Origin of the sequence: Campylobacter sp. JH23, from assembly GCF_017846595.1 — a bacterium.
GTDB classification, from domain to species: domain Bacteria; phylum Campylobacterota; class Campylobacteria; order Campylobacterales; family Campylobacteraceae; genus Campylobacter_D; species Campylobacter_D coli.
Map to the genome: position 1 here is coordinate 230,686 of NZ_JAEQBP010000001.1, position 88,244 is coordinate 318,929.

Here is an 88,244-nt window from a genome sequence, read left to right on the forward strand (position 1 = left end):
TCAATATCCAAACGATCGCAAAAATCGATTTTTGTTAAGAAATCTCCATTGCTATGTAGAGATAAGTAACAAAATGGTATTTTATAATAAACTTTAAACATATTTTATCCTTTAAATAGTTAAAATTATACTAAAAAATATTTAAGGAGTAAAAAATGTCTTTTATGCAAGATTACAATAAGCTTGTTGAAGAAAGAGCAGCTTTGGGTATCCCACCCCTTCCTTTAAATGCAGAACAAACTAAAGAACTTTGTGAACTTTTAAAAACCCAAAATGATGAAAAATTGGTATCTTTATTGCAAAATCGTGTCAATCCAGGCGTTGACGATGCAGCCTTGATAAAATGTGAATTTCTAGATGGAATTTTAAAAAATAAATTTCAAGCTCCAGCCATAGATAAAAAACTCGCTTTAAAAATGCTTGAAACAATGCTAGGTGGTTATAATGTAAAAGTTTTAATCGATGCATTAAAAGATGAAAGTATAGCTAGCGATGCAGCAGAAGTACTTAAAAATATCATCTTTGTACATGATAATTTCCATACCGTAGCAGAACTTAGCAAAAGCAATAATCATGCTAAAGCTGTTTTGGAAAGTTGGGCAAATGCAGATTGGTTTAATAAAAAAGAAAAATTACCTCAAGTGATTCAATGTGTAGTTTTTAAAGTAGCAGGAGAAACCAATACAGATGATTTAAGCCCTGCTGGTGATGCTTTTACAAGAAGCGATATCCCTTTACATGCTAATGCTATGCTAAAAGTAAGACAAACAGGTTCTCTAGAAAAAATCAAAGAACTCAAAAAAAGTGGTCGTGAAGTCGTATATGTGGGCGATGTCGTAGGTACAGGTTCAAGTAGAAAATCTGCGATTAACTCCATACAATGGCATTTAGGAAAAGAAATTGATGGTGTGCCAAACAAACACAGTGGTGGTATAGTAATGGGCTCAACCATAGCTCCGATTTTCTTTAACACAGCTCAAGATAGCGGTGCTTTACCTATTATTTGCGATGTGTCCAATCTAGAAATGGGAGATGAGTTTGAAATTCACCCTTATGAAGGAAAGATTGTAAAAAATGGTTCTGTTGTTGCAGAGTTTAAACTCAGCCCAAATACCATCTTAGATGAAGTTAGAGCAGGAGGAAGAATTCCACTTATCATAGGTCGTGGACTTTGTGCTAAAGCTAGAGAATTCTTAGGAATGGAAAATGAAAATATCTTTACTAAGCCAGAACAACCTGAAGCTTCAAGCGGTGGGTATACCTTGGCTCAAAAAATGCTAGGTCGTGCCTGTGGAGTTGAAGGTGTGCGTCCAGGTATGTATATAGAACCTATGACTTTAACTGTAGGCTCTCAAGATACTACAGGTCCTATGACTAGAGATGAAATTAAAGAACTTGCAAGCCTAGGTTTTAACGCAGACTTTGTTATGCAAAGCTTTTGCCATACAGCTGCGTATCCAAAAGTAAGCGATTCAAATTTACATAAAACCTTGCCCAATTTCATGACAAGTCGTGGTGGGGTAAGTTTAAAACCAGGTGATGGAGTTATCCACTCTTGGCTTAATCGTTTTGTATTGCCAGATACCGTAGGAACGGGTGGGGATTCTCACACACGCTTTCCTATAGGAATTTCTTTCCCTGCAGGAAGCGGACTTGTAGCTTTTGCTGCAGTTACTGGTTCTATGCCTTTAAATGTCCCTGAAAGTGTTTTAGTACGTTTTAGTGGAGAATTACAAGCTGGAGTTACCTTAAGAGATTTGGTTAATGCTATACCTTATTATGCAATCAAACAAGGACAACTTACCGTTGAAAAGAAAAATAAGAAAAATATTTTTGCAGGAAAAATTTTAGAAATAGAAGGCTTGCCAAACTTAAAAGTCGAACAAGCTTTTGAACTCAGTGATGCAAGTGCTGAAAGATCTGCAGCTGCTTGTAGTGTAGATTTAAGCATAGAAAGTGTAAGCGAATATATCAAATCCAATATTTCTTTAATTGAAGCTATGATAGAAGCAGGATATGAGAATAAAGCTACCCTTGCTAGAAGAGCTGAAAAAATGAGAGAATGGCTTAAAAACCCTACTCTTTTAAGAGCAGATAAAGATGCAAAATACGCTTATATTATAGATATTAATCTTAATGACATTAAAGAGCCAATCCTAGCTTGTCCAAATGACCCTGATGATGTGGCAACCTTAAGCGAAATTTTAGCCGATGATAAGCGTCCAAAAAATATAGATGAAGTTTTTGTAGGTTCTTGTATGACAAACATAGGACATTATAGAGCTTTGGGAGAAATTTTAAAAGATAAAGGCATACTTAAAACCAGACTTTGGGTAGTGCCTCCAACAAAAATGGATAAAGCACAACTTACCAATGAAGGTTATTACAGCATCTTTGGCGCAGCAGGTGCTAGAATAGAAGTTCCTGGTTGTTCTTTGTGTATGGGTAATCAAGCTAGAGTAAATGATGGAGCTGTAGTTTTCTCAACTTCTACAAGAAATTTTGACAACCGTATGGGAATGGGTGCTAAAGTATATTTAGGCAGTGCAGAACTTGCGGCAGTTTGTGCGATTTTGGGTAAAATTCCAAGCAAGGAAGAATACTTACAAATTGTTAGCGAAAAACTAAGTGATGAGCATAAGGCAAATATCTATAGATATTTAAATTTTAATGAGATTGAAAATTTCAAACTTGAAAATTAATTCAAATTTAATACTTATTTGGATTAAATAACAAAATTAAAATTTTCAAAGGAAAAATATTGAAGTTATTATTCGCTTCCTTTTGTTGTTTTGCAAGTTTAATGGCTAGTGATGCCATTAACTGCGACAACATTAAAAATAATAAAACATTGCTAAATGAAAGTTCAAATTTAGATTATTTAAATATAGCTTCAAGCTGTAAAGAATCTTTAAAAAATCAAGATTTTACAAAAAAACTCTATGCAATTTCCAATGAAATTCGCGGAAGCAATAGCTCTTGTAATGGTGTGGCTTATTTGCCAAAATTACAACAATTTGATTTTTTATTATTAAAAATAGCTATCGATCCCATCGCTTATCAAAAAACTTTAGATACACCCGAAAATTTAGAAAAAAAATATGATATTTTAAAATCTTATTTTAGATATTGGGCATATCAAAGTATAGGAAATTTTAGACTTTACAAAGCTTTTTGGAAAGAATACAATAACGCTATAGAACCTTTAGAAAAGTATTTTGAAAGTAATTTTAATTTTGATAAAGGTAGTAATATTTACTATACTAGCAATGCCTTAAACGAATTTTTAAATTGGGCTGTTGGTGAAACAAAAATTTACAAAGACATTAGTCCTTTAGCAAAAATCATGTCAAATAAAAATTATTCGGTATCTTATATACAAGATTTTATTTTTTCAAATAATCCAAGCCAAGATGATCTTACTATAGCCTTGCAAGCAGCGCTTCTAAATCAAAGAGAAAAAGAAATTTTAGAACTTTTGATTCGTTTTGGTGCTAGGATTGACGAAGGTTATGAAAGTGCTATTTTTTACGCATTGGAAAATTATGAAAATACAAACTTTTTAATCCAAAATGGAGCAAATGTTAATCAAGCCAATGCCTTTGGAAAAACCCCACTTTTTTATGCCATAGAGTTTAATCGTCTTGATATCATAAAACTACTTCTTGATAATGGAGCAAATGTTAATCAAAAATATATTAATAACAATGAAAAATTAGCATTAAGTGCGAACATAGGTTCAAATACGCCTTATTTTATTACATTTTGCGCTCTAGAGCACACTTCAAAAAATGTTTTAATGCATGCTGCAGCCTATGGAAATATTGAAATTTTAAAACTTCTTATTTCAAAAGGAGCAAATTTTAATGCTGTTGATGATCTTGGTTTTAATGCACTTGACTTTGCGCTAGCAGCAGGTAAAAAAGAAAATGCTGATTATCTAAAAAGCTTGGGTTTAAAAGCAAACGAAAATCTATTTTACGGAGGTAGTTTAGAATGAAAACCGCATTTATTACAGGAGCTAGTTCAGGTTTTGGTAGAGCTTGCGTTGAAGCTTTTATACAAGAAGGCTACAAAGTAATCGCCCTTGCTAGACGCAAAGAGCGTCTAGCAGAGTTAAAAAATGCCCACAAAGATAAGATTTACACGCTTTGCATAGATGTAAGAAATCAAAAAGAAATCTTTGAGGCTATTGAAAATTTACCCAAAGAATTTCAAGAAATTGATGTGCTTTTTAATAATGCAGGTTTAGCTTTAGGGGTAGATGAATTTGATAAATTAAACCTTGAAGATATTAACACTATGGTAGATACAAACATCAAAGGATTTTTATATGTTGCAAAAGCTATTATTCCTATACTTCGTAAACAAAAAAATGCTTATATTTTTAACTTAGGTTCGGTTGCAGGAAGAAATCCTTATTTTGGAGGCAATGTGTATTGTGGAACCAAAGCTTTTGTAGGACAATTTTCATTGGCCTTAAGAAATGATCTTAGAGGAAGCAATATCAAAGTAACAAACATTGCTCCAGGACTTTGCAAAACTGAATTTAGTGAAGTGCGTTTTAAAGGAGATATCCAAAAAGCTGATGCAGTCTATGAAAATACGCAATTTATCAGTGCTAATGATATTGCCAAAGTGGTAATGTCTATCATTAACCTACCAAGCCATATTAATGTTAATGAAATCGAGCTTATGCCGGTAACACAAACTTGGAATGGATTTTATATAGAAAGAAATGAATGAATAAATTTTTAGTTTTATTATTTTTACCTTTAGTTACATTTGCAAACTCCTCAGAAGCAGCTGCAAATGCTAATTTGTTCGGAGCTTTTACCCTTATACCACCTTTAGTTGCTATCGCTTTAGCCTTTATCACAAAAGATGTTATTTTGTCACTCTTTGCTGGAGTTTTGAGCGGAACTTTTCTACTTAGTCTTTCTACAAATATTTTTAAAGCACAACATTTAGCTTTTGTAAATTTTTATAATACCGCAGTAGAATCTTTTTCAAAGATTATTTCTTATATCTTAGGTTCAACTTCTGATCCAGTAAATGCGGGAATCATTTTACAAATTCTTTGTATAGGTGGTCTTGTGGCACTTATCACAAAAATGGGTGGTGCAAAAGCTGTAGCTATAAAATTTGCAAAAAGAGCAAAATCAGCAGTATCGGCACAAGTAAATACTTGGTTTTTAGGTTTGTTAATCTTTTTTGATGATTACGCTAATTTACTCATCGTAGGACCTATCATGCGTCCTTTAGCAGATAAATTTAAAATTTCTCGTGAAAAATTTGCCTTTATTATCGATTCTACAGCTGCACCCGTTGCAGGGATTGCTGTGATTTCTACCTGGATAGGTTTAGAAGTATCTTTAATCAAAAATGCCTATGAAGATATAGGCATTAGCAATATCAGCGCTTTTGGGGTTTTTGTTGAAACCATACCCTATAGATTTTACAATATTTTTATGCTTTTCTTTGTTTTAATGACTGCGCTTATGGGGCGTGAATTTGGTCCTATGTTAAAAGCTGAAATTCGTGCAAGAACTACAGGACAAATCGCTCCTTTATCAAAATCAAGCACCCTAGATACCGCAGAACTTGAAGATCAGTTTTTAGCTCCAAAAGAAGATATTAAAATCCGTGCATTAGATGCTACGATTCCTATTTTAACTTTGATTGTTTTAGCTATACTTGGATTTTATTTTAATGGACTAAGTACTTTAGAAGGTGAAGAATTACTAAAAGCAAATGCAAATCCTTTATCTTTTGAAACCCTTAGGCTAGCTTTTGGAAGTGCAAATTCTTCTGTGGTGCTTTTTCAAGCCGCCTTATTTGCCGCTATTGTAGCAATTTTTATTGGAGTGTATCGCAAGATTTTTAATTTTAAAGAAGCGGTTGAAACTTGGATATATGGTTGGAAAACTATGATTTTTACCATAGTTTTACTTTTGTTTGCATGGTCGCTTTCAAGCATAGTAAAAGAGCTTGGAACTCCAGAATTTATCTCAAGCTTGCTCGCTGATAAATTGCCTGAATTTATCCTACCTGCTACCATTTTTGCTTTTGCTTCGCTTATTTCTTTTGCGATAGGAACAAGCTATGGGACTATGGGTATTTTAATGCCTTTGGCGGTGCCTTTAGCTTATAAGGTTGCACAAATAAATGCAATGGATATGGATGCAATGCATCATTATATGGTGATTAATATAAGTTGTGTCTTAACTGGAGCTATTTTTGGAAACCATTGTTCGCCTATTTCAGACAATGTAATCCTTTCATCAATGAGTGCAAAATGTGATCATATGGAGCATGTTCGCACTCAAATTCCTTATACCTTATTTATTTGTGTAATTTCTTTATTTGCTGGTTATATACCTGTTTCTTTAGGGCTTAGTGTATGGTTGGTTCTTCCTTTAAATTTAATTCTTATTGCATTTTTGCTTAGAATTATCGGAAAGAAAGTTTCATGAGTCTTCAAGAATTTGGAAATTTTTTAAAATTAGAAGAAAAAGCTTCTTTTATAAAAGAATTTTTCAAAGATTTTTATCAAGGAAATTTCGAGCTTTTTTCTTCCAAAGATAAACATTACCGCACAAGAGCAGAGCTTTCATTTTATCATGATAAAGACGAAATTTATTATGCGATGTTTGAAAATAAAAAGAAAATCATCATAGAAAGCTTAGAATTTGCAGATGAAAAAATCACCGCTTTTATGCCCAAACTCTTAAAACAAATTCGCAACAATACAAATTTAAAAGAAAAACTTTTTGGTGTAGAGTTTTTAGCGACTAAAAACGAGTTAAGCACCACTCTACTTTATCATAAAAATATAGAGCTTATTTACAATGACTTAAATAATTTAAGCTTAGAACTTGATGCAAATTTAATCGCAAGAAGCAAAGGTAAAAAACTTGTTTTTAAAAAAGAAAATTTAAGACAAGAGCTTGATATACAAGGTAGAAAAATATTTTATAAATTTAACAATGATTGTTTCATACAGCCTAATACCTCCATCAATGAAAAAATGATAACTTGGGTGTGTGAAAATTTAAAAACCCAAGAAAGAAAAGACTTGCTTGAGCTTTATTGTGGATATGGAAATTTTACTCTAGCTTTAGCAATTTTTTTTAACAATGTACTAGCCACTGAAATTTCAAAAAGCAATATTAATTTTGCCTTGCTTAATTGCAAGATCAACAATATCTCAAATATCCATTTTACAAGACTTTCAAGCGAGGAATTATCCCAAGCTTTAAAAAAAGAAAGGGAATTTTTTCGCTTAAAAGATATTGATTTAGATAATTTTAATTTTTCTCATATTTTAGTCGATCCACCGCGTGCAGGACTTGATAAAAGTGTGATTGATTTAATTAAAAATTATGAAAACATTATTTATATTTCTTGTAATCCTATCAGCTTGAAAGAAAATTTAAAAGAACTTGCTCTTACGCATAAAGTTGAAAAATTTGCGCTTTTTGATCAGTTTGTTAATACTCCGCATTTAGAATGTGGAATACTTTTAAAATCTTTACATTCTAAGCAATCTTCAATTTGAAAGTTGATAAATTATAAAAAATAATAATTCATCAACTTAGCTAAAACCACGATAAAAATACAAAGCATAAAAACAAAAGGATGTATAAAACGCGTTAAAGGATTTTTTCTCTTTAGCACAAAATGAAAAAATAAAGAAAACACCACTAAAGACAAAATACTAAAGGCTAAAATCAATTTTATCAAAAAAATTAAATTTAAAGGATTAAGATGAAAGCTTATCATCGCACCACCACTTAAAAATAGCAATAATACGATAAAAGGCATAATCTTAACACCCACGGAAGAAAAAAGATTTTTATCAAAATTTGGATTTTTTCTCTTAATTGTATTGAGTATAAAAATATCGACAAATAAATAACCTATAAAAAAGATTGCACAGCTTAGATGAATGATTAAAATATAAGGATAAGCTTGAACCATATTTCACTCCTTTTTTAATAGCTTTTAATATTCTAGCAATTTTTTATCTTTAAAAAATTCACTTTAGTTAATTTTATATAAATATATTTTTAAATTAAAATCTATTTTTAAGCGAAATAAGATTATGATTAAATTTTTAAAATTTTTATATAAAGTAACAACGATGGATGAAAATTTAATCATAGATAAAATACTCAACAACACAAAAACCATTGCCATAGTAGGACTTAGCCCCGATGAAAGCAAGCCTTCTTTTATGATAGGACAATTTTTACAAGAAAATCATTATAAAATTTATCCTATATATCCTAAATGTGATGAAATTTTAGGAGAACGCGTTTATCGAAGCTTAGATGATATCGATGAAAAAATAGATCTTGTTTTAATGTTTCGCAAGGGCGAATTTGCCTCTTCATTACTCCCAAGTATTATCCGTAAAGGAATTCAAAATTTTTGGCTGCAGCTTGGAATTTGCAACAATGAAGTTGCTAAAGAATGCGAAAATTTAAAGATTAATTTTATACAGGATAAATGCATTATGCGTGAATTGCCACTTTATCAAGATAGGATAAGCAAATGTTAGAACTGAACAAAATTTATCAAGCCAAACAAAAAATTGCTGATTTTGTAAGCAAAACTCCTTTTATACACTCTTCTTTTTTAAGCGAACTTTGCAAAAGTGAAGTGTATTTAAAAAATGAAAATTTGCAAATTACAGGAGCTTATAAAATTCGCGGTGCATATAACAAAATAGCTAATTTAGACCCAGAAGCTAAAAAAGCAGGAGTTATAGCTGCTAGTGCTGGAAATCACGCTCAAGGTGTTGCCATAAGTGCAAAGAAATTTGACACAAAAGCTATAATCGTGATGCCAGAATCCACCCCTCTCTTAAAAGTTTCTGCTACCAAAAGCTTGGGTGCAGAAGTTATTTTAAAGGGTGATAATTTTGACGAAGCTTATGCTTTTGCAACAAACTATGCGAAAGAAAATGGATTAAGTTTTATTCATCCTTTTGAAGATGAACTTGTAATGGCAGGACAAGGCACACTTATACTTGAAATGCTTGATGATGTAAGCGATCTTGATACCATCATAGCTCCTGTAGGTGGTGGTGGACTTATTAGCGGTATAGCAAGCGCTGCAAAGCAGATTAATCCCAATATCAAAATTATTGCAGTAGGTGCTAAAGGAGCTCCTGCAATGCATGATAGCTTTAAAGCAAAAGAGGTTAAAAACTCTAAAAGTGTCCGTACTATAGCAGATGGTATTGCTGTACGCGATGCTAATCCTATTAACCTAGGTATCATCCTTGAATGCGTGAATGAATTTGTTCAAGTAGACGATGAAGAAATCGCTAATGCGGTATTGTTTTTGCTTGAAAAACATAAAATTATAGTTGAAGGCGCAGGTGCTGCAAGCGTAGCCGCCCTACTTCATCAAAAAATAGATATAAAAGATTCTAAAAAAATCGGCGTTGTTTTAAGTGGCGGCAATATCGATGTGCAAATGCTAAATATCATCATAGAAAAGGGTCTTTTTAAAGCTTATCGTAAAATGCAAATCAATGTTACTTTAATCGATAAACCAGGAGCCCTACTTAATCTTACAGATAGCTTAAAATCAGCCAATGCAAACATAGTCAAAATTGATTATGATAGATTTTCAACAAAGCTTGATTATGGCGATGCTATGATTTCTATTACCTTAGAAACTAAAGGCAAAGAACATCAAGAAGAAGTTAGAAATATCTTAAAAGATAAAGGTTTTGATTTTTACGAAACTTTCTAATAAGAAATTCTACTCAGATAAAGTCCACAAGGCGGGGCTAAAAAATGATTGTATTGTTTTTTAGCTTCGATTTGCTCTTTTAACTCTTCTATACTCATCTTATTTTCTAAAACTTTTAAAACACTCGCAACCATTAGTCTTATTTGCGCCCTTAAAAAACCATTAGCCTTAAAACGAAAAATGGTAAAATCCTTATAAGAATACGCTTTAGCTAAAAATATTTCTCTGATAGTCGTTTTATTATCTCCTCCGCTCTTGCAAAAGAATTTAAAATCCTTAATACCTACAAAATTTTGCAAAACAAGATCAGCCTTTAAAACATCAATAAAAGGATAAAAATGAACATAAGAAGCTAAAAAAGGATTATAAACCCCGTGATAAAAAATATAGCGATATTCTCTACTTTTTACATCGTATCTTACTTCAAAATTTGAAGGCATGATTTTTAAATTTTTAACATGTATAAAAGGATGAGAAAATTTATTGATTTGTTTTTTAAGATAGTTTAAATCCCTAAAATGCTCCCCGCATTCCACGCAAGCAACAGCATAGCTTGCATGCACCCCTTTATCTGTGCGAGAAGCCATCAAAACAGAGGAAAAAATTCCAAGATGACTTAAGGCATCTTGCAAGGCATCTTGAACGCTTTTTTTGTGAGGTTGGGTAGCTGAACCTAAAAATTTCGATCCATCATAGGAAAAAATAATTTTTAATTTCATCAATAACGACTCAAAATCATCTTTTTAAAACAAACAATAGACGCAATAAAACTTAAAGCAAATATTCCAATACAAGCTAAAATAGGAGGCTGTGAAAAAGAACTTAAAAGCCCAAAATACACAGCAATAACCCCAAACATCCCAAAATAAATAAAACCTTTTTCATAACGATAAGTTACTATACCAAAAGAAAGGGCAAAAAGCGTACTTGCGAGTGGAAATAATGCTATGGTTACATAGATTACAAATTCTTTCGCGCGTTTGGGATTTGTATTTAAATCATTCCAATACTCATAAAATTTTTTAGTTTGTAAATTTTGATCATTAAATTGTGTATTGACTATAAGCTTATCAAAATTTCCAATAAAAAGCGTTTGGCCATTTTCAAAATTATACATTTTGCCATTAGAAAGCTTAAAAGCAAAGCTGTCTTCATTTCTTTGTGCTGTTGCTTCTTTTGCGATAATCAATTGCTCTTTGTCTTCTATATTGCGTTTTGGATGATACATGATGATATTTTCATATCTGTCACTTTCTTGCTTCTCAATAAAAATCATCCATTCAAGAAATCTTTGTCCAAATTCACCCGTTTTATAATTAAATTTAACCTGAGTTTTTTTAAAATTAACAAAATTATCTTGCAATTCAAACACTATAGGTATCATAACCAAAGCTATAATTAACATCAATGCACTTACTAAAGCGGCGATTTTTAAAAAAAACTTAGCTAAAATTTTAGGTGAAAATCCCAAGGTAAATAACACTATGCTTTCATTCTCTCTAGAAAGCCTAAAAAGAGCCAAAGTAAGAGCGATAAAAAAAGCTATAGGCAGGGTAAAAATAAGAATTCTAGGCAGCATAAAGCCGTATAATTTAAGCAAATCTGCAAAATTAATCTCTATACTAGAAGTAAGCTTAGCAAGTTGTATAAAAAAAACCATAGAAACTATAGTAAAAAGCACAAAAAAAATCGATAAATTTGTACTTAAAAATTGATTTAAAACATATCTTAAAGCAAGTTTCATATTAATTCCTGAACAATCAAATATATCAAATATATCACAAAAGCAGCATTGATAAAGGGTAAAAATGCTAGTTTTGTATTTTTATTATGGATAAAAAAGGGTAAAGACAATAACGAAGCAAGAAAAAGAATTATAAAAGCACTCTTAAAACCAAATACCCCTGCCATACTAGCAAGGATAATAATATCCGCATCACCTAAATTTTCTTGTATGTCTTTTGTTCTAAAATTTTTTAAAAATGCTATAAAATTTTTAAGTAAAAACAAAAAACCAGCAAAAATAAAAGCTTGAACCATAAATCCATTTTGAAAATTTTCAAATATAAAAAAATACGCAAATTCATTGCTATTAAAAGCAAAAGAAAATGCAATAAAAAAAATCAACCAAAGCAATTTTTGAGGCACAGCTTGAAATTTTAAATCTATGCAAGAGAGTGCAAATAAAACAAATAGAAAAATCAGTAAATGGATAAATTCCCCTATATTTTGGCTTAGCAAATAAGCAATCCATGCAAAAATCATCCCCAAAACTTCAGCCAAAAAAACAGAAAAAGGAATTTTAATATGACAAGTTTTGCACTTAAAGCGAAGAAAAATATAAGAAAAAATGGGTATTAATTCCAAAGGCTTAAGTTTTTGATAGCAAGAAAAGCAATAAGAACGCAAGCTTAATAAGGGCTTGTTTTCACAAAAACGCATTGTTAAGCTCATACAAAATGAACCCAAGCTCGCTCCTAAAATAGCTAAAATCAAAAAAGCTATGGGATTATTTTCCAAAAGTTCTCTCTCTTTTTCTAAATTCTTTTATAATTTTTTTAAATTCTCTTTTTGTAAGAGAAGGAAATAAGGTTTCGCTAAAATAAATTTCTGCATAAGCACATTGCCAAAGCAAGAAATTAGACAATCTTTTAGCATTTCCCACACGAAGCATCAAATCCACATCCAAAGGCAAATCTAAATTATCGCTTATGTTTTTTTCATTGATTTCCAAGCCTTTTTCAATCAAGCGTTTAACCGAACGCACGATTTCATCTTTTGCTCCATAACTGATAGCTAAATTCACACAAAGCAAATCACAGTGCTTGGTTTTTTCTTCCACAAGGGCTATTTTTTCTTGTAAATGTGTATCAAGTCTTGATAAATCCCCGATAGCTCTTAATCTTACATTGTTTTTTTCAAATTCTTTTAAGGCTTCGTCCAAACAACGATCCAAAAGCTCAAAAATAAATTCAATCTCATCTTGAGGTCTGTTCCAATTTTCCGTGCTAAAAGCAAAAAGACTTAAATTTGAAATTCCCTCCTCTACACAAGCTTCCATCAGCTTTTGCATGGTTTTAACACCTTGAGAATATCCAAGCTTAGCTAAAAAACCTTTTGCCTTAGCCCAACGCCTATTGCCATCCATTACAACAGCAAGATGTTTTAATTCATTCATTATCACCCTTTAAAATCAAATAATTTTTTAAATACAAATAAAGGTTGTATATTTTTATCTTGCAAAACATTAAATTGCAAGTGCTCGTTTAAAAATTTTTGCACCTTAAAAAAGGGGGTAAATATCGAAATTCCACCCTCATCGATCAGAATTTTCAAAGCTCCAAAAACGCTAAAATAAAGATAAATTTCTAAAAATTTAACCCTTTTTTTCATCTGAAACAAACAAGCCTTACCCTTAAAGATAAAAGGGATATGATAAATATTTTCAAAACTTGCAAAAAGCATTTCTTTTAAAATATGATATTTATTTTTATCTTTGCACTCTAAAAGATTTGAAATAATATATTTTTTATAATCAATCCTACCCTCTAAAATTTCAACCATCAAAGATAATCCCTCTTCAAAGGGATGAAAATCAGGCCTTTTAGATAAATGCTTAAATGCGATCGCGCCGCCTTTTTCTATATAAAGCTCGGCTAAATACTCAGCTCCAATTTCTAATTCTATCATGCTTTTGGTTTGAATTTTTCTATGATTGAGCAAAAGTGTGTAGTGTGCATAGCCTGATTTTGCTAAAACTTTCATTTGTATAGGTAGGGTTGAGTTTATCATATTCATATTTTTTCACACCAAGAAACCAAATCAAAAGCCAAATCTTCCTTGCTTTTTAAACCACTTTTTTCTATCTTATTTACTGTAATAAAATGAATTTCATTCTTAGAACTTCCAAAATAATTTTCCTCTTCTAAGATATTTAAACAAACCATATCAAGTTTTTTATCATTAAGCGATTTTTTCGCATTTTCTAAAGCATTTTGAGCGTCAAATTCCATCTTAAAGCCTATTTTTTTACCTTTAAAATTTAAATTTTTAAGCAAATCCTCATTTAATCTTAAATGCAAATTTAAACCCTTTAAATGCTCATTTTTTTTGATTTTGCCTTTTTTAAATTCAGGCATAAAGTCACTTACAGCTGCCGCCATGATTAAATAATCTTTGTTTGAATTTTGCTCTAGCAATTCTTTTAATTCTCGCGAGCTTTCAAAACTCTTAAGAGAATAAGGAGTATCAAAATAAACCGAACTCAAAAGCGTTACTTTAGCCCCCAAAAAATAAAACGCATCAGCGATTGCCTTTGCCATTTTTCCACTTGAAAAATTACTCACACAACGCACATTATCAATCTTTTCTTTTGTCCCCCCACCACTAATGACAACTTCTTTATCGCACCAAAATGATTGCTTGAAAAGCTCTCTTTTGCTTATATTAAAGATATCTTTTACTTCAGCCAAAGCTCCGATACCTTCATCTTTACAAGCTAAAACTTTACAAATAGGCTCTATAATCAAAGCTTTATTTTCTTTAAGCATCTTTAAAGAATTTTGCGTGCTAAAATGATGAAACATATTTGTATTTGCCGCAGGAGCTATGATAAGAGGTTTATTTGCTGCGATTAAGGTTTGGATAAAAAGATTATCTGCTATACCAAAAGCAAGTTTATTGATAGAATTAACACTTGCAGGGGCAAACAAAACAAGATCTGCATCCTTGCTAAAAGCTATGTGATTGTTTGAATTTTGCCAACTTTCATTTTCCTCACATAAAACTTCATCAACCAAGGCTTCAAAACTCATTTTGCTAGCAAATTTTAACAAACCATTAGAAAGCAAAACTTTTACCCTAAAACCTTCTTTTTTAAACAAAGAAATAAGCTCATAAGATTTATAAAAAGCTATACTGCCACTAATGGCTAAAAGTATGGTTTTCATTTTTGAAATTTCTTATAATAATAATCTTTTATCATTTTATGCTCTGCTCTATTGATAAACAAAGCACCCTTTTCTACATTGACACTTACTGTGCTTCCTGCTGCTATGATTACTTCATCTTCGATTTTTACAGGTGCGATAAATTGTGTATCCGAACCTACAAAAACATTTTTTCCTATAATGGTTTTATGCTTTTTTACCCCATCATAATTACAAGTGATAGTCCCACAGCCTATATTAGTTCCACTATCTATCTCACAATCTCCTAAATAACTCAAATGCCCTGCTTTTACGGTATTTAACTTCGCATTTTTGCATTCTATAAAATTTCCTATATGAGTGTTTTTTAACTCACAATTTGGACGCAAATGTGCCAAAGGCCCTACATCGCTATTTTCTACGATGGAATTTTCTATCACGCTTGAACTTTTAATGATAGAGTTTATAATCTTACTTTTGCCCTCTATCCTTACATTTTCATATACTTCACATTCACCTACAAATTCAACATCTGCACCTATAAAAGTGCTTTGCGGTAAATGAAAAATCACACCCTGTTGCATCCAGTATTTTTTAATTTTTTCTTGCATGAAATTTTCAGCTATACTGAGTTCAAATTTATCATTAATCCCCATAAATTCATCTTCACCTACAAAAACTGCTTTAATCATCACATCTTTTTCTTTTGCTAGTTTTACAATGTCGGTTAAATAATACTCTTTTGCCGCATTATTGTTATCAATCAAAGGTAAAAGCTCTTTTAAAAGTCTCGAGTCAATCACATAAACCCCAGCATTGCAAGTATTTATCTCTTTTTCTTGCGTATTTGCATCTTTAAATTCAACAATTTTTTCAACGCTATCGTTTTTTATCACCACCCTACCATAACTTTTAGGATCTCTTGCTTTAAAAACTGCTAGATTTAATTTTGCATTATTACTCAACAAAGCTTCCAAACTTGTTTGCTCAACCAAAGGCATATCCCCGCAAAGAATTAAAACTTTTTCATTTTTAGGCCTAAATTCCTTTAAAGCGCCCGCAGTGCCTGGGAAATTGATCAAATCTTGTTCTAAAATTTGCGTTTTAGGAAAATGTTTTAAAATTTCTTTTTCAACGCGTTCTTTTTGATGAGATAAAACCACGCTCACATCTTCACTTATAGCAAAAGCTTTCTCTAAGATATGTAAAATCATGCTTTTTTGACACAGCTCTTGCAATACCTTTGGTTTTTCGGATTTCATTCTTGTTCCAAGTCCTGCTGCTAAAATCAAAATGGAAGTTTTCATTATAAAAAGCCTTTTGAGGATAATTTTATTTTAATTTTAACATTTTAAAGTTAAATTTTTCTCTAAATTAAAACAAGTTAAACTCTTTTTTAGTGAGTAAAAGTTAAAATTAAGTTTCATTTTTTAATCAAGGTTTATTTTTGAAAAAAATTTTAACATTATTGTTTATCAGCGGTTTTTTTAGCGTTATTTTCGCTGCCGAAGCAACAATTCCTACAGTAAATTTAAGCCTAAGTGCTCCTGATACTCCTAATCAACTTGTTACAACATTAAACATAGTCATAGTCTTAACCATACTTGCATTAGCTCCAAGTATAATTTTTGTTATGACTTCTTTTTTACGCTTGATTGTAGTTTTTTCATTCTTGCGTCAAGCTATGGGAACTCAAAGTATGCCGCCTAATACCATCTTAGTAACCTTGGCATTGATTTTAACCTTTTTTATAATGGAGCCTGTGGCTACAAAGTCTTATAATGAAGGCATCAAGCCTTATTTAGCAGAGCAAATAGGCTATGAAGAAGCTTTTGCAAGAGGTGTGAAACCTTTTAAAGATTTTATGCTTAAAAATACTCGCGAAAAAGACTTAGCTTTATTTTACCGCATACGAAACCTGCCTAATCCTAAAACCATAGATGATGTTCCACTTACGGTTTTAGTTCCTGCTTTTATGATTTCAGAACTTAAAACTGCTTTTGAGATAGGCTTTTTGATTTATTTGCCATTTTTGGTTATCGATATGGTTGTGAGTTCGGTTTTGATGGCGATGGGGATGATGATGCTTCCTCCTGTTATGATTTCATTGCCTTTTAAACTTTTGATTTTTGTATTAGTGGATGGATGGAATTTGCTAGTGCAAAGGCTTGTGGAAAGCTTTGTAACCTAAGATTTATAAAATCTTAAAAACAAAATTCCAAGAAAAAGATACAAAAGCAAAAATAATTCTAAAGTTAAAAGTATATACAAAAACAAGCCTTTAACGTAAAAAAGAGCTATAAAAACAACAAAAAGAATTACTAAGGCTGTTCGCCCTAGAAAGACTTTTTCTAGGGTCTTGATAGAATAAAAAGTAAAATCTAAAATAAGAGTAAAAATAAATTCTAGCATTGTAAAATACACCCAAAAACTAAGCTTGGTGGCATCTTGCAGCCATCATGTCAATTTTTGAATTGTAAGTACTTCCGCCCGGTGCAGGTACATTCGCAACCCCAGCACCTACTACCCCCAATCTTATTCCATAATTTAAAATTAAAGGTATAGCTCTATCTTCTTGATAAGCATATTTGCAATACTCCCTAGCTGCGTTTAGTACAGTGCAAGATAAAAACAAAAATAACAAAAAAAAATGCAACTTTTTTCATTATCTTAAATCCTTTTATTTAAAATTTAGATAATGATATTGTATATCAAAATTTATAAAATTAATATTAACTATCAATATTTTATTAAAAGCCTACAAGAAAAAAGTGATATTATTTTGCTTAAAAACTTCTTTAATGTCTTTTAAATACTTATTGCCCAAAAAATCTAAAAAGCCATTTTTCCTACTCTCATCAATAAAATTATCAAGCTTGTCCTTTAAAGCTTCATCACCTTTTCTTACAGCTATACCCCAAAACTCAGGATTTTCTTGAAAAGGCGCTAAAATGGCTCTGGTTGTATCTTGATGCTTTTGCCAAGTCCGATAAATCGTAAGTTGATCATAAAAAAATCCATCAGCCTTGCCTTGAATCACTTCCAAAATAGCAGCATTTTCTTTATCAAATAAATTAATAGTTGCATTTTTTAAATTTTTAACCGCATATAAATGCCCTGTAGAACCACGCTTTAAAGCCAAAACTTTGCCCTTTTTATCTAAATCTTTGATATTTGTAATATCAGAGTTCAAAGGAGTTAAAATAGCCAAATTTGCCTTAGCATAAGGAATGCTAAAATCCACCACTTTCTTTCTCTCATCGGTAATTGTCATAGAGGACATAATAAGATCTATCTTGGCTGTTTTTAAAGCAGGTATTAAACCATCCCAAGCGATATTTTTTACTACAAGTTTATAGCCGTTTTTCTTTGCAAAAGCTTCTAAAAAATCCACGCTAATTCCACTTGCTTTGCCTGTTTTATCGCTCATTTCAAAAGGCGGATATCCAAGCTCCATTCCTACAACCAAATCTTTTGCACTCAAATTTAAAGCAAAAAAAGAGATAAAAATCAAAATAATTTTTTTCATAATTTCCTTTCAAATTTTTTTGTAAAAAAATTATACTAATTTTATCTTATTTTATTATTAGCAATTTATTTCAAACTTAAAAAATTAATACTTCCTAAACCCTAGTTTGTCCTATAAGATTATTTAATCTATCCATTATAGATCCAACATAAGAATTTATACTTTCACTGCTTGCTTTCCAACCATTAGCTTTTGCTTGATTAAACTGATTATCAAACCAAGCTCCACCATAACCTATACTTGTATTTTGCCATTTAACTCCTTTTTCCATTGCATATATATCTGCATCAAGCCAACCCTCTTGTGCATAACCTTTTAACAAACTTGCAAAATCTACTTTGCCTGTCATAATGTCGTCTAAGGAAGCCAAAGAGCCTTCAAAGCTTTCTTTAATCATAGCTTCAGCGTAAAACTTAGCCGTAGGATTTAGCGTTGCACTATTTTCTCTTGGTAATGCACCTGTAGATTTTAAAAAACTCATAAATAAAGCTTCTTTAGAATAGCTTCCATCTTCATTTTTTGGATAAACTGACATATCGGGATTAAAAGTATCTTTTAAAGTATCTTCATCTAAATTTTGAGTTTGCATACTTTGTGGAGTAAAATTTAACTGTTGCAATCCCGTATTAATATGTGCAAACATACCTAATTGTTCTATTTCTTTATACTGCTCTTGGGTATTATAATAATTTGAAATCGTTAGCTTATCATAACTTTTTGGCATAATGCCTATAGTCTTATCACTAGTTGTAAAGCTTATTCCTTTAGACAAATTATTTAAATCAGCTTCGCTAAAGCTTGTTCTATTGACATCACCAAAAGTATGATTAATGATTTGGTTAAACTGATTGTAGTATTGTCTAATCGTTTCAGCCATATCTATATTTGTGTAGTATTTATCTATGCCTAAATATTGCTTTTTATGTGAGATATAAGAATTATTTTCAGCCTTTCTTTCTATCTCATCCAAAGTAGATTTATGTATTTTAAAATCTTCAGGAAGTCCCGCAGCTTTATTAAAATCACTTCCCATATAACCATCTTTATCTACACTATAACCATAGGCTGTATTGGTAGAAGTGCTTATATCTGCTTGTTTATATTTTAGAGTATGAACGGTATTTTGAAATTCGCTAAATAAGCCATAGTTTGTGTCAAGAGTGGAATTTGAGCCACTATTTAAAACTTCACTTTTTATTAGAGTTTGCGAATTGGCACTTTGAATTTCATTTAATTTACTAGCATTTTGTTTTAAAAAAGCATTAGCAAAACTTATTTTAGAATTTTCTTTACTTTCTTTATTAGCTTTTGCTTGTGAAAGTATAGAATTATAGTTTGAGTTATCATTGATGCTAAAGATACTCATATTAATTCCTTAATTTAGATTTTTCTATTTTTTTATATAGATAAACAAGTTTTTAAACCTACTTATCCATAACCCTTAAACCCTAGTTTGTCCTATAAGATTATTAAGTCTATCCATTATAGAATCAGCAAAAGAATTTATACTTTCACTGCTTGCTTTCCAGCCATTAGCCTTTGCTTGATTAAACTGATTATCAAACAAAGCTCCACCATAACCTATGCTTGTATTTTGCCAAGCAACTCCTTTTTCCATTGCATATATATCTGCATCAAGCCAGCCATCTTGTGCATAACCTTTTAATAAATTTGCAAAATCAACTTTTCCTGTCATAATGTCGTCTAAAGAAGCTAAAGAGCCATCAAAGCTTTCTTTCGTCATAGCTTCAATATGTGCTTTAACTAATGGATTTAATGTTGTATTACCACCTTCTAAAGCTTCTCCACCGCTAGATTTTAAAAAACTCATAAATAAATCTTCTTTAGAATAACTTCCATCTTCATTTTGTGGATAAACTGACATATCAGGATTAAAAGTATATTTTGCACTATTTTCATCTAAATTTTGAGTTTGCATGCTTTGAGGAGTAAAATTTAATGGCTGCAATCCCACATTAATATGTGCAATCGTTCCTAATTGTTCCATTTCATCGTATTGTTCTTGTGTATTATAGAAATTTGTTATAGTTTGACTATCTAAATTTTGAAACATAAACTTAAAATCCGTATTATGAATACTATACCCCTTTGGTAAAGAATTTAAATCTTCTACACTAAAGCTAGTTTTATTAGAATTACCAAAACTATGATTTATAATTTGATTAAATTTGGAATAGTATTGTCTTATGGTATCGGCCATATCTATATTAGAATAATAACTACTTACTCCTAAATAATTAGCTGTATGAGCATTAAGATCTGTATTATACCTCTCTATCTCATCCAAAGTAGATTTATGTATCTTAAAATCTTCAGGAAGTCCTGCAGCTTTATTAAAATCACTTCCCATATAGCCATTTTTATCTACACTATAACCATAGGCTGTATCAGTGCTTAAATCTACTTGTTTATATTTTAGAGTATAAATAGAGTTTTTAAATTCACTTGATATATCATAATTAGGAGAACTTGTCTTACTACTTATACTAAAATTAGTATTATTGCTAGTATTTGTTGTATTAGTAGAATTTAATGCTTCACTTCTTGCTAGAGTTTGTGAATTTGCATTTTGAATTTCATTTAATTTGCTAGCATTTTGTTTTAAAAAAGCATTAGCAAAACTTATTTTAGAATTTTCTTTACTTTCTTTATTAGCTTTTGCTTGTGAAAGTATAGAATTATAGTTTGAGTTATCATTGATGCTAAAGATACTCATATTAATTCCTTAATTTAGATTTTTCTATTTTTTTATATAGATAAACAAGTTTTTAAACCTACTTATCCATAACCCTTAAACCCTAGTTTGTCCTATAAGATTATTAAGTCTATCCATTATAGATCCAACATAAGAATTTATACTTTCACTGCTTGCTTTCCAACCATTAGCTTTTGCTTGATGAAATTCTCTATCAAAAGAGATTCCACTGCCTACGTATACATTTTGCCATTTAACTCCTTTTTCCATTGCATATATACCTGCATCAAGCCAGCCATCTTGTGCATAACCTTTTAATAAACTTGCAAAATCAACCTTACCTGTCATAATGTCATCTAAGGAAACGCTAAAAGAAGGATTTGCTTTCATTTCTAGCTCAAGTTTTGCTTCACGAACTTTTGCTTCAGGACTCAAAACAACTTGATTTGGAGATGGAAAAGGCGAATAAGACTTTAAAAAACTCATAAACAAAGCTTCTTTAGAATAACTTCCATCTTCATTTTTTGGATAAACTGACATATCAGGATTAAATCCGCCTTCATTTGAAGGTCCTTGCTCCATGCTTTGCGGAGAAAAGTCAAGTTTCATAAGGTTCATACCCAAATTCATAGTAGAATACTTAATCGCTTGTGCTTCGTGAAATTGTTCTGCGTTAAATATATGTGTTACAATATATTCTTTGTTTTGATTGCAACCATCATTTAGTCCTTTTGGTAATTGCTCTAAATCAGCTTCACTAAAGCTTGTTTTATCATTTGGAAATGCACTTATTACTTGATTAAAGCTATTATAATAGGATTTAACAATAGAAGCCATATCAAAACTATCATAATAGTTTCCACTGGTTTCACTAGCCATATTATGTTGATTAAATCTCTCTATCTCATCCAAAGTAGATTTATGTATCTTAAAATCTTCAGGTAATCCTGTGGCTTTGTTAAAATCACTTCCCATATAACCATCTTTATCTACACTATAACCATAGGCTGTATCAGTGCTTAAATCTGCTTGTTTATATTTTAGAGTATAAATAGAGTTTTTAAATTCACTTGATATATCATAATTAGGAGAACTTGTTTTAGTAGCATTATTAATACTAAGGTTAGTATTACTACTATTTGATATATTAGTAGAATTTGAATTATTGCTTAATGCATTGTTGTTACTTAATATTTCACTTCTTGCTAGAGTTTGTGAATTTTTACTTTCTATATCACTTAACTTGCTGGCATTTTGTTTTAAAAAAGCATTAGCAAAACTTATTTTAGAATTTTCTTTACTTTCTTTATTAGCTTTACTTTGTGAAAGTATAGAAGTATAGTTTGAGTTATCATTGATACTAAAGATACTCATATTAATTCCTTGATTTAGATTTTTCTGCCTTCAATCTAAATATATTTTATAAATCATACAAGCAAAATTTGTTCCAATTTGGAATAAATTATTTTCCTAAATAAATTCGCAAAGCCCTTTCATAGTCTTCTTTGGTATCAATCCCCATGCTACTAGTGTTAATTTGAAGCATTTTTATCTTTTTGCCATTTTCAATAGCTCTTAATTGTTCCAATTTTTCAGCTTTTTCAAGGGCGGAATTTTCCAAAGTGCAAAATTCACGCAAAGCTTTAACACTATAAGCATAAATTCCTAAATGTCCTTTAAAACTTTCCTCATAGTCTGCCCTTTCGTAAGGAATTTTCGCTCTTGAAAAATATAAAGCAAAATCATTTTTATCGCAAACCACTTTCACCAAATTCGGATCGCTTGCATCATCTTTACTGATATCTTTATAACAACTTGCCATAAAAGCTTCTTGTTTCAAACAAGAATTAGCAAATTCTTTAAATTTGGCTAAATTCTCGCATTCTATAAAGGGTTCATCTGCTTGTACATTGATGATGATTTCATCATCTTTTAGACCAAGCTTTTTACAAGCTTCATTGATCCTATCTGTGCCACTTTCATGATTTTTGCTTGTTAAAACCGCTTTAAAACCATATTGTTTGGCAATTTCTAACACTTTTTCATCATCTACTGCTATGCAAACCTCATCCACACTAGAAACCTGTTTAGCAGTAGCGATAAACATAGGCACACCACCTATATCACAAAGAATTTTTTCAGGAAAACGCGTTGAAGCTAGTCTTGTGGGTATGATAATCATTTTTTAATCCATTCTAAAATTTCACCTTCGATATCTCCTATCTCGTAGACTTTTTCATCAGCATTTTTAAGATCAAAAAGCTCTAAAAGATCTTTTTTGATATCTACTTTAAATTCTTTAGCCAAAAGCTCAAAATCTGCTTTTTCATCCTTGCATTCTCTACCAAAAAGTGCTTTTACCATACTCGGAGTAAATTTAGTCCATTCTGCTGTTGAAGTAATAATACTTGGCTTTGAAGTATCAAGCATTTTAAAGCAAGTTGCTGTATGAGGATCGATTAAAATTTTACTCTCTTTAATAAATTTCATACATTCTTCATCAGTACAAAAATCAGCTTCAAAATCCTCTTGTAAGCTTTGCAATTCTTCTTTTTCTAATTTGAAATATTTCTCAGTTTTTAACAAATTCATCAATTCATTAGTCCTAAGATCTGAAAATTTAGAAAATAACAATCTTTCAATATTTGAAGAAATAAGTATATCCATAGCTGGAGAAATCGTCTTTTTTAAACTTCTATCCCTAAGATCATATTCTCCTTTGGTGAAAAAATCAGTAAGGATATTGTTAGCATTAGAAACAATTTTTATCTTAGAAATTTTAGCTCCCATTAATTTAGCATAATACGCTCCTAAAGCATTGCCAAAATTCCCACTTGGTATAAGAATTTCAATCTCTTCTTTAAATTCATGATAAAGTTTTAAGCTTGCATAGTAGTGATAGATGATTTGAAATAAAATTCTACCAAAATTTACAGAATTAGCAGCGCAAAGTCCGTATCCTACTTTGCTTAACTCGTCCTTAAAAGTTTCTTTTGCAAGCAAATTTTTTAAAGTGCGTTGTGCATCATCAAAATCTCCCCTGATAGCAAAAACCTTTAAATTTCCCTTATCTAAAGCTCTCATTTGAAGCTCTTGTATAGCACTTGTTCCACCTTTTGGATACATGCAAAGCACTTTAATATTTTCTAAATTTTCAAAGCTTTTAAGCGTTGCAGGTCCTGTATCTCCACTCGTAGCACAAATGATTAAAATTTTTTCATTTTGAGAAAATTCATTTAAAAGCACTCCAAAAGGTTGCAAAGCCATATCTTTAAAAGCTCTTGTAGGCCCATGCCAAAGCTCGTTGATGTATGTTTTATCTTTTATCTTTTTTAAAGCGATAGGTGAGTTTTTATCATCAAATTTTTCATAACTTTTTAAAGCTTTATCAAACAAAGCCTCATGTCCAAATTCAAAACTCTCTATCAACTTTAAAGCAAATTCTTTATAAGATAAGTTCGTGTATTTTTCCCCATCAAATTGAGGTAAACTTAAAGGCGAATAAAGCCCACCTTGTGGAGCATTGGGATTAACTAATGCATTTTTAAAATCTACTTTATTGTTTATATTTCTACTTTCAACTAGCAACATTAAAACTCCTTATATATTGATATAATTTTTCTTTGAAATTTTCTTTTAATTCTATATTCAATTCTATAATCTGACACTTAAATCCAAAATCCTTCACCTTAACATAATCCTTAAAAGTTAGCATTAAAGTATCACAATGATGCTTATCCAACAAAGCTTGCAATTCTTCTTTTTTAAATTCATAATGATCTTTAAAAAAATAACAAGCCCTAGCCTTTATAAAATGCTCATAAAGCCTAAAAGGCTTTGCAATCGCTGTAACTAAAACTGCCTTAGGATTTTCTTTTACATAAGAATAGCGTATAAAATCCCTACCCTCACAAGCTATAAAATCAGCTTTTTTTTCATAAAATTTAGGCAAACGATAAGCACCGCTTGGTAAGGTAAAATTAAAATAAGGCTTGATCTTGCTTTCAAGCAAAATATCAAATTTTTGGATATGAAATTTAGAAAAAGCATCATCTAAAAGCACTATTTTAGCCCCTAACTCAAAAGCTTTTTGAATTCCTGCTACCCTATCTTCACTTACGATCACACCCTTTACACACTCTTCAAATGCGTACTCCATCGCCTCATCGCCACTTTGTGAAACTTGAGCTAAAATTGCATTTTCATTTTTAACCACAAGCAAACCCTTGCTTTTACGCCTATAGCCTCTAAGCACTATAAAAACGCCTTCAAATTCCCTTGCTATAGCCTTGCAAATAGGCGTTTTTCCATTTCCTCCAAAGCTTAAATTTCCTACGCTTATAATGGGTTTTTTAAAATCAATCTTTTGGCGAAAACAAGTATTTAAAATCGCACATAAACCATAAAGCAAACTCAAAGGTAAAAAAATAAAAGCTAAACATTTTTGAAAAAAGCTGGGCTTAAAAAAATAATTATCAAGCCAAAGTTGATACTTTTTTTCTTCATTCATTATTTATTCAAACTCGCAATTTCAGGCATATTTCTTTTAAAAGCATTGTTTTTTATTCTTGATTGAAGCATATCTAATAATTTTTTATCTAAATTTTCTAATGCTTTCATATCTTGATTTTCAAGCGCTTTTAATCCTTTGTCTATAAGCTCATAAGAAAAACCCAAGTCTTTCTCATCACTTTGTCCTATCCAAAGATCCGCACTTGGAGCTTTTTGAATGAATTTTTCATTTAAATTTAAATATCTTGCTAATCCATAAATTTCACTTTTATAAAGCTCTCCTATAGGATTAAAAGCGTAAGCTAAATCTCCATAAATCGTCCCATAACCCAAAAGTAATTCGCTTTTATTTGAAGTACCAACCACTAAAGCTTTTTTTAAAGCAGAATAATCATAAAGCAAGCTCATTCTAATACGTGCAGCAAAATTTCCCCTGCTTAACTCATCTGTATTTTCACTTTGTTTTAAGAAAGCCTCTAAAATGTCTTGAATTTCTATGATTTTGTATTTTAAATTCAATTCTTGACAAAGTTTTAAAGCATCGTTTAAATTTTCTTGACTAGAAAATTTTGTAGGCATTAAAAGCGCAAAAACATTTTCACCCAAAGCCTTCTTACAAAGCGTCGCCACCAAAGCAGAATCAATCCCCCCGCTAAGTCCTAAAACAACGCCATTTAAGCCCGAGTCCTTAACCTTGTGCTGAATGAATTCACATAAAGTCTGAGAAATTTTTTCACAATCCATAAACTTACCTTTAAACAATCAATGTATAATTATAATTCATTTTAGGTTCAAATTTCAATAAAAAAGGCTAAAAATGCAAATTCTAAAACAAGCTTGCGGTCCTTATGAGACAAATTGCTATATTTTAAACACCTCTAAAGGGGATTTTATAATAGATCCTGGCGTTAATGCTCTAAGTTTTATAAAGCAATACGCTAAAAAACCTTTAGCGATTTTAAACACTCACGGGCATTATGATCATGTATGGGATAATGCTAGAGTAAAAAAAGAATTTGACATTCCTATTTATATCCATAAAAATGATGAATTTATGCTACAAGATCCTTTTGGAAAAGGTTTTGAGCCAAGCAAAGCTGATGTTTTAATCGAAAATGAAGATGAGCTTGAAATTTCTAACACTCGGTTTAAATTCCATTTTCTCCCTGGGCATACGCCAGGCTGTACCATGATAGAACTTATGGGTGAAAATTTGATGTTTAGCGGAGATTTTTTATTTTATAGAAGTATAGGAAGATGGGATTTTCCTTATTCAGATGCTAATTTAATGAAACAAAGCTTGGAAAAAGTGATGACTTATAAAGAAGACTTTAGACTTTTACCTGGACATGGGCAAGAAACAAGCCTTAGAGCTGAACAAGTGCATTTACCTTCTTGGCTTAGATATTTTTAAAGGTGATTTTTGTGAATTTAGATTTTGTGTTGCTTTGCTTCTTTGTTTTTTTAGATGCTTTTGCGCTTTTGGGCTTGCTCTTAGGAAATAAGAAAAAAAATCAATTCAATGATAAAAAATTTTATAAAATTTGTCCTTGCAAACAAATGGCAGAAAATGGCTCTTTAAGTACGATTTGTATTTATTCTGCTGTGGGTGGATTTTTTTATAGTGTATTGTCTATAGGTTATATTGGATTTGGCGATTTATTTTTAAATTTGATTTTCTTATTTACGCTTTTAAGTGCTTATATGGGCTGGAAGCTAAAACTTGATTAAACTCTGTTTTTATAATTGTTTTAAAAAATTTATTTTTATAAGTGCAAGTTTTTAAGCAAGCACTTAAAAAATAAATAATATTTTTTAAGTAAAATTAAATTTTTATCTTACTTAAAAGTCGTTCCACCATCTACGATGAAAGTATGTCCTGTTACCCAGCTTGCTTTATTTGAGCAAAGAAAAAGACAAGCACCAGCTAGATCTTCAGGCTGTCCCATACGATTTAAAGGACTTAAATTTATAGTTGCTTGTTTAACCTCTTCATAATTTGTAAAAGCTCTTAAAGCATCTGTTTCAATCGGCCCACCGCTGACTACATTTACACGGATATTTTTTTCTCCAAGCTCTGTTGCTGCATATCTTGCCATTGCTTCAACCGCAGCTTTTGCTGTGCCGTGTCCTGAGTAATTTTCTATATAAACCAAATTTCCAGTAGAAGAAATTGAAATAATACTTCCACCCCCTACTTTTTCCATTCTCTTAGCTGCTTCTTGAGCTCCTACAACAAAAGCATTTACAGTAGCGGTAAAGATATTGTTAATTCCTTTTGGTTTTAACTTCATAAATTTAGTATAGCCACCTACAACCGCACGTCCTGAAATGATAGCATTTGAGATAAAATAATCCACTCTATCAAAATCCACATCAATTTTTTCAAAAAGTTCTTTATAGGTTTCAGGTTCTAAGATATTAAACTCATAAGCTCTAGCTTTGATTTTATAATTTTTCTCCAAATCTTGAACCATTTCATCAGCAATTTGCGCATTAGAATTATAAGTAAAAGCTATATTTGCACCCACTTTAGCAAATTCATAAACTATAGCTTTGCCTATCCCGCGAGTTCCACCGCTAATCACTAAAGTTTTTCCTTGAAATTCTGTATTCATTAAAATCCTTTGATCTTATATTTTTTCATCACTTCTTCAATTTTAGCAAAATTTTCCTTACTTGGAGAACAAAGAGGAAGTCTAAATTCCAAACTTTCAATAAGTCCTGCTATATACATGGCAGTTTTTATAGGGATGGGATTGCTCTCGCAAAATAAAATTTTATTGATATTATAAAGCTCATCATTAATCTTTTTAGCTTCTTTATAATTTTCTTCCAAAGCCAAATGAGTAAGCTTGCTAATCATATCAGGCAACAAATTTGAAGTAACTGAAATCACCCCTTTGCCCCCATTAGAAAGTATAGGATAATTGATCGCATCTTCACCTGAAATCAATATCATCCTTGGTTCATGCGCAAGCAAATCAACGCATTTGTCTATATTTCCGCTTGCTTCCTTAACCCCATAGATATTTTCACAATCTCTAAATAATTTAATAATAGTCTCAGTGCAAATTTCACAGCCTGTTCTTCCAGGGACATTGTATAAAAGCACAGGAATATCCACACTATTTGCGATCGCTTTATAATGCTCATAAAGTCCTTGCTGTGTTGGTTTGTTATAATAAGGAGCCACACTTAAAATTCCATCTGCTCCATGCTCTTTGGCAAATTGAGCCAAATCCACAGCTTCATGGGTAGCATTACTTCCAGCACCCGCTAGAACTTTAACCTTAGTTCCTTTACAAATATCTACTGCAATTTCAATACAAGTTCTATGTTCTTCATGGGTTAAAGTCGCGCTCTCTCCTGTTGTCCCAACAGGAACTACCGCATCGATGCCATTATCAATTTGTCTTTGTATCAATCTTGCATAACTTTGCTCATCTAACTTGCCATTTTTAAAAGGTGTAATCAAAGCTGTCATTGCTCCGATAATGATATTTTTATCCATTTTTAATCCTTTCTTAAAATCAATGTAGTCGAATTTGATCTATCAAAATATTTTTTAGCGCTTTTAACCAAATCTTGCTCGCACAAATGGGCTATATTGCTTTCATATTCTAAAAGAGGTTTTAAATCCCCTCTAGCCAAATAAGAACCATAAGTATTTGAAACCGCACTTGCTGTATCGAGTGAAAAGATAAAATCACTCTTGACATTATTTTTTACTTTTTGCAAATCCTTGCTCGAAAAATCGCCCTTTTTAAGTCTATCTATGATCTTCCAAAGCTCTTGTTCTACTTTTTCTGCTTTTACGCCCACATTGCAATTACAAATAAAAATAAACAAATTCTCATCTATACAATCATTTGCAAAAGAATAAAACTCATTGACTAAATTTAATTCATCGACTAAAATTTCATTCATCATAGAACTTTTTCCATTTCCTAAAAGTTCTGCTAAGGCATTTAAAGCAGGTATATCCTTATGTTTAAAATTAGGAATTTTAAAACCTATGGCAAGAAGTTCGGTTTGAGTTGGTTTTTTAATCTCTATCCTTTTAGCTCCATCTTGTTTAGGCTCTTTGGTATGAATTTTTGGAATAGGTTTAGTGTTTTTGATTTTTTCAAAATGTTTTTTGGCTCCACTAAAAACCTCTTCGCTATCAATATCCCCACTTACTATCAAAATAGCATTTTTAGGCTGATAATAAGTACTATGAAATTCTTTAATATCTTCTATGCTCCAATTTTCTATATCCTTAAAAAAGCCTATAGGGGTCCAATGATAAGGATGATACATAAAAGCGTGATTAAAAAGTCTAAAGTACAAATACCCTAAAGGATTATTATCCGTTCTCCATCTACGCTCTTCTAAGACCACACTTCTTTCGGGTTGAAATTCCTCATCTTTAAGGCTTAAATTTTCCATAAGCTCCGCAAAAAGCTCTAAGGTTTTGTCTAAATTTTTCTTAGAACATTTGATATAATAATGAGTATAATCAAAACCCGTGCTGGCGTTATCAACCCCGCCAAAGCCCTTAACTATCTCATCAAATTCCCCTGCTTTTAAATTTTTAGTGCTTTTAAAATTTAAATGTTCAAGCATATGAGCTATACCGCTTTTTCCCATGATCTCATTTCTTGAACCCACTTTATAAAAAATATCTACACTGATAACATCGCTGTTTTTATTTACAGGAAAAGTATAAACATCTAGTTTATTTTTTAGTGTAATTTTACTATAGTCTATCATTTTAAATTTGCTCCCACCGCTTCGCTAATATGCATAAAACCATCTTGTTTTAATAATTCTATAAGAGTTTTATTAATATCTCTTACCAATGAAGGCCCCTTAAAAATCAATGCTGTATAAACTTGTATTAAATTAGCTCCATTTTTGATTCGCTCATAAGCAAGCTCGCCGCTATCTATCCCTCCACTTGCAATAAGTAAAGTTTTTCCAAATAAAACCTTAGCAAGCTCTTTAAAGAAAATACCGCTTTTTTCAGTGATGAGCCTTCCGCTTATGCCGCCAAAAGTTCTGTTATTATCAAGAAGAGAATAATCTACACTTGTATTGGCTATGATAAAACCATCTGCTCCTTTTAAGATAGCATTTTCACAAAGCTTTAAAGCGCTATCTATAGGCATATCAGGAGCGATTTTTATCAAAATAGGTTTGTTAGTGATTTTTCTAGCTTCTTCAAGAAGATGACTTAAAAAATCATCATTTTGAAGTTCTCTTAAATTTTTAGTATTAGGTGAAGAAATATTGACGATAAAATAATCACACAAATCTTTAAAATTTCTAAATAAAGTAAAATAATCCTCCAAAGCTTTATCATTGCTTGTGATCTTATTTTTTCCTATATTTGCTCCCAAAGGCAAAACAAAAGGATAAATTTTTGATAATCTTGCGGCGATTTTTTCTGCTCCTTGATTATTAAAACCCATTGCATTTTGTATGCTTTCTTGTTTTACAAGGCGAAATAAACGCGGTTTTTCATTTCCCTCTTGAGGCTTTGGAGTAAAGGTTCCAAACTCTAAAAAACCAAAACCAAGAGCCGCTAAAGGGCGTATCATGGTGGCATTTTTATCAAATCCTCCTGCTAAACCCACAGGATTATTAAAATCAAGTCCTAGTAATTTTTGTTTCAAGCTATCATCATTTACAATATAATTATAAGCAAAAAAGCTCAAAGAGCCTGGCAAAGTGGCATTTAAGGACCTTAAACTGCCCTCCACTAAGGCATGAGCATTTTCAGGATCAAGCTTAAAAAGTAAGGGTTTTATAAAATTATAAAGCATATTATTCCTCGTTTTTTTAAAATTTTAACTAAATTTAACTTAAAACTAGACTTTATCTACTTCTTTGTTTTTAAATTTCTGATAAAGTTCGCAACTTTGCAAAAGCTCTTCATTGCTTCCTATAGCAATCATTTGCCCCTGATCAATCACTGCGATCTTGTCTGCATTTTCTATAGTGCTTAAACGATGGGCAATCATTAAAACAAGTCTATCTTTTTTTAAATTTTCTATAGTCTCGATGATGGCTTTTTCACTTTCATTATCAAGAGCTGAAGTTGCTTCATCAAAAATAAGCAAATCAGGATTTTTATACAAGGCTCTAGCTATGGCAATGCGTTGTTTTTGACCCCCGCTTAAATTTTTACCATGCTCTTTTATCTCTGCATAAATTCCTCCCATTTCTTGGACAAATTCATAAGCATTGGCTAGTTTTAAAGCTTTGATAATCTTTTCTTTATTAGGCTCTTCGCTGTAGGCTACATTTTCAGCAAAGCTGTCGTTAAAAAGATAAATATTTTGTGTTACAAGACCTATTCTATCATGCAAGCTTTCTATGCTAAATTCACTGATATCTAGATCATTTAATAAAATCTCACCCTTTTGCTTATCATAAAAACGCATTAAAAGATTGATGATAGATGATTTTCCACCCCCGCTTGTTCCAACAAGCGCAAGAATTTCACCCTTGTTAAATTCAAAATTAATATCTTTTAAAACACTCTTATAAGGATTTTCATAAGCAAAATCTACTTGTTTAAATTCAATCCTTGCTATACTTTCTAAGTTTTTACTTCCATTTAGAATTTGTGGCTCTAAATCAAGCAAATAAAAAGTCCTCTCGCTTGCTGCTATTGCGCCTTGTAGTCTACCATAAAGCGAAGATAATCTTTTTAAGGGTGTATAAATAGCAAAAAGTGCTGTAATAAAAGCAAAAAAACTACCCACGCTCATCGTACCATGGATCACTTCTCTTCCTCCGATGATAATTACTGCAGCCACTCCAAGCGATCCAATAATCTCCATAAGTGGACTAGTTAGAGCATCAATGCGAGTGGATTTTAAATTCAAACGACAAAGCTCGTTGTTTTGTTTGGCAAATTTTTCGCTTTCTTTGTTTTGAGTATTGCTCGCCTTAATAAGCTCAATATTTGAAAAAATTTCACTCAGTCTTGAAAGCAAATCAGAATTTGTTTCTTGTATACTTCTAGCGTATTTTTTTAATTTTCTAGCAAAATGCACCAAGGGCAAAATCGCACAAGGTAAAACTACTAGAGCAAAAAAAGCCAAAATAGGACTTTGATAAAATATCACTATCAATAAACCCACAATGGTTAAAAGCTCTCTAAAAAAATCAGGAATGATATTAGAAACTATGCTTTGAAGAGCGTTAATATCATTAGTGCAACGACTTACTAGCTCTCCGCTTCTGTTGCGTTTAAAAAAATCCATATCAAGCTTTAAAAGATTTTTTAAAACCTTAAAACGCAAAATTCTTAAAGTATCCATTCCTATAAAACTTAAATAATAAGTTTGTAAATAAAAACCCAAATTCTTTAAAATATAAATAATAACAAGTAGAAAAGGTAAGGTATAGAGCAAGGCCTCATTTTTTTCAACAAAAATATAATCTAAAATAGGCTTTAAAGATGCGAAACTTCCAGCTGTTCCTATACTAGTAAGTATCATCCCAAAAATAGCAATGGCAAATTCTTTCTTGTATTTTTTATAAAAAGGCTTAAAACGGATTAAAACATCTTTAAGAGTCATATCTTTATGCATTTAAATTTTCTCCCAAATCGTTCCTTGCGGCGTATCTTGCAAAGCAATACCAAGCTTGAGCAAGTCTTCTCTGATCTGATCTGCTTTGGCAAAATCTTTATTTTTCTTAGCTTCGTTTCTTTGCAAAATTTGATCTTGAATTTTTTCTTTCAACTCTTTGGCGACACCCCATTGAAAATATAAATTTTCATCCATAAAACCAAAGCCAAAAATTTTAGCCAGTTCGCTTAAAGCTTCTTTGATTTTTTGTTTTAATTCTTTATTTTTACTTTGCTGATCAAGCTCTAAATTTGCATTAGTTATAAACTCATCTAAAAGCGCCAAAGCCTTAGAGATATTTAAATCATCACTTAAAACTTCTAAGATTTGCTTGGCGATATTGCTATGAATCTCTATATCATTTAAAATTCCAAAATCTGGGGTTTTTCCCACAGCAAGTCTTTTTTTAAGACGATAAAACTTATCCAAGCGTTTTTTTACATTTTCTAAATCATCTAAAGAATAATTAAAATGAGCTCTATAATGAGAACTTAAAAGATAAAATCTTAAAGCCTCTCCCATAAAATCTTTGAGTGCATCTTTTAAGAAAAAGCTATTGTTTAAACTTTTGCTCATCTTTTCTCCATTGATTTTTACAAAGCCATTGTGAAGCCAAATTTTTGCCAAAGTTCTTTTGCACGCACAACGACATTGTGCTGCCTCATTTTCATGATGAGGAAATAACAAATCCACTCCACCTGCATGTATATCAAGAGTATCGCCAAAAATAGAATCAATCATAGCCACACATTCAGTATGCCAACCTGGTCGCCCTTTTCCAAATTCACTATCATAAAAATTTTCATCGAATTTCCAAAGAACAAAATCACTCTCATTTCTTTTTTCAACTTCATTACTCAGTCTTGAAACATTTTCTTCTGTGTTACGATGAGATAAGCTTAGATAATCCTCATCTTTGCTAGTATCAAAATACACTCCATCTTCTAAAGTATAAGTAAAGCCATTTTTACTAAGCTTATGGATAAGATCTAACATAGGTTCTATATAATATGTCGCACGAGGTTTAAAATCAGGCTCTAAAACATTTAAAGCTTTCATATCTCTTTCGTAATTTGCTATATAAAACTCAACAAGCTCATTTAAGCTCTTACCGCTTTCACTCATTTTTTTTAAAATTTTATCGTCTATATCTGTATAATTTCTAGCAAATTGCACCCTATAGCCCAAAGAAAGTAAAACTCTACGCAACAAATCAAAACAAACACTGCTTCTAGCATGACCCAAATGCGCATCATCATACACAGTAGGTCCACATAAATAAATATTGACATTATCTTGATCAAGTTCGATTTTTTCTTTTAAAACGCTATCCATTAATTTCATCAAAACACTCCTTTAACACTAGCAACGATCCATAACAAAGCCTCTATAAGATAAGGCTTGATCTCATAAAGCAAAATTGTAAAAACAACAAGTCCTGTAATCATTAAAAAACAAAATTTAAAAGATATTAAAGCAAAAAAGTTCTTAAAACCAAATTCTTTGATATTGGCAATAAGCAAATAAAAAGCACTTAAAGAGCTTGAAAGCGCCACAGCTATAACCTTTAAACTCTCATCTTTGATTAAAAAAATAAAAAGCACAGAGCATAAAGCACTAATAAGCAAAGCTTTAAAGGCGATAAAAGCGGCTGTTTTTTGTTTGAATTTAGCATAAAGCCATAAAGAAAATAATTTTTGTAAGCCAAAAGGCAAAAGCCCTATCAAATAAGCGATTAAAACATAAGCTGTGATAATACTATCTTCGTGAGTAAAATTCCCTCTTTCAAATAAAAGCTTTGAAATTTCTAAAGCAAATACAGAACCTACAATACTTGAAACAATCAACAAAATACTTAAAACCGCTAAAGCTCTTTGCATAAAACTTAAGGCTAAATTTTCTTGATCGCTTTTTAAATGCTTTAAAATTTTAGGAAAAGAAACTTGAGTTAAGGCTATAGCAAAAAGAGCTAAAGGAAGCTGAAAAACGCGGTTTGCATAATAAAGATAAGAAATACTACCCGTCATTAAAAAACTCGCTATTGTCGTATCAAGCAAAGAGCTTATTTGTGTAGCAGAAGAGCCTAAAACTCCATGAAAAAAATTACTATAAAAACCCTCTAGTTTAGCCTTTGCTCGTCTAAATTTCACACTTAATGCCATAGCGCGTATCACAGGATTTTTTCGCAACACCATTAAATGCAAAATCAATTGTGCCACACCGCTTAATACAGTCGCATAAGAAAAATAATAAAGCGTATCTTGAGGAGCATCTTTATCAACAAAAAATGCGGCTATAACTATACTTAGATTAAACAAAGCTGCCGAAAAAGAAGTGATGAAAAATTTTTGTCTATAATTTAAAATCGCTCCTAAAAAGGTAACCAAAAAAATAAAAAACAAATACCAAAAATTAATCGCCACCAAAGGAGAGGCTAAAGCTATAGTATCGGAACTAAACCCAAAAGCAAAAAGCTTGGTAAAAAATGAAGAAAAAAAGCTTACTAAAAGACAAAATAAAAACACTATAACACTAAATTGATACATCACACTCACGCAAAAAGCGCCTTTTTTCTTTGCTTTGACAAAGTTAGGTAAAAAGCTTTGCCCAAACGCCCCTTCAGCGAAAATTCTTCTAAAAAAGGCAGGCATTTTTAATGCTACAAAAAAAATATCACTATAAATTCCAGCCCCCAAAAAAAGAGCGATTAAAACATCACGCGCTAGACCCAAAACGCGAGAAAATAAAATTCCTAAAGCATTGATAATAAAATTTTTAAACACTAAACTCTTCATAAATTTTCACAAAATTTCAAATATAAAAGCTATCATTTTAACTAAATTTGATTAAAAATTGACTATAATATTGAATTTAAATTAAACAATAAAGGGGAAAGTTTTGGCTTTAGATGAGAAAATCATTTCCTATACCGAAAATCCTTCTCGCGAACTTTTATCTGTAGCTTCAAGAACTAATATCGCTTTAAATGAACTTGATTTTCATCTTTTAGCTTTTTCGACACAATATTGTCTTGAAAATACCGAATGGATAAAAATTGCTGAAAAAGATCTCACTCTTTTTGAAAAAGATGAAGTATTTTTAAAAGAGGATTTGCAAATCAAACAAGAGTACAAAATCGAAATTTTTCATCAAACACGCCAAGATAAAACCGCAAATGCTATCAAGCTGATTGCTAATAAAAATTTAACAAAAATTGTCGCTCAAATCAATTTTAATGAGTTAAAATATCATGAAAAATTAACTTTTGAACTTTTGCAAATTATCTACAAAAAAATGTTAAAGCTTAAGTTTTTAATAGGCATTCGTATCTTTGATTTTAAAAAAGAACTCATCCGTATATGCAATGAACACAAGAAAAATACTTTAAATAAAACCTTGCAAATCAATGTAGCCAAAGGTGTTGAACCTATACAAAGCCAAGATGAAGCCTTAGTTTTGCTTTATAAAGAAAAGGCTAAAGATTATACTATAGATGAAAAACGCTCGGGTATTATAGCAGTTGATGAAAATGAAGTTGTATTAAGATATAACAAATTCAAGCAAGGCAAAGAAGGAAAAGACTTAAATTTACATACTTTAAAAGTTATAGATGCTAATCAAAACAAAATCAAATTTAACTGCTCCTCATTAGCATTTAAGACTGTAGAATACGAAGATTACACGGAATATTTGGCGCTAAAAAAGGGTTATGTAGTTGAAGATCAAGATAAATTTGATATTGCAAACTTGCTTGAATTTAATAATAAAGTTGATTTTAAAAATATAGGCATAATCCGCGCAGGATTGGATAAAAATGTAAAAATAAATATCAAATTTATATCCGATATGCAAGATGCTGTTAATTCAGGTGTAGGAATAGAATGCGAAGAACTCAATATCACAGGAAGCGTTGGAAGCAATACAAATTTAAAAGCTACAAGAATGAGAGTTGAAGGCACCACGCACACAAAATCTAAAATTTATGCCAAAGAAGCCTATATAAAAACACATCGCGGTTTTGCTCAAGCAGACAAACTAAACATAGATCTCTTAGAGGGTGGCAATATAAAAGCCAAGGAAGTAAGGATTAAAAAAAGCTTAGGTGGAGTGATAGAAGCAGATAGAATTTATATAGAACAATTAGAAAGCAATAATTCATGTGTGTTTTACAATAATGTTGTCATAGAACGCTTTGAAGGTGAAAATAATAAATTTCATACTAAAATAAAAAAAATGGATAAAGACTACGATCAAGAACTTTTAAAAATAAAGAATGAAATTTCATCTCTTCATCATAAAATAAGCAAACTCAAACAATACATTCTATCAAACAAAAACAATGTTTTAGATATAGAAAAAAAAGTCTTAGAGCTTAAAAATCAAGGACAAAATATACCAAGCCAATATGAAAAATTTTTAAAAAATTTCTCTATACAAAATGCAAACTTAAATAAACTTCAAAACCAAGAAAAAGAACTTTTAGAATATAGAAAAAAAATCCACGATGAGCTTTTAGCACTAGAAGAGGATTTATTTAAAGCTAAATTTATCAACAAAAGTGGAAAATGGAGCGATATGAATGAAATCAGATTTTCGCTTTTAGAACCTAAAGAAGATATTTTTTATTCTTCTTCCACTAAAGAAAGTGCAAAATTTATAGCTTTGAAAAAAATCATACAAAATAATCAAGAATATATAGAGATTGATAAAAAACTTGACTATGAAGAAAAGGATATAGAATGGTTGTTGCCATCGAAGGAATAATCACAAAAAAAGAACCCACTTTTGCTATCATAAAATGCGCTAGTGGTTTAAGCTATGGGGTTTTTATCTCACTTTTTTGTGCTGCTAAGCTTGAAACTCATCAAAAATACGAGCTTTTCATCACTCAAATCATCAAAGAGGATTCTAATAAATTCTATGGTTTTTTAGATAAAGATGAGCAAAAAATGTTTGAAATGCTTTTAAAAGTAAATGGAGTGGGCGCAAGCACTGCGATGGCTATATGCTCAAGTTTGGATGTAAATTCTTTTTATAAGGCTTTAAATTTGGGAGATGAGAGTGTACTTAAAAAAGTTCCAGGCATTGGTCCAAAAAGCGCCAAACGCATCATCGTAGAACTTGGAGATGCCAAAGTCCAACTCGAAAGTGTGAGCGATGATAAAAGCGAAGCCTTGGCTGCTTTGCTTTCTTTGGGATTTAAACAAGATAAAATATTAAGCGTTTTAAGTACTTGCAACGGAAAAGATACAAGCGAACTTATCAAAGAAGCACTAAAAAAACTAGCATAAGGAAAAATAATGAAATTAGCGATACTTTTTGGCGGAAATTCTTACGAACATGAAATCAGCATTGTAAGTGCTGTGGTATTAAAAAAAGTGATAAATACGGATTTGACATTTATTTTTTGCGATGAAAAAAGGAGATTTTATTTAATTCCTAGCGAAAAAATGAATTCTAAAACCTTTAGCGGTGGTGCTTACCAAAAAGAAAAGGAGTTATTTTTAAGACAAAAGGCTTTTTATCATAAAAGTCTATGGAGTGAAAAAAACTTAGATTTAGATTGTGTGATCAACCTCATCCACGGAAGAGATGGAGAAGACGGAAAGATAGCTTCTTTGCTTGAATTTTTTGATATCAAATTCATAGGTCCTAGGGTTGAAGCAAGTGTTTTATCTTTCAATAAAGAGTTCACAAAACTTTACGCACAAAGCGTTGGGGTTAAAACTCTAGATTATCAAATGCTTAGAAAAAGTCAAAAGCAAGATTTTACAGCTCATTTTCCTTGCATTTTAAAGCCTGCACGACTTGGGAGCAGTATAGGGATCAGCATAGCTAAAAATGAAAAGGAATTGGATTATGCTAAGGATGTGGGTTTTGAGTTTGATACTGATATTTTGGTAGAGGATTTTAAAAGTAACATCAAAGAGTACAATCTTGCAGGATGTATGATCAAAGATGAATTTATCTTTTCAATCATCGAAGAACCAAAGAAAAAAGAATTTTTGGATTTTGAGCAAAAATATCTTAGTTTTTCAGGCCATAACGAACTTATCGAAGCTGATTTGAGCGAAGAATTAAAGCAAAAGCTTAAAGATAATTTTGCCAAAATTTATAATCCTTTATTTAAAGGTGCTTTAATCCGTTGTGATTTTTTCATCCTAGATAATGAAGTTTATCTGAATGAAATCAATCCAAATCCAGGCTCTTTAGCAAATTATCTTTTCAAAGATTTTAACAAAATTATAGAGCAACTTGCTCTAAGTATAGAAAGCGAAAAGAAGATTAAAATCACTTATGAATTTTTACATTCTATTAATGGACAAAAAGGCAAATTATAAAGCTTTAAGAGAAAGTATGTTAAATTTTACATAAAATTTTATGTATTTTAGGAAAATTTATGCTTTCTTTTAAACAAGATGAAATCTATACCGCCACAGAAGTTGTGCGAAACTTTAGCCCTTTGATCGAAAAACTAAAAAAAAGCGAATCGGGCAAAATGGTCATCTTAAAAAATAATAAATTTGAGGCCGTTTTGCTCAGTATGAAAGAATTTGAACGCTTGCAAAATGCTATGCAACTCTTAGAAAATATTTACAAAAACCAAAAGGTTTAAGATGGCGCTTGTAAATGTGATTTATAATAATGATACTTATGAATTAAGTTATGAAATTTTAAATCAAGATAAGAAAAAATCTTTACTCATATTGCATGGATGGGGTGCAAATAAGGAGCTTATGAAGCAAGCTTTTTCTAAAAATTTAAATGATTTTTGTCAAATTTATCTAGATTTACCTGGTTTTGGAAATTCAAGTGCGCCAAAAAGTCTTTATAGCCAAGATTATGTAAATATCATAAAAGAATTTTTAAAAGAAAAAAAACTTGATATTGATATTTTTCTAGGACATTCTTTTGGTGGAAAAATAGCTGCTTTACTTGTTTTGGATTTTCAAAAAGCTCAACTTGTTTTGCTTTCAAATTCAGGCATACTTGCAAAAAAATCTTTTAAAGTGCGTTTTAAAATCATGCTGTTTAAATTTCTAAAAAAATTGGGTTTGGGTAGATTTTATCGTTATTTTGCAAGCAAAGATGGAGCAAATTTAAACTCTTTGATGTATCAAACTTTTAAAAATGTAGTAGATGAAGATCTGAGTCAAACTTTTGCTAAAATCGACAATAAAAGCCTTATTTTTTGGGGGATTGATGATAAAGCCACCCCTTTAAAAAGCGGAGAAGCAATGCACAAGCTTATCAAAAATAGCGAATTTTATCCTTTAGAAGGGGATCATTTTTTCTTTTTAAAACATTCTTTATTTATAGCCAATAAAATCAAGGAAAACCAATGCTAACCAATACACTTTATTTTATCAATTCTTTGTTTTTTAACTTTTGTGTAGCTTTTTATCTTATGAGCGCTTTACAATGGTATTCTTATAAATTTAAACGCGTATTTTTTCACTATCATAGACCTTTGTGGCATTTGTATTTTTTATTTTTACCTTATTTTTTCTTTTTGACTTTTCCTTTATATTCTTTGGCGTATTTTGCACTTATTCATACTCCGATTTTATATTTTTGGAATAAAAGCATAGATAAAAAACTCGTCTTTACAAGCAAGGTTAAATGGTTTTTTGTTTTTGTATTTATCTATAATACCCTTTTTGCCATACTTGCTTTGCGTTTTTCTTTTCTTTTCAATCTTTTTGCCCTGCCTTTTGCTCTTATAAGTCTTAAAATCTTTGAGCTATTTAGCAATTTATATTTTAAAAATAAAGCCAAAGCAAAACTTCAAAACAATCCACAATTAAAAATCATACTCATTACTGCAAGTTTTGGAAAAACAAGTATTAAAAATTTCCTCTATGAGCTTTTAAAAGATGATTTTAAAACCTACAAAACCCCTCGCTCTGTAAATACCCTACTTGGCATTATCGCAGATATCAATACAAATTTAAGCGATGATACACAAATTTACATAGCAGAAGCAGGAGCAAGAGTAAAAGGCGATATTGATGTTATAACGCGTTTTTTAGAGCCTCAAATTTGCATTGTAGGAGAGATAGGAAATGCGCATTTAGAGTATTTTAAAAATATAGAAAATACGCGAAAAACCAAACTCGAAGCTTTAAATTCCAAAAGATTAGAAAAAGCTTTTTTACATACTAGCACCCAAAAAAGCAAAGATGAGCTTATCTTGCTTTACGATGATAAATTACAAGACATTCAAGCAAGTCTTCAAGGTTTGGAATTTAAGATCAATTTAGAAAATAAAACATATGAATTTAAAAGCCAAATTCTAGGAGATTTTAATGCTCAAAATCTTTGCGCTTGTATACTTTGTGCAAATTATCTAGGCGTAAAAATAGAAAAAATTCAAAAGCAAGTTTTAAAAATCAATTCAGTAGAACATCGCTTACAAATCATCTCTAAAGAGCCTAAATTCATCATCGATGATGGTTTTAATGGGAATTATAAAGGTATGAGTGCAAGCTATAAGCTTTGCAAAAACTATAAAGGGCGCAAGGTTTTAGTTAGCCCTGGTATAGTAGAAGTAGATAAGGATGAAAATGTAAAATTAGCCAAAATCATCAATGAATGCTTTGATCTTGCCATCATCACAGCACAGGTTAATGCTGATATCTTTAAAAAAGAACTTAAAATAAAAACCATCATACTCAAAGAAAAAGCAGATCTTGTTAAGGTTTTAGCAAAAGAAACCCAACAGGGCGATTTGATACTTTTTTCTAATGATGCACCTAGTTTTATGTAAGTTTATCTTGTGAATAATTTTAAAGATAAAGATATTTAAGAAAGATTTCTAATTCTTATCTTAAATCATCTTCTATTTTATTGTTAGAATTTTATGATAAAATCAATGCCACTTTTATAAAGTTTTCATAAATTTAGGAGTAAATTATATGCAAAAAAATTCTTTTTTAAAAATCTATGGGCTCATACCCTTTTTGCTTGTAGCTTTCATCAATGCTTTTGTAGATTTAGGGCATAAAATCATCATTCAAAATACTATTTATAAGGTTTATGAAGGTAGCACACAGCTTCTTTTAACAGCCATTGTTAATGCTCTTATCCTTCTACCTTTTATTTTAATGCTTTCACCCTCAGGATTTTTAGCAGACAAATATCCAAAAAATCTTATCATGAAACTCTCAGCAGCTTTTAGCGTTATGCTTACGATTATCATTTGTATAAGCTATTATAATGGGGCTTTTTGGACAGCTTTTACACTTACTTTCATCATGGGAATTCAAGCTGCACTTTATTCTCCTAGCAAATACGGCTTTATTAAAGAATTAGTCGGAAAAGATTTACTTGCGATGGGAAATGGTGCAGTTAATGCAGTAAGCATCGTGGCTATACTAGCTGGAATGAGTCTTTTTTCTTTAAGTTTTGAAAGCTTATATGATATAAATCATAACAGCTCAGAAGAGGTTTTAAAGCAAGTTGCACCTTTGGGATTTTTACTTATACTTTTTTCACTCATAGAGCTTTACTTAGCGTGGCGTTTACCTAAACTTAAAGATGAGATAAAAGAATTAAAATTTGATTCTAAACGCTATTTGAGCGGAAAATTGTTGATGAGCAATTTAAAACTTATTTTTGAAAATAAAGTAATTTGGCTTTGTATCGTTGGAATTTCGATATTTTGGGCGATATCGCAATTATATCTTGTAAGTTTTCCCGTATTTAGCAAAAATGAACTTTTTATTGAAAATACTTTTTTTGTACAAGTTTCTTTAGGATTTTCAGGGATTGGAGTCGTTTTAGGCTCTTTAATAGCGGGTAGGTTTTCTAAAAATTATATCGAGCTTGGACTCATTCCTTTTGGGGCTTTGGGCGTGTTTTTAATGGCCTTGATTATGCCCTATTTTACAAGTTTGATTACATATAGTTTTATCTTTTTTATCTTTGGTTTTTGCGGTGCGTTATTTATCATACCTTTAAATTCTCTTATACAATTTCATGCAAAAGAAAATGAACTGGGTAAAATTTTAGCAGGCAATAACTTCATACAAAATATCGCCATGCTTACTTTTCTTGTTTTGGCAACTTTATTTGCCAATTTAGAAATCAATGTAATTTATTTATTTTACTTCATTACACTTGTTGCTTTTTTGGGTGCGATTTATGTAGTCTTTAAACTCCCTTTTTCTTTAGTAAGAATGCTTTTAAGCATAGCATTTTTAGGACGCTATCGTTTGCTTGTGGAAGGCTTTAAAAATATCCCTGAAAAAGGCGGTGCCTTGCTTTTGGGCAATCATATTTCTTTTATCGATTGGGCTATAGTGCAAATGGCAATTCCTAGAAAAATTTATTTTGTCATGGAGCGAAGTATTTATTCTAAATGGTATATCAAAATTTTTCTTGATAAATTTGGTGTCATTCCTGTTTCAAGTGCAGCAAGCAAGGCTAGCTTAGAGCTTATTGCAGAGCGTATTAAACAAGGGGATTTGGTTTGTCTTTTTCCTGAAGGCGTGCTTTCAAGACATGGGCAACTCAATGAATTTAAAGGTGGATTTGAACATGTTTGCTCAAATTTAGAAGAAGATGATGGGGTGATTTTACCTTTTTATATACGCGGACTTTGGGGTAGCACTTTTTCAAGAAGTGATGAGGAGTTTTCAGCTAGAAATCGCACCTTAAGCAAAAGAAATATCGCTATAGCCTTTGGTGCTCCTATGTCTTTACATTCTAAAAAAGAAGAGGTAAAAGCTAAAGTTTTTGAACTTTCTTTTATGGCTTGGAAATCTCAATGCGAAGCAATGCATACCATAGCAAGAGCTTTTATCACCAGCGCTAAGAGAAATCTTAGTAATATAGCTATAATCGACTCTTTAGCAGGAGCGATTAGCTATAGAAAATTATTGAGTCTTAGTTTTATTTTAAGCACCCTTATAAAAGAAAATTCAAAAAAAATCAATAGCAATTTTGAACGCGGATCTTATGCGCCCAAAGAAGAATGTGTAGGAATTTTACTTCCTGCTTCTTTTGCTAGTTCTTTGCTAAATTTAAGTGTCTTGCTTGCACAAAAAGTTGTAGTAAATTTAAATTTTACTGCGGGAGAAAAAGCCTTACAAGCAGCAGTAAAAAGTGCTCAAATTTCACAAATTTATACTTCTAAGAAATTCTTAGAAAAATTAGAAAGCAAAGGCGTGTCTTTAAATTTTGGTGAAGAAGTAAATCTTATCTACATGGAAGATGTGGTTGAAATCTTTAAAAAACAAAAAAGTAAAATTTTAGCAATGATGATGGCAGTTAGTATTTTACCTAGCTTTATATTAAAAGCGATCTTTGCTCCTTCTAAAAACAATCTTGCCATAGCAGCTATTCTTTTTAGCAGTGGTAGCGAAGGCACTCCAAAAGGCGTAATGTTAAATAACCGAAATATCCTAAGCAATATCGCTCAAATTTCAGATGTGCTTTGCACAAGAAACAACGATGTAATACTTTCATCCTTGCCACCTTTTCATGCTTTTGGGCTAACTGTTACTACATTTTTACCTTTACTTGAAAGTATTAAAAGCATTACTTTTGCTGATCCAACCGATGCTTTAGGCATAGCAAAAGCTGTAGCCAAAAACAATGTTACGATAATGTGTGGAACCTCGACCTTCTTAGGAATTTACGCTAGAAATAAAAAGCTTGATGCCATTATGTTTGAAAGCTTAAGAGTGGTTGTTTCAGGAGCTGAAAAGCTTAAAAGCGAAGTTCGATCTGCCTTTGAAATGAAATTTAAAAAGAGTATTTTTGAGGGCTATGGAGCGACTGAAACCACTCCTGTTGCAAGCGTGAATTTGCCTAATCGCTTTGATGCGGATTATTGGATAGTTCACCGCGCAAGCAAAGAAGGAAGTGTGGGCATGCCTCTACCTGGAACTGCAGTTCGCATTGTCGATCCTAATACTTACGAAACTCTAAAAACAAATGAAGATGGGCTGATACTCATAGGCGGACACCAAGTCATGGTAGGATATCTTAACAACAAAGAAAAAACCGATGAAGTCATCAAAGAAATCGATGGCATAAGATGGTATAACACCGGCGATAAAGGGCATTTAGATGAAGATGGATTTTTGTATATCGTAGATCGTTATTCGCGTTTTGCGAAAATCGGTGGAGAGATGATATCTTTAGGTGCTCTAGAAGAAGAAATCGCTAAATTCATCGATACAAATATAGTGAAATTTTGCACCGTAGCTTTAGAAGATGAGAAAAAAGGCGAACAAGTTGCCTTGCTTATAGAATGTGATGAAGAATTCTTTGAAGGTGTTTGCGAAGCTATAAAAAGCTCAAGTATGCCTGCTATTTTCAAGCCAAGTCGCTATCTAAAAGTAGAAAAAATTCCACTTTTAGGCTCTGGAAAAGTGGACTTAAAAGGCGCTAAGGAATTAGCAAAAAGCTTGGTTTAAAATAATAAATTTTTAGCAAAGAGATAAATACTCTTTGCTTTTTTAATTTTTTCTTATAATTCTTTCATATATTTAAATTTACGCCAAAGCCCAAACTAAAATTGGCATAGAAATAAAAGCAAAAAGCACTCCAAAAGCCACAGTACTTACAGCTAGATTGCTATCTAATTTAGCCTTCATTACCATAGCTCCTGCTAAAGTCATTGTAGGCGTGGCACTTTCTATGATGGCAACTATGATTGAAGCTTTCATTTCAAAACCAAAAAGCTTTAATAAAAGCACAAAAATTAAAGGTGCTAAAACCATTTTAGCTAAAATCACAAGAATAGTAGGTTTATAAGCAGTTTTAATCGCCATAAAACCAAGCCCCAAACCTATGGCAAAAAGTGCCACTGGAGTAGCTGCACCACCAAATAAACGAATAGGGGAAAAAATAAATTCAGGCAAGGATATTAATTTACACAAAAAACCCAAAAGCAAAGCCAAAAAAGGTGGAAAAGAAAGAATTTTTTTAATATTTGCTACCAAACTTACTTTTTCACCACTTCCCAAAGAAAGGATAAAAGGCCCCAAAAGAGAAATAGGCAAAGTAGTAGCTAAAGCATCATATAGTATTACTTCTGCGCCAAATTGCGCATTAGCAAAAATGCCTTCAACGATAGGCATACCCACAAAAATAGTATTTCCAAAGCAAGAGAGTAAAAACATACTCACTAGTGTTGCTTTTGAAAAATTAAAAATAAAACCTAAAAATACGACTATAAAAGCAGCAAGAGCACAACTAAAAAATCCTATAAATATCAAAACAATCAAAGAGAAATCAAAATTTAAATGATAAGCTTTATCGAAAATTAAACAAGGCAAAGCAAAAACGATAGCAAAATCTAAAAAGGTTCTTGCTTGTTTTTGTTTTAAGATACCCACTCTTTTAGCAAAATACCCACCTGCTAGTAAGATAAAAATCGTAAACAAAGGACTAAAAATAAACATACCATATCCTCTTCTTGTTTCATTACTTATAAAGATAATTTTAAAAATGGAAAAAATTATATTCTTTATAATTAAAAGAGAACTTAAAATGTTTTAAGTTTTATATTTTTATATAAAAATATAAAACTTACTTGCTTAAAAATACTCAATCTTTTATCAAAATACTATGGTTTTATTTTTATGTATAAAAATTCTATCATCAAAAACCAAATCAAGAGCTTTTGAAAGCACATTTTTTTCAACATTGCGTCCAGCTTGCTGCATATCTTGCCAAGTGTATTCATGACTTACAGGCAAAACTGCTTGAGTGATAATCGGCCCTTCATCAAGATTATTATTAACAAAATGTGCCGTAGCTCCAATAATCTTCACCCCACGCTCAAAAGCTTGTTTATAGGGATTTGCTCCCACAAATGCAGGCAAGAAAGAATGATGGATATTAACTATCTTTCCTTCAAAATGTTTGACAAAATCAGGGGATAAAATTCTCATATATTTTGCCAAAACCAAATAATCAAATTGATATTCTTTTAAACATTCTAAAACTTGTTTTTCCTGCTCTTCGCGCTTTAAATTTTCTGCACTGATGCAATGATAAGGGATTTCAAATTTTTCTACTAAGTTTTTAAGAGTGTCGTGATTAGAAATCACGGCTTTGATATTAGCCTCAAGCTCATTGCTATAATGCTTGATCAATAAATCTCCCAAACAATGGCTTTCTTTAGTAGCAAAAACAATAATATCTTTCTTTCTTTTTTCACAAAGCTCTATATAAGCTTCTTCTCCCAACATCGCCTCAAGTGTCCCAACAAAGGCTTTTTTATCAAATTCACCCTCTAAAATAGCGCGGAAAAAAAACATTTCTTCGCCCACAAATTCATCATTTTTTACTATATTGATATGATATTTAAAAATCACATCAGAAATACGATAAATCAAACCTTTTTGATCCTTGGTGCAAATTTTTAATACAGAAATCATTTAATTTAACCTTTTAATATATTCATATAATTCATTTTCTCTTGCTTCTTTAAGCTTTAAACCCAACATTTTACCATAAATTCCAGCATCAAGAAAATCTTTTGCTAAAATACTTGTTTTAAATTTGTTCTCATAAAGTTTGAATTTTTTAGCCCACTTTATGCGCTCTTTATCCCAAAGCCCAAGCCATTCTTTTAAAGGCATATCCAAAGCAATACTTGCTAAATCAAAATCACTCATTTCATCAAGATAAAAAGCTTGATTTGCCTTTTTGAAATACTCTTTTTTTATTTTGCTTTTTTTAAAAAATTCCTCTTTGTTTAAATTAAAAAAATTTAAATACAAATACAAAAACAAAGCATCGTCTTTAACTACTTCTCTACTTTTTCTAAGCAAAGCTTGAAATTCCATGCTTTTAAAAGCACTATCAAAGCCAAAAATTTCTTTTTCCATATTAAGCTCTTGTAAATATTTATAGCCCACTTCAAGCTTAGAGCTTTTAAAAAATTTATAAAGCTCAGCATTGATCCTATCTCTGCTAAGATCTTTTATATTCATGCTTTGCATTAATTTTAAGCTTTCATCTGCTATTTTAAAATCAAATCTTGAAGCAAAAGCCACTGCTCTTAAAATTCTTAAACTATCTTCTTGAAAACTTGTTTGATCAATATGCCTTAAAATGCCCTGCTCTAGATCTTTTAATCCTCCATAAAAGTCTAAAAACTCATCATTAAAAAGATTGATCATCATAGAATTTATAGTAAAATCGCGTCTTTTGGCGCCTAATTTTTCATCATTACAAATTTGCACCTCAAAACCCGTATGCCCATAACCTGTCTTGTTTTCAGTTCTAGCAAGAGCAAAATCATAATTTTTAAATTTATATACAAAAAAACTTTTTCCAAAGCCTTGCGCGCCTAGTTTTTTCATCATTTTTTCAAAATCACTAGGCGTTATATCGTAAAGCTCTATATCATAATCATAAATTTCTAAACCTAAAAATAAATCCCTTACACTCCCACCAACCAAATAAGCCCTTTGAGTATAGGGACTTAGAAAATCAATGACAAATTTTAAATCTGCATTATTTTTTAAGCTTATCTTCGATGTTTGCAAGCAAAAACTCTAAAAAATTAATAGTTAATTGAAGTCTGTGTTCCAAATTCTCCTCCTTAACACTATTTAAACCCTCAAAAAGAACCAAAATTCTTTCTCTAAGGTGTTTTAAAAATATATCTTCATTAAGAGTTTGCACCTCTGCTATAATACTAGGGTTTAAAATTTCACTTTGCAAAACAGCCTCTTCTTTAACTGGCTCTTTATTTTCTTGATTTAATTCATCTAAATTTTTTATCTCTTCTTGAATTTTTTGCTCTTCTTCAAATTTCGCCATAGAAATTTTATCTTCTAATTCTTGCTCCAAAATAGGCTCTTCCTTAAGTTTAACCGTAGGCATATCCTCTTGAATTTGAGTCTTTCTAAGCTCTTCTTGTTCTTTTAGAATTTCACTTTGCCTTCTTTGTTCTTCCATGATAGAGCTAACTTCACTGATAGTTTTCTTTGCCAAATCTTCTAAATTCATATTTTTATCAACCACCTTTTAAATTCATTGATCTCTTCATCGCTTTTCATATTTATAAAAAAATCAAGCATTTGAGTATTTAAATCCTGATGCTTAGAACGAAACCCACTAAGACGACGCACTGCATCAATTGCATTTTGGTTATTAGGATCTTCTTTTAAAATATTTTTATAAATCTCTAAAGCTTCATCCTTAAGCCCTTGGGCTTCATAAATGGAAGCTTCTGTAACTGTGTTTTTCATTATCTTTCCTAATATTTTTTTTAATTTTAGCAAAAAGCATTTTAAGTTAAACTTTATATAATACGCTAAGAGCCATTGCAAAGATAAACAAAGCGCTGATTTTATTGATTTTATCTAAATGCTTATTCATAAAGATCTTAAATATACTTCCACCTAAAGCATAAAGACTTAAAGAGCAAAATTCTATCAACAAAATAATCAAAAGCAAAATATTTACATTCACTTGAAATTTTAAAAAAGAAGGCAAGATGGAAAACATAAAAATCCATGCTTTTGGATTAGAAGATGAAGCTATAAAGCCTTGGATGATAAGAGAAAATTTTTTCTTATGGATGATTTTTTCTTGAGTAATTTGACTTTTTGATTTAAGCAATATAAAAGCAATATATAAAAGATATAAAGCACCCGCTATTTGAAAAAATTTAAATAAATTTTCATATCGCAAAATAAACTCTATCCCCAAAGCACAACACAAAACCACTAATGCTAATCCCACAAGCTCGCCAAATATCATCCATAAAGTATTTTTATATCCTAAAGAAAGTCCCAAGGAAAAAGCTAGGCTCATACACAATCCTGGCAGTAAAGAAACCGAAACAAAAGTCAAGATAAATAAAGTATAGTCCATTAAAACAATCTTAACACAAACATATAAGAAATAGTTCCTAAAATAATGCTAAGAAGTGCATTTTTAAAAAGCAGATGTATCAAAAATACCAAAATACAAGAGACAATAAAATCAAGCCCATAAGGATAAGAATAAAAATCCACCTCATAAAAAGTATAAAAAAATAAAATGATGATGATAACTAAAGGCATATTATACTGCACAAAAAGCAAGTGATAGTTTTCTTTTTTATTTTTAAACAAAATAAAAGCTAAAACACGAGTTAAATAAGTCGCTAAAGAAGCTGCTAAAATCGCATATAAAATATTTTTATCTAACATATTTTTTTCCAAAAATCAAAATCATCAGAGCGATAAAAATACAAAAAGCCAACATATAAGGCTTGTCTATGCAAAATAAAGCAAAAAGTGCCACAAAAGAAGAATAAAGTAAAATTTTTAAATTAGGATTTTGTTTATAAAGCTCATAAGCTAGCACAATAAAAAGGGCATTAAGACTAAATTCTACACCCGAATAATCAATATTTAAACCCTGCTTAAAATAATAACCCAAAACAGAACCTATTACCCAATAAATTTGATTCAATAAACAAACTTCAAACATAATAAGCGATCTTTGCGCACGACTAAGATTTTTGATTTTCTCTTTAATAGAGCTTAAAAGAGCAAAACTTTCATCTGTTAAAGCAAAGATAATATAGTGCCTTAGAAAATTAATGGATTTTAGCTCTTTTAAAAGTGATAAAGTATAGAAAAAATGGCGAAAATTCAATAAAAACAAAGTAAAAAAAATCATCAAAAAAGATACATTTTGCGCCACTAAAGCTACTAAAAGAAATTGCCCAGCACCTGCATAAATAAAAATTGAACTAAGCAAAATTTCAAACAAAGAAAAATCTTTACTAGCAGCTAAAATTCCAAAAGCAGCCCCTAAAGGGATATAACCCATTAAAACAGGGATAGTAAGAAGAAAGAGTTCTCTTTGCTTCATTTTTTCTCTTTGAATAAATGTTTTAGATATTCTTCTCTTTGTTTATCTAAATTTGGATCGCTTTTATGAATTTGTCGCTCTTCTTTTACTTTGACATTTTCATCATTAAAATACAAATAATCAATACCAAAAATAATAGCTATAATAATAAGCAAAGGAATTAAAAAAACCATCTAAAAGCTTTAATCAAGACATTTGATTGTAAATACTACCATAATAACGAATATTTTCAGCATTTTCATTTTTTTCTATAGTTTGTATCGCTCCGCTATTTATAGCTTTTTGGATATCTTTATCCAAATCTTGATAAGAAAAAACCATATTTATACTGATAATATGAGGTAATTTTTCAAGCATTTTGTAAGACTCAAGCTCTTTTTCTAAACTTTCACTTTCTATCACAACGATGATTTTTTCATTCTCACAAAGCTCTATTGAACATGAAGGAATTTTTAAGATTTCTTTTTTTAATTCATCTATATGTTGTACTTTAGCTACGATCAAAACGCTAGAAAGATTCATCTAAACTCCTAAATACAATTTTATCTCCAAAGCCTGAGATAATCAATTCTCTTTCGTTGATAAAAATGATAATTTCACTCATTAAATTTTCATCCTTGAAAATTCTAACAGTTTTTAGGGTATTTGTATCAAAAACCTCATTAAAACCCTCTTCATTATCACTATACGCAGCCAATTTCCCACTAGGACTTAAAGCGCAAGTATAGATTAAAAAATCTTTTTGCAAAAAAGTTTGCTCTTCATTTTTTACCAAACCTATACGCCTATCTGTGCCGCAACTTATAAGAATATCATTTTTAAAATCAACTTGATAGATATTATCTTTGTGCATTTTATCATAGTTTTTTAATATTTTCCAACTTTTCAAATCAAAAAGTTCCACCTCCCCACTTTCAAATCCTGCTATAAACTTGGTTTTTTCTTCATTTAAAGCTGCATCATTTAAACTAGAATGAGAGAATTTAAACTCATTTATACGCTTTAAATCCTTATCAACAAGCTCTATTTTAGAACCCAATAAAACCAAAAGATAGGTATTTTCATCTATAAAAAAAGCCTCTTTAACACTGCTTTCTTGAAGTGTTTGAATTTGAAGATTGTTATTATAAAGGCTTAAATTTTTTGCTCCAAAATCGCCTTCGCTAAGTATCAAAAGAGAATTTTGATAAACATCGATATTATAAATTCTAGCAAAATCACCCTCATAATAATTTTTAATTTTAGGCAAAGATAAAAGTTCTTTTAAGCTTTTATCTTTTAGATTATACTCATAAATCTCACCCTTATCAGTGCCTATATACAGCTCCTGCTGATCAAGCTTTAAAGCTGTAATATTTGAATTAAGCTTTAGCTCATAAGCAGGAGATAAAATATATAAAAAGCTTAAAATGAAAAGAATTTTTTTCATTATTTTACTCAACACCTTCATTAATTACATCGATTAAATTAGAACGATTTTTCAAGCCTTCATTTTTAAATTCAGCCTTAAAACTATTTCCAACTAAAGGTTTTGCATCACTTTGTGGAACATGACATTGGGTACAATTAAAGCGCGAATCACTGATCGCATCTCCTGTGGTTTTATTAGTTCTAAAATCATAATAATGACTCGCAGGAAGAGGAGTTGCGCCAACATCGGTTGCAATTGCTTTATCATGGCAACTAAGGCAGGTGTTATTATCCTTAGTAATAGGCAACATATCCTCAATAGTATGCGAAATAAGCGGTGGTGCATTTTCAAAAGAACGCTCAAAAAGCACAGATTCACCTGGCTGTAAAGCAGTAAAACTAGCATCGACCAAAGCTACCTTATTTTCATTTTCCAAACTTGCTTTCCTAAGTCCAATTTGCTCTGAACTCACCCCACTATTTAACGCACAAGCGGCTAAAAACATTATAGCAACGCTTCCTAGTAAAATCGTTTTCTTTTTCATTATTTTTTCCTTAAATCAAATATATTAAAATTTAAAGCATCATCGTTACACACTTCTACACAGCGTCCACATCTTATACATTCCCCCGAATTTACACTCGCGCTTTCTTTAGCTATCATCCAAAGAACTTGTTTTTCAGGACAAATTCCAATACATTTATAACACTTAGTGCATTTTTGATGATTGTGCTTGATTTTTAAAAGCGCAAAACGAGAGATGAGAGCATAAAAAGCCCCTAAAGGACACAAATGCGAACATATCGCTCTAGGACTCAAAAAAGCATCTATACAAAAAAGTATAAAAGCTATAAATATCCAAGAAGTGGTGCCAAAAATAATCCCTCTATGTATAATGCCTATATAAGACATACTTTCAAATACAGGCAAAGACAATACAAAAGAAAGAATTAAACTCAAAGCTAAAATATAATATCTTAAATTTTTACTTAAGATTAAAACCTTACTCTGTTTAAAAGCCATTTTAGAGCGAACAAAGGCAGCAAAATCAGTAATCAAATTTACAGGGCATACCCAAGCACAAAAAGCACGACCTAAGAAAACTCCATAAAGAATTAAAACGATCAAAGCTCCCATAAGTGCCATTAAATCTATGCTAAAACTTGCTAAATAAATTTGAATCACTGCAAAAGGATCACTTAAAGGCAGGGTATCAAAAAGCCTAGAAGAACTTAAATTTCCTTTTAAGATAAAATCCGTAGCCTTAAAACTAAAAAGAGCTAAAATTCCGATTTGAACGATGCGTCTAGCGATTAAATACCTCATCAAAATTCTCCCTCATTTAAATAATTTGTTGCCTTTTTAGCATCAAAATATTTAGAAGTATCTGCATCTTTTATACGATCTTCATCCTCTTGATCCCAGCCCTTTACATAATGCGAACCAGCCTTACCTAAAACATACTCGCGTGGTAAAACACGAATAGCAGGCTTTTCCGTAATACACGCAAGCTCGCAAAGCCCACAGCCTACGCATACTTCATGATCAACACTAGGCAATAAAAAGGCGTGCTTAGCAGTGCGCTCATTGCGTTTAAGTTCAAGTTTTAAAGCCCTATCTATCAAAGGACAAGCTCTATAACAAGCATCACACTGAATTCCCCAATGCGCTACACAAGAAGCACTATCTACGATCGCAATACCCATTTTTAAAGATTCTATGCCCTGCTCTAAATGTTTTTTATCCAAAGCATCGGTTGGACATTCCTTAATACATGGTATGTCCTTGCAAAGATAACAAGGAATTTCTCTAGCCTTAAAAAAAGGAGTTCCGTTTTTTGCACTATCTAACAAAGTAGCAAGTTTTAAAGTATTGTATGGACAGGCTTTTACACACAAACCACAACGAATACATTTGCTTAAAAATCTCGCCTCATCTTCAGCTCCTGGTGGCCTCAAGGCGTAATCATCGTCAGCCTTTAAGCTTAAATTTGCCAAAAATCCACCCGCAGTACAAAGACACAAACCTTTAAAAGCACTAGCAAAAAATTCTCTTCTATCTTTCATCAAATCAAACCTTTATCTTAAGCTTTATAGATTTTTACCGCACATTTTTTAAAGTCAGTTTGCTTAGAAAGTGGGCAAGTTGCATCTAGAGTAACTTTATTGATATATACATTCTCATCAAACCAAGGCACATAAACAAGTCCTACAGGTGGTTTGTTTCTGCCACGCATATCTACTCTTGCTTTTACTTTACCACGACGCGATTCTACCCAAACTAAATCTCCTTGATTTAAACCTAATTTTTCACCATCTTTTTCACTCATATAACAAAGTGCCTCTGGAACAGCACGGTAAAGCTCTGGCACACGCATAGTCATAGTCCCACTATGCCAATGCTCTAAAACCCTTCCAGTTGAAAGCCAGAATGGATACTCTTCATTTGGTCTTTCAGGTGCTTTCATAAATGGTCTAAAGAAAATTTTAGCTTTATTTTTAATACTATGTTCTTTTTCATCCTTAGGAGCTATCAAATCCCCATTGGTAAGCATTTTATTAAATTCACCATAGAAAGCAAAATCTGAATTTGGAGCAGCTTTTTTGGCATAATAATCAAATTTAGTATTAAATCTCCATTGTGTTTCTTTACCATTTACCACTGGCCATCTTAGACCTCTTACTTGATGATAAGTGTTAAAATCAGCCAAATCATGACCATGGCCTAAACCAAATTTACGATACTCTTCCCAAAGATATTTTTGAACAAAAAAGCCATATCCTTTAAATTCTTTTCCATCACTGCCTTGAATTTTTCTTTCATCACCCTTAACTTCACTATTGTCATAATCTTTCATAACAGCATCATTTGAAGTAAAGTTTTTTGCTTCTTTATTGGCAAATAAAACATCAAAAAGCGTATCATCTTCGCTATAACCCATAGCTTTTGCTTCTTCTAGTACACTTGGTAAAGTAAGCTTACCATCTACTTTTTGTTCTTTCCAAACCTCTTTAAGCTTAAAGCGTTTTGCAAATTCTAAAATTTGCCAAGTATCACTCATAGCAGCACCTACAGGTAAAACTTGTTGTTTCCAGTGTTGAGTTCTTCTTTCAGCATTACCATAAGCACCCCATTTTTCATAAATCATCGCACTTGGCAAGATAAGATCGGCTACTTTTGCTGAAATTCCAGGATAACAATCACTCACAACGATAAAATTATCCATATCTCTAGCTGCTGTGATCCAGTGATTTGCATTTGCGGTATTTTGCCATGGATTATTTACTTGAACCCAAGCAAATTTAATTTTACCATCCTCTAAATCCCTCATAATACCAAGATAAGGCGAACCTGGTTTTGGATTGATTGTTTTTGCAGGCACTTTCCAAATTTTTTCTGAAATTTCTCTGTGTTTTGGATTTGCCACGACCATATCTGCAGGCAAGCGGTGAGAGAATGTTCCTACCTCTCTAGCAGTTCCACAAGCACTTGGTTGTCCTGTTAAAGAGAAAGCCCCACTACCTGGCTTAGCTTGTTTGCCAAGTAAAAAATGCACCATATAAGCTTGTTCATTTACCCAAGAGCCTCTTGTGTGTTGGTTAAAGCCCATAGTCCAAAAGCTCACTACTTTACGATTTTTTTCTATATATAAATTAGCCAATTCTTGGAGTTTTTTCTTAAAATCTTCTAAAGATTCATTATCATCACCCTTGGCTACTTTTGCGGTATATTCTAAAGTATAAGGTGCTAAACCTTTTTTGAATTCTTCAAAAGAAATTTCCCAATTCTTATCAGCTACGCCTTGATGTTTCATTTCAAATTTATCACCTGCTTTCACACCAAGATAAGAAAGAGAGGTTGCTTCTTCTTCATCTAAAGTGATTGCATTTTCTTTTGCAACGGTATCTTTTTCGCTTTCTTTAAATTTAGGATGGTTTGGATTATTTCTCATGCCATAACCAATATCTGCATAACCTGTTGCAAATACACAATGATCTTTAATGAATTTTTTATCCATAGCTTCAGGATGATTATAAACAATCTCTCTTGCTATATAGTTCCAAATAGCTAAATCTGTATTAGGTTTAAAAATGATTTCAATATCAGCAATATTTGAAGTACGATTAGAAAAAGTGCTTAAATTCACAATTTTAACTTTATCAAGATTGCTTAGCTTTCTATCGCTAACTCTTGACCAAAGTATAGGGTGCATTTCAGCCATATTAGCTCCCCAAGTGATGATAGTATCGGTAAGTTCTATATCATCATAACAGCCTGATGGCTCATCTACACCAAAAGTTTGCATAAAACCAACCACTGCAGAGGCCATACAATGTCTTGCATTTGGATCGATATTATTTGTTCTAAAACCCGCTTTTGCAAGTTTTAAAGCAGCATAACCTTCTTGGATAGTGTATTGCCCACTACCAAAAATCCCTATACCTGTAACGCCGAGTTCATTGTAGGCTTTTTTAAATTGTTTTTCCATTTCATCAAAGGCTCTTTGCCAAGAAACTTGCTTGAATTTTCCTTTTTTGTCAAATTCTCCCTTATCATTCATACGAAGCAAAGGCATAACAAGACGATCTTCTCCATACATGATTTTAGCGTTAAAATATCCTTTAATACAATTAAGGCCACGATTTACAGGAGCAGCAGGATCACCTTTGATTGCTACAATTTTGCCATCTTTTCTAGCTATCATAATTCCACAGCCCGTTCCGCAAAATCTACAAACGGCTTTATCCCATTTCCATTCTTCCTCTTGTGCGCCAAATACTGGCCTTGGGACACTAAGACCTGCAACACTAGCAGCACTCGCAATAGCGGTATTTTTAATAAAATCCCTTCTATTCATACTCTAATCCTCCAAAATAATAAAAATCATTTTATTATAAAAAATAGAAAATAAAATTATCTTGAATTTTTTGCAAAAAATAATAATTTTAAAGCCCTATTTTATAGGAATTTTATTGTCCTTTTATCATTTTTGAAATAATAAGATTATAAAAAATAAAACAGGCTAGAAAACTCTAATCTAATAAAAATATAAAATAATGTTTGATAAATGATTTTGTTTGAAAAGCTAAGAAAGTAGCCCCATTGGGGGCTTTATATGTAGAAAATTAATGACAACCGCATCCGCCGCAGCAGCTAGAGCCACCAAAAAATGCATCAAGTTTTGCAATATCTGGCATTTCTGTCACTTCACTTACTAATTCTTTATAAGCGATTTTACCATCTTTGATTACAAATACAGCACGAGCTAAAAGACCTTCTAGTGGACCTTCACCAATTAAAACGCCATATTTTTCTCCAAATTCTTTTGCTACAAAATCGCTAGCAACACTTAGATTTTCTATACCTTCAGTACTGCAAAATCTACCCATAGCAAAAGGTAAATCCATACTTACAACCACAACTTCAGCTCCATTGTAGCTTGCTACTTTTTTGTTAAATTCTCTTGCTTCAGTTGCGCAAACTGGAGTATCTAAGCTTGGAAGACTTAAAACAATTTGTGTTTTACCTGCAGCACCAATTTCAATCGTGCTTAAATCTTTAGCTTTAAGTCCTACTTTAGGAGCATCTGCTCCAACTTCTACTGAATTTCCTTTAAGTTTTACTGGGTTTCCTTTAAAATTTACTGAACTCATTTTGTCATCCTTTATTTTTATAAATTGAAACATTTTTGTAATTTTAATGTTTCGAAAATTATTATATCTTAATAATTATTATTAATTCTTTAAATACTCAGCTTAAAATCACTCAACTTCATTCCAAGCATGTTTTTTCCAAATTTTTTGGGCTTCTTTACTTTGAATAAATTTCACAAATTCTAAAGCTTGTTTATTTTGAAGTCCTTTTTTTGGTAGGAATGATTTCAGCTGTGCAATAAACTGCTGCTTTTTCATCTTCGATAAACAAAGCCTTATCTCCTAAAACCTTAGCCCAATGCGACCAAATAATTAAAGCGTCTATGTTTGGATTGTTGTTCCACTCATCTATAGCTATTTTAGAATTTTTAGCATAAACTTTAATATTTTTACGCAACTTGACCAAATTTTCTCTTTTACCATCTTTTAAAGCCATATCCTCATAAAGTCCAACTTGACCTGCACCATCAACAACCATAACATTTACATTATCTTTTAAAATATCCTCAAAACTTTTGATATTTTTGGGTTATTAGGACGCACGATGATACCTGAAGGACGGGCATTTAAAACAACCAAATCTTCTAAATTCAAGCTAGGAATTCTTTTGATAAATCCATCCATCATAGAAGTATTACCCGAAAAAATCAAATCCGCATCTTTTCTAGCCTTTTTAAACCACGATGGGGTAGGACCTGCAGTCACTACAACTTTTTCTTTAGTTTTTTCTTCAAATTTCAATGCTAGTTCTTTCATAACCGGCGCAGGACCGCCAGGACCATAAATTAAAACTTCAGCATTTAAAAAACTTGCTGCGACTAAACTTAAAAAAATAAATATTTTTTCATATTTTAAACCTTTCTTTCAATGATATTTATTTTGAAAGAAAATGTTATCAATCTATGGTTAACTCTCCCTTGCAAAGCCCTGCTTCTATAAGAAAACGCGAAGGTGTAAAAGCAGTTTTTTTATTTTTGTCGTATTTTGCATAGCTAAGATAAAGTATATTTTTAGCCCTTGTTACCGCAACATAAAACAGCCTTCTTTCTTCTTCCAAGCTTCCGCCCATGCTCATAAGTTTTTGATTAGGAAAACGCCCTTGTGCAAGATCGATCACAAATACCAAATCAAATTCCAAACCCTTGCTTGCATGCACGCTAAGCAAATTTACACCCTTGCCATTACTCATCTCGCTTGCACCTAGGGTTAAAAAATTATAATACTTATAAATATCGCTATAATTTTTAGTGAGTTCTTTTAAAACATTAAATTTCGTTTCTATCTTTTCTAAATTTTCTTTTTTTCTTAAAAGATCCACTTGCCCTGCTTTATTTGTCGCTCTTTTGATGGCTAATTCTTCGCAAATTTCCTTATAAAAAGAATTTTCACAAATTAAATTAACCAGTGCTAAAGAATGTTTTGTTTCCATAGCTTTTTTTAAGAAAAAATAAATTTTTTCTAAATTTTTAGCACATAAATCATTAATCTTTGAAAGTTTTAAGATAGGATGAGCATTGAACTCACTCTCAAATTTAAAACGATTTTCACTGGCTAGTTCTTCTAAGTCTGCAAAAAGCCCAAGCTGGTAATTTCTTTTTTGATGGTTTTGCAAATTTACACTTTTATCAGGTTCTAAAAAACCCCTTATCAAGCTACCATGACCTAATTTTAAAAGAGCATCAAAAATTTCCTTTGCTAAAACTCCGCCTACTCCTTTGGTATACTGAACCAAATGAATAAATGCCATGATATCCTTAGGATTTACCACAAGAGCAAGCATAGCACTAAAGGCTTTAACCTCCAAGCTTTCAAAAAAACTCCCGCTGCCTTTTCTCACACTTGCGATCCCCTGCTCTCTTAAGGCCACCTCGATACCATCTGCACTCGAATTATTGCGAAAAATAACAGCAATTTCTTCCAAGCTCACTCCGCTAGTAAGTATCATTTTGGCTATATTTTGATATTGATCAAACAATTCTTCAAAAGTCAGTAAAGAAGGGGCTTTAAATTCATCTTTTCTTGTAACTATAAGCTCCTTTGGATAGAGTCTTTCGTTGTTTAAAATTACCTTATTTGCCAAAGCTAGAATACTTCTTGAAGAACGGTAGTTTTTGTTTAGAGAAAAAATTTGAGCATCCTTAAAACGCTGCTTAAATCCACCTATTATGTTAATATCTGCACCATTAAAAGCATAAATACTTTGATCATAATCCCCCACACAAAATAAGCTCTTACTCTCAAAAGCCTCGATTAAAGAACTCTGAAGCGCATTAGTATCTTGATATTCATCTACCAAAATTTCATCAAATTCGTATTTTTTTTCATTTAAAAGAGTTTTTAAATTCAAAAGTAAATCGTTAAAATCTACATAATTAAAACGCTTTTTTTCTTCACTGTATTCTTTTAATATATCTTCATAAATTTCTGCATAAATACTTTGATCTTCATAATTTACGCAAAACCAATGGTAAAAATCTTGATCATAAGCCTTGTTTTGAAATAAAGAATATATATCATATAAATAGCTTGACTGATAAGGTTTTATATCACTTAAATGTCTAAAGGTTCTTTTTTCATAAACACTTTTAAGTAGGGTTTTTAACTCACTGGCCTGTTTTAAAACCACATCTTTATTTGCGCTTTTAAGCAAGGTATAGGCTGTGCTATGAAAAGTTCCTGCTAAAATTTTTCCTGTAATATTTTTGTCAAAATATTTCCCCAAACGGCTTATCATTTCTTTACTGGCTTTATTAGTAAAAGTCAAAAGCATGATTTTTTGCGGCGATACACCTTGGCTTAAAAGATAAGAAATTCTTGCAACTATGGTAGAAGTTTTTCCCGTCCCCGCGCTTGCTATGATCAGATTGTGTCCAAAATTTGCAGTAGCAGCTAAATACTGCTCTTCATTTAATCTAGAAAGTGGCATTTTTTTCCTTAAAAAGCACGAATTATAGAAAAAAAATGCTTAAAAATATAAAAATTTAACATTTATTTATATTAATATATAGTACAATATTCAATTTATTTTATTTGTTAAGGAATTAAAGATGAATTTTAAATTTTTTTCTATTATTGTAGGGATTTTAGTCGTTGTGATTTTAATACTTAGCGGAACTTATTACTATCTTTTTGAGTATTCTAAACCTAGCTATACACCTATAACACAAACTTCAACAGAACAAAACCAATACAGCAATAACACCCATACAACAACCCAAAACTCTTATGTTTCTGATATTACAAATACAAATAATGAAAATATAAATTTAATACAAGACAAGCAAGATGAAAAGGATGCAAATAACATCATTAACGATGACAACAAAAGCGATACAAAATCTTCTCAAATTACAAAACAAAACAATGAAGAAAAACTAGCAGCGATTGAAAAAGAAATCAGTAAACAGCAAAAAATTTTAGAACAAGAAAAAATATTTAAGCCTCAAAATACAAATAACAATAAAACAAATTATCAAGCTAAAAAACTAAGCCCAGCGCAAGAATATTTAAGCTTGGGAAAAAATAGTCGCCTTGAACCTCAACTAAGTACAGAAAATATGAAAGTTTATGTGCTTGATGGTAAATTCTTAAGCGATTATAGAATCAAGCTTTTAAAAGATATGTTAGCGATTATAGAAGATAATTCTAAAGACTATTTTCTTAGTGTTTTTGTTAAAATGCTGCCTAAGGGAGAAATGAGTTTAACTATTTACAATAAAGATATTATTTTCTCTGATATGAAAAAATCTTATAAATATATAAGTATGGATAAAATTTCACCTTATATTAAAACCCCTGAAGTGCTTAATCAATATGTAGCACGCGAAGAAATTATAGAAAGATTTAAGCTTCAAACTAAAAAAGAAGGAAAAGGAAGTGAATTTTCTAAGCATATAAATAGCTTAAAAACTGGACTTAACAAGGCTCAATACTTTTTTCCATTTTGTGAAATCATAGAAATTACTTCCGTAAAATAAGCCGCGTAAAAAAGGTAAAAAATAATGTATGATAAAAGCATAGAAAAAACATATTATCAAATTTGCGAAGAGCGTGGGTATTTTGAAATCGATGGAAATAAAGCCATACAAGAAAAAAATAAAAATTTTTGTATCATGATGCCACCGCCTAATGTAACAGGCGTTTTACACATAGGCCATGCTTTAACCTTTACTTTGCAAGATATTATGACACGATATAAGAGAATGGATGGCTATAAAGTTCTTTATCAACCAGGACTTGACCATGCAGGAATTGCCACTCAAAATGTTGTAGAAAAACAACTTCTTGCTCAAGGCATTAAAAAAGAAGAATTGGGTCGTGAAAAATTTATAGAAAAAATTTGGGAATGGAAAGAACAAAGCGGTGGAAAAATCCTAGATCAAATGAGAACTCTAGGAATTACTCCTGCTTGGAGCCGCTTGCGTTTTACTATGGATGAAGGCTTAGCAAATGCTGTAAAAAAAGCTTTTGTGGAACTTTACGATAAAAAACTTATCGTGCGTGGAAACTATATGATCAATTGGTGCACTCACGATGGAGCTTTAAGTGATATAGAAGTAGAATACAAAGAAAACAAAGGCAAACTTTATCATATAAAATATTATTTAAAAGATAGTGATGAATACCTAGTCGTAGCAACAACGCGTCCTGAGACTTTTTTTGGTGATACTGCAGTCATGGTTCATCCTGATGATGAGCGTTATAAACAATTTATAGGAAAAGAACTGATCTTGCCTTTGAGCAATAAAGCCATTAAAATCATAGCTGATGAACATGTAGAAAAAGAATTTGGAACAGGGGTTGTAAAGGTTACCCCTGCTCATGATATGAATGACTATGAAGTAGGACTTAGACATAATTTAGAATTTATAAGTGTTTTTGATGAAAAAGGAATTTTAAACGAGCATTGTTTGGAATTTAAAGGCTTAGAACGATTAGAAGCTAGAGATAAAATTGTAGCTAAACTGGATAGTCTTGGCTTTATAGATAAAATAGAAGAACATAACAATCAAGTAGGATATTGCTATCGTTGCAACAATATAGTCGAACCTTATATTTCAAAACAATGGTTTGTAAAGCAAGAAATCGCCAAAGAAAGTATAGAAAAAGTAGCTCTTGGTGAGAGTAAATTTTATCCAAGCCATTGGGTTAATAGCTTTAATGCTTGGATGAAAGATTTAAGGGCTTGGTGTATTTCAAGACAACTTTGGTGGGGACATCAAATTCCTGTGTATTATTGTGAATGCTCGCATGAATGGGCAAGTCAAGATACACCAAAAGCTTGTCCAAAATGCGGAGGGCAAAATTTCAAACAAGATGAAGATGTACTCGATACTTGGTTTTCTTCGGGACTTTGGGCAATAAGTACACTTGGATGGGGAAATGATACTTGGGGAAAAGATAAAATCTGGTTTGAAGAAGATTTAAAAGAATTTTATCCTAATTCTTTATTGATAACCGGTTTTGATATTTTGTTTTTCTGGGTAGCTAGAATGATGTTTCAAAGTACAAATGCTTTAGGGGCTTTACCTTTTAAAGATATTTATTTACACGCTCTTGTTAAAGATGAGCAAGGTAGAAAAATGAGTAAGAGTCTTGGAAATGTTATTGATCCAAATGAAAGCATTAAAGAATATAGCGCCGATATCTTGCGTTTCACCTTAGCCTTGCTTGCTATACAAGGACGCGATATCAAGCTTAGCAATGACAAACTTTTACAAGTTAGAAATTTCACAAATAAAATCTATAATGCGACAAATTATCTACTTTTAAATGAAGAGCAATTTGAAGACTTAGAAAAGATAGAACTTAAAAGCGCATTAGCTCAATTTGTTTATTCTAGATTTCAAGATTGTGTAAAAAATGTGAGAGAAAATTTAGACAATTATCGCTTTAATGATGCTGCAAACACACTTTATAAATTCTTCTGGGATGATTTTTGCGATTGGGGGATAGAACTTAGCAAAGCTCAAAAAGAATCAGTAAAAGAACTAGGAAGCATTTTCAAAGAGGCTTTAAAACTCTTAAATCCTTTTATGCCATTTATCAGTGAGTATCTGTATCACAAGCTTAGTAAAAGTGAACTTAAAACAAGTGCCTCCATAATGATAAGCAAATACCCACAATTTCATGCAAAAAATTCCAATATAGAAGAAATTTTCTCTTTGATCATAGAAAGCATTGTTAGCATACGCCGCGCTAAAAGCCTTGTGGATTTAGGAAATTCAAAAATAGAAAAAGCCTATATTAAATTAAATGATAAAAAAATGCAAGATGAAATCAAATCCTATATGAAGTTCATCACCATGCTTGCCAAATGCGAAAATATAGAATTTACAGAAAACAAACTACAAAAAGCCATTTGCGATGTAAGTGAAAATTTAGAAATTTTCATCACGCTTAATAATGTAGATTTAAGCGGTATTTTAACAAGGCTTGAAAATCAAAAAACAAAGCTAGAAAAAGAAAGTACCAAACTAAATGCTATGTTGTCAAATGAAAAATTTATTGCCAATGCGCCTAAAGAAGTCGTAGAACAGAATAAAGAAGCTTTGGCAAATTTAAAAACTCAGCTTGAAAAAATATCAGCTGAACTAGCAAATTTAAAAGGTTAAAAACTTTGATAAAAATACAAAATTTAAAAAAATATTACGGAAAAGAACTGGTTATTAATGATGTTTCCTTGGAGATAAAAAAAGGTGAAATCTATGCTATCGTAGGACACAGCGGTGCTGGAAAATCTACTCTTTTAAGATGTATCAATGGACTTGAAAGCTATCAAGAAGGAAGTTTAAAAGTGCTTGATGCTGAAATAAAAGATCTAAGTCAAAATAATCCTAAAAAGCTTAGAATGTTAAGAAAAGATATAGGTATGATTTTTCAAAATTTTGCCTTAATGGAAAGAAAAAATGTATTCGAAAATGTTGCAATGCCTTTAAGAATGCATTATAGCCAATGCAAAATTTATTCTAAGCTTTTTGGCAAAGAATATATGAGCGAAAAAGATTTAAATCAAAAAGTCAATTCTTTGCTTGATGTTGTAGGGCTTGATCATAAAAACAAAGCCTACCCCAGAGAACTTAGTGGGGGGCAAAAACAACGCGTGGCCATTGCTAGAGCCTTGACTTTAAATCCTAAAATTTTACTTAGTGATGAAGCCACTTCAGCTCTTGATCCTAATACAACAAAAAATATTTTAGAACTCATTGCTAAAATCAATGCTGAATTTGGAATAACCGTGGTTTTAGTCACACACGAAATGGATGTTGTAAAAGATGTTGCTCAAAAAGCTTTACTTTTAGAACATGGTCAGATTATAGGAAGTGGCGCAATTGATGAGCTCTTTTTAAAACCTAATGAAAAAATGAAAGAATTTTTGGGCGAAAGTGATTTCTTGCCTTCAACAGGTTTAAATATCAAGCTTTACTTCCCAAAAGAAGTAGCGCAAAATAGTATTATTACGCATATGGCAAGAACTCTTAATATCGATTTTAATATTGTTTGGGGTAAAATTGAAAAGCTTAATGGAAATGCTTTGGGAAATCTAGTGATTAATATCGATGAAAAGGATAAAAGTAAAGTTCTTAATTATATAGAACAAAGTGGGGTTTTATGGGAGGTAGTATCATGAATGAAGTGTCTATATTTGATGCATTTTTGGGAAGAATTTCGCAATTTTTTACTGAATTTTCTTGGCAAGGTATCAAAGAGGTATCTCTAAATTCCATCAGCACCTTTGCACAAAACTATGAAAATATTTTAAAACCTGCTTTAAATGAAACTATTTATATGAGTTTAATGGCTGTATTTTTTGGTTTTATTTTAGCTATAATTCCTGGAATTTTACTTGCTATTTGGGATAAAAATGGTATCAAGTATAATAAAATCGCTTATGCGGTTTTAGATTTTATCACCAATCTTTTAAGAGCTTTTCCTTTTCTTATATTGATTGTTGTGCTTTTACCTCTTTCTAAAATTATAGTGGGCACTAGTATTGGCACAAATGCAGCCATAGTTCCTTTAGCTATAGGTATAGCACCTTATTTGGCAAAGATGTTAGAAAGTGCTTTTAAGGAAGTAGATCATGGCATTATAGAAGCTGCAAAAAGCTACGGTGCAAGCAATACTCAAATCATCTTTAAAGTGATTTTTAACGAATCCTTGCCAAATATTATTAGCGGTATAACTTTGACTTTGATTTTTACCATAGGTTTTTCGGCCCTTGCAGGAACTGTCGGTGGTGGCGGACTTGGAGATGTGGCGATTCGCTATGGTTATGAACGCTTTAATAAAGAAATCATGATTCAAACGGTAGTTATCTTACTTGTATTGGTGCAATTGGTTCAAATTTTAGGCAATTTATTTTACACTTGGGCTAAAAATAGCAAAACTTTATACATTCTTGCTACTTTAATAGCCTTATTTGTAATTAGCATAATCATCAATATAAACAACGATGAAAGTTTTGTTTGGCAAGCAATTATTTTAATCGTTCTTGCTCTGTGTTTTATTTATAAATTCCTTAAAAAATAAAAAATTAAATCCGGTTTTAATTTAAATATAAGTTTTTTTAAGTAGAATAAGCCAAAAAATTTTTAAAAGGATTAACAGATGATGCCTCAGATGCGCTAGTCTGACTATCAAGATTTCTCATAATGCTTCTTCCTGATAGTCAGAGTGATTAAGATTAAAGCAAGCACAAAAATGACTATATAAGGAAATTAAAATGAATATCAAAAATTTAATCGTAGCAAGTTTTTTAGGTTTGGCTGTAAATTTAACAGCCGCAGAAACTATCAGTATCGCAGCAACTCCAGTTCCTCATGTTGAAATATTAGAGCAGGTAAAACCTGAACTAGAAAAACAAGGTTATAAACTCGAAATCAAAGAATTTACAGATTATGTTTTACCTAATCTAGCCGTAGACAGCGGAGAAGTGGATGCAAATTTCTTTCAGCACACACCTTATTTAGAAGAATTCAATAAAAATAAAGGTACCAAACTCACCAAAGTAGCTAATGTGCATATCGAACCTATGGCTGTTTATTCTAAAAAATATAAAAGTTTAGATGATATCAAAGAAGGTGCTACTATAGCTATACCAAATGACCCAACCAATGAGAGTAGAGCTTTAGATATTATCGCAAAAAAAGGTTTGGTGGAATTTAAAGAAAAAGCTCTTAAAACTCCACTTGACATCACAACAAATCCAAAGAAAATAAAATTTGTAGAGCTTAAAGCTGCTCAACTTCCAAGAGCTTTAAATGATGTGGATTTTGCTGTAATTAATTCTAACTATGCACTTTCTGCGAATTTAAATCCAGCTCAAGATGGCGTATTTATAGAAGATAAAGAAAGCCCTTATGCAAACATCCTTGTAGTAAAAACAGGAAATGAAAATGATCCTAAAATCCAAGCTTTAGCAAAAGCTCTACAAAGTGAGAAAGTTAAACAATTTATCATCGAAAAATACAAAGGCTCAATTCTACCTGCATTTTAATCCTTGTCCCTTTTTTAGGGACTCTTCTTTTTTTAATCACCAAAGGAGTTTTTTATGAAATTATTTAAAATTATTTTATTATTTTGCTTACTGAATTTAAGTCCTATATTTGCCAAAACCATAACCATAGGAGCTACACCAAATCCCTTTGCAAGCTTACTAGAAAAAGTTAAAGATGATTTTAAAGATAAGGGTTATGAATTAAAAATAATAGAATTTTCTGATTATATACTGCCTAATAGAGCCTTAGAAGAAAAAGAACTTGACGCAAATTTATATCAGCACAAACCCTTTTTAGAAGAATACAATGCTCAAAAAGGCACAAATTTAACCCCAACAACGCCTGTTGTCATCGCACCAGTAGGAATTTATAGCAAAACAATTAAAGATTTAAAGAATCTTAAAAAAGGTGCTAGGGTTGCTATACCTAATGACGCTACAAATGAGAGTAGAGCTTTGGAGCTTTTAGAAAAAGCTGGCTTGATTGAGTTAAATCAAAATACTCTTAAAACCCCATTAGATATAAAGAAAAATCCTAAAAATCTTAAATTTATAGAACTAAAAGCAGCACAACTCCCAAGAGCTTTAGATGATGTGGATATTGCTGTGATTAATTCTAATTTTGCGCTTGGAGCTGGACTGAATCCGATTAAAGATACCATCTTTAGAGAAGATAAAAATAGCCCTTATGTAAATTATGTTGTGGTTCGTTTTGAAGATAAAGACAATGAAAAAACTAAAATCATAGATGAAATTTTAAGAAGTGATAAATTTAGAAATATTATTGATGAGCACTATAAAGATGTACTAATCCCTGCATTTTAAGGAGTTTTTATGAAATTTAAAAAAATATTACTGAGTGTTTTTTGCATAACAAGTTTTCTCTTTGGAGCCGAAAAGAGTATCATTATAGGAGCAACGCCTACTCCTTATGCTGAAATCTTAAATTTTGCAAAACCTATTTTTAAAGAAAGAGGTTGGAATCTTGAAGTAAAAGAATTTAGTGATTATAATATACCTAATATCTCACTTAATGAAAAAAATTTAGATGCAAATTTATATCAACACAAACCCTTTTTAGAGGATTTTAACGCTCACAAAGGCACAAAATTAAGTTCTTTGGGTTCTATTGTTTTAGTTCCTATGGCTATTTATTCTAATGATATTAAAGATATTAAAAATATCCCAAATGGTGCTAAAATTGCTATTCCAAATGATGCTACCAATGAAAGTAGAGCTTTGGATTTGCTTGCTAAAGCTGGTTTGATCGAATTTAAAACTTCAAGCACTCTTAAAACCCCGATTGATATCAGTAAAAATCCTAAAAATCTTAAATTTATAGAGCTAAAAGCCGCACAACTTCCAAGAGCTTTAAATGATGTAGATTTAGCAGTCATTACGACAAATTATGCCCTTGGCGCAGGACTTAATCCTCTAAAAGATGGAATTTTTATAGAGGATAAAGACAGCTTATATGCTATAGTTCTGGCAGTAAGACAAGGTGATGAAAAAAACGAAAAAAGTCTAATTCTTAAAGAAATTCTAACCAGTGATAAAATAAAAAATTTCATCAATGAGCAATACAAAGGCTCTGTTATACCTACTTTTTAATCCAGGCAAAGCCTTTAAAGGCTTTGTAAATTTGTATTGGGTAAAATATAAAAGATTAATACCATATTAGGCTGGCAATGAGAATTATATCTTTTATTTTTTTTGTTTTTATTGGTTTAAGCCATGGTGCAAATTTAGAAGAGATTAAAACTGCACTTGTCAAAGAATTTAAAAACAATTTTCCAAGTTTAATCATCAAAAATATCGATTTAAAAATCACTACTTTACCTAAAGATTTCGAACAATATCAATTTATAAGAATAGCCAATGCTCGTTTTAACCAAGCGCAAGGATTTATAAGGGCTGAATTTAAAACCCCACAAAATATACAAAAAAATGTATTTTTTCGTTATTTTATGCAAGCAAGTTTAGAAGTATTAAAAAGTGAGCGCTCTATACAAAGAGGAGATAAACTTGGCGCTTTTGACTATAAAAGCGTACTTATGGACTTTGATAAAGTTCCCTCTAACGCTCTCGCTCTTGAAGACACTCACAATCTCATAGCAAAAAGCAATATCAGTAAAAATACTATTTTAAAAGAAAATATGTTTAAAACCATGGCTCTTATTCGCCGCAATGACCCTATAATAGGTGTTTTAAGTGATGGAAATGTTGATGTATTAATAGAACTCACAGCCTTACACAGTGCCGATATGGGAGAAAGAATTCGAGCAAAAAACAAAGAGGGTAAAGTCATGCAAGGTATAGTTACAGGAAAAAATAGGATGATTATACAATGAAAATTTTATTAGGAATTTCAGGATCTAGTAGTACGCATTTAGGACTTAAACTTTTAAAAAATTTGGAAAATAAATGCGAGCTTTATTGTATTATTACTGAAGGTGCAAAGATAAGTTTTGAAGCTGAAAATAAGAAAAACTTGGAAAAAATTTGTCAAGAACAATTTCAAAATATCTGTTTTTTAAATGATAATAACCTAAGCGCAAGTGTTGCAAGCGGATCTTTTAGTATAGAAAAAACCATCATTGCACCCTGCTCTATCTCGAGCCTTGCTAAAATTCACGCAGGATTAGCCGACACACTTTTGATGCGAGCTGCTGCCGTGGCTCTAAAAGAAAGAAAAAGTTTGATTTTAGGAGTAAGAGAAATGCCCTTTTCAACTTTAATTTTAGAACATATGCACAAGCTTAGTCAACTAGGTGTTATCATCGCACCTCCTATTATAGCGAGCTATTCTCATGCTAGTAATTTAGAACAAATGGAAAATTTTATCATAGGAAAATGGCTAGATCTTTTAGGAATTTCTCATAATTTATACGAAAGATGGCAGAATTTTTAGCTTAAATTTGTTATATTTTTAAAAATTTTTGGAGTAAAAATGACTTGTTTATATCCAGGGACTTTTGACCCTATTACAAATGGACATTTAGATGTGATTAAAAGAGCGCTTAAAATCTTTGATAAAGTGATTGTAGCTATAGCAAATAGCGAGCATAAAAAGCCTTGTTTTAGCTTAGAACAAAGAAAGGAGCTTGCAAAGCTTGCTACTTCACATTTAAACAATGTAGAAATTATCACTTTTGATAATCTCCTTGTAGATTTAGCCAAAGAGCTCAAAGTAAATACCATAGTAAGAGGACTTAGAGCAGTAAGTGATTTTGAATACGAACTACAAATTGGCTATGCTAATCACGCCCTTTGGGAAGAGATTGAAACCATTTACCTAATGCCAAATTTAAAAAATGCGTTTATCTCAAGTTCTATAGTTAGATCTATTGCTTCCCATGGAGGAGATATCAGCACTTTAGTCCCTAAAGAAATTTTACCCTTTTTAAAGGATTTGCCTTGTATGTAGTTTTTGAAGGGGTGGATTGTGTTGGTAAAAGTACGCAAATTTCACTTTTAAAAGAATGTTTTAAAGAAGCCGTTTTTACTGCAGAGCCTGGGGGAACCAAACTAGGCAATCACCTAAGAGAGCTTTTACTTTATAAACCCTATCAACTTGACAAAAAAACCGAGCTTTTGCTTTTTTTAGCTGATCGTGCGCAGCACTGTGAGGAAATTTTAAAAGCAAATCAAGATAAACTCATTATTAGCGATAGAAGTTTTATTTCAGGCATGGCTTATGCAAAAGATTTTGAAAACGAAGAGCTTTTTAGACTTAATGCCTTTGCTTTAGAAAATTTCTTCCCGCAAAAAGTTATTTTTTTAAAAGGCGATGAAAATTTAATCAAAGAACGTCTTAGCCAAAAAGAGCAAGATGCTATAGAAAAACGCGGAATTGATTATTTCTTAAGTGTCCAAGATAAACTTGAAAATACTCTTTATTTTTTAAAAGAAAAAATAAATCTTCAAGTTTTAACCCTAAATGCAAATGATACAAAAGAAAATTTACACCAAAAAATAAAGGATTTTTTACAATGATTAATGCTCTAAAAGGTATGAAAGATTTAAGCGATAAAGATGCGCTATATTATGAAAAAATTATCAAAACTTGCGAAGAAGTTGCAAAAAACTACGGGTTTAATTTCATCAATACTCCACATTTAGAGCAAAGCATACTTTTTAAAAGAAGTGTAGGAGAAAGTTCTGACATCGTTGGTAAAGAAATGTATGAATTTACAGACAAAGGGGGCAATGAAGTCTGTATGCGCCCTGAAGGCACAGCAGGAGTCGTGCGTGCCTATATAGAAAAAAAATTAGATAAAAACATCAGCGTAAAGCGTTGGTTTTATCATGGCTCTATGTTTCGTTATGAAAGACCTCAAAAGGGTCGCTTAAGAGAATTTCATCAATTTGGAGTTGAAAGCTTTGGTATACCTAGCGTTTATGAAGATGCGAGTATTATTTTAATGCTAGTAGAAATTTTCTCACGCCTTAGTATTGATTTCAAACTTCAACTTAATTCTTTAGGCTGCTCACAATGCTTGCCAAAATACCGCGATGAGCTCGTTGAATTCTTAGATTCTAAAGAAGGTTTTTGCGAAGATTGTTTGCGTAGAAAAAATTTAAATCCTATTCGCGTTTTGGATTGTAAAAATGAATATTGTCAAAATTTGCTTGAAAATGCTCCACTTTTAATCAATAATTTATGTACCTCTTGCCAAAAAGACTTTAAAACACTACAACAAATTTTAAAGGATAATGGAGTTAAATTTGAGTTAGATTCAAAACTTGTGAGGGGCTTGGATTATTATTCTAAAACGGCTTTTGAATTTATAAGCGATGAAATAGGAGCAAAAGCCGCCATTGCAGGTGGAGGACGCTACGATAGACTTATAGAGTATTTAGGTGGAAAAAGTGGCTATGGTATAGGTTTTGCCATGGGTATAGAAAGAATTATAGCCATTTTAGAACAAAAAGAAGAGTTAGAAAAAAGAGAGGGAATTTATCTTTGTGCTATGGATGAAATTTATATCCCAAAACTTTTGCAAATTGCTACCAAGCTTAGAAAAAAACACAAAGTAATCTTAAGCTATGAAGCTAGAAAACTTGCCAAGCACTTAGAAAATGGAGATAAGATAAATTCAAAACATTTTCTTTGCATGGGGGAAAATGAAGCAAAAAGCGAAAGTTTGTTTTATAAAAATTTAGAAAACAAAGATGAAAAAGTGATTCAAATTTCAGATTTGGAGAATGCTTTATGATGAATTATGGAATTGATATCTGGGGAAATGATAATTTTATCATCAAAAATGGTAAAGTTTGTATCAATCACGAAAAAAAACCTGCCATTATCGATATAGTAAAAGAGCTAAGAGATGATGGATATAAAGGCCCTTTGCTCTTAAGATTTCCTCATTTGATTCAAAAGCAAATTGAAAGTATTTATGGAAGTTTTAATAAAGCAAGAAAGGAATTTAATTATAAAGGAAAATTCAATGCCGTTTATCCTTTAAAAGTCAATCAATATCCTGGTTTTGTAAAAAATCTCGTTCGTTTAGGTAAGGATTATAATTACGGTCTTGAAGCAGGTTCTAAGGCTGAGCTTTTACTTGCCATGGCTTACAATAACGAAGATGCGCCTATTACCGTAAATGGATTTAAAGATAGAGAGCTTATCAATATAGGCTTTATCGCAGCTGAAATGGGACACAATATCACCTTAACCATAGAAGGACTAAACGAGCTTGAAGCCATTGTTGATATAGCTAAGGAGCGCTTTAAGCCTAAACCCAATATAGGCTTGCGTGTGCGTTTGCACTCTGCAGGTGTAGGAATTTGGGCAAAAAGCGGGGGGATTAATTCTAAATTTGGACTTACCTCTACTGAACTTATAGAAGCTGTAAATTTACTCAAAGAAAACAAGCTTTTAGAGCAATTTACCATGATACATTTTCATCTTGGTTCGCAAATCACTGAAATTCATCCTCTTAAAAAAGCCTTAAATGAAGCAGGTAACATCTATACCGAGCTTAGAAAAATGGGGGCTAAAAATTTAAAAGCTATCAATCTAGGTGGCGGTTTAGCAGTGGAATACTCGCAATTTAAAAATGAAAAAAGTAGAAATTATACCTTAAGAGAATACGCTAACGATGTGGTATTTATATTGAAAAATATAGCCGAGCAAAAAAAAGATCTTGAGCCTGATATTTTTATAGAGAGCGGGCGTTTTGTCGCGGCCAATCACGCCGTTTTAGTCGCTCCTGTTTTAGAGCTTTTCTCTCAAGAATACACAGAAAGCAAGCTTATACTAAAAAAGCAAAATCCAAAACTTATCGATGAACTTTACGATCTTTACAAAAGCATAAAGCCTTCCAATGCTTTAGAATATTTGCACGATAGTATCGATCATTTAGAAAGCATCTTAACACTTTTTGACTTAGGTTATGTGGATTTGCAAGATCGTTCTAATGCTGAAATTTTAACACATTTAATCACAAAAAAAGCCATTTTGCTTTTAGGTGATAAGCAAAATCCTGCGGATTTACTTGCTATACAAGATGAAGTGCAAGAAAGGTATTTGGTAAATTTTTCACTCTTTCAAAGCATACCTGATTTTTGGGGCTTGGAGCAAAATTTCCCTATCATGCCACTTGATAGACTTGACGAAGAACCAACAAGAAGCGCAAGCATATGGGATATAACCTGCGATAGCGATGGCGAAATTTCGTATTCTAAAAACAATCCTTTATTTTTGCATGATGTAGATGTAGAAAAAGAAAATTATTTTCTAGGTTTTTTCCTTGTAGGAGCTTATCAAGAAGTGCTTGGAATGAAGCACAATCTTTTTACCCATCCTACCGAAGCAACGATAAGTGTCAATGAAAAAGGCTATGAAATCGAAGGGATTATAGAAGCTCAATCCATACTTGATGCTTTAGAAGATCTAGACTATGATATACATACGATTATGGATATACTTAATGAACGCATTAGCAATTCTAAGCTTGTCAATGAAAAGCAGAAAAAACACATTTTAGGCGAACTTTATCTTTTCTTAAATGATAATGGCTATTTAAAAAGCATAGGAGTATAAATGGGATTTTTCGGCATTATAAAAGAAGATTTTTCCCAACCAAAAGTACAAGATCCAGCGTATAATTCTTTTGTAGAACTTTTTTTCAATTACCCGGGTGTATGGGCGGTAGTAAATTACCGCTTTGCGCATTTTTTTTATACAAAAAATTTCAAGCGCACCGCTAGGATAATCAGCGGAATTTCACAATTTTTAACAGGCGTAGATCTACATCCGGGTGCAACTTTAGGCAGACGCATTTTTATAGATCATGCTAATGGAGTGGTGATAGGACAAACCGCGGTCATAGAAGATGATGTTTTAATCTATCAAGGCGTAACCCTAGGCGGAACCAGTCTTGAAAAGGGTATTAAACGCCATCCTACCATCAAAAAAGGAGTGATTATAGGCTCGGGTGCAAAAGTACTCGGTGATATCATTATAGGAGAAAATGCCAAAATAGGCTCCAATGCCGTTGTTGTTAAAGATGTAGGAGCAAATTTAACCGCAGTAGGAATTCCTGCTTATATAGTAGAAGAGCGTCGTAAAAACAAGGAAAACACAAGGGCTGTTGATGCAAACTGCGAAGACAAGCTCGAAAAGCTAGAGAGAAAAATTGCAGAACTTGAAAAAGCTTTATCAGATATAAAATAATATATAAAAATCTTATATATTATTTTATATTTTTTAACCTTTAACGAATTTGCACATTAGTTCATTTTTACATTATTAATTTTTAATTAAATTCACTGCATAAGTGTGTTTTTTTGCTAAAATTAGACAAAAAATTCAAAAGGACAACAGATGTTAACCCAAAGATCACAAGTTTTAGAAGAATCCATCACTCTAGCAATCACTGCGCTTGCTAACGAGTTAAAAGCTAAGGGTGAAGATGTGATCAGCTTCTCCGCAGGTGAGCCTGATTTTGACACCCCGCAAACCATCAAAAATGCAGCTATTGCTGCCATAGAAAAGGGTTGTGGTAAATACACTGCTGTTGCAGGAATTGCTGATGTATTAAAAGCTATTCAAAACAAACTCAAAAAAGACAATAATCTTAGCTATGAAACAAGTGAAATTATTACAAATGTAGGGGCAAAGCATTCTCTTTTTGAATGTATAGAATGTCTAGTTGAAGAAGGCGATGAAGTCATCATTCCTAGTCCTTATTGGGTGAGCTATCCTGAAATGGTTAAATTTGCAGGTGGAAAGCCTGTATTTATCGAGGGTTTAGAAGAAAATGGCTTTAAAATCAACGCAGAGCAGCTTAAAAAAGCCATCACTCCTAAAACTAAAATTTTAATGCTTAATTCTCCTTCAAATCCTGTAGGCTCTATCTACAACAAAGAAGAGCTTTTAAGTATTGCTAAGGTTTTAGAGGGTACAAAGATTATCGTATTAAGTGATGAAATGTATGAAAAACTTCGCTACGATGGCTTTGAATTTGTAGCTTTTGCAAGTGTAAGCGAAGATGCTTTAAATCGCACTGTGACCATCAATGGACTTAGTAAATGCAGTGCTATGCCTGGATGGCGTTTTGGCTATATGGCAAGTAAAAACAAAGCCTTGATTTCAGCTGTTAAAAGACTTCAAGGCCAAAGCACTTCAAATATCTGCTCTATCACTCAGCACGCTGCCATACCTGCCTTAAATGGAGAATGTGATGAGGATATAGAAAAAATGCGTCAAGCTTTTGAAAAGCGTCGCGATTTAGCCTTAAATATGCTTCATCAAATTCCAAATATTAGTGTCTATAAGCCTGAAGGAGCTTTTTATCTTTTTGTAAATACTCAAAAAATTGAAAAAGATTCTATGAAATTTTGCCAAAAATTACTAGAACAAGAAAAAGTTGCTGTAGTTCCAGGTATCGGTTTTGGCATGGATGGATATTTTAGACTTTCTTATGCTACAAGCGATGAACTTATCAAAAAAGGCATAGAAAGAATAGCAAATTTTATTAAAAATTATAAATAATTCTAGGTTTAAAACCTAGAATTGCTAACTTTGTTAGGCAATCAAATAAAATTCAAATGACCCAAATTTAAACTTTCTCAAACCCAAATTTCAAAATAAAACCAAAAAATCAAGGTTTTTTAAGCACTGCATTTACTCTTTGGACTTTATCTAGTTTATTTAAACTAAGTCTTATCACAGAATCTTCTAATCCTCCTAAAGAATGAGGCACATTTGCTTCTAAGCTTATCATATCTAAAGTATTGAATTCAAATTTCTCATTTTCTACTTCAAACCAAATTTTACCACTTAAAACTTGCACGCGGATAGCAAAGGGTGCTTTATGCTCTTTCATCACGCTATCTTTAGCAAGTAAAATTTGAATTTCCTTGCTGTGCTCATCATCGATTAAAACATTGATTTTTACTTCTTTGGGGCTAAAATCCGCTTTATTCCATTGAGTGATTTTCATAAAATCTCCTTTTTAATTTTATAAGATTGTAACAAAAATCAAAACACAGACTATAAACTTGTGTTAATTTTATCCTTCTTTCCACCAAAAATCTTGCTCAAACTCACTTCCCACCTCATAAGCTTCGCCCATTTTTGGTGTAATCAAAGGCAAATTTGAATTCTCATAAAGATATTCTACCACTCCATTCCACGCATGAGTTCCTGCTAAAAACCTTCCCCAATGTATAGGCATTAAAGCTTTTGCATTCAAATCTTTTGCTTCTTTTAAAATTTGATCAGGAAAAGAATGCGAAAAAGGCCAAGCGGCATTAAATTGACCGCTTTCAAGACAAACTAAATCAAAACCACCAAAATAAGCCCCGATTTTTTTAAAATGTGTAAAATATCCTCCATCGCCACTAAAAAACACCCTTTTGTCCGCGCTTAAAAATTCCATCACAAAAGAAGCCCAAAGAGTTTTATTTAACCCATCGCCCCTGCTTGAACTATGCTGCGCAGGCGTTGCAACAATCCTTAAATCATCAAATTCCACCCCACTCCACCAATCAAGCTCTATGATTTTTTTCTCACTCACTCCATAACTTTTTAGATAATTTCCTACTTTTAAAGGCGCGATAAAAAATTTAGCCCTATCTTTTAAAGTTTTCACGCTTTTTTCATCTAAATGATCAAAATGAGAATGAGTGATAATCACGGCAAAAATTTCATCAAAATCATTGGCATTATAAACAGGTGCATTTTTAAAAGCTTTATTAATAAAAGAAAAAGGTGAAGCGTGAGTGTTAAAGATAGGATCGATTAAAATTTTATAGTTTTTATAACTCACAAAAAGCGATGAATGTCCAAGCCAAGTGATGTGCGGAGTACGAACATACTTTAAATTTGGCTTAAAAAAAGGAAGTTTAAAAGTCGCCTTAGCATTTTTAGGGTAAAGATAATAATACCTCAAAACTTCCCTAAAAGACACTTTAAAAGCATTATGTGTTTGGGGATTTTCATTAAGAAAAATTTCATATTTTTTACCCTGCACTTTTTTAGCTTTTTGGCGTTCTTTACTCGAAAGATCAAAGGTTTTAAATGACAAATTCAATTTTTTCCTTTTTTATGTTTATTAAAATTATATCCAAGAAATTTTTAGATTAATTTTATTTTACACAAGTTTTTGGTTTACTTGTGTTAAAATGTCCAAATCAAATATTGGATAAAATGATGTAAAAATAAAATTTATATAAACTAGACAAAATACTTCAAGAAATTGATTTTATATTTAAACAAACCAAAGGCGAGCTTATGCAAGCTTTAAAAAATGAAATCAAACAAAAAGCTATTTTCATGTCACTAATCAACATTAAAGAAACGATAAAAAATATCCAAGATAGTGCAGATGCTGAAGTTATGGTAATTTTTTGTGAAGAAGATATGAAAAGACTCTCAAAAAGTAGAAATATTGCAGCACATAATAGTAGCCATGGATTTAAATATCGTAACAAATCTTATTCGTTACGATCTAGCAAGACTTAAACAAAGTATTGTTAATTTTAAAAATAATCCAAACAATTTACATTTTATTCCAAAAGAAGAAAATGTCAAAAAAAAGAATACTAAAACCACTAGAAGTATTAATTATTTTTTTATTTGCATGCATTTTATCTTGTATTATATTTATTACCTTTTTTTACTTAACAAGCCCTCCAAAAGCATAAGACAAGAAAATTTTTCATATAACACTTTCATACAAATTATTTTTATTCATTAGATCCTTTTATTCTTAACTTACCACAAGCTGGCAGACAAAAATATACACACTGCACCATTGATTTAGAATTAATAAAAGAAATTTCTTTAGAAGATTTTACAAAAATTTCACCCGTTATTAGAGATACTATTATTCAAACCATTCTAGCAAAAGAAATACAAGAAATTGAATTCTCTAATTTCAAACTAGAACTTCAAAGAGAATTGGTTAAAAAAATTAATGAAAAATTAGGCAATAAGCTGATTAAAGAATTATATTTTAGAGATTTTATCATCTCTTGAAAATTTTTATAAAATTTTCAAGCCTTTTAAAAAGGCTTGATTAAAGATCTTAGAGAGTTTTATTCGACTTCAGCGTCGATTACATCATCGTCTTTTTTCTTTTTATCATTTGCTGCATTTGGCTCATCTTTTTTATACATATTTTCAGCCAATTTATGAGAAACCTCGCTTAAAGCTTTCATTTTAGCTTCGATTTCTTCTTTACTTGCATTTTGATTTTTCAAAGTCTCACGCAAATCATCAAGAGCTTTTTGGATATTTTCTTTATCGCTATCAGCTACTTTTTCTCCAAGCTCATTTAGAGATTTTTCCACTTGATGCGCCAAGCTATCAGCTGCATTTCTAGCATCTACAGCTTCTTTGCGTTTTTTGTCTTCTTCTTTGTGAAGTTCAGCATCTTTTACCATGTTATTAATCTCTTCCTCGCTAAGTCCACTTGAACCTGTGATTTTGATCTCTTGTGCTTTACCTGTTGCTTTATCTTTTGCAGAAACAGTTAAAATACCATTTGCATCGATGTCAAAAGTTACTTCGATTTGTGGCATACCGCGTGGTGCTGGTGGAATTCCTTCAAGGTTGAAATTTCCTAAAGATTTATTATCACGACTAAATTCTCTTTCCCCTTGTAAAACATTGATAGTTACAGCACTTTGATTGTCTTCTGCAGTTGAGAAAACTTGCTCTTTTTTGGTTGGTATAGTTGTACCTTTTTCGATGATTTTAGTCATCACACCGCCTAAAGTTTCGATACCTAAAGAAAGTGGAGTTACATCAAGTAAAAGTACATCTTTTACATCACCTTTTATAACTGCACCTTGAATCGCCGCACCGATAGCCACAACTTCATCAGGATTTACAGATTTGTTAAGTTCTTTTCCAAAAGCTTTTTTAACCTCTTCTTGCACTAAAGGAACACGAGTAGAACCCCCTACCATAACGATTTCTTTAATTTCATTTTTATCAAGCCCTGCATCTTTTACCACTTCATTGATCTTAGTGATAGTTTCAGCTACTAAAGAATCAATCATACCTTCAAATTTAGCTCTAGTAAGTTTTTTAACCAAGTGTTTTGGGCCACTCGCATCAGCTGTGATAAATGGTAAATTAATCTCTGTTTCATTAGCTGAACTTAGCTCTTTTTTAGCATTTTCTGCAGCTTCTTTTAAGCGTTGTAAAGCCATAACATCATTTTTAAGATCTATACCTGTTTCATCTTTAAATTCACTTGCTAGAAAATCGATAAGCTTGTTATCAAAATCATCACCACCTAAGAAAGCATTACCACCTGTTGCTAAAACTTCTACTACATTATCCCCTGTTTCAAGCACGGTAACATCAAAGGTTCCCCCACCTAGATCGTAAACTACGATTTTTTCACTATCTTTTTTATCAAGCCCATAAGCTAAAGCTGCTGAAGTAGGCTCGTTGATAATTCTTAATACATTAAGTCCTGCGATAGTCCCTGCTTCTTTCGTTGCTTTTCTTTGTGCATCATTAAAATACGCAGGCACAGTAATCACCGCATCAGTAACACTTTCACCCAAAAAAGCTTCTGCATCTTCTTTTAATTTCATCAAAACTTTTGCTGAAATTTCTTGTGGGGTGTAAATTTTACCTGCGATTTCTATCGCGCATGCACCATTTCTTTCGGTGATGTGGTAAGGAAGTCTATTTTTGGCTTCTTTAGCCGCATCTTCATTGATCATCAAACCCATAATTCTTTTGATAGAATAAATAGTTTTTTCAGGGTTTGTTACCGCTTGGCGTTTTGCGCTATCGCCTACTAAAACTTCACCTTTATCTGTAAAAGCAACTACTGAAGGAGTTGTGTTTTTTCCTTCTTTGTTTGGGATTACTTTACTCTCGCCGCGTTCATACACAGCAACACAAGAATTGGTTGTTCCTAAATCTATACCTATAACTTTACTCATTTTTTATCCTTTTTATTAAAATTTATTTTGCTACACTAACTTTGGTTGGGCGGATCACGCGATCGGCTATTTTATAACCTTTTTGAAGCACTTGAACCACTTCACCACTTTGATGATTTTCACTATCTACATGAAACATCGCTTCGTGTAAATTAGGATCAAACTCTTTTTCATCTTTGATAAGAGCCACTCCATGTTTTTCAAGTTTTTTAAGAAATAAATCTAAAGTGTTTTGCACTCCTTCTTTGATTTTTAAGCTAATTTCATCTTGGCATTCGACATTGATAGCTGCTTCTAAAGCATCTAAAACATCAAGCAAATCCTTTGCAAAGCTTTCATTTGCATAAGCCATAGCACTTAGCTTTTCTTTTTCCATTCTTTTTTTAATATTTTCAAATTCAGCGTTTGCACGCATATATTTGTCTTTTAATTCATCATAGTCTTTTTGCAATTTGTTTTGCTCAACATCTTCGATATTTTGCAAATTCTCATCTTGCAAATGTTCAGAATTTTCTGCGTTTTCATTTTCAATTTCTTGCTTTTGTTCGCTCATGCCGCCTCCTTTATGTATTGTAATATCTTTTTATAATCCGTATAAACACTACCTGCTAAGATAATATTTACATCCTCGCCCAAAAACTGCGCATCCACCTTAAGCCCCATAAAACCCTCTTTAAATAAGGGTTCAAATTCAAGACTTTCTTTAAAATGACGGTGAATTTGACAATCTAAGAGCTTAACAAATTCATCATTTTGATAAATTTGATAAGCTCTTTCTTCATTGCTTCTATAGCAAATCAAATTTTGTCTTAAGCTAGCTATTTTTTCTACAAGATCTATAAAATGAACTCTCAAAGCTATTTTTTCTATACTAGAAAGATCAAGTCCTATAAGACTTTGTAAAAAATTCCACGCTTCTTTTTCATATTTTAAAACGAGCTCTTCTTCTTTAAAATCAAGTACTATAAACTTAGCATTTAGATCAAGTACTTCTTTAAGTACTAAACTTCTACCTCCATAAACAAGACAATAAATTTCAAATTCCTTGCTTAGTTCCTTTAAAAAGCTTTCATTTTTGATATGAATGTTTTTATCTTGCTCTTTTTCCCAAAAATTTTGCCAATAATTTTGCATCGTTAAAATAGTAGGAATTCTACCGCTACTTATATGAAGCTGAGTGATCAAACCCTCATCGCTAAGTCTTTTAAGATAAACGCGTATAGTCGAAGCAGGTATGCAAAGGTTTGAATTTAATTCATTAGAACCAATAGGTGCATTATCCAAAAGATAAGTTTGAATAATAGACTCTAAAATCAAATCCTTTTTATCTCGACTTTTCATCATATTTTCCTTCATATCTAGCACTCTATTTTTTGATTGCTAGATATATTATACAACATTGAGTGTTATTTTGTCAAGTATAAATATAAAAAAATATACTTAATTTTATTTAGTCAATATGACTAAAGTTTTGTTAGTTACTTTTTTATAAGGATAAGCTATCTTTTAAGATTGAAAATGCAATGATAAAAATAAGATGAAAATTTTAAATTGAATTGATTGTCTAGTTTTTTAAAGGTATAAGATATTAAAATAAAAAACCAAAGAAGCCTTTGAAAGCTCTTTGGTTCTTCTATCAAAGCTTAAAAGTTACCATTGATAGAAATATACATTCTTCTTCCTTCTTCTATGCGGTTATAGGTATTTACCCAAGTGCTACCACTCCCACTTGCATAAGATTCCCAGCCATTTGTAAAGCTTTTGTCAAAAAGATTATAAATAGCTGCATTGATACTCCATTGTTTGTTGATATCATAACGCACACCCATGGAAGCTAAAAAGATATCCTTGTAATATTCTCTATTGATATTAGTATCACCCATATAGCGATCTATTTGCCACTCGCCTTTTATCCAAGGAGTGAATTTATTATAGAAGCTGTATTCGGTTTTTAACATGATATTGTGTTTTAAACTATCTTGTTCAGGTTTACCTATCACACTTCTATCTTGTGCTTCTTTAACTTCAGTATCAAGATAAGTATAAGCAAAATTTACATTTAAATTATCAAGAGGGCTTATCCCTGCTCCAAGTTCTACACCTTTGTATTCAACCTTGCCATGATTGATTGCTCTAGAACATCTATCAGCATCACAAGTGCCAATACCTGGGATTGGTTCGCTATTATTATAACTTTGACTTGAAATTTTATCTTTAAAATTCGTTAAAAAACCTGTTGCTGAAACATAAAATAAATCATTATTGTAAATAGCTGCTATTTCATAGTTTAAAGATGTCTCTTCTTTTAAATCAGGATTTCCATATGTAGGAAATCTGCCTTGGCCACTATAACTGTAAGTTCCATTTATCAAACGGTTTGCATAAGGGGTTCTAAAGCCTGTAGATACACCGCCTTTTAAAGTAAGCTCATTAGTAGGATTATAAACCACATAAGCTCTTGGCGAAACATTGTTTCCAAAAATTTCATGATGATTATATCTTGCTCCAAAAGTAAGTCTTAAATCATCTTTTATACTATACTCATCCTCTGCAAAAATTGCCAATAAATACTGATCAAAATTAGTAGGACTAGCTATTTTATCTTGCATTTTTTCAAGCCTATATTCACCGCCTACGCTTAAAATATGACTTTGTCCTAGAGGAATAACAGACTTAGTATCTAAGATAATATCTTCTGCGACTATATCTCTATTTTCTCCTAAAAACGGCTGTGTAGATTGCCCTACGACTTCGCGGCCATCATTGCTCACTCTATTATATTGCAAACCAGAAGTGATAGAAAAATTTTCATAAACACCCTCATGACTTAAATAAGTCACAAATTTATCAACTTCCATAATATCTGCATAACCACCCGTTAAGCTACCTGGTGTTCTACCTGGACTTGTAATAGTTCCTAATTGACCTTGTTTATTATCGTAATGATTTCTTGAAAAATCTATATCAAATATAAAAGTATTATAATCATTAGCTAAATAACTAATTCTTGTTCCTATGTTGAAATTATTTGCCTTTGTAGGACTTTGAGCTTGATCCCCTTGAACTCTTTGTCCACTTCCATTTGTAAATTCAACATTAGATTGCTGTCTGTAAAATTCTCTAAATCGAAGTGTTAGACCCAATTTGTCATTCATCAAAGGACCACTAGAATAAATACTCGTTCCATAAGTATTACCCCAATCTTTATTTTCATTTAAAAGAGCATCCAAACTTACAGAAGTTTCCCATTTATCACTTACTTTTTTGGTAATGATATTTACCACCCCGCCTAAAGCTTCAGAGCCATATAAAGTACTCATAGGACCTTTTATAACTTCTATCCTTTCTATGCTAGAAATTGGAGGTAAGAAAGAATTTGAAATTTCATTAAAACCATTAGGGCCCACCTCTCCGCCAATACCCTGACGACGCCCATCAATCAAAACCAAAGTATATCCAGTAATACCCCTCATAGTGATATTATAAGAACCTGTTTTTCCCTTGCTAGCATATAAATCAACGCCTGGAATATCTGCGATAGCCTCTGCAACATCTCTATAAGGCTTACTTTGTAATTCTTTTTTACTAATAACATTGATAGTAGCAGGAGCTTCTTTAATATCTTGAGCAAATCCAGAAGCACTAATGATCGAACTGTCTAGCTCTACATTTTGCGATATAGCATTAGAAGCCAAAAGGCCAATGGCACAAACCGATAGACATAATTTCTTCATTTTTCTCCTTTTGTTAAATATTAATTAGAAATCAGAATATTATGATAATAATTATTAATTTAAGATAAATTTTGTATCAATTGTGATAATTAGTATTAATTAAAAATTTATTTTTTCTTGCTATAATTCTTAAAAATATAAGTTTTTTTAGAGAAGTAAATAGCAAAAATTAAATATCTTTTAGATACAAGCTTGATTATTTGATTGTTATTTTTCTCTGTGAAATTTGTTTCAAAATTTATCTTTTTAAACAATTTACCATAGAATGTGTTTAAGAAATAAAGATATTTAAATCAAAAAATAAAATCATAACGGAGTAAAAGATGAAAACATTTATAAGCAATCATAAAAACCAATCTTCTTTTATCACTTTATTTGTTTTTACACCTTTATTTTTTGTTTTTCTTTATTCTAAAGATTTTTTACACATACAACCCAATGAAACTATTAAAGAAAATAAATTTAATATGGCAATCAAACATTTTGTACAAAATTCCTCCGATATGAAACCGACACAACCCACACAAACTATACAAGAGCCTTCGAATGTGCAACCCAAAGAACCTGTGCAAGAAATAAAAAAAATAAAACCGAGAAAAGAAAAACCTATCGCTAAACCTAAAAAAATAATCCCTCCAGCAAATGCAAAGGCAATAAGTCAACCCAAAAAAGATACAAACATGCAGCAACCAATCATGCAGCAACAAACTCCACAAGCCAGCTCTTACCAAAGCGTATCCTTAACTAGCAATAGTGAATTTTTAAAAGAAATAAAATCAGCAATCGATGAAGCCCTAATCTACCCTAGACAAGCTAGAAAAATGCGTATGAGTGGGGAGGTTCTTGTAGAATTTACCTGGACAAAAGAAAAGAAATTAGAAAATTTAAAAATACTTAAACCTTCAAAATATGATTTTCTAAATAAAAGTGCTTTAGAAACTATACGCATAGCTTCTAAAAAATTTCCACAATATGAAAAAACTTTTCATATAAAAATACCATTGGTATATAAATTAAGCTAAATCTTTCACAATATACTCTATTTTTAATGCAAATCACTCCAGCTTTGCTAACGCTTAGAAGTAGAAGCTTCCTAGCTAAAGCTAACTAGTATTAGCTAATTCGAAAGGCTTTGAGTTTATAGTCCTCAAGGCTAATTCCTAACCCAAACGACTTTAATCCACGCTTTAAGATATTATTTGCAGCATTAATATCTCTATGTAAAGTGTTGCCACATTTTTCACAAAGATACACTCTATCTTTAAACATAAGATTTTTTTTGATATTTCCACATACACTACAAGTTTTGCTTGTATATTGTGGATTGACTTTTATAAAGAATTTACCATTATGCTTTGCTTTATACTCTAGATATTGAAAGAATTGATAGAATGAAATATTAAGAATAGATTTATTTAAACCACTTTTAGCTTTTATATTCTTTAATTTAGCTCTTTTAGACATATTCTTAATTTGCAAATCTTCGACTGCTAGCAAGTCAAATTCTTGTATGAGTTTTGAAGTTATCTTGTGATAACTATCCTTTTTGATATTTGAACTTTTTTCATAGATTTTATTTAATTTTAATTGTGTTTTTTTGAAATTATGGCTTAACTTTGTTTTCTCCTTTTTTGTTTTTAATATTCTCCTACTTTGTTTTCTTTGCAATCTTTTAAATGCTAAATCATATTCAGCTCTACTAAGTAGCTTTGAGTTAGTAGCTATTAACTCTCCACTGCTTAAGGTAATCTCATTGATATTTAAATCAATGTCAACTGCTTTTTTAATATCAAAATCTTTGCTAGATATTAAAGAAATATTTGATTCATCATAAATGATACTAAAAGCTAAATAGTATTTATTGTGATTTTTGATAATAGTGATTTGATTAAACTTATAAGTATTTGGTAAATCTCTGTGATAACGCATTTTAAAAAATGTATTCATAAGTCTAAATATCTTAAACTTAGTAGTATCACTATCTTTGATTTTGTAGGCTTGATTATTCCAATTAAAGCTTTGCTTTGCAAATTTAGAGTTTTTAAATTTGGGAAAGCCTTTGTTTTTATCTCTAATTGCTTGCTCTAAGGCACGAGAAGATTAATCCTTGCTTGTTGGGTTACAACACTTTTATAGCTTAATTCTCTTGCTTTTATAAGGCTAGTTTTATTGATTATCTATCTTACTTGCCTTTAAATAACTCCTATCTTTTTTATCTAAATTCTTATTTTTATCCCACTGCTCTTGCTGTAAATTTAAACAAATATTATAGGCTTGATATAGATGAAACATTGATGATTAATAAGCTTTTGTTGTTCTTTGTTTAGGTAGAATTCTATATTTAAAACCTTTGGTTATTTGCATTGCTTTGTTCCATTAGGGCTTTTTTTCTTTTTGGTTATATATTTTTTTAGGGTAATTATCTTCTATGCCTTGATTTTCTGCATATTTTTTAAGAGTTTCTAGCATTATTCCGCATAGGTATTCTATAAAAAATTACTGATTATGTCAAATAACCTAACTAGAGCCGTACAACTAACACTGTAAGCAATTCATCTCCCACTTAAGAAGTGAGAGTTTTATTGAATAAAAAAGATAAATTTAAAGCAAATAATCTTTTTTTAGACAACACTAAACCCTTGCATGTATTTACAGCAATATTTATTTCATCATAAACAACCCCCAACCATAAAACCTCAATAAACACTATAAAATAAACTTGAGTGATTAAAAATCCAACCCAATTATTGAACAAACCCAAGCTACATAATAAAATATAAACTAGACATATAAAGAACAATTGACACATAAAAATAGATTGAATAAATAAACCTATACAAGTAAACATAAAGATTAATTATTGATACAAAAGATTTAATAAATAAAAAGAATAATTGAGATATAAAAACATATAAACTAAACAACTCAAACAACCATTAAATCAACCCAAACTAATAAACAACCATAGCTAAGCTGACAACCCAACCAATCAATTTAAATATAAAACTACAAATTAAATCAACCCAAGCTAATTAAACTTCAAACTAATTAATCAAACAAACCAATGAATATAACCTAACTGATTAAATTAAATAAATTAATAAACTAATCAAGCAATGACTAATAAAGTATTTAAAACCAACAAAAGCATAAATCAATTAAACTAATGATTGAATATAAAAATAATAAGTTGTAGATAAGTAAAAGCATTATACAAAGCATTCTAAGCTGATTAAATACAATTAGAACAAAAGCATAAATCAATCCAAGCCAATTAAACATAAACATAAACATAAAAGAACAATGAATACAAAAACATATTTAATTGGCATAAAAACAAATTCAATCAATAAAAAAATAATTAATACAATAATAGATTTAATAAACATAAAAAAATAATTAAATATAAAAACAACGATTGACATATAAAAACTAAGATTTTAAATCTATAAGAATAAGATAAAGTAGAATTAACAAGTCCGCAATGAGCTACTTTCCCCCTGCCAGTAAGGCGTAGTATCATCACCCACGATGTGCTTAGCTTCTTGGTTCGGGATGGAGCAAGGCGTTTCCACATCTGTATAATCACGGAC

84 protein-coding genes, 1 rRNA gene and 2 pseudogenes (1 of these 87 running past the window's edge) are annotated in these 88,244 nt (G+C 31.3%); 34 read left to right on the forward strand and 53 right to left on the reverse strand.

Translation table 11 applies throughout. The annotated features are described in order from the left end of the window. Positions 1-101: the beginning of a methylated-DNA--[protein]-cysteine S-methyltransferase gene (locus KAR88_RS01185; RefSeq protein ID WP_002788559.1), read on the reverse strand. Its footprint begins 376 nt before the window's first position; 101 of the gene's 477 nt are visible here — the first part of the coding sequence; it begins with the start codon at positions 99-101; its stop codon lies beyond the left edge, outside the window. A gap of 54 nt (positions 102-155) precedes the next feature. On the opposite strand from KAR88_RS01185, the gene KAR88_RS01190 reads away from it, so the two are divergent. Genes KAR88_RS01190 through trmA form a run of 5 tightly spaced genes read left to right on the forward strand, consistent with a single transcriptional unit; the run spans position 156 to position 7,561 of the window. Continuing rightward, the gene (locus KAR88_RS01190) at positions 156-2,702 is read left to right on the forward strand and encodes a bifunctional aconitate hydratase 2/2-methylisocitrate dehydratase (protein ID WP_192801876.1); all 2,547 of its coding nucleotides are present in this window, start codon (positions 156-158) and stop codon (positions 2,700-2,702) included. A 59-nt stretch (positions 2,703-2,761) separates the two neighbouring features. Further along, positions 2,762-4,000 carry an ankyrin repeat domain-containing protein gene (locus KAR88_RS01195; RefSeq protein ID WP_052781853.1) on the forward strand — a complete coding sequence of 413 codons (1,239 nt, stop codon included), beginning with the start codon at positions 2,762-2,764 and terminating at the stop codon, positions 3,998-4,000. After that, entirely contained in the window at positions 3,997-4,746 is a 750-nt protein-coding gene (locus KAR88_RS01200) for an SDR family NAD(P)-dependent oxidoreductase (RefSeq protein WP_052781854.1), read from the forward strand. Before KAR88_RS01195 ends, KAR88_RS01200 begins: the two co-directional genes overlap by 4 nt. Then, positions 4,743-6,476 (forward strand): Na+/H+ antiporter NhaC family protein, encoded by a 1,734-nt coding sequence (locus tag KAR88_RS01205; protein WP_192801239.1) that lies wholly within the window; start codon positions 4,743-4,745, stop codon positions 6,474-6,476. Before KAR88_RS01200 ends, KAR88_RS01205 begins: the two co-directional genes overlap by 4 nt. Next, complete coding sequence (trmA, locus tag KAR88_RS01210; protein ID WP_002797005.1) at positions 6,473-7,561, forward strand: tRNA (uridine(54)-C5)-methyltransferase TrmA; 1,089 nt, start codon at positions 6,473-6,475, stop codon at positions 7,559-7,561. Before KAR88_RS01205 ends, trmA begins: the two co-directional genes overlap by 4 nt. An 11-nt stretch (positions 7,562-7,572) precedes the next feature. Here trmA and KAR88_RS01215 read toward each other — a convergent pair whose 3' ends face one another. After that, complete coding sequence (locus KAR88_RS01215; RefSeq protein ID WP_002783766.1) at positions 7,573-7,983, reverse strand: membrane protein; 411 nt, start codon at positions 7,981-7,983, stop codon at positions 7,573-7,575. Between the two features lie 163 nt (positions 7,984-8,146). Here KAR88_RS01215 and KAR88_RS01220 point away from each other — a divergent pair, with 163 nt between their 5' ends. Next, the gene (locus KAR88_RS01220) at positions 8,147-8,566 is read left to right on the forward strand and encodes a CoA-binding protein (RefSeq protein ID WP_002776755.1); all 420 of its coding nucleotides are present in this window, start codon (positions 8,147-8,149) and stop codon (positions 8,564-8,566) included. Then, entirely contained in the window at positions 8,560-9,771 is a 1,212-nt protein-coding gene (gene ilvA / locus KAR88_RS01225) for a threonine ammonia-lyase (protein WP_002793805.1), read from the forward strand. The genes KAR88_RS01220 and ilvA overlap by 7 nt, the downstream gene beginning before the upstream one ends. On the opposite strand, the gene truA is transcribed toward ilvA, so the two are convergent. The 7 genes from truA to glmU are packed head-to-tail and all read right to left on the reverse strand — an operon-like array spanning position 9,768 to position 16,006. Further along, complete coding sequence (gene truA / locus KAR88_RS01230) at positions 9,768-10,493, reverse strand: tRNA pseudouridine(38-40) synthase TruA (RefSeq protein WP_087721314.1); 726 nt, start codon at positions 10,491-10,493, stop codon at positions 9,768-9,770. The genes ilvA and truA overlap by 4 nt on opposite strands. Next, complete coding sequence (locus KAR88_RS01235) at positions 10,490-11,515, reverse strand: LptF/LptG family permease (RefSeq protein WP_002776751.1); 1,026 nt, start codon at positions 11,513-11,515, stop codon at positions 10,490-10,492. Before KAR88_RS01235 ends, truA begins: the two co-directional genes overlap by 4 nt. Continuing rightward, a complete protein-coding gene (locus tag KAR88_RS01240; RefSeq protein ID WP_002780364.1) occupies positions 11,512-12,291 on the reverse strand; it encodes an A24 family peptidase in 780 nt (259 codons plus the stop codon). The genes KAR88_RS01235 and KAR88_RS01240 overlap by 4 nt, the downstream gene beginning before the upstream one ends. Continuing rightward, positions 12,281-12,949, reverse strand: coding sequence for a polyprenyl diphosphate synthase (uppS, locus tag KAR88_RS01245; RefSeq protein WP_002780363.1), 669 nt, complete (start codon positions 12,947-12,949; stop codon positions 12,281-12,283). The genes KAR88_RS01240 and uppS overlap by 11 nt, the downstream gene beginning before the upstream one ends. Before the next feature lie 2 nt (positions 12,950-12,951). Further along, positions 12,952-13,569, reverse strand: a complete 618-nt coding sequence (locus KAR88_RS01250) for a hypothetical protein (protein WP_002776746.1) — start codon at positions 13,567-13,569, stop codon at positions 12,952-12,954. Then, positions 13,566-14,720, reverse strand: a complete 1,155-nt coding sequence (gene coaBC, locus KAR88_RS01255) for a bifunctional phosphopantothenoylcysteine decarboxylase/phosphopantothenate--cysteine ligase CoaBC (RefSeq protein WP_057030671.1) — start codon at positions 14,718-14,720, stop codon at positions 13,566-13,568. The genes KAR88_RS01250 and coaBC overlap by 4 nt, the downstream gene beginning before the upstream one ends. Further along, entirely contained in the window at positions 14,717-16,006 is a 1,290-nt protein-coding gene (gene glmU / locus KAR88_RS01260; RefSeq protein ID WP_192801238.1) for a bifunctional UDP-N-acetylglucosamine diphosphorylase/glucosamine-1-phosphate N-acetyltransferase GlmU, read from the reverse strand. The genes coaBC and glmU overlap by 4 nt, the downstream gene beginning before the upstream one ends. Before the next feature lie 149 nt (positions 16,007-16,155). On the opposite strand from glmU, the gene fliP reads away from it, so the two are divergent. Then, positions 16,156-16,890 (forward strand): flagellar type III secretion system pore protein FliP, encoded by a 735-nt coding sequence (gene fliP, locus KAR88_RS01265; protein ID WP_170876443.1) that lies wholly within the window; start codon positions 16,156-16,158, stop codon positions 16,888-16,890. On the opposite strand, the gene KAR88_RS01270 is transcribed toward fliP, so the two are convergent. The 10 genes from KAR88_RS01270 to KAR88_RS01315 form a co-directional block, all read right to left on the reverse strand. After that, the gene (locus KAR88_RS01270; protein WP_057039989.1) at positions 16,887-17,111 is read right to left on the reverse strand and encodes a hypothetical protein; all 225 of its coding nucleotides are present in this window, start codon (positions 17,109-17,111) and stop codon (positions 16,887-16,889) included. The genes fliP and KAR88_RS01270 overlap by 4 nt on opposite strands. Before the next feature lie 19 nt (positions 17,112-17,130). Continuing rightward, positions 17,131-17,355, reverse strand: coding sequence for a hypothetical protein (locus tag KAR88_RS01275; RefSeq protein WP_032685851.1), 225 nt, complete (start codon positions 17,353-17,355; stop codon positions 17,131-17,133). A gap of 102 nt (positions 17,356-17,457) precedes the next feature. After that, the gene (locus tag KAR88_RS01280; RefSeq protein WP_002776733.1) at positions 17,458-18,228 is read right to left on the reverse strand and encodes a transporter substrate-binding domain-containing protein; all 771 of its coding nucleotides are present in this window, start codon (positions 18,226-18,228) and stop codon (positions 17,458-17,460) included. 94 nt (positions 18,229-18,322) lie between these two features. Continuing rightward, positions 18,323-19,594 (reverse strand): hypothetical protein, encoded by a 1,272-nt coding sequence (locus tag KAR88_RS01285; RefSeq protein ID WP_192801237.1) that lies wholly within the window; start codon positions 19,592-19,594, stop codon positions 18,323-18,325. A gap of 75 nt (positions 19,595-19,669) precedes the next feature. Then, entirely contained in the window at positions 19,670-20,965 is a 1,296-nt protein-coding gene (locus KAR88_RS01290) for a hypothetical protein (protein WP_192801236.1), read from the reverse strand. Positions 20,966-21,040: 75 nt separating this feature from the next. Beyond that, positions 21,041-22,318 carry a hypothetical protein gene (locus tag KAR88_RS01295; protein WP_192801235.1) on the reverse strand — a complete coding sequence of 426 codons (1,278 nt, stop codon included), beginning with the start codon at positions 22,316-22,318 and terminating at the stop codon, positions 21,041-21,043. An 88-nt stretch (positions 22,319-22,406) separates the two neighbouring features. Then, complete coding sequence (gene kdsB / locus KAR88_RS01300; RefSeq protein WP_002859834.1) at positions 22,407-23,126, reverse strand: 3-deoxy-manno-octulosonate cytidylyltransferase; 720 nt, start codon at positions 23,124-23,126, stop codon at positions 22,407-22,409. Continuing rightward, on the reverse strand, positions 23,123-24,535 hold the full coding sequence (gene thrC, locus KAR88_RS01305) for a threonine synthase (RefSeq protein WP_002799649.1): 1,413 nt from the start codon (positions 24,533-24,535) through the stop codon (positions 23,123-23,125). Before thrC ends, kdsB begins: the two co-directional genes overlap by 4 nt. Then, the gene (locus KAR88_RS01310) at positions 24,522-25,454 is read right to left on the reverse strand and encodes a tetraacyldisaccharide 4'-kinase (RefSeq protein ID WP_002776725.1); all 933 of its coding nucleotides are present in this window, start codon (positions 25,452-25,454) and stop codon (positions 24,522-24,524) included. Before KAR88_RS01310 ends, thrC begins: the two co-directional genes overlap by 14 nt. Continuing rightward, on the reverse strand, positions 25,454-26,200 hold the full coding sequence (locus KAR88_RS01315; protein WP_002810518.1) for an NAD+ synthase: 747 nt from the start codon (positions 26,198-26,200) through the stop codon (positions 25,454-25,456). The genes KAR88_RS01310 and KAR88_RS01315 overlap by 1 nt, the downstream gene beginning before the upstream one ends. Positions 26,201-26,273: 73 nt before the next feature. Between KAR88_RS01315 and KAR88_RS01320 the strand changes: the two genes are divergently transcribed. Continuing rightward, complete coding sequence (locus KAR88_RS01320) at positions 26,274-26,870, forward strand: MBL fold metallo-hydrolase (protein WP_002776717.1); 597 nt, start codon at positions 26,274-26,276, stop codon at positions 26,868-26,870. Between the two features lie 11 nt (positions 26,871-26,881). Next, the gene (locus KAR88_RS01325) at positions 26,882-27,187 is read left to right on the forward strand and encodes a hypothetical protein (RefSeq protein ID WP_002776716.1); all 306 of its coding nucleotides are present in this window, start codon (positions 26,882-26,884) and stop codon (positions 27,185-27,187) included. Between the two features lie 107 nt (positions 27,188-27,294). On the opposite strand, the gene KAR88_RS01330 is transcribed toward KAR88_RS01325, so the two are convergent. Genes KAR88_RS01330 through murJ form a run of 7 tightly spaced genes read right to left on the reverse strand, consistent with a single transcriptional unit; the run spans position 27,295 to position 35,882 of the window. Beyond that, on the reverse strand, positions 27,295-28,074 hold the full coding sequence (locus tag KAR88_RS01330) for an enoyl-ACP reductase (RefSeq protein ID WP_002780350.1): 780 nt from the start codon (positions 28,072-28,074) through the stop codon (positions 27,295-27,297). Further along, entirely contained in the window at positions 28,074-28,970 is an 897-nt protein-coding gene (gene dapA / locus KAR88_RS01335; RefSeq protein ID WP_002776714.1) for a 4-hydroxy-tetrahydrodipicolinate synthase, read from the reverse strand. Before dapA ends, KAR88_RS01330 begins: the two co-directional genes overlap by 1 nt. A gap of 2 nt (positions 28,971-28,972) precedes the next feature. After that, positions 28,973-30,214: a pitrilysin family protein gene (locus KAR88_RS01340; protein ID WP_002776712.1), complete on the reverse strand. Its 1,242-nt coding sequence runs from the start codon at positions 30,212-30,214 to the stop codon at positions 28,973-28,975. Next, positions 30,211-31,269 (reverse strand): quinone-dependent dihydroorotate dehydrogenase, encoded by a 1,059-nt coding sequence (locus tag KAR88_RS01345; protein WP_002776710.1) that lies wholly within the window; start codon positions 31,267-31,269, stop codon positions 30,211-30,213. Before KAR88_RS01345 ends, KAR88_RS01340 begins: the two co-directional genes overlap by 4 nt. Positions 31,270-31,314: 45 nt before the next feature. After that, complete coding sequence (locus tag KAR88_RS01350; RefSeq protein WP_002822967.1) at positions 31,315-33,048, reverse strand: ABC transporter ATP-binding protein; 1,734 nt, start codon at positions 33,046-33,048, stop codon at positions 31,315-31,317. After that, a complete protein-coding gene (gene cysS, locus KAR88_RS01355; protein WP_002776706.1) occupies positions 33,049-34,431 on the reverse strand; it encodes a cysteine--tRNA ligase in 1,383 nt (460 codons plus the stop codon). After that, a complete protein-coding gene (murJ, locus tag KAR88_RS01360) occupies positions 34,431-35,882 on the reverse strand; it encodes a murein biosynthesis integral membrane protein MurJ (RefSeq protein ID WP_002776704.1) in 1,452 nt (483 codons plus the stop codon). Before murJ ends, cysS begins: the two co-directional genes overlap by 1 nt. Before the next feature lie 103 nt (positions 35,883-35,985). Here murJ and KAR88_RS01365 point away from each other — a divergent pair, with 103 nt between their 5' ends. The 7 genes from KAR88_RS01365 to KAR88_RS01395 all read left to right on the forward strand — a co-directional run bounded on the left by KAR88_RS01365 (position 35,986) and on the right by KAR88_RS01395 (position 45,515). After that, the gene (locus KAR88_RS01365; RefSeq protein ID WP_002785029.1) at positions 35,986-37,851 is read left to right on the forward strand and encodes a flagellar assembly protein A; all 1,866 of its coding nucleotides are present in this window, start codon (positions 35,986-35,988) and stop codon (positions 37,849-37,851) included. Further along, positions 37,827-38,378 (forward strand): Holliday junction branch migration protein RuvA, encoded by a 552-nt coding sequence (gene ruvA / locus KAR88_RS01370; RefSeq protein ID WP_002776701.1) that lies wholly within the window; start codon positions 37,827-37,829, stop codon positions 38,376-38,378. Before KAR88_RS01365 ends, ruvA begins: the two co-directional genes overlap by 25 nt. 9 nt (positions 38,379-38,387) lie before the next feature. After that, a complete protein-coding gene (locus KAR88_RS01375) occupies positions 38,388-39,428 on the forward strand; it encodes a D-alanine--D-alanine ligase (protein WP_002780332.1) in 1,041 nt (346 codons plus the stop codon). Between the two features lie 59 nt (positions 39,429-39,487). Further along, a complete protein-coding gene (locus KAR88_RS01380; RefSeq protein WP_002776699.1) occupies positions 39,488-39,703 on the forward strand; it encodes a type II toxin-antitoxin system Phd/YefM family antitoxin in 216 nt (71 codons plus the stop codon). 1 nt (position 39,704) lies between these two features. Further along, positions 39,705-40,436: an alpha/beta hydrolase gene (locus KAR88_RS01385; RefSeq protein WP_002790655.1), complete on the forward strand. Its 732-nt coding sequence runs from the start codon at positions 39,705-39,707 to the stop codon at positions 40,434-40,436. Further along, on the forward strand, positions 40,430-41,857 hold the full coding sequence (murF, locus tag KAR88_RS01390) for a UDP-N-acetylmuramoyl-tripeptide--D-alanyl-D-alanine ligase (protein ID WP_002790656.1): 1,428 nt from the start codon (positions 40,430-40,432) through the stop codon (positions 41,855-41,857). The genes KAR88_RS01385 and murF overlap by 7 nt, the downstream gene beginning before the upstream one ends. 148 nt (positions 41,858-42,005) lie before the next feature. Next, on the forward strand, positions 42,006-45,515 hold the full coding sequence (locus KAR88_RS01395; RefSeq protein WP_002776696.1) for an acyl-[ACP]--phospholipid O-acyltransferase: 3,510 nt from the start codon (positions 42,006-42,008) through the stop codon (positions 45,513-45,515). A gap of 78 nt (positions 45,516-45,593) precedes the next feature. On the opposite strand, the gene KAR88_RS01400 is transcribed toward KAR88_RS01395, so the two are convergent. The 18 genes and pseudogenes from KAR88_RS01400 to KAR88_RS01485 form a co-directional block, all read right to left on the reverse strand. Then, positions 45,594-46,505, reverse strand: a complete 912-nt coding sequence (locus tag KAR88_RS01400) for an AEC family transporter (RefSeq protein WP_002776695.1) — start codon at positions 46,503-46,505, stop codon at positions 45,594-45,596. Positions 46,506-46,661: 156 nt separating this feature from the next. Further along, a complete protein-coding gene (gene purU / locus KAR88_RS01405; RefSeq protein ID WP_002797988.1) occupies positions 46,662-47,486 on the reverse strand; it encodes a formyltetrahydrofolate deformylase in 825 nt (274 codons plus the stop codon). Then, positions 47,487-48,602 (reverse strand): CCA tRNA nucleotidyltransferase, encoded by a 1,116-nt coding sequence (locus tag KAR88_RS01410; protein WP_002780402.1) that lies wholly within the window; start codon positions 48,600-48,602, stop codon positions 47,487-47,489. Continuing rightward, a complete protein-coding gene (locus KAR88_RS01415) occupies positions 48,571-49,068 on the reverse strand; it encodes a hypothetical protein (RefSeq protein WP_002776689.1) in 498 nt (165 codons plus the stop codon). Before KAR88_RS01415 ends, KAR88_RS01410 begins: the two co-directional genes overlap by 32 nt. Next, complete coding sequence (locus KAR88_RS01420) at positions 49,065-49,313, reverse strand: tetratricopeptide repeat protein (protein ID WP_087721326.1); 249 nt, start codon at positions 49,311-49,313, stop codon at positions 49,065-49,067. Before KAR88_RS01420 ends, KAR88_RS01415 begins: the two co-directional genes overlap by 4 nt. Positions 49,314-49,356: 43 nt before the next feature. Next, positions 49,357-49,938: a LysE family translocator gene (locus tag KAR88_RS01425; protein ID WP_072216945.1), complete on the reverse strand. Its 582-nt coding sequence runs from the start codon at positions 49,936-49,938 to the stop codon at positions 49,357-49,359. Then, a complete protein-coding gene (locus tag KAR88_RS01430; protein ID WP_002829913.1) occupies positions 49,938-50,258 on the reverse strand; it encodes an AzlD domain-containing protein in 321 nt (106 codons plus the stop codon). Before KAR88_RS01430 ends, KAR88_RS01425 begins: the two co-directional genes overlap by 1 nt. Further along, complete coding sequence (locus tag KAR88_RS01435; RefSeq protein ID WP_002776685.1) at positions 50,248-50,928, reverse strand: AzlC family ABC transporter permease; 681 nt, start codon at positions 50,926-50,928, stop codon at positions 50,248-50,250. The genes KAR88_RS01430 and KAR88_RS01435 overlap by 11 nt, the downstream gene beginning before the upstream one ends. Beyond that, on the reverse strand, positions 50,925-51,101 hold the full coding sequence (locus tag KAR88_RS01440; RefSeq protein WP_002776684.1) for a hypothetical protein: 177 nt from the start codon (positions 51,099-51,101) through the stop codon (positions 50,925-50,927). The genes KAR88_RS01435 and KAR88_RS01440 overlap by 4 nt, the downstream gene beginning before the upstream one ends. Positions 51,102-51,114: 13 nt before the next feature. Further along, positions 51,115-51,450 carry a chaperone NapD gene (locus tag KAR88_RS01445; RefSeq protein WP_002776683.1) on the reverse strand — a complete coding sequence of 112 codons (336 nt, stop codon included), beginning with the start codon at positions 51,448-51,450 and terminating at the stop codon, positions 51,115-51,117. After that, a complete protein-coding gene (locus tag KAR88_RS01450) occupies positions 51,437-52,357 on the reverse strand; it encodes a hypothetical protein (protein WP_002776682.1) in 921 nt (306 codons plus the stop codon). Before KAR88_RS01450 ends, KAR88_RS01445 begins: the two co-directional genes overlap by 14 nt. Before the next feature lie 4 nt (positions 52,358-52,361). Next, positions 52,362-52,886: a nitrate reductase cytochrome c-type subunit gene (locus KAR88_RS01455; protein WP_072212040.1), complete on the reverse strand. Its 525-nt coding sequence runs from the start codon at positions 52,884-52,886 to the stop codon at positions 52,362-52,364. Continuing rightward, positions 52,883-53,668 carry a quinol dehydrogenase ferredoxin subunit NapH gene (gene napH, locus KAR88_RS01460; protein ID WP_072212041.1) on the reverse strand — a complete coding sequence of 262 codons (786 nt, stop codon included), beginning with the start codon at positions 53,666-53,668 and terminating at the stop codon, positions 52,883-52,885. Before napH ends, KAR88_RS01455 begins: the two co-directional genes overlap by 4 nt. Beyond that, the gene (gene napG / locus KAR88_RS01465; protein ID WP_002784911.1) at positions 53,665-54,405 is read right to left on the reverse strand and encodes a ferredoxin-type protein NapG; all 741 of its coding nucleotides are present in this window, start codon (positions 54,403-54,405) and stop codon (positions 53,665-53,667) included. The genes napH and napG overlap by 4 nt, the downstream gene beginning before the upstream one ends. A 17-nt stretch (positions 54,406-54,422) precedes the next feature. Further along, the gene (napA, locus tag KAR88_RS01470) at positions 54,423-57,197 is read right to left on the reverse strand and encodes a periplasmic nitrate reductase subunit alpha (RefSeq protein WP_002776675.1); all 2,775 of its coding nucleotides are present in this window, start codon (positions 57,195-57,197) and stop codon (positions 54,423-54,425) included. A 268-nt stretch (positions 57,198-57,465) separates the two neighbouring features. Continuing rightward, positions 57,466-57,993 carry a thiol peroxidase gene (tpx, locus tag KAR88_RS01475; RefSeq protein ID WP_002776674.1) on the reverse strand — a complete coding sequence of 176 codons (528 nt, stop codon included), beginning with the start codon at positions 57,991-57,993 and terminating at the stop codon, positions 57,466-57,468. Between the two features lie 108 nt (positions 57,994-58,101). Next, positions 58,102-58,833 (reverse strand): annotated as a pseudogene (locus KAR88_RS01480) (substrate-binding domain-containing protein). A 55-nt stretch (positions 58,834-58,888) separates the two neighbouring features. Further along, positions 58,889-60,919: an ATP-dependent helicase gene (locus KAR88_RS01485; protein WP_002776669.1), complete on the reverse strand. Its 2,031-nt coding sequence runs from the start codon at positions 60,917-60,919 to the stop codon at positions 58,889-58,891. Between the two features lie 121 nt (positions 60,920-61,040). Here KAR88_RS01485 and KAR88_RS01490 point away from each other — a divergent pair, with 121 nt between their 5' ends. The 15 genes from KAR88_RS01490 to KAR88_RS01560 all read left to right on the forward strand — a co-directional run bounded on the left by KAR88_RS01490 (position 61,041) and on the right by KAR88_RS01560 (position 76,496). Continuing rightward, complete coding sequence (locus tag KAR88_RS01490; protein ID WP_002776668.1) at positions 61,041-61,970, forward strand: hypothetical protein; 930 nt, start codon at positions 61,041-61,043, stop codon at positions 61,968-61,970. Positions 61,971-61,994: 24 nt separating this feature from the next. After that, positions 61,995-64,607 (forward strand): valine--tRNA ligase, encoded by a 2,613-nt coding sequence (locus tag KAR88_RS01495; protein WP_002776667.1) that lies wholly within the window; start codon positions 61,995-61,997, stop codon positions 64,605-64,607. A 5-nt stretch (positions 64,608-64,612) separates the two neighbouring features. After that, complete coding sequence (locus tag KAR88_RS01500; protein WP_002776666.1) at positions 64,613-65,623, forward strand: methionine ABC transporter ATP-binding protein; 1,011 nt, start codon at positions 64,613-64,615, stop codon at positions 65,621-65,623. Continuing rightward, entirely contained in the window at positions 65,620-66,525 is a 906-nt protein-coding gene (locus KAR88_RS01505; protein WP_057030743.1) for a methionine ABC transporter permease, read from the forward strand. The genes KAR88_RS01500 and KAR88_RS01505 overlap by 4 nt, the downstream gene beginning before the upstream one ends. Before the next feature lie 193 nt (positions 66,526-66,718). Continuing rightward, a complete protein-coding gene (locus tag KAR88_RS01510) occupies positions 66,719-67,492 on the forward strand; it encodes a MetQ/NlpA family ABC transporter substrate-binding protein (RefSeq protein WP_002776664.1) in 774 nt (257 codons plus the stop codon). Between the two features lie 54 nt (positions 67,493-67,546). Beyond that, positions 67,547-68,317: a MetQ/NlpA family ABC transporter substrate-binding protein gene (locus KAR88_RS01515; RefSeq protein ID WP_002817100.1), complete on the forward strand. Its 771-nt coding sequence runs from the start codon at positions 67,547-67,549 to the stop codon at positions 68,315-68,317. A gap of 9 nt (positions 68,318-68,326) precedes the next feature. Then, positions 68,327-69,103, forward strand: coding sequence for a MetQ/NlpA family ABC transporter substrate-binding protein (locus KAR88_RS01520; protein WP_192801234.1), 777 nt, complete (start codon positions 68,327-68,329; stop codon positions 69,101-69,103). Positions 69,104-69,180: 77 nt separating this feature from the next. Further along, the gene (flgA, locus tag KAR88_RS01525) at positions 69,181-69,843 is read left to right on the forward strand and encodes a flagellar basal body P-ring formation chaperone FlgA (protein WP_002784424.1); all 663 of its coding nucleotides are present in this window, start codon (positions 69,181-69,183) and stop codon (positions 69,841-69,843) included. Further along, the gene (locus tag KAR88_RS01530) at positions 69,840-70,403 is read left to right on the forward strand and encodes a UbiX family flavin prenyltransferase (protein WP_002776650.1); all 564 of its coding nucleotides are present in this window, start codon (positions 69,840-69,842) and stop codon (positions 70,401-70,403) included. The genes flgA and KAR88_RS01530 overlap by 4 nt, the downstream gene beginning before the upstream one ends. A gap of 39 nt (positions 70,404-70,442) precedes the next feature. Further along, the gene (gene coaD, locus KAR88_RS01535) at positions 70,443-70,919 is read left to right on the forward strand and encodes a pantetheine-phosphate adenylyltransferase (protein ID WP_002776649.1); all 477 of its coding nucleotides are present in this window, start codon (positions 70,443-70,445) and stop codon (positions 70,917-70,919) included. Continuing rightward, the gene (gene tmk, locus KAR88_RS01540) at positions 70,910-71,488 is read left to right on the forward strand and encodes a dTMP kinase (protein WP_002780065.1); all 579 of its coding nucleotides are present in this window, start codon (positions 70,910-70,912) and stop codon (positions 71,486-71,488) included. The genes coaD and tmk overlap by 10 nt, the downstream gene beginning before the upstream one ends. Continuing rightward, positions 71,485-72,711 (forward strand): histidine--tRNA ligase, encoded by a 1,227-nt coding sequence (hisS, locus tag KAR88_RS01545; RefSeq protein WP_192801233.1) that lies wholly within the window; start codon positions 71,485-71,487, stop codon positions 72,709-72,711. Before tmk ends, hisS begins: the two co-directional genes overlap by 4 nt. Further along, a complete protein-coding gene (gene speA, locus KAR88_RS01550; RefSeq protein WP_002776646.1) occupies positions 72,708-74,543 on the forward strand; it encodes a biosynthetic arginine decarboxylase in 1,836 nt (611 codons plus the stop codon). Before hisS ends, speA begins: the two co-directional genes overlap by 4 nt. Then, the gene (cysE, locus tag KAR88_RS01555) at positions 74,544-75,176 is read left to right on the forward strand and encodes a serine O-acetyltransferase (RefSeq protein WP_192801232.1); all 633 of its coding nucleotides are present in this window, start codon (positions 74,544-74,546) and stop codon (positions 75,174-75,176) included. A gap of 150 nt (positions 75,177-75,326) precedes the next feature. Then, positions 75,327-76,496, forward strand: a complete 1,170-nt coding sequence (locus tag KAR88_RS01560; RefSeq protein WP_002793439.1) for a pyridoxal phosphate-dependent aminotransferase — start codon at positions 75,327-75,329, stop codon at positions 76,494-76,496. A gap of 109 nt (positions 76,497-76,605) precedes the next feature. On the opposite strand, the gene KAR88_RS01565 is transcribed toward KAR88_RS01560, so the two are convergent. Together KAR88_RS01565 and KAR88_RS01570 are read right to left on the reverse strand one after the other, a co-directional pair. Continuing rightward, positions 76,606-76,947: a cupin domain-containing protein gene (locus tag KAR88_RS01565; RefSeq protein ID WP_002776640.1), complete on the reverse strand. Its 342-nt coding sequence runs from the start codon at positions 76,945-76,947 to the stop codon at positions 76,606-76,608. Between the two features lie 69 nt (positions 76,948-77,016). Next, positions 77,017-78,039 carry an MBL fold metallo-hydrolase gene (locus KAR88_RS01570; protein WP_002776637.1) on the reverse strand — a complete coding sequence of 341 codons (1,023 nt, stop codon included), beginning with the start codon at positions 78,037-78,039 and terminating at the stop codon, positions 77,017-77,019. A gap of 200 nt (positions 78,040-78,239) precedes the next feature. On the opposite strand from KAR88_RS01570, the pseudogene KAR88_RS01575 reads away from it, so the two are divergent. Continuing rightward, positions 78,240-78,986: pseudogene (locus KAR88_RS01575) on the forward strand (flagellar basal body-associated FliL family protein). Between the two features lie 59 nt (positions 78,987-79,045). On the opposite strand, the gene dnaK reads toward KAR88_RS01575, so the two are convergent. From dnaK to cfrA, 4 genes are all read right to left on the reverse strand, one after another. Beyond that, a complete protein-coding gene (gene dnaK, locus KAR88_RS01580) occupies positions 79,046-80,917 on the reverse strand; it encodes a molecular chaperone DnaK (RefSeq protein WP_002776631.1) in 1,872 nt (623 codons plus the stop codon). 22 nt (positions 80,918-80,939) lie between these two features. Further along, on the reverse strand, positions 80,940-81,470 hold the full coding sequence (grpE, locus tag KAR88_RS01585) for a nucleotide exchange factor GrpE (RefSeq protein WP_002776629.1): 531 nt from the start codon (positions 81,468-81,470) through the stop codon (positions 80,940-80,942). After that, positions 81,467-82,261: an HrcA family transcriptional regulator gene (locus tag KAR88_RS01590; RefSeq protein ID WP_023890725.1), complete on the reverse strand. Its 795-nt coding sequence runs from the start codon at positions 82,259-82,261 to the stop codon at positions 81,467-81,469. The genes grpE and KAR88_RS01590 overlap by 4 nt, the downstream gene beginning before the upstream one ends. Before the next feature lie 299 nt (positions 82,262-82,560). After that, a complete protein-coding gene (cfrA, locus tag KAR88_RS01595) occupies positions 82,561-84,651 on the reverse strand; it encodes a TonB-dependent ferric enterobactin receptor CfrA (protein WP_002784415.1) in 2,091 nt (696 codons plus the stop codon). Between the two features lie 323 nt (positions 84,652-84,974). Here cfrA and KAR88_RS01600 point away from each other — a divergent pair, with 323 nt between their 5' ends. Further along, on the forward strand, positions 84,975-85,673 hold the full coding sequence (locus KAR88_RS01600) for an energy transducer TonB (RefSeq protein ID WP_002776622.1): 699 nt from the start codon (positions 84,975-84,977) through the stop codon (positions 85,671-85,673). 91 nt (positions 85,674-85,764) lie between these two features. Here KAR88_RS01600 and KAR88_RS01605 read toward each other — a convergent pair whose 3' ends face one another. The 3 genes from KAR88_RS01605 to rrf form a co-directional block, all read right to left on the reverse strand. Further along, entirely contained in the window at positions 85,765-86,727 is a 963-nt protein-coding gene (locus KAR88_RS01605; protein ID WP_318829731.1) for a transposase, read from the reverse strand. Between the two features lie 300 nt (positions 86,728-87,027). Beyond that, on the reverse strand, positions 87,028-87,120 hold the full coding sequence (locus KAR88_RS01610) for a hypothetical protein (protein WP_002776614.1): 93 nt from the start codon (positions 87,118-87,120) through the stop codon (positions 87,028-87,030). Between the two features lie 1,007 nt (positions 87,121-88,127). Then, positions 88,128-88,244, reverse strand: a 5S ribosomal RNA gene (gene rrf / locus KAR88_RS01615).

What these genes read in the sequence shown, in the direction of transcription:
- KAR88_RS01190 (WP_192801876.1), top strand. Translation starts at nt 156, where the DNA reads ATGTCTTTTATGCAAGATTACAATAAGCTTGTTGAAGAAAGAGCAGCT.
- KAR88_RS01200 (WP_052781854.1), top strand. Translation starts at nt 3,997, where the DNA reads ATGAAAACCGCATTTATTACAGGAGCTAGTTCAGGTTTTGGTAGAGCT.
- KAR88_RS01205 (WP_192801239.1), top strand. Translation starts at nt 4,743, where the DNA reads ATGAATAAATTTTTAGTTTTATTATTTTTACCTTTAGTTACATTTGCA.
- trmA (WP_002797005.1), top strand. Translation starts at nt 6,473, where the DNA reads ATGAGTCTTCAAGAATTTGGAAATTTTTTAAAATTAGAAGAAAAAGCT.
- KAR88_RS01215 (WP_002783766.1), bottom strand. Translation starts at nt 7,983, where the DNA reads ATGGTTCAAGCTTATCCTTATATTTTAATCATTCATCTAAGCTGTGCA.
- KAR88_RS01220 (WP_002776755.1), top strand. Translation starts at nt 8,147, where the DNA reads ATGGATGAAAATTTAATCATAGATAAAATACTCAACAACACAAAAACC.
- ilvA (WP_002793805.1), top strand. Translation starts at nt 8,560, where the DNA reads ATGTTAGAACTGAACAAAATTTATCAAGCCAAACAAAAAATTGCTGAT.
- KAR88_RS01235 (WP_002776751.1), bottom strand. Translation starts at nt 11,515, where the DNA reads ATGAAACTTGCTTTAAGATATGTTTTAAATCAATTTTTAAGTACAAAT.
- uppS (WP_002780363.1), bottom strand. Translation starts at nt 12,949, where the DNA reads ATGAATGAATTAAAACATCTTGCTGTTGTAATGGATGGCAATAGGCGT.
- KAR88_RS01250 (WP_002776746.1), bottom strand. Translation starts at nt 13,569, where the DNA reads ATGAATATGATAAACTCAACCCTACCTATACAAATGAAAGTTTTAGCA.
- coaBC (WP_057030671.1), bottom strand. Translation starts at nt 14,720, where the DNA reads ATGAAAACCATACTTTTAGCCATTAGTGGCAGTATAGCTTTTTATAAA.
- glmU (WP_192801238.1), bottom strand. Translation starts at nt 16,006, where the DNA reads ATGAAAACTTCCATTTTGATTTTAGCAGCAGGACTTGGAACAAGAATG.
- KAR88_RS01270 (WP_057039989.1), bottom strand. Translation starts at nt 17,111, where the DNA reads ATGCTAGAATTTATTTTTACTCTTATTTTAGATTTTACTTTTTATTCT.
- KAR88_RS01280 (WP_002776733.1), bottom strand. Translation starts at nt 18,228, where the DNA reads ATGAAAAAAATTATTTTGATTTTTATCTCTTTTTTTGCTTTAAATTTG.
- KAR88_RS01285 (WP_192801237.1), bottom strand. Translation starts at nt 19,594, where the DNA reads ATGAGTATCTTTAGCATCAATGATAACTCAAACTATAATTCTATACTT.
- KAR88_RS01290 (WP_192801236.1), bottom strand. Translation starts at nt 20,965, where the DNA reads ATGAGTATCTTTAGCATCAATGATAACTCAAACTATAATTCTATACTT.
- KAR88_RS01295 (WP_192801235.1), bottom strand. Translation starts at nt 22,318, where the DNA reads ATGAGTATCTTTAGTATCAATGATAACTCAAACTATACTTCTATACTT.
- kdsB (WP_002859834.1), bottom strand. Translation starts at nt 23,126, where the DNA reads ATGATTATCATACCCACAAGACTAGCTTCAACGCGTTTTCCTGAAAAA.
- thrC (WP_002799649.1), bottom strand. Translation starts at nt 24,535, where the DNA reads ATGTTGCTAGTTGAAAGTAGAAATATAAACAATAAAGTAGATTTTAAA.
- KAR88_RS01310 (WP_002776725.1), bottom strand. Translation starts at nt 25,454, where the DNA reads ATGAATGAAGAAAAAAAGTATCAACTTTGGCTTGATAATTATTTTTTT.
- KAR88_RS01315 (WP_002810518.1), bottom strand. Translation starts at nt 26,200, where the DNA reads ATGGATTGTGAAAAAATTTCTCAGACTTTATGTGAATTCATTCAGCAC.
- KAR88_RS01320 (WP_002776717.1), top strand. Translation starts at nt 26,274, where the DNA reads ATGCAAATTCTAAAACAAGCTTGCGGTCCTTATGAGACAAATTGCTAT.
- KAR88_RS01330 (WP_002780350.1), bottom strand. Translation starts at nt 28,074, where the DNA reads ATGAATACAGAATTTCAAGGAAAAACTTTAGTGATTAGCGGTGGAACT.
- dapA (WP_002776714.1), bottom strand. Translation starts at nt 28,970, where the DNA reads ATGGATAAAAATATCATTATCGGAGCAATGACAGCTTTGATTACACCT.
- KAR88_RS01340 (WP_002776712.1), bottom strand. Translation starts at nt 30,214, where the DNA reads ATGATAGACTATAGTAAAATTACACTAAAAAATAAACTAGATGTTTAT.
- KAR88_RS01345 (WP_002776710.1), bottom strand. Translation starts at nt 31,269, where the DNA reads ATGCTTTATAATTTTATAAAACCCTTACTTTTTAAGCTTGATCCTGAA.
- KAR88_RS01350 (WP_002822967.1), bottom strand. Translation starts at nt 33,048, where the DNA reads ATGCATAAAGATATGACTCTTAAAGATGTTTTAATCCGTTTTAAGCCT.
- cysS (WP_002776706.1), bottom strand. Translation starts at nt 34,431, where the DNA reads ATGAAATTAATGGATAGCGTTTTAAAAGAAAAAATCGAACTTGATCAA.
- murJ (WP_002776704.1), bottom strand. Translation starts at nt 35,882, where the DNA reads ATGAAGAGTTTAGTGTTTAAAAATTTTATTATCAATGCTTTAGGAATT.
- ruvA (WP_002776701.1), top strand. Translation starts at nt 37,827, where the DNA reads ATGGTTGTTGCCATCGAAGGAATAATCACAAAAAAAGAACCCACTTTT.
- KAR88_RS01375 (WP_002780332.1), top strand. Translation starts at nt 38,388, where the DNA reads ATGAAATTAGCGATACTTTTTGGCGGAAATTCTTACGAACATGAAATC.
- KAR88_RS01380 (WP_002776699.1), top strand. Translation starts at nt 39,488, where the DNA reads ATGCTTTCTTTTAAACAAGATGAAATCTATACCGCCACAGAAGTTGTG.
- KAR88_RS01385 (WP_002790655.1), top strand. Translation starts at nt 39,705, where the DNA reads ATGGCGCTTGTAAATGTGATTTATAATAATGATACTTATGAATTAAGT.
- murF (WP_002790656.1), top strand. Translation starts at nt 40,430, where the DNA reads ATGCTAACCAATACACTTTATTTTATCAATTCTTTGTTTTTTAACTTT.
- KAR88_RS01395 (WP_002776696.1), top strand. Translation starts at nt 42,006, where the DNA reads ATGCAAAAAAATTCTTTTTTAAAAATCTATGGGCTCATACCCTTTTTG.
- KAR88_RS01400 (WP_002776695.1), bottom strand. Translation starts at nt 46,505, where the DNA reads ATGTTTATTTTTAGTCCTTTGTTTACGATTTTTATCTTACTAGCAGGT.
- purU (WP_002797988.1), bottom strand. Translation starts at nt 47,486, where the DNA reads ATGATTTCTGTATTAAAAATTTGCACCAAGGATCAAAAAGGTTTGATT.
- KAR88_RS01415 (WP_002776689.1), bottom strand. Translation starts at nt 49,068, where the DNA reads ATGAATTTAGAAGATTTGGCAAAGAAAACTATCAGTGAAGTTAGCTCT.
- KAR88_RS01425 (WP_072216945.1), bottom strand. Translation starts at nt 49,938, where the DNA reads ATGGACTATACTTTATTTATCTTGACTTTTGTTTCGGTTTCTTTACTG.
- KAR88_RS01430 (WP_002829913.1), bottom strand. Translation starts at nt 50,258, where the DNA reads ATGTTAGATAAAAATATTTTATATGCGATTTTAGCAGCTTCTTTAGCG.
- KAR88_RS01435 (WP_002776685.1), bottom strand. Translation starts at nt 50,928, where the DNA reads ATGAAGCAAAGAGAACTCTTTCTTCTTACTATCCCTGTTTTAATGGGT.
- KAR88_RS01440 (WP_002776684.1), bottom strand. Translation starts at nt 51,101, where the DNA reads ATGGTTTTTTTAATTCCTTTGCTTATTATTATAGCTATTATTTTTGGT.
- KAR88_RS01445 (WP_002776683.1), bottom strand. Translation starts at nt 51,450, where the DNA reads ATGAATCTTTCTAGCGTTTTGATCGTAGCTAAAGTACAACATATAGAT.
- KAR88_RS01450 (WP_002776682.1), bottom strand. Translation starts at nt 52,357, where the DNA reads ATGAAAAAAATTCTTTTCATTTTAAGCTTTTTATATATTTTATCTCCT.
- napG (WP_002784911.1), bottom strand. Translation starts at nt 54,405, where the DNA reads ATGAAAGATAGAAGAGAATTTTTTGCTAGTGCTTTTAAAGGTTTGTGT.
- napA (WP_002776675.1), bottom strand. Translation starts at nt 57,197, where the DNA reads ATGAATAGAAGGGATTTTATTAAAAATACCGCTATTGCGAGTGCTGCT.
- tpx (WP_002776674.1), bottom strand. Translation starts at nt 57,993, where the DNA reads ATGAGTTCAGTAAATTTTAAAGGAAACCCAGTAAAACTTAAAGGAAAT.
- KAR88_RS01485 (WP_002776669.1), bottom strand. Translation starts at nt 60,919, where the DNA reads ATGCCACTTTCTAGATTAAATGAAGAGCAGTATTTAGCTGCTACTGCA.
- KAR88_RS01490 (WP_002776668.1), top strand. Translation starts at nt 61,041, where the DNA reads ATGAATTTTAAATTTTTTTCTATTATTGTAGGGATTTTAGTCGTTGTG.
- KAR88_RS01495 (WP_002776667.1), top strand. Translation starts at nt 61,995, where the DNA reads ATGTATGATAAAAGCATAGAAAAAACATATTATCAAATTTGCGAAGAG.
- KAR88_RS01505 (WP_057030743.1), top strand. Translation starts at nt 65,620, where the DNA reads ATGAATGAAGTGTCTATATTTGATGCATTTTTGGGAAGAATTTCGCAA.
- KAR88_RS01510 (WP_002776664.1), top strand. Translation starts at nt 66,719, where the DNA reads ATGAATATCAAAAATTTAATCGTAGCAAGTTTTTTAGGTTTGGCTGTA.
- KAR88_RS01515 (WP_002817100.1), top strand. Translation starts at nt 67,547, where the DNA reads ATGAAATTATTTAAAATTATTTTATTATTTTGCTTACTGAATTTAAGT.
- KAR88_RS01520 (WP_192801234.1), top strand. Translation starts at nt 68,327, where the DNA reads ATGAAATTTAAAAAAATATTACTGAGTGTTTTTTGCATAACAAGTTTT.
- flgA (WP_002784424.1), top strand. Translation starts at nt 69,181, where the DNA reads ATGAGAATTATATCTTTTATTTTTTTTGTTTTTATTGGTTTAAGCCAT.
- KAR88_RS01530 (WP_002776650.1), top strand. Translation starts at nt 69,840, where the DNA reads ATGAAAATTTTATTAGGAATTTCAGGATCTAGTAGTACGCATTTAGGA.
- coaD (WP_002776649.1), top strand. Translation starts at nt 70,443, where the DNA reads ATGACTTGTTTATATCCAGGGACTTTTGACCCTATTACAAATGGACAT.
- hisS (WP_192801233.1), top strand. Translation starts at nt 71,485, where the DNA reads ATGATTAATGCTCTAAAAGGTATGAAAGATTTAAGCGATAAAGATGCG.
- speA (WP_002776646.1), top strand. Translation starts at nt 72,708, where the DNA reads ATGATGAATTATGGAATTGATATCTGGGGAAATGATAATTTTATCATC.
- cysE (WP_192801232.1), top strand. Translation starts at nt 74,544, where the DNA reads ATGGGATTTTTCGGCATTATAAAAGAAGATTTTTCCCAACCAAAAGTA.
- KAR88_RS01560 (WP_002793439.1), top strand. Translation starts at nt 75,327, where the DNA reads ATGTTAACCCAAAGATCACAAGTTTTAGAAGAATCCATCACTCTAGCA.
- KAR88_RS01565 (WP_002776640.1), bottom strand. Translation starts at nt 76,947, where the DNA reads ATGAAAATCACTCAATGGAATAAAGCGGATTTTAGCCCCAAAGAAGTA.
- dnaK (WP_002776631.1), bottom strand. Translation starts at nt 80,917, where the DNA reads ATGAGTAAAGTTATAGGTATAGATTTAGGAACAACCAATTCTTGTGTT.
- grpE (WP_002776629.1), bottom strand. Translation starts at nt 81,470, where the DNA reads ATGAGCGAACAAAAGCAAGAAATTGAAAATGAAAACGCAGAAAATTCT.
- KAR88_RS01590 (WP_023890725.1), bottom strand. Translation starts at nt 82,261, where the DNA reads ATGATGAAAAGTCGAGATAAAAAGGATTTGATTTTAGAGTCTATTATT.
- cfrA (WP_002784415.1), bottom strand. Translation starts at nt 84,651, where the DNA reads ATGAAGAAATTATGTCTATCGGTTTGTGCCATTGGCCTTTTGGCTTCT.
- KAR88_RS01600 (WP_002776622.1), top strand. Translation starts at nt 84,975, where the DNA reads ATGAAAACATTTATAAGCAATCATAAAAACCAATCTTCTTTTATCACT.
- KAR88_RS01610 (WP_002776614.1), bottom strand. Translation starts at nt 87,120, where the DNA reads ATGCTAGAAACTCTTAAAAAATATGCAGAAAATCAAGGCATAGAAGAT.